Consider the following 88,339-nt stretch of genomic DNA (forward strand, 5'->3'; position numbering starts at 1 on the left):
ACAGATCCCCACCTGCATGCCGTACTGTTTCACATCAGGCTGCCGAGAATCATCGGAGCTGTAGCTGTCGGCGGAGCCCTTTCTCTTGCCGGTGCGGCCTATCAGGGCATGTTCCGCAACCCGATGGTCAGCCCGGATATTCTCGGTGTCAGTTCAGGAGCGGGATTCGGTGCCGCTCTGGCTATCCTGCTCTCACTGCCCGCGATAGCGGTTCAGGCATCGGCGTTTGCCGGAGGCGCTATCGCAGTTTTTCTGGCGGTCTGGGTCAGCAGAAGCATCGGCAAAAATCACAATGCAATTCTTGTGCTTGTTCTCTCCGGCATCGTCATTTCGGCACTGTTCACGGCGCTGATCTCGCTCGTCAAGTATTCAGCCGATCCCGAAAACAGGCTGCCGGCCATCACGTTCTGGCTGATGGGCAGTCTGGCTGATATCCGCATGCAGGAACTCCCCTATGTTCTTGCGCTCGTAACGGCCGGCAGCCTGCCGATACTTCTTTCGGGTTGGCGCCTGAACGTGCTCTCGTTCGGCGAAGACGAAGCCAGGGCACTGGGTATCCACACAGATCGTCTGCGTATGATCATCATCGGTTCCGCCACGCTCGTAACGGCAAGCGTCATAGCGCTCAGCGGACTCGTAGGCTGGATAGGCCTGGTCATCCCTCACGTTGCAAGAATGATTACAGGTCCCGATCACCGTATCCAGCTACCACTCTCCTTTCTTTCCGGAGGTATCGCACTGCTCTTTTTCGACAACCTCGCCCGGTCACTCCTCGCTGTTGAAATCCCTATCGGAATCATCACCGCCCTTGCAGGAGCGCCGTTCTTTATCATTTTACTGAAGATCATCTCCCGCGAAACATGGTAGATCAAAAGAAACTGCGGCTACATATACGGGATACCAGCCTCGGCTACCGGCTCCGGAAGCCTTTGCTAAAAAGCATCAACCTCTCCATTTCATCGGACGAAACATTCTGCATCCTGGGACAAAACGGTACGGGCAAAACCACGTTCTTCAAGTCACTCCTAGGCATACTCCCCCCCTTGTCGGGCTCCATCACACTGAATGGAAAACCTCTCGGCAGTTTCAGCAGAAAAGAGCTCGCCAAGCTCATCGCTTATGTTCCCCAGGCGCACCATACCCCTTTTCCTTACAAGGTCAACGATGTCATTCTTTTCGGCCGGACCGCACATATGAACTTTTTCGGAAGCCCCGGCAGAAAAGATCTCCTCGTTGTAGACAGCATCCTCGACATGCTCGAGATCAGCCACCTGGCCGATTGTATCTATACCGAACTGAGCGGAGGAGAACGCCAGATGGTGGTTATCGCTCGTGCACTTGCACAGGAAGCGGGCCTGCTTATTCTCGATGAACCGGCATCCAATCTTGATTACGGCAACCAGGCGCGTCTCTTGAAAAAAATACGTGCACTTGCAGAAGCGAAAACCGGAATTCTGATGACGACGCACCAGCCAGACCAGGCGTTTCTTCTCGATGCAAAAGTACTGATGCTCTCCAACGGTTCTGTTCTCCATTACGATGATGCTTCGGAAGCTTTGCAGCCGGACATTCTCAAAAAGATCTATGGTGTGAACGTAGAAGTGATCGAAGCCGGCACACCCGGCAAGAATCCGTTGAAGGTCTGCAGACCGCTTATCGACAGCTGAATAATAAAACAAGATGACCATGAAACGCATACCACACTTTCTCTTGTTGCTCTTTTTCATTTCGTGCAGCCTTCCACAACCTTCAGATCATGAGGGAACACAAACCGTCACCGATATGGGCGGCAGAACCATGGCCGTACCGGAAACAATGACAAGGGTATATGTCAATCGGCCAGGAAGTATTCTCATGTATGCGATCGATCCCGGGCTGATCGTGAACCGGTCGTTCAACTTTACACCGGAAGCCTCGCAATTTCTTTCCAAATCATACCTCGCGCTCCCTTACACCGAAGGTTCGGCTGAAGAGATCCTGAAACTTCAACCGGACATGATTCTCACGTTTTTCGATATCAATCCCGGTTCGGTTGACGAAGCGGATAAACTTGCAGCCAAAACCGGTATTCCGGTCTATCTGGCTTCACTCAACCTCGATGATTATCCCGAAGTCTTCGAGCGGCTCGGCAGGCTCTTCGACCGTACAACACAAACTTCCGCCATGAACCGCTTCATCGAACGTCATGTCAATCCGGTGAGAGAGAAAGCGTCTGAAATCGAAAGAAACGAAAAGCTTAGCGTTTATTATGCGGAAGGTGAATACGGACTACATACGGATCCGGCAGGCTCGATCCATAGCAGGCTTATCGAGATGGTCGGAGGGATCAACGCCGCCGATATCGACATTATCAGCCGCAAGGGCATGAGTGAAGTCTCGATGGAACAGCTACTGATGTGGGACCCCGACGTAGTAATCGTCTGGGCGGGCCTGGGAAAAATAACCCCAACCATGCAGCATATTCAAAAGGATCCGCTCTGGGCAAGGCTGAAGGCGGCAAAAAACAACCGTATCTACCAAACCCCCTATCTTCCCTACGGCTGGTTCGACCGCCCGGCAAGCATCAACCGGCTGCTCGGCATCCCCTGGCTTGCAAATCAGCTCTACCCTGAAGTGTACGGCATCGATATCGAGGAGATCGTGCGGGAGTACTTCAAGACATTTTATCACTATGATCTTTCAAGCACTCAAGCCAGCGACCTGCTGAAAATCACCGAAATCAACAGCAGGTGAACGGATTACTTTAGGAAACCTCTATTCGCTGTACTTCCGGATAAGCCTGGAACCGATGGAGAAAAAAACAACGGCATAACAGACGAGTACGGAGAGGGAAACGACGCCTTCGTTGTCCAAGGCAGTCTTGCGGATGAGGATATTGGTATGGGTAAGCGGCAGCATGGCCACTACGGTTCCGAGCATCGCGGGCAGACGGTCGACGGGAATGAACGTACCGCAGAAAAACGCCATCGGCAGAATGAAAAAATTGTTGTACGTCGAGGTATCCTCATGCGATTTGGCCAGCATCCCCGTAATCACGCCGAGAGAGGCAAAAAGAAAACAGTTTAAGAGAAGGGCCACAAGGAAAAAAAGCGTCGTCACAAACATACCGGTAAAAAGAAAGCCCGTGCAGATGATCAGGAGAGAGGCGAACAATCCCTTGACCATCCCGGCAAAGACCTCCCCAAGCATGATCGCCGAAGGAGAAACCGGCGCCAGAACGAAAACCTGAAAGGTCTTGAAATAATGCCTGTTGAGCGTCAGGGCACTCGAAACCCAGGAATAGGAGTTGTTCATGGAACTCATGGCTACAAGCCCGGGCAACAGGTATGCGACGTAACTCATACCCCCGACATCGATAGTTCTCCCCAGGCCAAGCCCGAACGTCACGAGATAGATCATAGGCACGACCATCGCGGAAAAAAGATAACCGACGCGAAACAGTTTTCTGCGGAACAACAGCATTTCACGAAGAAACACTGGGTACCAGCTCATGGTGTTCATTATATCCTCGCTCCCGTCAACTTGACAAAAACATCCTCGAGACTCGACCGGCGTATGGTCAAACGGCCCTGAAGGCCGGAAGCGACACTGTCAGCTTCCCGACGGTCGCAACACATAAACTGCTCAAGTCTCCCGTCTTCGGTTATGGTATCGACAACATATTCTCCGACAAGCTTTTTCAAGCCTTTAACCGTATCGAAAGCAACCATTTTCCCTTTCGACATGATACCGACCATGTCACACAGTGCTTCGGCTTCCTCGATGTAATGCGTCGTCATGACAACGGTGCGCCCGTCCATACCGATTTTTCGGATGACATTCCAGAAATGACGCCTTATCTGCGGATCGAGACCGATCGTGGGTTCATCGAGAAACAACACTTCCGGATCGGTCAGGAGTGCCCTTGCAAGAAGCAATCTGCGCTTCATGCCCCCGGAAAAATCCTGAACAACTCTCTCCCTGCTTTCATCGAGCTCAACAACCGAGAGCACTTCAGAAATTTTCTTCCGTAGTCCGGTCACACGATGCAGAAGCCCGTAAATCAACAGATTTTCATACGCACTGAGCTCCCTGTCAAGATTGTTTTCCTGAGGTACGACGCCGATTCGCTCCTTGATCGAAGCAGGATCGCGTGTCACGTCGAATCCCGCGACGGAGCAGGCTCCACCGGATGGATCGCTCAGCGTGGTCATCACCCGGATCGTCGTTGTTTTCCCAGCCCCGTTCGGTCCCAGGAGCCCGAAAACCGTACCCGGCCGAATCCGGAACGAGAGACCGTCGACGGCGATGATCGAGCGTCCTTTCTCTCCGTAAGATTTCCTGAGTTCCGAAACTTCTATCATGCTCTGTTTCTCCTGTGTTCAAGTGCAGAAAGTTCAGCGCAGAACATCCGACTCCGAACAGGAAAGGCGGGCACAGCCGGAATCGAACGCAACAACATCTGTCTATCATTGGATATCTGTAGTAACATCAAACATGAAACTTTCGAAACATTTTCAATCCCTGGCGTTTTCCGGTGACGATCCGGTAACATGCGCCTGATCGAGCAGAAACCCCGGGAAGTCGGGTGTTTCTCCCCAGTAGAGATGTACATAGGATGCAAAGGTGTTCCTTACTCTGAAAACAGCGGTATCGACAACCCTGCCACGTGCGGTCTTTATTTCAGCCACATTGTCGAGATGCCCGATTCCGCCAAGACTTGAATAGTGAAACTCATGCCCTTTGAGCTCCCTCGCATATCCTGCTGCGGAAAGATCGACTTTTCTGTACCCGAGATGTAAACGCGCATCCCGCATGGTGGTCTCGAGATCAAGAGCACCGCACATTTCATGGTTCACTCCGTCTCTCCCGGTTATCGAGTTCCCGAGATACATCATTCCACCGCATTCGGCATATGTCACGCCTCCCCGGAGAGCGAACGCTTTCACCAGCTTTCGCATCCCGGCGTTTTCAGCAAGCCTTTTCGCATAGAGCTCCGGATACCCCCCGGACAGATAGAGCATATCGGCATGGGGCAGTATCGCGTCATCGAGTGGGCTGAAAAACTCGAGTTTTCCATATTGACCGAGAATATCGAGATTTTCGGCATAGACAAAATTAAAAGCTGCATCACGTGCCACAGCGATGACGGCATTGCCACGACCGGTGCAGGAAAAGCGCGGAAAAGGTCGGGGAATTTCTACGCTGCAGAGTTGCACTATCTTTTCCACGTCAACTGTTTTACTCACATGATCAGCCATAGCGGCAATAGCCGATTCCTGATCCACGTCCGGCGCGATATTCAGGCCGAGATAGCGGTCTGAAACAGCCATCGTTTCATCCCTCGGGACATAACCGAGAGGCTCAACCCCGACATCATGGCAAGCCTCTTTCAAAAACTCATAGTGTGACAACCTGTTGACCCGGTTGAAAATCACTCCGGCAAGACGAAGCGAAGGATCGAAGTGTTTGAATCCGTAAAGAAGCGGAGCCACAGAATAGGCAACCCCTTTTGCATCGACAATGAGAACAACCGGGATACCGAGCATACCGGCAATCGCGGCACTGCTTCCTTCGGACTTGACCGAACCGTCAAACAACCCCATAACTCCTTCGACGACAGCGGCATCGGCTTCAGCACAGTGCTGAAGGAATACTCCCTTCACATGATCTTCGGAAGCCATGAAGATATCGAGATTTCTTCCCTGCCTGCCTCTCCCGTCAAACCTCGAGGCCAGTGTATGGAGATAGGTATCGAGATAATCGGGGCCGCACTTGAATGGCTGGACGTCCATCCCCTTCTGCGCAAGAATGCGCAACAGTGCAAGCGTCAGAGTAGTCTTGCCGGTATTGCTGGAAGGAGCCGCCAGCAGAAAAGCCGGTTTAATCATGAGTACGGCCCCTCACGCCGACACTGCATACCTTTCCAGTGATGCATCCAGTCCTGTTTTTTTTCACAATTCCTGCCGGGACATTTCTTCATTGTAATTCTTCCTTTTCGGATGTGTTCAGAAAACCTGTTGATGTTGAAAAAAGCTCTTTAACGGGAAGTGTATGCTCACCGATAAAAAAAACTACCGGCGTCTCGATATCCTGTTCCCTGATGACATCACCAATGGTCTCGAGCATTCCCGTAATCACTTTCTGATCACAAAGCGAAACTTTCGATACAATGCTCACCTGAAGAGACACGGGCAAATGAGCATCGAGCAAACGGTTGACAATTGTCTCAAAATTTTTCATTCCCATGTACATCACAACCGGACTGCCTTCCCTGAGCAGAGCGAGAACACCCTGGAACTGCTCGAAAGAATAGCTCGCCGTATGACCGGTACAGAACAACAGGGAGCTTGTTCTGTTTCGTTCGGTAACGGGAATCTGCAACATATTCGCAGCAGCAAGACCTGCGGTTATACCGGGAATAACCTCTGCCTCGATGCCTTTTTCCATGAGAGCCCGTACCTCTTCGACACCCCGGCCAAAAACAAAGGGATCACCCGCCTTGAGACGAACACAATACTTTCCTTCCAGAGCATAGCCGATCATCATTGCATTGATACGCTCCTGTCGTTTCTCCTGGTCCTGACCGTCACCACAGCGCTTACCGACATTGACGGTTTCTGCATCATCCGGGACAAGCTTCAGTATTTCCTTTGAAATCAACGAATCATGCAATACGACATTGGCATCCTGCAGCCGTTTTAAAACTTTTAGCGTAAGAAGTTCAGGATCTCCCGGACCCGCACCCGCGATAGTTACAATTCCTTTTTTATCGATCATAGAGCTGTGCTGTCTATTCGAACTGTCATAATAGCTCTGGAGATATAATGAATTTCACTGTTTTCTGAGCAGGAGACCATAATCGAGCCTGTCATAAAAAGTCTTCTGTCTCAATCTTTCGATGTCGAGCGTTACCGAGCACCCTTCACCGTTTTTTGCCGATACCTCTGCCCATCGGTAGTGCCCTTCAGGCGGCTGGCAGATAAATGCACGGTTATTGCCAGAGACGGCAAGTCCCGTCTGCTCGATCGAGCGGGCACCAAGTACCCGTTGATCATGATCATTCAGGCAAGAAGCCGAACAGACAATAAGATCACACCCTTGTTTTGCACAGGCGATCACCATCTCCGGATGGTACAGTTCATCCTTGAAAGCCAGAGCAATTCTGGCATTGTCGAGATCTATGAAACAATGCTGCCCATACTTTTTCGATCGGAGAGAGAGATTACCGTTTTTCTCGGCAAATGCAATTACCGTGCTTCCGTCTTTTTCAGAAACAACGCCCGTACATACGTTTACCTGACTTTTTCGGGCTGCAAGAGCCAGACGATTCAGTACGTCTTCATTATCTCCGGCAATACCGGCAGGTAGCACCAGCAACGCTGTTTTCTCTCCACTGTATGCATCTACCGTTTCTTCAAGTCTATCACCGGTGAAAAGTTCTTCTGCAGGAAAAGAGCGAGAGGCAACACTCATCTTCGCCGCTTCAGGAAGCTTGTAATAGCTTGTCAAATCAGCGGCATAACGCATATCGAGATACATCGGAGTATAGAGCGAGGGTTCCCTCGAACGCAGTTGCGTTTCACGAAAGGAGGGTAGTTTTCCACCTTCAAGGGGCAAATCTGCAAAAAAGATATCCGACGTACAACTGCATGACTCGAGGATTTTCGTACCGTCAGGCCCGTAAATACAGGAATAGGCATCCTCACACGACATGGTTTTATCCTTCCCCGACCGGTTGCAGGCAGCAAGGAAAAAGCCGTTTTCTTTCGCCCTGACCTGCCAGAGCTCTCTCGGATCAAGAGATCCGCCTGGCCAATTGGCCGGTACAAGCAAAAGATCAACTCCGTTCAGGGAAGACATCCTTGGAATGGCCCCGTAATAGGTATCGGAACAGATCAAAACGCCAACCCTCCCCCAAGGGGTTTCAAAAGAATTGCGCTGGAACGACGTTCCGGCACATGCCCAACGGACCTCAGCCGTGACTTTCCGGTAATTCAACAGCAGCGCTCCATCAGGACCGATAACGGCGGCAGCATTGTAATAGATATCGGTCCGCTCATCTTTTTCGGGATAACCAAGCACGATGAAACAGCCGTAGCGTGAAGCAACCTGTCGTAAAGCCGTCACCGTGGGCCCCTCTTGTGATTCAACCAGGCATGCTATTTCATCGCGTGAACCGAAGCTATAACCGGAAACAGCAAGTTCGGTATTGACAATAATCCTGGCACCGTTTTCTGCAGCCCTCTCGTTGAACAGGACCAACTCGTCACGGTTCCGCCCAGCTTCACCGTGCACGACGTCGAAATGGACAAGGGCGAGTTTCAGTCTTTCCATTTTTCACTATAGCCAAGCGCACACGAAGCGTACACGAATTCCAGAAAATCATGATTGTTCATACCGACGGGTTCCAATGACAGTATCCGGGAGAAATCGGCATAACGTTCAACACGATGAGAGATCCCGGTGGCAAGCTGCGCTCCGTGCATGACAAAAATCTCCTTCATGCATGATTGCGGAAGAATGCCCCAGGCCACCTTATCCCGGGCGTGCACCAGCGAACATGATGCCCCGACCGCTACGGGGTCACGATCGAGGCTGTTGAAATTACGCCTGAAAACCGCTGCCGTTTCTTCCTGTAGCCTGCGGGCGATGGACTCTGTCATATGCTCACGACCGGCGCCGAAACGCTTGATATGCTCCAGGATGGAACGCTGATTGCCGGGAGTCAATGAATTCTGCAATGCAAGCGTCTTCCTTATAGCTCCAGAAACAGCTGATCCTATAAGTTCCCCGAGTTTGGCATGCTTGCCTGCACTTGTCAGCGGCGTATCGCCGGTCAGCGCACAGGCCACAGCGATCTGATCCGTACCGGTTCCAGTCGCAAGACCATCGGAATACCTCGAGGACACCGCAAGTTCCTGCAAAACGGTGGTTTTGGCTTCAGTCGCGGTCATGATGGTCCGAACCATGGCTCCACGTGTCAGCTCCCGATTGATGAGCAGCATGGTGTTTATGGTCCCATGAAGCTCTTTTCCGCCTTTTTCAAGAGGTTCGAACACACCGTCCTGTTCCCAGACAGAGGCAGGATCCCCGACCCTTCCGGCGTTACCTTCAACCCCTCCGGTACAAATCGCGGTCACTTCCAGATTCTTGAACGACTTCGTTTCGATAGCGGCATAGTTCATGTTTGCCGCCGTACCGAGAGAAGCTGTTTTTTCAGGAAGCTCGAAACGCTCACACAATCCCTGCAAATAACGTTCAGGAGCCGACAGTACGGTTTTGAGTTCTTTTCTGCTGTGGCCCGCGGGCTCGCAAGACTGATGATTGAATAGACATTCGAGATCCTCATGAATCCCGCCGTTCACTCTGCAGGTTGAAATCACCCTGTGCGGCCTGTTGAATCGCACAATCAGCATTTTTCGCTCCCTGTGAACCTCTGCTGCACCGTACTCGCCCAACTTCATATGACAATACTCCTTTTGTTTCATCGTCCCCGGCTTTCATCGCTTTTCAAGGCGCCTGTAATATTTCAGGGTATGGTCCGGCAAGACTTCGGGATGAAAAATAGTGATAAGATCGGCAAGTAAAACATGCGGTTCAACCATACCGCTATCCCAGAAACGGTTCCGCCCGTTTTCAAACCGATAGTTATTGTTGTTATATACCATTCCTTTCTTGACGGAACTGAACAACCGGTACCGCTCGTCGATTTCCAGCAAACCGTCGAGATCGGTGACCCTGAAATGGGTGTTCACCCAAAAATCCGCTTTCATACCGGCATCCATGGCAACCTCATGGCTCAGAATATGCCCCCTATCGGTCTCCTGACCTCTGAAAAGATATTCACTCCCGGCATGTTCGAGCATGGTGACGAACCAGCGAGAAGACCCCATGATCGACCATGCGCCTTTCCTGCTGTACCCGGTTATTACCGAAGGCTTCCGGGTTAAATGTTCGGCTGTTTTCTGGACATCGAGGTACGCATGCTCCTGCTTTTCGAATATACTGGCGGCAAGCGAATCTTTTTCAAAAAAGGCCCCCATGAACTTGATCCATTCAAGTGCACCGAGAGGATGCTCCTCGAGTGATGCACAGAAAAAGCCCGGACGGAGTCCGTAGGCCATCATTTTTTCAAAGATGTCGGAGGATACGCTGGTCACATTGACAAAAGCGAGGTCAGGATCGATCTTGACCAGGGTTTCCATGTTCAACCCACGCATATAACCTGTCACCGGAAGCGCTCCGCTGTCTATCATTTTGTGCACCCGGTCCTGCCCGATTCTGCGCTTTCCGGAAACCCCGGCTATGGCATCGAAACAGTCGAGCATTTCTATCAGCGATACATGAAAACCGTTTTCACAGGTCACCCGCTTCAGGGGAATTCTGACCACTGCGGCCGTTCCACTGTCTTCAGGGACCGATCGGTCATGCGGCACAAGCAAATATGCATAATCGATACCGATATCCGTCCCTTCCGGAGAAAGTACCTTTACCAGAGTACAGCCGTCATCGCGCTTCATGATGGAAAATCGACTGGCATATTTGACCGTTTGCATCTTCGCTTTCCCGTCGGCCGTCACAGCCTGTTCATCCGATACTGAAGAACACGACGTTCCAAGCAATGTGGCCATCAGAGCCAGAAAAACGATCCAGCCCCCATATCCTTGCATCACGGCTCTCATGCTACAATCTCCGAGCCTGTCTTGTTCTTCTTGATACAGCTGATGACGCTGCCGATATCCTGAATCTCGAACGGTTCACCGCTTTTTCCATTATAATAGCGCCACCAACGGTTACCCCTGTCCTCCGAAACCTCTATCCTGCAGGGCAATGATGCATCGATGACAACTTTGTAACCGATCCTCTCGAGCGCTCTTTTCGTCCAATAAGCAAGGGTTCCTTCTCCGACAAGACCTATACAACCCTCGTGGTGCTGATTTATCCTGAACGAACCTGACTCCCGATCAAACTCGAATCCGTTACGCTTGAAGGCTTTTTCGAGTCTACCGTCAAGAATAAGCTCTTCAGGCATCCCCGAGATCATCTCGATGTTTTTTCCACTCTCTTCTGCCTGAACGGGACTCATCAACCAGATCCTGTCAGCTGCCTGAAGCGCAAGGTCGAGTTCATGCGTAGACATCACGATAGATTTCCCCCGCTCTCTCGCCAGTTGCTTCAAAAGACGAACGACCTCGATGCGATTGGGAAGATCAAGATGAGCGGTAGGCTCATCGAGCAGAATAACGGGTGTATCCTGGGCAAGTGCACGCGCAATCATGACCTTCTGGCGTTCACCGTCGCTCAGATCACTGATGTGACGACAAGCGAACCGTCGTGTACCGGTAATGGCTATAGCCTCCCTGACAACGGTTTCATCATCCTTTGAAAGCTTCCCCATCCAGCCGGTATAAGGATAACGGCCAAGAGCGACAAGGGCATACACCGAAAGATTACCGGTCATGACCCTGTCGGTAAGCACGAGGCTGAGAAGTCTTGCCGTTTCTTTGGTCGAAAGCCTTTCAAGAGATCTGCCATCAAGGGTCACATGTCCACCGAGAGGCTTCTGGACACCGGCAATGGTTCTCATCAATGTCGATTTTCCAGACCCGTTGGGCCCCAGCAGACAAACCAGCTCCCCTTTGGCGAGGTCGAGAGACAGATTGTCCGCAACAACTTTTCCGGGATACTTGCGACCATGCTTTTCCGCTTCTTTGGCAAGGCGACGGTTCTGATATCCGATCGCCAGATCGTGAGTCAGTAACACTTCGTTCTTCATGCAAACGACGACTTGAGGTTTCTGTTCTTCATGATAACCCAGATAACGACAGGAGAACCGATCAAAGCGGTAACGGCATTGATCGGAAGGGTGGTCTGGCTTCCCGGCATCTGGGCGATGATATCGCATACCAACATCAGAATCGCCCCGACAAGGCAGGAACTGGGCATAAGAAAACGATGATCGGAAGTATTGAGAATCGATCGTGTCAGGTGGGGAACGGCTATACCGATAAAGCCTATAGGGCCGCAGAAGCCGGTTACGCTTCCGGCAAGCAGACTTGTAGCGGCAATGACGGTAATCCGGACATAGAGCGTACTCATCCCGAGGCTGCGCGCGTAATTCTCCCCGAGAAGCATGACATTGAGAGACTTGGACGCAGCAAAGGAAATCATGAGCCCTATGCCGACTACGATCGCCAGAACATACAGTTGGCTCCCCAGCACACCGCCGAGACTGCCGAATGTCCAGATCAGGTAATCCTGTATCTGTTCAGGTTCACTGAAATACTGCCAGATACTGATGATCGATATCGTGATATTTCCAACCATGATACCGACAATGAGCAGTACGATATTATCCTTGATCCGCACCGCTATCCCCAGCACGATAAGAAGAACGAACGCAGCTCCAAGGGTTGAAGCGACAACGATGAGCCAGCTCCCGCCAAGCCCGAGCTGGCGGATGGCAAAGGCATTTGCTGCCGCGCCGGATGCCAGCATGACCATGGCCACTCCAAGGCTGGCACCTGCCGAAATACCCAGTACAGAAGGTCCTGCCAGAGGATTTCGGAACAACGTCTGCATCTGTAAACCACTTGCCGACAGTGCCGCTCCGGCGATGACGGCGGTAAGCGCTTTCGGAATACGGATATAGGTAACGATCTTTTCCCAGGCTTCGTTCTCTGAACCTTTCCCGAACACGATATCAATAACGTTTCCAAGAGGTATTTTTACCGACCCGAGTGCAAGGTCGAGCATAAAAAAAAAGGCCATTACCACAAAAAGCAGAGCGATCAGACTGTTTTTTGGAGAAAGAAGAGGCCAGGAATGTTCCGGGCTTGTTTGACTGTCCACCTTTATGCCCATCTACTGTATATGCCTGTAAAAAGTTAACGAATCATCTCCATTGCCCCTCTCCGGGAACAAGTCCGGATGCAGGATCCTGATCAAGTCTTCCAATACCCTGTCGGGCCGTACAGCCCCAAGCTCCCAGTATGCATTCCCTCCTGCCGGATTCAGTAACCGGTTATTGTTGTACACTTTGCCAGATCGCACCGCGAAAAAATCTCTGAACCGAATGTCTTTGGCAAGCAGTTCATCGAGGGACTGAACCGTTCCCGGATTAAGCCAGAACTCCGCTTCAAGGGCGACCGGGTAAACAGCCTCTATATCCATTTTGATGCTGCCGGTCTTTGCCCTGTTTTTCCAATGATAATCTGCCCCGGCGTCCCTGAGAAAACATGCCACATAGCTGTTTCCTCCAGGCACGAACCACGCGTCCTTGAAAGGCATCCCTGTAACAACCGACGGACGGTGGGAAAGAGTGTCGGTAAGTGCCTTGAGGGCATGATAAGAGTGCTCGATATCCGCAAATTTCTCGACGGCAACTTCCTCACGACCGAGCAGAGCCGCATACAGCTTCAGCCATTCCGCTCTTCCGAGGGGAGATTCCTCGAGCCATTCAGCAACGACGACAACAGGAATTCCAGCCATTACCAATGCCTTGTAATCGGTCTGCCTAGCAGCGGGAAACGCTGTCGTCACTATCATTTCAGGATTCAGTTCGAGAATTTCTTCCACGTTGGGACTGAACGGCATACCGATTTCCGATACGGCGCCTTTCTCGATCCGCTCACGTAAGGATGGAGTATTGACATAGTCGGGTCGGGCAATACCAATGATCCGATCGGCGCATCCAAGCAGATCGATATAACCAACCTGTGTTGTCGAAAACAAAGCCACACGCTCAACGGGAGTCCTGATCACCACATGCTCATCGAAACCGTCAGGTAAAGGAGACTTCTTGGGAATCAGCAGATAGCGCAACGTGTCTTGGCGGCCATCGAGATCGACGATGACTCGTAAAGTCTTGAACCCCTCATGATCGTAGAGGGAAAAACCTTTGGCGTAGGAAAGGGGAACGTCGACGGACACAGCTTCCTGTTTCGGGTGTACTTCCGTTTCATTGCTGCATCCACTCAACCCGGTGGTGAACACAACGGCGAAAAGAGAGATAACACATCGCAGAACACCGGAAAAACGATGATGCACCGAACCGGTAAAAGAAGAACGAAATATATTCATATGTATAGTCAAGTTGCTTTAACCCGAAGCGATAGCGTATTATGGCAGGTCTTCTGACTTTCCCGGTTCCGACAGCCTTCCCGTTCCAGTAGCCCGGAACAGTGACATAAGGGTGTCTCTATTTTTTGTCATGAGCGATTCAAGTGCAAGGCGAACGGAGCACAGAAACCGGAGTGTACACTGAATACATGAGGATTTCGAGCACCGTTCAACGAAGCAATTGAAACGCGGAATAAATAAATAGAGAGATCCATTGATTATCGAAACACATTCATCGGCATATGCCGACGCGGGATTACAGCAGCGGGTACTGTTCCGGACTTTCACCGGATTCCCTTTTAAACCCTGTCCAAACCGCCAGGGCACCATAACGTTGAACAAAGTATACAGAAAACAATCCATCGTTTCAAATGCTTTACGATAGTAAAGGCACTGTCGAGGAATCATGTTTTTTAATTGAACAAAAAAAGCATATCGCACTGATATATCAGTCATAATACTCCACATACTGCTCGAAATTGTCTCGATTCGGGAAGGAGATAGCCCCTGCCGCACACACTTTCTCACATGCGGTACAAAGAACGATACAGTTGTACGGCTGAGTCACCTCCATTTTCGGGCGACGGCGCAGCCCTTCCTCCACCTCACCGGATGCAAAGACCCCTTTGGGACAGAAATCATAACAGGAACAACAACTATTGCAAGCATCCGGGTCGATAGTCGGGTACCACGCGATCTCCTTGCGGGGAACAGTCAGGCGTCCACGCCTTCTTTTTTTCGCAGTATCACTCATCATTTCATTTTTTCATCTTATCTAATCAAGCAACTCTGTCAGCCCTCCCCCCTTTTCAGGGAGGAAGCACTGACGGAGAACAAACACAGAGCATCAGAACGATATTGAATATCCAAGTCTGGCAAGACGTCCGGGCTCGTAATAAACAAAACGGCTGCTTGCATCTTCGACGAGATTGCCCGTTGTCTGAATCTCGGTGTCGAAAATATTTTCTACCGCACAGGTAACATAGCCTTTGCCGGCCTTTACTTTTCCGGTCATATCGAAAGCGGCGTAATTTTCGAGATCATCTTCCCTGCCGGCAAGGATCCGGCATTGCAGATCGAGATTGAAAGGCAATGTCGCATAGGAAACCGCAAACGTGTTCTGGAACTTCGGTCCTGGCTGGTACTCATCTCCATCTGTGTTTTCAGCTACCGGGTATGCCCAGTAACCTGCAGAGGTAAACGAGATATCCGAAAGGAAATCGTGCCTGTCGGTGAAAGGATACAGCCCCAGCTTCCATTCAACTCCCTGGGAATTATAGGATCCGGCGTTGAAATAGTGATACGGTCTTCCTTGTGAACGATCGATCTCGATCTTGTCGTCATAGGTCATATAAAATCCGGCAATTCTGGCAGATACCGATTTGCAATCCCACTTGAAACCGGCTTCATAGGTCCAGCCTGATTCAGGCTGCAGATCAGGATTGCCAACGACCACACGACCTTCATAATAAAGCTGTGTGAATGTTGGAGCCTTGAAAGCCTTGCCTGTATTCGCGAAAAGATTCAGGTTTTCATTGACCTTCCAGGTAACCCCCGCGCTTGGAAGAAACGAGTCATAATCGGTAGAGCCCTCTTCATTGTCTATGAACTGCTGACGCACTCCGAGCGTCAGCAGAACATCCTCCTTGAAATCCTTTTTGAACTCGGCGAAAATTCCGTAATCGTCCCGTTTTTTTTCGCCGTAATTGTTTTTGTAATCGGCAAAACGATGAACATAATCCGCACCTGTTATCAGCTCAAAACCTTCCGCCACTGTAAATCGGTAATCACTTTCTGCTCCATAGTTATAGTTCAAACGTTCCTTTTCTTCATCGAATACTCCATTCACATAATCTTCTGTTATACGTTTGTCATGTACACCGAAGAGCTTTCCCCGAAACCGCTCACCCTCGTAACGAAGGTTGAGAAAGTGAAAGGAACTTTCCTGATCGGTTCGCTCGACCTTACCTGAATCGAACAGATCGATGAAAGCTGTTTCATACCAGGAGTATTGGTAATCGATATGGATGTTCTCGAAGGGTGATGCATTGACATTCACCATATACTTATCCGTTTCTCCGAGAGCGTTCGTATATTTTTTCGTGAACTGCCTGCCGACATCGTCCAATTCACCAAGGTGCTGATATCGAAAGCCTGCGGTAATTCCCGGAAGACTGAGACTTATGCCATGGTTCATCCAATCTTCGTTCCCGAATTCAACAGACGCTGTTCCTCTTTTTTCCGAAACCGGTTTCTTGGTGACGATATTGATCACACCGGCCATTGCATCGGCACCGTAAAGGGTTGAAGCAGCACCCTTGAGCACCTCAATACGCTCGATCTGCTCGACAGGTATGCAGCTTAAATCATATCCCTTGCCAGATGCCTGCTGAACCGGTGATCCGTTAATCAGAATGAGTTCACCGTCTTCTATGCCCCGAACATACACCGCGCTGTTCATCCCCTGTTTGTTGATCCCAATGGGCGCAAGGGATTTATAGCCCAATCCCCCTATTCGTCCGAGCGCTTCCATCACATTCGTCGCACCGGTTTCTTTCAGTTCTTCACTATCGACAACCGTAACGAAACGGGAGCTTTCCTTTTCCTTCACGGGAAATCGGGTAGCGGTAACAACCAGTTCATCACTCGTGTAGGATGGAGTGATACCGTTTTGCGAGAAATCTTCTGCCTGAAGTGTGTACTGAGAGAAAACACACGCCATCAGAAACACAACGATTTTTTTCTTCATCTGTCGACCTGTTATCAGTTTTAAAAAAACAACTGAACCACAGGGTTGTCCATCGGCAATAAGCAAACAGGATGAGGAACGTTACACTGCCAAAACCTGAATCAGCCCAAAAAGAGCACATCGAGATTCCGGGATTTCCCGGCGAAAAACAGAAATACCGGAAAAAAATATGAATTGACAGTTTGATACATCATGAACTTCAGTGCCTGAGACTATAAACCCGTAGTCTGATTTTTATGCAAAAACATAACTGGCAGGTCTCCTGACTTTTGCGGTAAACTACTGTTGGCAACCTTCCCACGCTTTCCGGGCGGAAACATCGCAGTGATTGACAACAACCGTTTTTTCAACACATGAAGCCATGCATTGTCAAAACAGTAAACCGCTTTACAGTTGCGGGTACAGTGTACGAATTTCACGTACTTCCCTATTCTCCGGCTTTCAAACCGGCACCAGTTACAATAAGAAAGAACAACATGGTTTGTAGTTACGAAAAAAAACATATTCTACAAACCCCCGACTTTCAAAGATTTTCGTGTAAGCGTCCTAATTGAAGCCTCTTAACGATCCGCTCATTTATCCAACGAGCGCAGTGATTCTCCGACATGATCAACCCAGATGGCGGCAAACTCATCGAATTCAGCGGTCCCCTTTAAAACAGGCACACACGCTATTCCGGCACGAGTCAATATCGATACCCATGAATCGTCCCCATCGCCGGCCATATCATTTTTCGCGTGATCACCGGCGACCGACATGAAGGGCATCAGATAGGCTTTTTTGATGTTCTTTTCAAACAGTAGTTCCTTGAGCAGATCCACTTCCGGGTACCCTTCAACCGTTCCCACGAAAATATTGGGATCGGCTCGTTGCAGTTGAAACATCAAAGCGGCATACAATGCATTGGATGGATGGTGAGTACCGTGCCCCATGAGCAGCACCGCATCTTCCTTCGAACGTTCTTCGGGAATCGAAGCCCTTACCGCCGCCACAACTTTTTTCATATCTTCTTGGGTACTCATAAGAGGATATCCCAGAATCAATTTACTGAATCCCCCCATTCTCTCGAATGCGTCCACCGTTCGGTGCAGGTCGTGAAATTCAGCCCCGCCGATGGTATGAAGAGACTGAACCGCTACGTGGGTAAATGCTTCATCCTGCATTTTGGCCAACGCCGTTTCAGGCGAATCGAGAAACGTACCTTGTTTTGCAAGTTTTTCACGAATCACGTGTGATGTGAAAGCCCAGCGAACCGGTATACCGTGATAGGTCCGCTTTACCATTTTTTCAATAGTATCGAACGATACCTGAGCAGTCTTTTCGCTCGACCCGAAAGCAACCAGCAAAATTCCTTCTTTTCTGGGCCGATCAGCTACACCTGTGGCAAAACATTCCAAAGAGATAAGGCTCAGCATGGCAAAAATCGTCAGGCAGCTTGTTTTTATACTTGTTTTCATTTCCATTCTCCGTTTTTTTCTTCCTGTTTCAGAACCGTCATCTTTTCTGCCGGATGCAGGTCGATACCATGATCTTCGGCTGTTTGCTGAATCCGTTTGGCAAAAATACCGACAAAAGCATCATTGACTCCCAACCCCTCCATAGCGACATCGACCTTAATTCCAAGAGATTCGATTCTGCTTTTCCAGGAATCCGGCTCCGGATTGTTCATGTCGTTGTGCGCATGATCACCGGCAGTGATCATAAACGGCTTGAGCAGCACATGTTTTATGGAATCTTTTTCCAGAGCCTGCAGGATCTCATCGATACCCGGGTACCCCTCGACCATACCGATATAAATGCTCGAATCCGGATAAAATGCACGCATCGCTTTTTGTGTCTCGAAAAAAGCGCCCGATGAGAAAAAATCATTCCCGTGACCCATGTAAACCAATGAAGCGCCTGACGCTTTTGCACGTATAACATCGGTTTCAAGGGCCTGTACAACCTCACCGATATCCTCGACGTAGTCGTGCTCTATACCATATGTCCCCAGCGTGGGCCGGGACAACACAATTTTATCAAAAGGCGCCCATGCTTTCTTTATCGTCCTGATCGACTGCAAAGCCCTGATACAGGACTGCAGATCTTCGTATTGCTCCCCATGATAGATGTGGGTCGGCTGGACGATGACGGTACGGTAGTTCTGATCCTGCAGGTTACCAATTGCCCCGAGCAGGCTTTGAGCGTACATGATTTCTTCTGGCACTCCCTTGGCAAGCCAGCTTTCAGGTTTTCTTCTTCTCGACGCCCAGATAGTTCTGATCCTGTTCGAGGTAAAACAAATCCTCGTCTCAATCCCCGGAAATTGCTCCTCTACCTCTTCTTTAATGTTACCGAGAGCCGAAAGAGCGACAGGATAGCTTGTTCCGAAATGTGCAAGCAAAATGGCCTTTTTGTTGATCTGTCTTCGTATCTTGTTTTTTCCACCCATGATAACAATGTGTTTTACGTTATTTCAATCATACAATTTCCTGACCGCGACACTGGCACGCTTGCCGTTAAAACGCTGTAACTACTTCTCATCCAATGCGTTGCGAACGATGCAGATGCCATCCGAATTCATGAGCACGAAAGCAAGCCGGATACCGGGTACAAGCCGGCCGCACACCCTGTAGCACTCCCTGGACAACTCACGGTAAAAAGGCTCACCTTTCCTGAAAGGAATACTCTTTACGATGTTTCTCACGAGGGAAATGTCGAGTAAGCTGTGACAGATATCGTTATCATATCCGGCACTGCGGGCTAAACCTGCAATAAAATCACGGTTTACCGCTACGTTCCTGCTCGACAAATCCAGTTCACCCTGAGCCAGTTTCGTGGCTTTGGCCAGCATGACACTTACCGTAACGCTCTCGAACCCCGCACATTCCCTGATTATTTCCAGTGTCACACCTATCCGGTTACCGTAGTGAACGAACGCTTGATCCGGGAAATCCGGTAAGAGCTTTTTCAGATGTTTTTCGCTTCTTGCTCCGGCAACGATTGCCACATCACGGCATCCGCTGTATAAAGCCACCCGCAGGGATCGTCTGATGCTTTCGATATAGGCCTCCTCGGAATACGGCACAACAATCCCGCTCGTTCCGATGATGGACAAGCCGTCTACAACACCGACTTTTTCGTTCATGGTTCTTTTCGCGACCTCTTTACCGCCAGGGATCGACAAAGTGACCGCAACTCCTCCGTCCACCCGATACTTTTTCAGGAGTGATCGCACGGCCCTCATGATCATATGCCTCGGCACAGGATTGACAGCCGGCTCACCAACCGGAATACCAAGCCCTGAAAGGGTGACTCGCCCTACCCCCTCTCCCTGCAGAAACAAAACCGTTCCCCGGGGAATGTCCTTTCTTATCGTCACTTCACTACGAATTATCAGCCCGTCGGTAACATCCGGATCGTCTCCGGCATCCTTCCTCACACCACACAGGGCACCTCGACTATCCACGAAACACTCCTCAACCGTAAACGTGGCCGAATCTTCCGAAGGCAGCACAATCGTCACGGTTTGTTGAGCCTCCTGATTCAATAATGCACTGAGAGCCGCAACTGTTGCCGCAGTTGCACAAGACCCGGTTGTATACCCATATCTCAATCGCTGAGCTTCATTCTCCTGCATGGTGCAACTTGCTGATTCTTTCAAGTTCACGGTTTAATTCCGACCTTTTCGTCACGGTAATGAAAGAGTCGGGAAGTTTGGGACGCTTCACAATAACCACCGGAATACCACAGAGCATGGCCGCCGTGATTTTAACCGGTAAAAACCCTGAATTGCCGGACTCTTTGACAAGCAAACAGTCGATACCGTATGCCCTTATGATTCGGGACTCCTCCTCAATAAGTCCGGACGGCTTCAAGAGGATAAGATTGCCCAGAGGAAATCCCTGCTTTTGTGCAAACATTACCGATTTGCCTGAAGGTAGAATTCTGACTCTCATCTCATGCTCCTTCCAGTAGGAACGCAAAGCATCTATGGTTTGCACGCCGGTCATGGCGAGCACTCTTTTCGGCTTGAGAAACCGCAAGAGATCGATAGTCTCGGGAAAACTGCTCGAGTAGTATATATTCTTGCTGTAAGCAGCTTCTCGGGGAAGATCGTAGATGCGCTCGAACCTGATGACCGGTATGGAGAACCGCAAACAAACATCTGAAACGGTTTCATGAAGAAGTGATGCAAAAGGATGCGCCGCATCGATAACGGCAGAGACGTTTCTTTGCCGGAAAAGGTGCTCCATCCCCCTCACGTCAAGAGCACCAAAGCGGTACTTGCCGTGAACCATTACAAACGGTTCGGCCTCTGTTTTCGTAGAATAGAGATATGCCAGCTCTTTTTCCTCCAGAAATCGGGCAACCTGTTTGCCTTCTGTCGTGCCACCGAAAACCACAATCATGATGTATCACCTTCGTTGGTTCCGGAAGCGTGTCTGAAACCATGTGAAAAGGCGGGATCGTACAGTTTCGATCTCTCTTCCCTGGCACCCACGGCTTCACCGACAACAAGAAGCATCGTGCGCGTTTTTCCACTTTTCGCAACCAGAGATGCAAGATCGACAAGCGATCCCCGCCATACCTGTTCATCATCCCAGGTCAAACGGTAGCAAACCGCTACCGGCGTGGATGGAGCATAATGAAGCAGGAGTTCTTGCTGGATCTCCCCCGCCCATTCTGCACTCAGGAACAAGCAGATTGTAGCCCGGGAACGTGCCAGTTCACCGAGCGCTTCCTTTTCCGGCACAGCCGTTCTCCCGTTAAAACGGGTCAGTATGATCGTCTGCACTTTTTCAGGAATGGTGAACTGGGATTTCAGCGTTGCCGCTGCAGCCTGAAAAGACGATACGCCGGGAACGATGCTGTACTCCATGCCGCTCGACTCGAACCAGGCCATCTGCTCCTGAATTGCGCCGTAGATCGAAGGGTCGCCGGTATGCAGCCTGACAATGCACTTCCCCTGCCGGTAAAACTCGCTGATAAGTAAAAACTGCTCTTCGAGGGTCATCGAAGCTGAACTCCTCACGACTGCTCCGGGTTTGGCGTAATGGGTCAGTTTTTCCGGCACAAGGCTTCCGGCATAAAGAATAAGATCCGCTGTTTCCAGCAAATGTTTCCCCCTGACCGTTACCAGTCCGGGATCACCCGGCCCTGCACCGACAATGAGGATACGGCCTTTACGAACCGCGGTTCTGTCGATACTGACGGCAAAAGTGTAGTGGCGCGGCTCATTTTCCCTGCAGCCCGGAAGAACGACTTTCTTTTTTTCAACCACCCACCTGTTTTCGCCTGCCAGCAAAGCTGCCGAAGCCTCAGCAACACTATGCACCCCAACCTTCCGATACACCACCTCTGATGGATTGGGTACCCCCTCGACACCTTCGAGAAGATCCGGTGCGAATCCATGCAAAGGAATGCCGAAATTTTCAGCAGCAAACCTGAAGGCTTTTTCCTGTATTTTGAAATCAACGGAACCGAAGGCCTTGAGTGAAGAAGGTGAAAGACCCTTTTGCTCCAACTCTCCGGCAAACGATACGGCAAACGTCTCAGGATCGATATCTTTTTCACAGCCGACTCCGGCACACAAAACCTTCGGACGATAGAAAAAAGAGGGCACCTGCACCGGAAGAACACGTGGTGTTACGGCCAGGAGCAGGCTGCATGCGCTAAAGTCAATATCTTCGTAGTTGTAAACGACCGAGACAAAAGGTGCTTTGCTTCGCTCGAGATAATCGGTCACCTCATCCCTCGTTTCAAGCAGCAGTACCGTCGGCTCGTGATTGACGAACAACGACATCGCAGCGGCAAACGATTTTCCTTTGTTTCCCGAATGAAATTCCACCGACCACCCCTGATCACGACCGAGAATATCGAGGCTCCACAATCCCTGTACATCACTCGATGTCGTAATGACCGGGCGTGCGCCGATCAAACGGGCGACAAGCCCTGCCAGCTCGTTTCCACCACCGACATGGCCCGACAGAACGGACTGCACAAAAACCCTGCGTTCATCACAATTGATGACTGCCGGGTCTGAATATTTGTCCTTGATGACAGGAGCAATCGCGCGCACGCATATACCAAGCGCACCGATGAAGATAAATGCATCGTAATAGCTAAAATTATCACGTGTGAACTCGACGACACCATTAACCGATGTCACTCCTTCAAATTGGCGTGAAGAGAAAATTTCAGCCCTGTAACCGGAAACTGCTTCAAGATGCTTTTTCAGACAGCGGGCAACCAATATCCCGTTGTCCGAAGAGGCCAGAATCGCAATGGTTTGCATACTCAAGTTTCTCTGGTTTTTTCCGCCGCCGCAACCGTAATCACGTTGAACTCATCGACAGCTATTTTCATATCTTCAAAAATCCTGTAGTTGTATCGTCCTGCCTGTTGATGAAATTGCTCAAGGCTTTCGGACTGCACTGCGTTGATCACAACTCGCCCACCAATGGAAAGCAACGGATCGATACAGGCGAACAGTTCTTCAAGACGCCCGCCATGCCCCCCGATAAACACGGCATCGACTGTTTCCTGATCGCCGGTATACGCGCTATGTTCCTGTAAAAAAAAATCTCCCATTACCTGCCGGATACCCGGAGCGCTGCATTTTTTACTGTTGCGCTCGAGAAGCACAGAGCACTCGCTGCGCTTTTCGAACGCCGTGATGTCGATCTCCGGAAAAAGAAGCCTCGCCTCGACCGAAACCGAACCCGTACAAAATCCGATATCCCAGAAATTACGTGCATTGACAAGACCGAGCCGGGAAAGTGTCGCCAGGCGAACAGGCATCTTGGTGATCATGTTGGGACGACCTTTCATCCCTTCGAACGTACTGTCCGGAATCCCGAAAAGCTTGTCATGAGGCTGGAAAGCGGAGAGGATGATGCAGTTAAGCCCATGAAACGAAAGCCGGACGGCATCTTCCAGACCATACTCACAGACCCGCTCTTCCGCTCCCCCGAGCGCCTCTCCAACGATCATGGTATATTCTGAAAAACCAAACTCGAGCATTCGCTTTGCAACAACAGCAGGAGTTTTCCTCCGGTCGGTCAGGACTCCGATCAGTTGTGCCCCCTCTATCAGGGCACAATCAAGCTCTTGCCAGCCTCTACCCGTAAGAGAAGCATAACGCATCGACTGATAGGGCATCCTGCAGCGATGAGCCAGAAGCTGCAAACTGTGAAACGACGGGTAGTACGTATAAACGGCATCCGGAAAAGCCTTCTGTAACGTAGCGCCGAACCCGTAAAACAGAGGATCTCCCGAAGTAAACGCCAGAATCGGTCCTGGCTCTTCCTTGAAAGCCACCAAAACCTTCCCGATAGGCGGTTTGATGGCTATCCAGTCACTATCGTGGGGCAAAATGGAAGCGACGATCCCTCTGTGGCGTTCACCACCTGCAAAAACCCTGTGTTGGCTTACCGCCAATCTTGCATCCTCGGTAAGCTCCGGCTCAGGGTTATCGGTCAATCCAACAACTGTAATACGATCAGACATCTCTTCCGGGCATCATGGTTTCGGCATCATCGAGGCTCAAGGCTGCATTTACGATAGTCGCCGCGACAGTACTTCCGCCTTTTCTTCCTTCGATAATGACCGCAGGGATTTTTCCTATTACGGCTTTCAACCTCAGTTTCGATTCAATGACATTGACAAAGCCTACCGGAGCTCCGATAATCCCCATAGGGCTATATCGTTTGCGACACAAAAGATCCGAAAGCTCGATCAGGGCTGTCGGTGCATTGCCGACAACATACAGCGCATCAGGGTGTTCCTCTACAGCAAGTCGCATACCTGCCTGTGTGCGGGTGATACCCTGATCGCTGGCAAGAGATTGAACTCTCGGATCGTCCAGATAACAGATCACTTCAATGCCATATCTCTCGATCGCTGCTTTTCTAAAACCCGACCGGACCATGGTCACATCGGTAATGATGGTTGCGCTTCCTGCAGTTAGTTTTTCATGCAGCCGCTCTACCGCCCGGGGAGTGGTATAAAGAATATCTTCGAAATCAAAATCAGCGGTCGTATGAATGGCGTGCATCATCGCCCACTTGGTATCGTAAGCATAGCCACTTCGTTTCAATCGCTTTTCAATCGCACTGAAACTGTCGCTCATGATCGACTGTCCAACGCTCATACTCCCGGTAGCTCCTGGAGAAAAGTAACCCCTTGGCGTGATCATTCTGCAGCCTTCGGCGAAAGTCTGTCGGTTACCGATTATCATAACACTGAACATGTCGAGTGTTTCCGGATCGAAATCGGAAAGAGTAGTGATAACGATACTCTCGTTGTCTCTTTCAGCATGACGCACGATACCGACAGGAGTGTCACCCGAACGCTCTACCAGAAAAAGCTCCTTGAGCCTGTAAATCTGCCAGTATCTCCCGTTGCTTTTCGGGTTGTATACGGCAGTCACAAAATCAGCGCTCGCTGCCGCTCTGATGCGCTGTTCGATAACGTTCCAGGGAGTGAGAAGATCGGAAAGAGAAATAACACAAAAATCATGCCCTGTCGGGGCTCCAAGCTTTGCTGCCGCTGCCTGAAAAGCACTTATTCCCGGCTGAATACTGACGGCGACATTGTCATAATCCTTTTTTTGCGACATTTCCATAACCAGAGGCGCCATCCCGTAAACCCCCGCATCCCCTGAACTGACAACAACAACATTCATGCCCTCGAGAGCGAGAGTGAATGCCCTCTTGGCACGGTCACGCTCTTTTTTCATCCCACTATCGATCAAAAGAACATGCTCAGGTATGAAATGCTCTATCAGTCGTATGTAATAGTTATAGCCGATAACGGCATCCGCCTCCCGTATAGCGGTCAGTACGCGCGGCGCAATCAGATCGAGGCTCCCTGGTCCCAATCCGACAACTGTTATTTTTCCGGACATAGGTTTCTAGAAGATCGATCCTTATTGAATAAAATTATCAGAGATAAATATGGTATGCGCCGTGATTCGAGATCATCGAGGCTACGACTCACAAACTCACGCGGTGTACCGAGATATTCGGCATACACGAAACCGATTCTTTTCTTCTCGAGGTATGAGTAAAGCTTTTCACCAAAAAGGGATAACTTCATCACAACCACCGTTTCATACCTGTCCAGGCACTTATCGAGCTCATCTGTACTTTCAAAATCGGGGAGAACAAGAACTTTATCCGATCCGAGAGCTAACGGTACATGCGCAGAAGCTCCCGCAGCGACAAAAGCCGGTACCCCGGCAACCATCTCCACAGTAACCGAGGCTTTTTTCAGTCTTTCGAGCAAGTGTCCAAACGTACTGTACAACCCTGCGTCCCCGATACATACAACCGCGATACATAAACTGTTTTCAAGGTCCTGCATGATAGAGGAAAAAGCCTTGTCATAAACCTTGTCAACCTCTTTTCTGGGCATTGTCATGGCAACAGGCATGCTTTTCAGCCTGGTCTCCGAGATACCGTGAACCTTCAGAATTTCAAGTGCAAAGCTGTTGACTTCGCCTGATCGGGTCAGGGTCGCCGGGTAATAGATCTTGTCAGCCCGAGCAAGAACCTTTATCGCTTTGATGGTCACAAGCTCCGGGTCTCCCGGTCCCAGTGAAACCCCGTAAACCTTACTTCTCAATGTTGAATCTTTTTTCGATTGAATTCCCTTTCCTTCAAAGCACTTTTTCCCCGGCCGTATGGCCGTATGGCCGTATGTTCATAAGAACTTGCCGAAAGAACCCTCAATCCATACAGGGAAAAAGAGCGGTTTGTTCAGCACGAGCAGAGCAAAAAAAGATGCATGAAACAGAAAGAGTTATTGCCATCTGCAGACTATATCCCGTAGTCCGATATGTATAAGCGACAATTGACTGGCAGGTCTCCTGACTATGGCGGAATTTCTACTGACAACCTTCCCGCTTTTTCCGGGCGGAAAAATGCAGTGATTATCAGTAACTGCTTTCTTCAATGCACGAGGCCATGCACTGAAAAAGACAGTAAAACCGCTGGACAGTTGCGGGTACAGTGTACGATTTTCACGTACTTCCCTATTCTCCGGCTTTTAAACCGGCACCAGCAAAAAAAAGAAAGAACGATGTTTATAGAACGTTATATACCAAAATAATTTTAAAGGGACAATGCACAAACATCAGGCAGCCTGAGTCTCTCCAAAGATTTCACCTATTTTTCTGCGACGGTAGGCGAAAACATACTCGAGTCTGCTCTGGATAAGAAGCATATCGAGCATTTTACCGAAAAAGCCAAAGGGAATTTTATACTCTATGATATCAGTCACTTCGACTCCTCCGTGAATTTCCCTGAAAAGATGCCTGTGATGCCAGTATTCATAAGGTCCTTCTTCCTGCTCATCCTCGAACCCGTGGGGCTGGTCAACATGCGTTATCCTTGTGGACCATTTGACCGGAAAATCGAAAAAAGGAAAAAGTTTGTAGCTGATAATCATTCCCTTCTGTAAACGACCGATAGTGTCCTCATTGGTTATCCTCATATGCATTTCCCGAGGCGTTATGAATACGAGATTCATGGGATCGGCAAAAAAATCCCACACCTCTTCTATTTCAGCAGATATTTTCTGTGTATATATCAACCTGTTGACGTTCATGATTACCTGAACTATTTGATACTTGTGTATCGAATCATTATGTAATGATTCACCATACCATATATAACTGCATAACCACATAAAACTATCCCTTTCGAAACGGGGCATCGATACTGTTTCGCCCTTTCAGGAAACATCTGTTCATCCCTATTTTTCACTGCCCGGAATGGATCAGAAGCAATGTGAAGCACTGGACTACTCGAAAATGGTAAAAGCCACAGTTACAGCAATCCTGTCACCCTCCGAAGCTGAAAGGTCGACGGTTCTTCTGACACGAAGAAACGTTGATCCATTTAAAAACTGCTGGTGTTTCCCTGGCGGGCATATCGACAACGGCGAAACAGCTTTAGCCGCTGTTATCCGTGAATCCGCGGAAGAAACCGGACTTTCAATGCAATCACCGTTTTTCCTCGGTTATTGTGATGAAGTGTTTCCCGAATACAGTTTCCATGCTGTTGTCCTCATGTTCTGCGGAACAGCAACGGGAACACTCAACCCTCAACCCGGTGAAGTGTCGAATATAGGTTGGTTTTCGATCGATCATGCCCGTAAGCTTACCCTTGCATTCAACCATCAGGAAGTCCTCTACCGCTATGAAAAGCATCTTGAAACCACGTAATTCTCCGATTCTTTTTTTGATCGTCTTTTCCGCAATCCTCATCGGATGTGGAAAAACGCAAAAAAAAGAAGCGACGAGAAGCTCTTCGGATAAACCGACGATTGTCAGTCTGGCTCCCAGTATCACGGAAATGATCTATGCTATCGGAGCGGAGCGACAGCTTATAGGCAGAACAAGCGCATGCGATTGGCCTGCAGATGTAAAGAAAGTTCAGGTTGTCGGAGCTTTCGGACAGCCATCTCTTGAAGTCATTACAAGTCTCGTGCCCGACCTTGTAATCGATATCGATCTTGCGGACGAAAACATGGGAGAGAAAATAACCGCACTCGGGATCAGACGGGAACGCCTGAACATTCGTTCCCCTGAAGACATCCCGGCCGCGCTTCGTAAGCTTGGCGAACTGACGGACAACCGTGAACAAGCCGACAGCCTTGCGTTTCTAATCGATGATGGTCTGGAAAATTTCAGGAACACAATCGACACAACTGCTATAACTCCGAAAGTGTATCTGGAAATATGGGATGATCCCCTCTGGACCGGAGGAAAAAGCAGCTACGTCTCAGCCCTCATCACCTATGCCGGTGGTGAGAATATAGGGGATGCCGCTGAAAAGGAATATTTTGAGGTTTCTCCCGAATGGGTTATCAGACAAAACCCGGATATCATAGCCTGCATGTACATGTCGAGAGAAAGTGATGTCGCAGCAGACATTGCCTCGAGACCAGGCTGGGATCATATCCAGGCTGTAAAAAGACAAAAAATTTATGACGATTTCGACAACAGCATATTTCTCCGTCCTGGTCCACGCGTTCTTGAAGGTATAGAACAACTCAGGCGTATTATCGTCGCTGCAAGTAAGGAATAACGCTTGTACACGGAGGCCGAACAAGACGAATAAGGTTTAAAGAGGAAAAAAGCAGCCAATTTTATATCTTTCCGGCTTTACTATTACTTATTACAAACAGCCTCCCTGCATGAAGAAGTCACCTTTGGCGATATTGTTTTTGACAGTGCTACTCGACCTGATAGGGTTCGGTATTGTGCTGCCTCTTCTTCCGACATACGCCAAAGATCTTGGGGCAAGTCCCTTTATGATCGGTATTATTGCCGCTACTTATGCAAGCATGCAATTTCTTTTTTCTCCTGTCTGGGGAAGGCTCAGTGATTTCATCGGGCGAAGACCGGTCATGCTTGGCAGTATTTTTGTCGCCTCTATTTCCTATCTGTTTTTTGCAAAAGCATCGACAATTCCCCTGCTTATCCTCGCCCGCTCTCTTTCGGGTATCGGGTCCGCAAACATCGCTGCTGCGCAGGCCTACATAACCGATGTCACTGACAGTAACAACAGATCCAAGGCAATGGGCATGCTTGGTGCGGCTTTTGGAATAGGGTTTATCATAGGACCGTTGATCGGCGGTGTAGTCAAGACCAATTTCGGAATAGAAATGGTTGGCTTCGTCGCATCGGCGCTTATCGGTTTCGACTTTATCCTCGCGCTTTTCTTTCTTCCCGAATCCAACAAGGAAGCCAAAAAGATTTCGAGTTACTTTGGTGGCACAAGAAAACATTCGGGCAAGCCAAGGCTTTCATCCTTGAAAGAAAAGTCAGCGCTCTATTTCAAAGGTGTTTTTCAAGCGGTGAGCTCGCCACCCATAGCCCTGCTTTTGAGTGCTAACTTCATATTCACCTTCGGCATCGTGAATATGCAGATCGCTTCGATTCTCCTCTGGAAGGAATATTTTTTGGCTTCTGACCAGCAGATAGGCTATTTGTTCGCTTACGTAGGGGTCATTTCAGTTATTGTCCAGGGAGGATTGATAAACCAGCTCAACAAACGTTTCGGAGAACACAAGCTTTTTCTCTGGGGCCACTTGACAACATTCATAGGGGTATTTTTTATACCGTTCATACCACAGACAACGCTGTTCACCCTTGGTTTGGGAATCCTTTTTTTCTTCGGTATCGGCACAAGTCTAGCCAGTCCTATCAATATTTCAATGCTCTCTCTCTACAGCTATACGCAAAAGCAGGGACAAATAATGGGCTACGGACAGTCCATCAATTCTCTTGCGAGAATTTTCGGTCCTGTCAGCGGCAGCATACTCTACGGCATGTACCCTTCGATGCCGTTTATTGTAGCAGGTGTCCTGATGGTAATTGGAACCGTCATATCCCTGAGTTTGTTCAGATACAAAATTGAAGCGTTTGACGCAGCGCCCGAATCATCGGTAAGTCCTCAGACGGTTGAATAGCTGAAAAAGGGAAGATTTTTTTTCGAGAATCCAGATAGTGTTATGTCCTGCAAGGAAAAACTGCCATACAACGCTCTTCCAGATATTCTTTACCGGATCGGAGATATTGCGGACCGGTCCGATACACCCTGCTATCTCGTCGGTGGCTACGTCAGAGATTTATTGATGCGTCAAGCAAGCCAGGATATCGATATCATGATTATCGGTGAGCCTGTATCATTTGCAAAACGAATCAAGCAAGAACTGGACGGCAAGAATTTTGTCGTTTTCGAGAGATTCAGGACAGCCCGATTTGAACTGGAAACCCATGATAGCGGTCCGATGCTGCTCGAAATAGTAGGAGCCCGGAAAGAAAGCTACAATGCCGATTCGCGCAAACCCATAACTGAAATCGGATCGCTCGAGGATGATCTTTCAAGACGTGACTTTTCCATCAATGCAATGGCTGTATCGCTGAATCATGACAATCGAAACTGTCTCATCGATCTTTTCAACGGTTACGATGATCTTCGGAAAAAGGTTTTGAAAACACCTCTTGAACCTGAAAAAACCTTTTCTGACGACCCTTTGCGTATGATGAGGGCGGCAAGGTTTTCAAGCCAGCTTGAATTTCAGCTTGACAGGAAGGCAATGACCGCAATGTCTTCCATGGCGAAACGAATCAGAATTGTCTCGAAGGAACGCATAAGTGTAGAGTTTCTAAAAATCATAGCGAGCCCTAAACCCTCTATAGGACTTATGATCCTCTACAAAACCGGTATTCTGCAGGAAATTTTCCCCGAGCTTACCGCCATGGCCGGGGTTGAACAGGTCGACGGCCTTGGACATAAGGATACTCTGTTCCATACCTTCCAGGTTGTCGACAAACTGTCCGAGAGCAGCGACAAACTGTGGCTCCGAATTGCAGCCCTGCTCCACGATATTGCAAAACCCCTTACCAAACGTTTCAGCAGATCATCCGGTTGGACCTTCCACGGACACGAGGCTGTAGGAACCAAGCTCGCCAGGAAAATATTCAACTCGATGCGCTGGCCGCTCGAACCGCTCCCCTATGTGCAGAAAATGATACGCCTGCATCATCGCCCAATCCCTCTTTCAAAAGGAGAAATCACCGATTCTGCCGTTAGAAGGCTCATGTACGAAGCCGGCGAAGATCTTGACGATCTGATGAAACTGTGCAGAGCTGACGTAACCAGTAAGAATCCTGGTAAAGTCAAGAGGATCATGAACAACTTCAACATCGTGGAAAGAAAAATAGCGGAAGTTGCCGAAAAAGATCTGCTCGCAAAATGGAGGCCCCCTATCGACGGGTGTGATATCATGGAGACCCTCGGCCTTTCCGAGGGAAGGCTTGTCGGCATGATAAAGAAAAAAATGGAAGCCGCTGTCATCGAGGGCGAGATACCTTACAACCGTGAGGCTGCTCTCGACTACATAAAAAAAGCATACCGGGAGATGCAGAATTCATAGCAGGCAGCCATAAGTAAAAAGTAAATGATATATTAAGGCTTTTCGAAAATCCGGATCCTGCAATTGGATCCTCAAAAATAGAGCGCAGTGATACCACGTTACTCACCGAAAGACATGCAAGCCATCTGGACGGACGAGGCAAAGTTCGAACGCTGGTTAAAACTGGAAATAGCAGCTGTAGAAGCTCGCGTTGAATCCGGAGTTGTTCCTCGGGAAGCCCTGGACGCCATCAAAGAAAATGCAAAATTCAACGTTGACGAAATACTTGAAATCGAAAAAGAGACGAAACACGATGTCATAGCGTTCCTCACCAATGTCAATCAGTACGTAGGACCTCAGTCACGCTACATCCATGAGGGGCTGACCTCTTCTGATGTTGGCGATACCTGCCTTGCCATGCAGATGCGCGATGCCGGAAGGATTCTTCTCAAAGATATCGAAAAACTCATCGAAGTACTGGGCAAAAGGGCGGTCGAATTCAAGTATACCCTGGAAATGGGTAGAACACATGGCATTCATGCCGAGCCGACAACCTTCGGTTTGAAACTGCTGCTCTGGCACCAGGAGATGCTTCGAAACCGGGAACGGCTCGAAAAGGCAGTTGAAAACATCTCCGTAGGCAAAATCTCAGGTGCGGTCGGCACCTACCAGCATCTATCACCGGCTATTGAAGCGGCCGTATGCAAAAAACTCGACCTGAAACCATCACCGATTTCAACCCAGATTCTGCAACGTGACCGGCATGCCGAGTTTCTTACGACACTTGCGATCACAGCATCGTCAATCGAAAAGTTTTCCGTTGAGTTCCGCCATCTGCAACGTACGGAAGTCAGAGAAACAGAAGAATTTTTCAGCAAAGGCCAGAAAGGCAGCTCAGCCATGCCGCATAAACGAAACCCGATCACCTTTGAACGCCTGACCGGTCTTGCAAGGGTAGTTCGTTCGAACTCCATCGCTGCTCTGGAAAATGTAGCACTCTGGCATGAAAGAGATATCTCACACTCATCGGTTGAAAGGGTCATCATGCCCGACTCGACGATAGCCCTGTGCTATATGCTTCGGACCTTTACCGATACCCTTGAAGATCTTCTTGTCTACCCGGACAGAATGAAAGAGAACTTCGATACATCCTACGGCCTCACTCTTTCGCAAACATTACTTCTCGCACTTACAGGAAAAGGAATGAGCAGAGAAGAAGCCTATAAGCTCGTGCAACGTAATGCCATGAAAAGTTGGGAACAGAAAATCCAGCTTAAAGAAAACGTTCTGCAGGATCAGGATATCCTCGAACATGTTTCTGCTGAAGAAATAGAAAAACTCTTCTCATCGGAAAGCATACTCAACAAGCTTAGAAAAAGCGTCGACATCATCTTTGCCCGAAGTGGGCTCTGAGAAAATTAACGCCGTTAAGCTTGGTAATATCCGCGAATATTATTAAATTTCGTGCCGTTTTGTCCCCGAACCGGAGGCAATAAAGAGGGTTCGGGGTAGCACAGTACATCTCACATTTCACTGTCACCAGCTATCGGACATATTCATGGAACGCAGGTTATTATTATGCCGATAATAACATAGGAGAGGATTATGCTCTATGTATGCTAAAGTGTTGAAAACATATAAAGGAAAAGCGGAAATCGAGATCTTCTGTACCGAAGCCTCTCAAGAAAATGTGCACTGTGGAGCATGCAGCATGGGCCAAAAGCCCTCGGCGAAACCCCAGACGGTTCTTGCCCAGAACAAGATAGAGGCAAAGCCTGGCGATATGGTCGAATGTGATCAGAAAGAACATGCGGAGGTCAAAGCAGCATTGCTGCTGCTCATCGGCCCGCTGGTACTCTTTATGATAGCGCTTGGAATAGCAAATGCCTTGAACCTCGAACTCTGGCAATCGTTTCTTACCGGCGCAGCGGTTCTTGGAGTGACATATATCGTTCTGAGATATTCGCTGAAGAATAAAACGTATTACTACATCACAGGAATTAAATAACAACGCATGATTAGTGAAGCATTCATACCGGCAGTTGCAAGCCTGGGCTCCGTAGCACTGACGCTCGGTCTTATAATCTTCTATGTTTCCAAAAAATTCCACGTCGAAGAAGATCCCATGGTCCTCATCGTCAATGACATTCTTCCCGGTGTCAACTGCGGAGCCTGCGGGTACCCCAGTTGCGGGCAGTTTGCCGAGGTTCTTGTCGAAACCAGGGATTCATCGATGTCCTGCCCTGTAGGCGGAGCAGACCTTGCCTCGAAGCTCGGCACGACACTTGGCATCACTATGGCTGAACCCAAACCGATAACAGCCGTCGTACTCTGTCAGGGCGACAACGATACAGCAAGACAAACCGCAGAATATTTGGGAATACAGGACTGCTGGGCAGCAACCCAGACCTATGTCGGACCGAAACAGTGTCGCTATTCCTGTATCGGCCTCGGCTCCTGTATCGCTTTCTGCGATTTCGATGCCATGCGTCTGGAAAACGGTCTTGTGGTCATCGATAAAGACCTTTGCACCGGCTGCGCCGCCTGTATATCAGCTTGCCCGACCGGCGTGCTTGTGATGCAGGAAAAGAAAGCGGAACGCTACTTTATAGCCTGTAATTCACATGACAAGGGTGCTGCCACAAAGAAAGCGTGCGACGCTGGTTGTATCGCCTGCCAGAAATGTGTCAAGGTTTGTGAAGACGACGCAATTGTCATCGAGAATTTCCTGGCCAGGATTATTCAGGAAAAATGCACTTCCTGTGGTAAATGTATCGAGGTCTGTCCGACCAAGGTCAACTGTATCGTCCTTGAACAGGACCTCAATGAAGTGAAACAAAAAAAAGCCTCGTAAATGAAGACATTTAAAACGGGAGGTATACACCCTCCTGAAAAAAAGTTCACTGAAAACAGTCCCATAGAAGAGATGTCGGTTCCAACAGAACTGGCCATATCTCTCAACCAGCATCTCGGAAAACCGGCGAAACCTCTGGTAAAAGTCGGGAGCGAAGTGAAAAAAGGACAACTGATCGGTGAAGCAGACGGTTTTATCTCCGCAAACGTTCATGCAAGCACAAGCGGCAAGGTCAAAGCCGTCAAGCCACATCCTCATCCCGGTGGCCAGTACGCTATGACCGTTTTCATCACAGCCGATGGAAAAGATGAATGGGCAGAAGGACTCGATACAGACCCGGTGGACTGGCGAAGTTTTTCGAAAGAAGAAATTATCAACAAGATAAAAGAGGGTGGAATCGTAGGCATGGGAGGAGCCGGGTTTCCGACAAATGTCAAACTCTCTCCTCCACCGGACAAACAAATCGATACCATCATTCTCAATGGTGCTGAATGCGAGCCGTTTCTGACTGCAGATCATCGCCTCATGCTCGAATCGCCCGAAGAAGTTATCGAGGGCTTGGAAATCATCGCTTCACTTTTCTCAGGACAGGCAAAAGCTTACATCGGCATCGAATCCAATAAAAAAGATGCAATCGCAGTCCTTTCGAAGCTTGCATCACCAAAAGGCATCGAGGTTGTTTCATTAAAAACCAAGTACCCCCAGGGTGCAGAGAAACAGCTTATCAATGCAATTACCGGTAGAACTATAGAACAAGGGGAACTCCCGTTCGATAAAGGATGCCTCGTGCAGAATATCGGGACGGCCGTAGCTATTTACGAAGCTGTATGCAAAAACAAGCCTTTGGTGGACAGGATTGTAACGGTTTCCGGCCTTGAAATAGGACACCCCAAAAACATCCGTGCGGTTATCGGTACAAGTTTCAGAGATATTGCCAATTTCTGTGGTGACCCGAAAGAAAAAACCAATCAGATCATTTCCGGCGGCCCAATGATGGGTAAAGCACTCTTCACGCTCGATGTACCGGTTGTAAAAACCACATCGGGCATTCTTTTTGTCAACAATGCCGGTATTGAAAAAGCACGCGAGCGCACCTGTATCAGATGCGGGAAATGCGTCGATGTCTGTCCTCAGGGTCTCGCGCCATGGCTGCTCGCCAATGTTGCTCAAATCCGTGAATTTGATGAAATACAGCTCCTGGGCCTTGCAAACTGCACGGAGTGCGGCAGTTGTACATACGTCTGCCCGTCGAAACGCGAACTTGTTCACTGGATCAAATACGCCAAGGCACTAGTCAATAACCGCCAAAAACGCAAATCAGCTTAAAGGCTCAGTATTACTATCTATGGAATCAGTAAACCTTAAAGTTTCAAATGCACCATTCGTTCGTTCGAAAGACTCGATCGAATCGGTCATGTACAATGTCGCCATCGCCCTTGCGCCAGCAACGGTCATGTCGGTATACCTTTTCGGCATGAAAGCCCTTGTCCTCACGACAGTCTCCATTCTCAGCTGTATAGCTTTCGAGTGGCTCATGGACAAGGCGAGAAACAAACCCAACTCCTGCCTCGACGGCAGCGCTCTTGTTACCGGTCTGCTTCTTGCATTGAACGTACCGGCGAATCTGCCGCTCTGGATGGTTATCGTCGGTTCATTTATCGCCATTGTGGCAACAAAACATGTGTTCGGAGGGTTGGGCTACAATGTTTTCAACCCGGCGCTTGTCGCCAGGGTGTTCCTGCTCATTTCGTTTCCTGCAGCGATGACAAGCTGGCCGATGCCTGTCCCCTTTTCTCTTGACATGATGGTGGATATGGAAACCGGAGCCTCACCTCTCGGCATCCTGAAAACAGACGGTGTTCAAGCCGCGCTCGCCTCACTTTCACTCATGGATGGCTTTTATGGAACGATGACCGGCAGCCTTGGTGAAACGTCAGCCCTCGCCCTGCTTGCAGGTGCGGCATGGTTATGGTACAAGAAGTACATCACGATGTACATCCCTCTTACCATTATCGGTTCCGTCTTCTTGTTTACCGGTCTGTTTTATCTGATCGATCCGACAACCTATGCATCTCCGGTTTTCCATATGGTTACGGGTGGATTGATTCTGGGAGCATTTTTCATGGCAACCGACATGGTTACTTCTCCGCTTTCCATTCGAGGCCAACTGCTTTTCGGACTGGGTTGTGGACTCCTGACGGCCGTAATCCGCCTCTGGGGAGGGTACCCTGAAGGAATTTCATTCGCCATACTTATCATGAACTCTTTCGTCCCGCTTATCGACCGCTGGGATCTTAACGACAGAAAAGCACAACAAAACAAGAAGCCGGAAACAAAATGAGACCAATAATTATCCTTACTATTGTCGGTATCCTGAGCGCCACCCTGCTTGCTGTCGTGGAAGACCTCACACGTGAACCTATAGCGGTTGCCAAAGAGCAGATGAAACGAAAAGCAATCGAACAGATTTTTCCGTTTACCTTTGACAGCCTGAACACGGTTACAACCGAGCAAACGACCTTTTACGAAGCATATAACCAGGACAACACGCTCGAAGGTATTGCTGTCGAGACATCTACAGAGGAAGGCTACAGCGGACTTATTGAAATCCTCCTCGGAGTCTCTCCCGAGCAGAAAATCCTTGGCTACAAAGTTCTTTATCACCGCGAAACTCCCGGTCTCGGTGATAAGATCGACAAACCTAAATTCAAAGAGCAGTTCAAGGGGCGCACACTTGAAAACACCAACTGGACGGTCAAAAAGGACGGTGGAGACATCGACGAACTCACTGCCGCAACGATCTCCTCGAAAGCCGTTGCCAATGCTGTCGTCAAAGGCCTTGAATACATTAACGAGCAATACCCTAAATCTTCAGTAGAATGAACGAAGCGTTAAATATTTTCACCAGAGGGTTTGTCAGAGAAAACCCTGTTACAAAGATGCTCCTCGGGCTCTGTCCCGTGCTTGCCGTCACAACTTCGGCAGTCAACGGTCTGGGCATGGGACTGGCAACAACATTTGTCCTTCTCGGCTCGAATGTTGTCATAGCCCTGGCATCCAAAGCAATACCCAACACTGTCAGAATACCGTCGTTTATTCTGGTTATCGCAACCTTTGTGACCATTGTCGATCTACTGATTCAGGCGTTTTCTCCCGAGCTGAACCAGTCGCTCGGCATCTTTATTCCGCTGATCGTGGTAAACTGCATGATTCTCGGCAGAGCTGAAGCGTTTGCCAGCCGAAACGGTCTCTGGTACTCGATCATCGATGCTATCGGGATGGGGCTCGGCTTTACCTTTGCCCTGCTTCTGCTCTCGATATTCCGTGAAGTCCTCGGTTCCGGAACGATATTCAATATCCCGCTTGTCGGTGAAGATGCCAGTACGATACTTGTCTTCGCACTGCCTCCCGGCGCATTTGCCGGTCTGGGGCTGATCATTGCCGGGCTCAATTCACTTGAAAAGAAAATGGGAGATAAGAAATGAATGAAATATCAGGACTTCTACTTGTCATAGTCAGCGCGATATTTGTCAATAATGTCGTTTTTGCCCGTTTTCTCGGCATCTGTCCTTACCTCGGAGTTTCGAGAAAGTTGGATACCGCCCTCGGCATGGGCTTTGCCGTAACCTTCGTAATGACTATCGCCACTGCCATCGGGTACGTACTGCATTACGGGATACTGGTGCCTTTCAAAATAGAGTTCATGCAGACGATCATGTTTATCCTCGTGATCGCTTCTCTTGTTCAGCTTGTTGAAATCGTTCTGAAGAAAGTGAGCAAGTCACTCTACAACTCGCTTGGGATTTTCCTGCCGCTGATTACCACAAACTGTGCTATCCTCGGTGTTGCCTTGATTGCCATACAGGAAGATTACTCGTTCGTAACCTCCGTGGTATTCGCTTTTTTTTCGGCAATGGGCTTTATCCTCGCCATTCTCCTGTTTGCAGGTATCAGGGAAAAACTCGAAGAAGCCGACGTACCGAAACCCTTCAAAAACGTCCCGATAGGATTCATTTCAGCAGCGATCCTTTCCCTCGCCTTCATGGGTTTCTCGGGCTTGGTGAAATAAAGTTTACTGGAACGCAGAACAATAATGAATAAAAGGACCTCTTTCAGAAATCAGGAAGCGGTCCTTTTGTTTTGGGTTTGAACATTCAGTTCCATTGTCGTAGAGCCACCAAACCCCAAAAGCCATCGTAAATAAGGAAACCGTTGAGTCCCGACAGCTCCGAAGCCGACACGTTCATATAATTTCTTGGCTTTTGGATTGGTATCGATAACATCGAGACGAACCTTTTCGTACTTGTTTTTTTCTGCATAAACGACCAATTCATCCAGCAGCTTTCCGCCGATCCCCACGCCCCGAAAATCACGATGAACGGCGATACCATCCATCAGCAGCACTCCCTTTTCGGATGTTCTCTCATAGAAACTGAATATCACAGCAGCCCAACTACCCGCGACAAATCCCAGCAAAGAAATCAGCTCCTCATACGTCATTCCCCCGGTAAACGAACCTTTTACGGTGTGAAAGCCTGCAATTCCCACAAGTTTGTCGCCAGCAATGGCAACGAAAGCATGGTCACGCTGAAAACAACGCTTCAGGAGAGACCGTCGTATTTTTTTGGAGCGAACAGCGACCTTGAACTTTTGACCAAAAGCTTCGTCATAAAGAGTAGCTGCGCATTCACGATGTACCTCGGGCAATCCCTGCTGAAATATCAATCCGTCAAGATGCATTACAGAAGTCATAAAGTTCCAATCCTAAAGATGCCGCCTCTCTGATCTCGTACCGAAAATTTTGTACGTTCTTTTCCATCAGAAGACATTCTTGATCAGCGCTTTTTAACGCTCATGCAGATTTCAATAATGTGATGCTTTTCAGGATGCTCTTCAGGGTTGTTCAGATAGATCTCATAACTCGGTCTCGACATATCCACCATCTCCTGACCGTCTTCCTGTATCCACTCTGCCAGCATCTCCCATGCCATACCATATTCCTCGGGACCTTCCAGTTCAGCATCCATGACAACATAACGTCCTCCGGGAAGAACGTTTCTTTGAATATCACCGTCAACCTCGGCGCCAGCGGGGATGCTCATGCAGCATTGGAGCGTCAGTTCGTCAGGAGGAGTTGTTTCAGGATCATCCTGGTATGCCGATAAAAAAACCGTTTCAGGCCCCATAAATCCTTTCGGAGCTGCCCATTCCCCAAGCTTGTCGAACAGGTTCGCAAAAACCTGTGCATTGCCAACATAGTTACCTGTAAAGGATACACATGCCACATCCCTTTCGGCCAATTCCTTGATTTGCGGCTTTTCGTTTTTCATGATACCTCCTTGTCTTGAATTAATCCGATGTGAGCTTCAATGGTACAGATCATTTTTCAGCCGATACCTCCTGTTCCGAATAAGCTTCAATTGCCTTCTCCAATACCTTTCTCGCCTCTTCTTCGTCAGCGATACCGCCTGATTCCATAACTCCGGTTCCCTTGTAATTTGAAAACCAGAGATCAAGAATATGAAGAACCCCCCTATAGCGGTCCTCCATTTCCTCAAGCGACCCGATGTCTGCAAAATGAGAATTTTGCATCACTGCAATCAGTTTATCATCCTGTTCACCTCCATCGAGCATTTTCAATATACCGATGAGTCTTGCTTGTACAACCGTACCTCTTGACACTGCAGGCCCGAGAACGATAACGTCCAACGGATCACCATCCCCGCCATGTTCTTCAGAGAGCAGTGTTCGCGGTACCATTCCATAATTACCCGGATAGCCGAGGTAGTTCACAATACGCGGTTTTTCTTCTCTGAATTCCCACTCGAGATTTCCACTTTCCTTGTCAACCTCCCATTTCTCAGAGGTACCCGCAGGGATTTCAACAACAACCTGTATATCGCCATGTTCTGTTTCGGGTTTGTAATCAGAATAAAAATTTTTATCCCCAACCAGCATGTATTGACCATTCCGGCTCAAACCTGGGGCATGATCCTGAACACGGCCCTGCCGTTGAGGATTTCCACAACTTACAAGATAAATCAACAAAAAAGCTGGCCAACCCTGTGAAAAGAAAAAACGGCACAATCTCACAGCACTTTTTGGTTATAGCGTTTAAAACAGGCACATCATCTCAATGGAACGTCTATTTATCACCATGAGAGATTCAAGAGCATGGCGATAAAAACCGGAACGTAGACAGAGTATATGAGTATTTTGACCACCGCTCAACGAAGCGATTGAAACGCTGAATGAATAATAAAAAATGCCAAAAAAAGAAAACGATTCCTCTCTGAAACCAAAGGTTTTGTAACGAAAATTTTTCATCATTTGCCGCTGGCAATCACATGGCCCCATATGAAGAGTTAATCTCATTTTACGATTTCACAATCCCTTAACGCTTCCTTTGCATAATTGTTACAAGGGAATATTTGCTGGAATATCCAAAAGAGATATTCTATTTGCGTCAAGAAATCCTCTCCTCTCTTCAGGGTTCTCCAATTCAAAAAAGCAGCATAATGAAAGATTTATTGACATTTTTTTTCTCCTGCGTGATTGCAGTAACATGCTATGGATTCATAGGCCCCGACATTACACATGCTAAAACGCCAGGATCGGCTTCCGGCACGACAGTAACCGGCCTTGTCGTTGACGACGTTGACGGTCTCCCTCTTCCTGGAGTGAACATCTCCATCAGGGGAACATCAAAAGGAGCTGTCACCGGTCAGGACGGCCGTTACCGAGTGGACAATGTTTCAGGCACTACTGCAATTGTTGAAGCCTCATATATAGGTTACGTAAAAGGAGAATATCCGATAACCCTCGCTCCCGGCAAAGCCGTAACAAAGAATCTACGACTGAACCCCGGCGTAGTGATGAGTGAGGAGATAACCGTTGTTGGTGAAATTCTTAAGGGCCAGGCAAAGGCGTTGAACCAGCAGAAAAACGACATCAACGTCACCAATGTCGTTGCTTCCGATCAGATCGGTAAATTTCCGGACTCTAATGTGGGTGATGCCCTGAAAAGAATTCCGGGTATAAGCGTTTTCAACGACCAGGGTGAAGCACGTTTCGGCCATATTCGCGGAACTGAACCCCGCTTCAACTCCGTAACGGTCAACGGCGAACGGATTCCTTCGGCAGAAGCTGAGAACAGAACGATTCAGCTCGATCTCATCCCGGCCGACATGATCCAGACCATCGAGGTCACCAAAGTATTGACACCTGATATGGATGCCGATGCAATCGGCGGTTCGATCAATCTTGTCACCAAGGTCCCTACTGAAGAAAGAATCTCTCTTTCAGCAGGAGGAGGTTCGAACTTCCTCGATGAAACCGGCGGTGGACGCTACCAGTTCGGAGGCACATATGGTAACCGCTTTGCCAACGACAAACTCGGAGTGCTCTTCAGCCTCTCTTACGATAATAACGACTTCGGTTCCGACAACATCGAAGCGGAATGGGATGCCGGAGACGACGGAATGGAAGGCATCAAGGAGTTCCAGGAAAGGAAATATGACGTCCAACGTATCCGCAAAAGTTTTTCAGGAGCACTCGACTATCGCTTCAACGAAAACCATGTCCTTACATTCAATGGTATTTATAACTGGAGAGAAGACTACGAAAACCGCTTCCGAACCAAGTACAAAGATCTCGATGAAGATCTCGCCACGATAGAACGAGAGACGAAAGGCGGTACGGAAAAAGATGCCCGCCTCGAGGACCAGAGAACGATGTCGTTCACACTAGGCGGCGAACATGATTTCGGCAAGCTCGATCTGGACTGGCAGGCAGCATATTCAAAAGCTTCGGAAGATCGCCCGAATGAACGATATATCAACTTCAGAGCCAAGAACCAACCGTTTACCACCGACATCAGCGACCCTGAAAATCCATTTGTAACGATCCCGAATCCCGATGTATCGGACGGCATGACCGACAGCGAAGACTGGCAGCTCAAAGAACTTACCGAAGAACATCAGTATACCGAGGATATCGATAAGAATTTCGCACTGAATTTCCATTATGACGCCACCGACGCGCTCGAGTTAAAATTCGGAGGCAAAATCCGGGACAAGAAAAAAAAGCGCGATAACGATTTCTACGAATACGAGCCGGTTGACGAGGAAGCTTTCCGCGATGACGTTTTTGCCAACCTGGAAGATGAAACCAAGGATCATTTCCTGCCGGGTGACAAATACAAGTCTGGCGTCTTTGTTTCAAATGAGTTTCTCGGTGATCTTGACCTGGAAAACGGTGATTTCAACAAGAAACTCGTAAAAGAAGAGCTTGCCGGAAACTTCGACGCAAAGGAACAGATCAAAGCCGTCTATGCGATGGCGACCTGGGACATCAGCGATAAAACAACGCTGCTTGGAGGCGCAAGGCTCGAGCACACCCATAATGAATACAACGCCTTCAAATACTTTGCCGAGGAAGACTCGCTTGCCACTGTAGAAGGCAACCCGTCTGATTACACCAACGTTTTGCCTTATATCCACCTGCGTCACAAAATCGATGACCTAACCAATATCAAGCTCGCCTATACGCACAGCCTTGCAAGGCCAAACTATTTTGACCTTGCGCCGTACCAGGAAATCGTTGCGGAAGATGAGGAAATTAAAATAGGTAATCCGGCGCTTGAACCGACCCTCTCGAAAAACATCGACCTGATGATAGAGCACTATCTGAGCGATGTCGGTATTCTATCCGCCGGTGTTTTCTACAAGTCGATCAGCGACTTTATCATAACCAAAAAAGAAAATGTCGACTATTCGGGAGACACGTTCGAGCAGTTCCAGCCCGTCAATGCAGGAGACGGATCACTCATGGGCATAGAAACCGCTGCACAATTCCAGCTACCTTTCATCCCCGGTCTCGGACTGTATCTGAACTATACCTACACCTACTCCGAAATCGACAACTTCGACATCGAGAGACGTGAAAACGATGACCTGCCCTTGCCGGGCAGCCCTGAGCACACGGCAAACGCATCGATCGCTTATGAGAACGGTCCGTTCAATATCCGCCTCTCGGGAAATTATCATAGCGACTTCATTGACGCGGAAGAAGGATCGATCGGTGAAAACAAGTGGGAGGATCGTTACTACGACAGTTCCTTCACCCTCGACCTCAATGGCGGCTATCGAGTGAGCGACATCGTACAGCTCTACTTCGAGGTCAGTAACCTGACAAATCAGCCACTGCGCTTCTACCAGGGGGAAAAACAGTATGTCGCACAGGAAGAGTGGTATGACAGAAGATTCCTGGTTGGCCTCAAGGCTGATTTCTAAGCAAAAGTGTTTTTTCCCGAAAAGGGCTGAACGTTCTGACAAGGTTCAGCCCTTTTCTTTCATCAACCGACAAGAGAGGAAACAGCGATGATGAAGAGGGTGGCACTTGCCCTTACACCACTGACGGTATTTGGCAGCATGCTCGTCTCCTGCCACAGCAACTCAGAACAAATGATCGAACCTTTGGCCGTTACCGATCCTGTTCGCCATGACAGTGAAGACCCCGCCATATGGGTCAACAGGAAAAACCCCGCAGAAAGCCTTGTGCTCGCGACGGACAAGGACAAAGACGGTGCCTTGTGTGTATTTGATCTTACAGGCAAGATGATTCAAGAAAAAAACATCACAGGGCTTGCAAGACCGAACAATGTCGATGTCGGCTACGGCTTCTCTCTGAACGGAAACAGTATCGATATCGCTGTTGTCACTGAACGTCTCGAGAACCGGATACGGATATTCCTTTTACCCGACATGACCCCAATAGATAACGGAGGCCTCCCTGTTTTCGAAGGGGAAGAACAAAACGCTCCGATGGGCATCGCACTCTACAAAAGACCTTCGGACGGAAAAATGTATGCCGTAGTCAGCCGCAAAGAAGGACCGACCGACGGAACATATCTCTGGCAGTACCTTCTCGAAGAGAGTACCGGCGGATGTATTACCGGTCGAAAAGTAAGGGAATTCGGAAAATGGAGCGGCCATCAGGAAATCGAAGCGGTTGCCGTCGATCATGAACTGGGTTACCTTTATTATTCCGATGAAGGCGTCGGGGTGAGAAAATATCATGCCGACCCGGAAGCCCGTGATGCAAACAACGAACTTGCCTTGTTTGCGACAAGTGGTTTCAAGGAAGATCACGAAGGGATAACTATCTGGAATATCGCTGAGACCGAAGGCTTTATCATCGTCTCGGATCAGGCTGCCGGAAAACTGAGGTTTTACCCGAGAAACGGCAAGAGCATGAACAAACCGCATGAGCACGAACTCCTCGCTGTTGTCAGAACACAGGCAAAGGAAACCGATGGGATAGCCGCTGCCGCCGATCTCGTAACAGCCGACTACCCTTGCGGTATCATTGTTGTTATGTCAGACGATAAAACCTATCACTACTACTCCTTGAAAGATATCCTCAGTCACTAAACCATTGTGACGACGATAGGGCTTGCCCATACTTCATCACACCATATTTTTGGCCGTCAAGCGCATGCTTGTGATCCGCTGCCTGTCCGTGACCTGAAACCGATTCAGAAACTGATGTTTTTTCATGATTTTCATGACGACACCCAACCATACACCAGCCGTAAATCATGATTCTCAACATCTAATGACAGTAATTACAAGTGCTTGCATTTCGAAAAGCTGTTACCTATATTTAACGATCGTTACATTCTTTCCCCAAAAGATCATCACTCATCTTCCTCAAAAATGATCAAGAAAAGGAGTCAGTAGACCATGTCAAAAAAGATAGTTGTCCTTGGCGCCGGAACCGGTGGAACGATTATCTCCAACAACCTTAGAAGGCACTTGCCCGAAGAATGGGAAATAACGGTGATAGACCGTGACGACAAGCATGTCTATCAGCCGGGAATGCTTTTTGTTCCTTTCGACCTTCAAAAATCCAGTACATTGACACGGTCGCGAAAAAGGTACATTCTGCCCGGCATCGATTTCGTCATCGACGACATCACCAATATCGACACCGATAAGAGAACGGTAAAAACCAAGAATCATAGTTTTTCCTATGACTTTCTGGTAATCAGTACCGGCTGCAAAATTGCACCGGAAGAAAACGATGGCCTGATGGAGGCATGGGGTATAAATGCATTCACCTTTTACTCGATCGAAGGAGCCGATCTTCTTCGTCAGAAACTCAAGGAATTTGATGGTGGAAAACTGGTGCTCAATATAGCGGAAGTTCCGTTCAAATGCCCCGTGGCCCCGATCGAATTCGTCTTCATGGCAGACTGGTACTTCAGAAAAAAAGGTATAAGAAATAAAGTAGAGATCGAACTTGTCACCCCGTTGACCGGTGCTTTTACCAAACCCAAAGCTTCAGCTGTTTTTGGAGAATCCGCTAAAGAGAAGAACATCAAAATAACTTCAATGTTCGAGCTGAACGAGGTCAATGGAAAAGAAAAATACATTGAATCCATACAGGGTAACCGGATCCCCTATGACATGCTTGTCATCATTCCAACCACCATCGGCGACGAAGTCATAAGCAATTCAGGACTGGATGATGGAATAGGATTCGTCCCGACTCACCTCAACACCCTACAGGCGCTCAAACACGAAAGAGTGTATGTGATCGGTGATGCAACGAACGTCCCAACATCGAAAGCAGGGTCGGTGGCGCATTATGAGGCCGATGTCGTTGTTTTCAATATCATGGCTGAAATTCACGGGATAAAACCGGAAGAAATCTACGATGGCCATTCAACCTGTTTCATTGTCTACGAAAAAGGAACGTCTTCCCTCATCGACTTCAACTACAAGATCGAACCCTTGCCAGGTAAGTTCCCGCTCCCCCATATGGGCCCATTTTCACTCCTCACTGAAACCAGGGCGAACTGGTATGGGAAACTCGGCTTTGAATGGCTGTACTGGAACGTCCTGCTCGCAGGACGCCACCTCGGCATGCCCCCAACCCTGGTTATGGCAGGTAAGGAAATCGGCTGACCATCAAAAAAAACAGAAACATACAACCTTTCGGAACTGAAAAGATCGGCAACATGTTGTATTTTGTTTGCCGTACTGTATTCTTCATCCCTTAGCGCCCACCTCGGGTCCCGCTTTACAGGCATAAAGCCAAACTACCGGTTCAGGCGTCTGGAAATAACTTCAAGAGGCGCTCGAGACTGTTCACACTGTGGTGTAAAAAGAGAATTTGCAAGCCGGAAAGAAATCCGTAAACTTATTGTTCTCTCAGTGAAGAGCATGAAAATGAATTGTAGTTTTTTGAGATGATAACAATTACCTTGAACGGCGAAGAACGAAACGTCCAGGATGGCACGAGTATCGACGACCTACTCGGCATCATCGGTGCCGAAAAGCAGCGCGTTGCTGTTGTTGTCAATGAAAACATCGTATATCCAGAAAAACGCAGTGGTCTGATGCTGCAAGAAAATGATCAGGTTGAAGTACTTGCTTTCGTAGAAGGAGGTTGATCAGCCGGTTTGTTGAACAAATACGTTATGAATGAATTACAGATAGGAACCCATACTTTTTCTTCCCGCCTTATTCTTGGCACAGGAAAATTCGGCAACGTAGAGTCAATGCTCGATGCGGTTCGGGCTTCAGAAGCGGAACTGGTCACTGTAGCCCTTCGCAGGTTCAACCGCGAGCAGGTCGAACATGATCTATTTGCCGCACTCTCGACCATTGAAGGCCTGACGCTCATGCCGAACACATCAGGTGCATCGAATGCACAGGAAGCAGTTAGAGCAGCACATATTTCCCGTGAACTTTCCGGCAGTCCGTTCATCAAGGTAGAGATCCATCCCAATCCGCAACACCTGATGCCCGATCCTATAGAAACTTTTGAAGCCTCCCGTATTCTGGCCTCGGAAGGGTTCACAGTTATGCCTTACATTCCTGCGGATCCTGTACTGGCAAAAAGGCTCGAAGATGCCGGATGCGCATCGGTTATGCCGCTTGGCTCGGCAATTGGCAGCGGACAGGGTCTTGCAACAGCTGAAATGATAAAGCTTATCATTCGTGAAAGCAGCATACCGGTCATTGTCGATGCCGGGCTGCGCTCCCCTTCAGAAGCCTGTGCTGCAATGGAAATGGGATGTGAAGCCGTATTGGTCAACAGTGCAATAGCTGTAGCGGAAAATCCTGCTGGAATGGCAACCGCTTTCAAAGAAGCTGTGGAAGCCGGTCGAAAAGCAAGGCATGCCGGGATCATGCCAAAATCAGGATCCGCAGTTGCATCAAGTCCGTTAACCTCTTTTCTTGGAAAAACATCATGAATGGACTTCCACAATGGTTAACAGATGAAAAAGGATCTGCTGACATAGCCCCCCTGCTCGCCCCGGATTCCTCTTTTTCACTCGAATCCCTCGCTGCAGAGGCAAAAGCGATAACCCTTCGTCGTTTCGGGCGTACCATGTCACTCTACGCACCACTTTACCTTTCGAACTATTGTTCAAGCGGCTGTGTGTACTGCGGCTATGCTTCAGACCGAAAAACACTCCGCCGACGTCTTGATTTCGAAGAAGTTGAACGTGAACTGGCGTGCATGAAAACCATGGGCATCAACGATGTACTGCTTCTTACCGGCGAACGAACCAGTGATGCAAGTTTCGATTACCTGAGACGCTGTGTCGATATCGCAGCCGCCTTGATGCCGAAAGTATCGGTAGAGGCGTTTCCAATGGATATCAATGAATACCGTTCACTGGCAGACAGCGGCTGTACCGGTATCACTATCTACCAGGAAACCTATGACCCCGATCAATACAATATGCTTCACCGCTGGGGTCCGAAGAAAAACTTTCTCGACCGCCTTGAAACACCTGAACGCGCACTTCAGGCAGGGATAAAATCTGTGGGAGTCGGAGCACTGCTCGGCCTTTACCAACCTGAAGAAGAGGCATTGAAGCTGTTACGCCATGTCCGCCATCTTTGCAAAACCTACTGGAAAGCCGGCGTCTCGGTTTCATTTCCACGAATGCGTCCGCAAACCGGAGGCTATCAGCCACCATTTCAGGTAACCGACCACTTTCTTGCAAGAATGATATTCGCTTTCCGGATTGGCCTTCCCGATGTCGAGCTGGCTCTTTCAACACGCGAGAGTCCCAGGTTTCGTGACGGTATGTCGGCACTTGCCATCACCCGCATGAGTATTGCAAGCAGGACGACAGTTGGCGGATACGTCGAACCGAACAAAGACGAAAAAGGTCAGTTCGAGGTACATGACGACCGCAATGTGGAGGAGTTTTGTGCAGCTCTCCAGAAAAAAAACATCGAGCCGGTCTTCAAAAACTGGGAACCTGTTTACAATGGCCCCTGTTTGGAATAGAAGCGTTCCAAAGCCTACACGTTTTCCGTTTCGCTTTCCACCGGCAAAAGCATCTCGTCAGGAGGTTCGGAAACCGGTAAGCGCCGTGTTACCAAAAGAATCAGAATCCATAGAATCGGCAGTATCCAACCGGACCAGCCCGTTATGCCAGCATGAGCAGTATCGAACGTTGTCCCTGCTTTTGAAAAAAGATACATGACTCCGGCAGAGCCATTCAAGGCACCATGAGCGATAACCGCTGGCCAGATACTCCCTGTTGCAAGCCGGGTCCACCCGAAAAGAACGCCGAAAATAACGCATAATATCGTCATAAAGAAGATCCCGTAAACCGGATGCTGAGGGTAGTTGTACCCCAGTAACACAATGGGGGCATGCCAAAGCCCCCATAGAGTTCCGCTGATCAATAAAGCCGGCCATTGCCCCAGCGGCAAAAGCCTCGGCAAAAGATAGCCCCTCCACCCTATCTCCTCCCCAAAAACAAAAACAGCATTGAGTGCAGGAGCGAGAAAAATGCTGAAGATTTGCCCGAAAACCAGAAGCTTGACAGGAACCGCATCGGGATCAGACCCTCCCTTTCCAGAAGCCAAAAGCACCTTAAAGCCAGAAAAATCATGAACATCCAACGTATACAATCCGAAAGCGGCACTCATAAACGGGGCGAATATTGCAAACAATGGCACAATGAACCAGCCGAAAATCCAGTACCTCCACCAGCCTTTCGAACCGAGCCCCAGGCCAAGAAGCCTTGTTTTTTCTTTTCCGCCATTCATCATTGAAACGACAAACACAGCAAGAGCGGGAACGACCATCATGACGAGCAAAACAAGGCCGGTAAAGGGATGCTGGAGTCCTTTCTGACTGATCCACAACGGCAAGCTTACCAGCCAGGCTCCTGAAAAAGAAAGAAGCAGAAACAACAGCACACCACGATAACCAACAGTCTTTTTCATAGGATGTAACTATGAAGCATTGACAAAAAACAAACAAACGTTAATCAACAGTAAGCACTCACTTGCGACCGCATAAACAAGAGCATCTTGCAGTAAAGAGAGAGCAAATGGGTTGAATTCGATACGATTGAAGAGAGCTCATCTCATATAGGAAACAGCGCAATCATCAAACAGAAAACTGTTCAAGGGGTTTTTGTAACTTTTTGACCTTTGATTACGACAAACGCACCTGAGCCAAATCCATCCTGAATTACTTCCGGTAATTCTCCCGGAATAAGAACTTGTTTGATTTTCAAGTTTCTAAAACCTGCCGTTTCGAGATATTTCACCACCTCTTCAGCCGAGAAAAAATCGGCGTTGCCATAAAATTTGCTCTGATTTTTTTTTCGGACATACTCTTTGCCAAGCGTACTCTGTTTATCCACAAAACCAACGATAAGGAAACCTGATGGCTTCAAAACCCTGAATGCCTCCATGAAAGATTTGAGAATATCATCGACAAAACAGATCGTCGTTACCATCAGTACAAAATCAAATCTGTTATCGGCAAAAGGCAACACTTCAGCCACACCCCGATAGACATCGATGCCTCGACTTATGGCTTTTGCAGCCATCGTATCCGACGGCTCGACACCTACGGTTATTCCAAGAGGCTCTGCAAACATTCCGGAACCCACTCCAACCTCAGTTCCCTCTGCAAAATTTTCAGGGAGCATCTGGCGGATGGTTTCAAGTTCTGCTTCATAGAAATCAGGGTTTTCTTCAAACCACCTGTCATAAGCATCGCTGTATTTTTCAAACTGCTCGATCTTTGGAGACATGGCAAGAAATAGGAACCGTTAGTCATTCAACAACAAAATGAATATCACTCCATCATCGATACCTGACGCAAAATGGCCATTTTCTCATCGCATTCGGTATCCGTACAAGATTACAATTACTAACCGTTTCAATCAAAAACATTCACCACCGAAAACCCTTGTTTTGCAAAAGCAGAATTACCAATCCGGTTACAACGCGCTTCTCAGATGGCAAAGGAAGAAGAAGGCAATAGAGAGATTCCATGTCTGTAATCCAGTGTAATGTCGAAAGAGGTGAAAAAGAAATCGATCTTGTTGCCCCTATTCAAAAAAAACCTCTATATTCCGGTCGTTTTTCAATCACCCTTGCCGATAGGCGAAATCTTCCGAATCAAATGACATGAGCGGCATGCGCATCTGAACATGCCTGGATTTTTTTTGTCTCACGACTACATATCAGAGAGAGTTTTCAATGCTGCAAACATGGAAAAAAGAATGGTTTTCAAATATTCGAGGCGACCTTCTCGCAGGTCTTGTTGTCGCCCTTGCACTTATACCCGAAGCGATCGCCTTCTCGATCATTGCAGGTGTAGATCCTAAAGTAGGGCTCTATGCATCGTTCTGTATTTCCGTAGTAGTAGCATTCACCGGGGGAAGACCGGCAATGATATCCGCTGCAACCGGTGCCATGGCCCTTTTGATGATAACACTGGTCAAAGAACATGGCCTTCAGTATCTTTTTGCCGCGACAATACTGACCGGGGCTCTGCAAGTCATCGCGGGTTATCTCAGACTCGGCAGCCTTATGCGATTTGTCTCGCGCTCCGTTGTAACCGGTTTCGTCAATGCTCTTGCAATTTTGATTTTCATGGCACAATTGCCAGAACTGACCAATGTCGGCTGGCAAGTCTATGCACTAACCGTTGCAGGCCTCGGCATTATTTATCTTTTCCCGCTCATTCCGTCAATCGGGAAATCAGTTCCATCACCATTGGTTTGCATTGTCGTGCTTACCGGAATGTCGATACTTCTGAACCTCGATATTCGTACCGTAGGAGATATGGGAGCATTGCCCGACACCCTGCCCGTTTTTCTTCTTCCTCAAATTCCGTTGAATATCGATACCCTTTCGATAATATTCCCTTACTCAGCGGCACTTGCTGTTGTCGGCCTCCTGGAATCCATGATGACTGCAACCATAGTCGATGACCTGACCGATACCTCCAGCGACAAGAATCGTGAATGCAAAGGTCAGGGAATAGCCAACATCACAGCAGGATTACTTGGGGGCATGGCAGGATGCGGAATGATCGGCCAATCGGTTATCAATGTCAAATCAGGAGGTAGAGGACGCCTGTCATCGTTCATTGCGGGATTTTTCCTGCTCATCATGGTAGTCTTTCTCAGTGATTGGATAAAACAAATACCGATGGCTGCCCTCGTTGCCGTCATGATCATGGTATCCGTAGGCACGTTTTCCTGGGACTCACTCGTAAAGCTGAAAAAACATCCGCTTTCCACCAATATCGTAATGGCGGCAACCGTCATCGTCGTCGTCACAACCCACAATCTGGCTATCGGAGTCTTTGTCGGAGTATTACTCGCTTCCCTGTTTTTTGCCAACAAGGTAGGGCATTTCATGGTCGTTAAAAGCCTTGTAAACGAAGCGACCGCATCGAGAACATACAAGGTAACCGGTCAGGTCTTTTTCGCCTCAGCCGATAAATTTGCGGAAGCTTTCGACTTTAAAGAAGCTCTGGAGAAAGTTATTATTGATCTATCACATGCACATTTCTGGGATATCAGCGCGGTTTCGGCCTTCGACAAGGTTGTCATTAAATTCCGGCGTGAAGGAACCCATGTAGAAATTATCGGGATGAACGAAGCCAGTGCCACCATCGTCGACCGTTTTGGAGTACACGACAAACCTGAAGAGGTCGAAAAAATTCTTGCAAGCCATTAAATAGCAACGCTCCATGACAAAAATATTAGCCTGTATCGATGGTTCAGCGGCGGCACCCGCAGTATGTGACGCTGCAACTTGGGCCAGCTTGCGTCTCGATGCCCCCTTGACATTCCTTCATGTGCTCGACCGTTCGGAATATCCGGTAAAAGGTGACTTGTCAGGAAATATAGGACTCGGTAGCCGTGAGCACCTTCTCGATGAACTTGTCTCCCTGGACGAAAAAAGAGGACGGCTCGCCCTCGAGCATGGAAAACACCAGCTCGAGTCAGCAAAAATCCGCGCAGAAGAAAACGGTGCAGAAAGAATCAACAGACTTCAACGTCATGGCAATCTGATCGAAACCTTGCAGGAGATGGAGCCTGACTCACGCTTACTGGTCATGGGCAGACGAGGGGAAGCTCATGAAAACAGTGCGCATTCAATCGGAAGCCATCTTGAGAGTGTGGTACGAACACTCCACCGCCCTATTCTTGTGGTACTGCCGGGTTTCACCGAACCCAGAAGATTCATGATTGCTTTTGACGGCAGTTCTACCGCAAAAAAAGCCTTGGAAATGGTCGGAAGCAGCCCTTTGCTGCAAGGACTGGATTGCCATATAGTCATGGTATGTAACTCCACCGCGGACACTGAATCGGAACTTGATGCAGCTTGCAACTATCTTGCCGAAAAAGACTTCAATGTTATAAGCACAATGCTTTCAGGAGAAATAGTGCAGACCTTGCGCGACTACCAGAAAGAACACGGAGTCGATCTGATGGTAATGGGAGCTTACGGTCATTCCCGAATCCGTCAATTTCTTGTCGGCAGTAACACAACAAAAATGGTGAGCTCCAGCGATATACCGCTCCTGCTGCTCCGATAGATCCCCGCAGCCTCGTCGAATCAAGCATAAACCTGTGAAGATAACCTTTGTAAAACACAGGGATAATACTAACGTTTGCCAAGGCATCACACATGAATACCATCGGGAGATGTTATTCGAATCAAAAAAAACACCTTACATGAAATATTTCGGATGAACGGTTGATTCAGGAGGTGATGTCCCCTATTGCATATTCAACGGCTTTTTCTGCATGAATGGCAGTTGTATCAAATAGCTTTACATCGGTGTCAACCTGATTGACCAACATTCCAATTTCCTTACAGCCGAGAATGACGGCCTCAGCCACTTCTGCGACTAAAGCATCGAAATATGCTGATATTCTTTCTTCGAACCTGATTCGGTCTTTCCCAGACAAAGTTCTTGATAAATCACCTTGTGGACAATATCTCTGTCCTTTTCATCCGGCACTCGTACCCGAAGACCTTGATTATCTCCCAACTCATTCAGCCAAGCAAACCAATTGCTTTCATTAGTGAGAGTTATACTTTTTCACTCCATTCAGTGAGCACGAGAATCAGCAATGTCATGCTTTTCATTTGCAGCACAAAGTGATGAATTCATCATTGCAATGGTATCTGCACATGTACATGGAGTAAATATACACGGCTCACACATTCCTGATTTATAATGTGGACAACGGGTATTAATTTTCTTTGGGTTTATTTCAGGTTCCTGTAAAGCTCGATATTCTTCAAAAATTTCAGTATTCCATATTTCTTTTAATGAGTTATCGAGTAAGCTAATCTTTTCTTTCACCTCCAACGACGATCTGTAGCTATCCGGCATGAATTCAGCAAAAGGACAGGGGCTCGCATTTCCCTTGCAATCCACATACACCATGGTAGAAGCAGCCTTACATGTTATGTAAAAATACTGCATCCCTGTTTTTTGAAATAAATACTCTCCGAGCAAAGGTCTTGCATGAAGCTGAATACTTGTTTTCTTGTCTTTTTCAGCCAAGGCACGTATCTCTTGGAGCTTATGTATTACATCACGCCAATAAAAAATATCACTCTCAATATGTTCATCAGTATCTTTTGATGCCCTGCCTAAGCTCAATTCGGGAGAAATCCTTAAAGCAGGCAGCTCCCAATTTTTAACCAATTGATATGCTTTTTCTACATGTTTGAGGTTATCTTGATTTAAAACCCAAAAAACATACGGCTTCAAACCTGCTTTTCTCAAATTCTCCACCCCCTGTTTTACAAGATCAAATCCATTTCGGCTCTTTGTGCTCTTCTCATAACTCTCGCTATCGATTCCATATAAGCTTATTTGGAAATAATTCAGGCTTTCCTCTATTTTCTTGAGACTCCGTGCTGTCTCATAACTAATTAACGATGCATTGGTACTAAAAGAAATGAGCATACCTTTTTGGGCGGCATAGTGCAAAACATTGACAATGTCATCTCGAAAAAATGGCTCCCCACCAAGAACACGAAGAAATAGAACGCCATCTGAGTAAAGCTTATCAACAATAATCTTAGCTTCCTCAAAACGCAACTCGTTTTTCGCTCTTTTCCCACTATTGGTGAGGCAAAATGAACAAGAGAAATTACAGCCTTCGGTTATATCCCACTGGGCAAGTATCGGCGTTATTTCCTGATGCATAATCGTGGATATTTTTCAGGCAAGATGAATACCGAAGCAGCAGTCTTCATCTTGCCATATTAATAAAACAGCCTTCATTTCAACAGTCACATTATATTCGAACTGCACCCTTGACACCCCTGACAGCCTTGACAACCCTGACAACCCTGTGTTCCATCACGAACAAGTCCCAATTCGATAAAAGCGGCTCTAGCTCTTTTTAGAACATCTTCTCGTACTTTTTCAAAGTTGTTAATCATTGTCTGATCACAGATTATGTCTCTTTCTCTTAATGTTTTGATCGGACTTTGAAGCAGTTCCAGTACAAGAAAATCATCTTTTCGAATTGATTCCTTGAAATTAAATTTTGATTTAGCTCCACCATTTTTCTTTGCTGTAGCCATTTTACTCTCCTTATTTTTTATTGACTCCAAAAATCATCAATACATCATACTGTGCATGTAATAATCACCTCCTTTGATTTCTCGATCATTTGAAAGACTTATTGGAAAAGCAGATACAACACCCGAAAAACTATCGAGTGTCCAGGGAACTCACCCCGGTATGCGGCAACCTGTGACTGCCAAGCCCATGTTTGTGAAAAGGAGTTGTGCCATATTATCAATGTTTACCCGAGACCATCAACAAAGTCTGCCATCAGGAGCACGAAAAATATGAAGGTTCCTCAGTGAGCCAGCTTCGACACATAGCTGGAACTTGAGCTGAAAACCTGCACTGCTTGGCTATTAAAAGAACATGTTATGTTCACAGCATTCCGGCAATTGGCCTTGAGAGAGATCGCGAGCAGTTTTTTCAAATACAGGTGAAAGTTGTTGACTATTTGAAACTGCAGCCACTAATCAAGGTCAAAGGCCTGATGGTGCGAGATAGAAAGAACAGCTTGAACTACTCCAGCATCATGTCATAAATGCTGTATATCAAGGACTGAATAGGGAAACCCTGTTAATCAAGGCATCAATTCGCTTGATTCTCTTGCATCGAAAACTACCGAGCCAGACTCCCGCTTCATTACGGAAAACTCAACACAGCAATCTGTCGATGCCGTGGTTTTCTGTCGAGCTCACCCATCAAATTCTGAAAAGCACCAAATCGATATTTCAATAAAGCAGTGCATAAAGCTTAGATAGTTCTTACCGAAACATCTGTCCCTTGAAATCCGGGTACCGATAAAAAATTTTCGCATATTTTACATATAAAATCTATACATTTCCCACACCAAAAGCAAAAAATGCGTAATTACAGGCATTTTCTCATACACACTTTATTTACCCCAACCAGATAGCACAGTAGAAACGTGAGCTTATAGACCATGTTAAAGAAGTGTTTGAACGTTCTGGTCAGCCGAAACAGCAGCAAAACGAAGAGGATACAACGCTGCTCTATCAAAAAAATCGGTCAGTTACAGATTGAAAACGATTTTGTCACATCCTATCAATCCATCGGTGAGGACTGACAATAAAGCTGAACAGAGTATTGATGCGCATGATTGATGAACGGTAATGAACAAACCCTATTAAGGAGTCTCCTGTAGGTGGGAATAGCTGATGAAGGACAAAGGCTGTAAAGTCACTATTTAAAGTAACAGATGCCTTTACTGGGATGGGATTTGAAGCAATCGGACCAAAGCCGAGAACCTCAAAATCAACGCAAAGTTATAGAATGTATCGTTTTCTGCTCGAGAACTTGCCGGCAACAAACAGAAACTATGTATGTCCTCAACTGGTTGGATTGAAACACAATAGATGCTCGATCGGTGCGCTAATGCCTTCTGTGAAGCTGTCCGAATGTACAGAAAACCGTGAAACAGCTTACAGTCTTGCTAAAAAGTACTTTTGGCCCTTCACAAGCTGTTAACCCTGCATCCCGCATCTGCCTTATTGTTTTGTCAGCTTCCGAACGATCGCCACATCGCGAACAATAACGGGACACTTGCAGCCATGGTTAACACAACAATAGGTCCGATGACATAGAACTTTCTTCTGTCAACAAACCCACCCTGAATCGATTTATATAACACCAGCGATGCGGTCGGTAGCACCATCAAAACAGCGGTTCCTGTACCCGGAGCGTATTCTTGTACCAGGATAGAAGTCAATATATGGGGAAAGAATACATTAAGGAACATTGCAAGAGCGTATCCCGTGAAGAAATATGTCCAAAGCCCTTTTTTTCCACTCCGAATTGAAAGGTAAAAAGATAGGTAAGCAAGTACGGTAAGGAACACAACAGCAAAGGTGAACTCCGACGATGAAACTTCTATACCTACTGGATTAGACCATGAAGGAAGGAAAAGAGCTTCTTCGATATTATGCATCGTTACTGCAACTATAAATAACAATGCGCAAGTTTTGAAATTAAACCTTGACATGACTACTGCTCATTGGAAGCTACTATTATACAAAGGGTCCGGATGGATAAAATACGGATGTCTTGTTATGTATTTTCTGCCTTTCGATAGGATAATATTGGACAATGAAAAATCTATCACGAACGGATTACACCGTGAAGGAAAAGAGCCCCCTCGATATTATGCATTGATATCTCTATTACTTGGCCTTGATTTTGAATTGCATTACAATGTCCATATCCTTGAGAATATGATGATCTCGTATCTCAAAGATACATGGCTTTGATTTACCTACATTCCTGGTTTTCTTTATCCGTTCTTTCATCTCTTTATCGATGGGAAGCGTATATATCTGTTCTATAAGTCTTTCCGGGAAGTAGACCGTCGCCTGCATGTAACCTTTCCAGGCAGACATCCATACATTTGTTTTTTTCTTTTTCTGAACTTTACATAGCCAAGCCCTGGCATCGTTATAGTATCTCCATTCATACTGCATCTGGTGCCGGTCATAGAGGCCCAGCAACGCACAATAGGCGGCATAAGACTTCCCCAGTACGGTTCTCAATAGTCGTTCATCCGGGTAAAGAGATTTGTCGGTAAGCTCAATGTTGTTTATTGTTTCCATTTATGGCACCCATGTGATAATACCCTCATTTTGGTTTTGCTTCTCCCATCGCCAAAATCCCTCTAAACTGCGAACACCATCCTCGATTACAGCTTTGTATATTTGAATAGACATAACCTTTTTATCGGTTGGAATTGCTTTTTTTATTCGAAGAATTGCCTCACGAGTCTCTTTTGTTAAAACTTTAGAAATACGTTCAGCCACTCTCTCAAAATAACCGGTATAGGGTGACTCGTTTAATAGATGAATCATGTCTATCTGCCATGAATTTCCGTTTTGATCATCATAAAAAGCATGCCACTCGATGCACTTATCTTCGGCATCCAGTAAGTTTGAATAACTAACGGTTTTAATACGCTTGTTTTCTGCAAGTCCGGATATCGCTAAAAAGCTATCGGAAAGATTGAATGGGTTTGTATAAATATGAAAATCGATGTCTCGATTATTTATCAGTAAGCCTGTTTTAAGTGAGCCCACAAGATTAATGGTTGCTCCGATAGAAGACCAATGATTGATTACACCGGTCTCATCAATGACAGACCAAGCATCTTCTTCTATTTGTTTTGCCGTCTCCAAAATATCTTCCATGAATTTTAACTCCTTCAGTTCGAAGTCGAACGCTCAACCCAGGGTTTTCGAAGTGCGAAGCAAGGAACGAACTCAGCTTTTTGCAAACCCCGTAGCGTGATGTCATCTATTACTTATTTCCAATAACAGTTATTAAACCATTTTCAACCGTTGAATCTATTTTTTCAAAGCCGCATTGCGAAAATTGAGCGTTTACCCAATCTTCCGACAAACGTAATTTTCGGTAGAAACTCTTAAAAAGCTCCCATACTCCGGATGATTTTTTATATACGAGATCATGAACCTTCACTTTTTCAAGCTCATACTCAAGAAAGCATGTGAAAATAATAGTATCATCACTTTTGACTGGCAGAAATCTATCTAAATCTTTCAATTCATGAGTTAAGTCTCGAAAAGTTATAATAAATTTTCCACCAGGCTCTAAAACTTTAAAAACTTTAGCAAAAAGAGACGTCACTTTTTCTTTTGATTCCAAGTGAACAATTGTATCTGTCATGCAAACGATTAGTTCGGCGTTTGATTTTACAACGTTATCGAAATCAATTAAATCCCCTTCTATCGTTCTTATATCAAGCTTTTCCGAATTATCCCTTAGCTCTTGTAAAAGTTTGGCATCTATATCGAATGATGTAACAGAATATCCCGCTTCAGCCAAAGGGATCGATTGAAAGCCACAGCCTGCACCTAAATCAACAGCAATCCCAGAACCTCTGGGAGCAAGCTTGTGTTTATTGATAAATTCAATATTACGCTGGATTCCGGCCTCGAACCCACCAAACATCCATGAATAGACATCAGAAAGCACTTCATCATAATGTTCTTTAACACTTGCCATTTTTTAATCCTTTATACTTTGTCATTAAGCAAGTCAACAATTTCAGACTTCACAAAAAGAATAAACTTTGCTGTCTGGTCCGCACGTGAGGCAAGATGGTCTTCACCGTAACCAAGATAGGCTTGCCAAGCCTCAAATAATATGGATTGATGTTCGACGGGCAAACGCGCTATCAACCACCCGGCAGCGATGTCCTTAGATGCAATCTTTCCAGTTACAGCGCTGTACCATATGCGGGCCAATGTGAGCACCACATTCCGCTCATCACCTGCCCGGTCCGGGGGTGACACATACTGATCCAGGGTATCGACGAGCACACTAAAAAAATCACCTTTAGGCACCGGATCGAAAAAATCTTCGGCCGCCGGACCCGTCAAGGGAAGACTGTGCTGCCTTGCTTTCATCAAGAGGAGCGCCAGATCAGAATCAATGACAGCTGGCTCGAAGATACCTGAAAGAATATCTTTCCGCAGCCATTCTCCAAACTGCAGTTCTCGTCTGGCCGGATAACGCCAAGGGACTACCTCAGTCTTTACAACAACGGTGACCTCCAGAGCTCGAAGTATCTCGCTTTTGCCGGGTGGCGCTGAGATCTTCAGCAAATCAAGCAAAAGAGCCTGTCGGGAAGTTTCTTCAGGCTTTGCCTCTATAGTAACCAGCAAGTCAATATCGCTATACGGTCCCAAACGACCATCAAGCGCCGAACCGTACAAATGTATTGCCTGTAGTGTCGATCCCAGATGGCATTCTATGACATTACAAGCCAGTGATACCTGCTTCGAGATTTCAATGGGCACTGAGCTGTTCATACAGCATAAAATCTAACATTACTTGTTATCTGCACTATAAATTTTTCATGGGCTCACATTATAATCACTATTTTTTCCCCTCTGATCCTCTCAGGAAACTTAGTGAACTTAGGGGACGTTGTTTATTAGCTATAAAAGTTCACCTATCTACCGAACCATATGACTGACTGCTGCGGTTGTAACCCATAACTGCCGCGCTGTCTCTGCCAATGATAAACCACACTCTTTGACAAACTTCTCCACCAATACTCTTCGTATTGCAGGTAATTCTCCTTTTCTGCTGCCTGAACGTAACAAAACAACTTTGATCACCCCTTTGCTGCATGTTTCCTCATTGATATCAGAGTGAAAGCATAAATACTCGTGCCTATCCCCTGAGCCTGTTCACCCATTCGACGGTGATACTCTTTTCTGTCTTGCTCGTCCCGAACGATATTCCATTTCTCAATTCCCCGGAATAATGACATGACGTAATGTCCCTGGCGTACCCAGCCTTGCTCCTTTGTAATAACTTTCTTTTTATATATCCAAGTTTTTGTTATGGCTTTTATATATTAACCAACAACCTGCTTTTAAAGCCAATAAATTACGTCCCCTTTTACTTTTATGAGAATAGCCTCAGTGCTTATCCTTTGTATTTCTTGCTTACTGATTCCAGCAAACAAGAGAGCGGATGCATCGAAAAAACAGCTTTCTTTGCAGTTCACATCGTTACAGGAGAATGAAAAGGCAAGTTATCTCAATGCATTGGAAAAAGAGGTCATCCTTCACTTGAACATGGCACGCACCGATCCGGAAAAATACGCACGGCAATATATTTTGCCGAGGACACGCTATTTCACAGGAAACATCTATCATGATCCCCGAAATCCGCAATTCGAAAACGGGTACCGGACCCGCGAAGGTTTAACAGCAGTTCGGGAATGCGTCAATGCCATGAAGAGAGTAAGTCCGGCGGGAGTCCTTTTTCCATCTGAAAGAATATCAATTGTTGCTCAATCACATGCCAGCTACATGTCCCGCACTGGCAAAACCGGGCACAGAGGACCGGACGGATCAAAACCCGGAACCCGTCTCAGGCAATTCGGCAATTGGAGGATTACCGGAGAAAACATCTCCTACGGCTTTAACACAGCCATTGAAATCGTCGCATCCCTTCTCGTCGATGACGGAGTACCCAACAGAAAACACCGAAGCATCATCCTGGACCCGGAGTTCAGCATCGTCGGCGTCGCCATCGAATCCCACCCCGTCTACGACTATGTCTGTGTGATCAATTTTGCTGGCGTATAAGAAGGATAAACGGCAGTACCTGCATTATTTCGGCGGGAATAATCCGTGTAACGACTTTGAGACTACAATCTTTTTTAGGACAATTTGGACCTCTCAACCGTATCCAGGCATCCGGATAAAGGATGCTTGACAACCGTTTATCAGCACGCTGCATACCAGAGGAAAAAGTAAGAGATTCTGCAACAGCTCGCAATCCACCGCTATAGACCATTTTTTTAATAGCACTTAACAGGATTACTTTTAACACGCTAGAAGTTTGTATCTGATGGCTCCACTACAGGATACTTCCTATTTCACCAGATACCGGGAAATACTCGATACTTCGTTCGTTCTGCGTAAGCTTCGTAACCAATGAGTTCCTGCCGTAACATCTTGTCTTCCATTTTCGTCCTTACAATCATCAGGAGGGCGGACAGAAATCCGGGTATGAGCGCCCAGAACGAGCCTAAAAGCATTGGAGCAGCGAAACTCTGGATGATAGCACCAAGATAGCCGGGATGACGAATGTACTGATAAGGACCGGACATGCACACCGTTTGCCCCCGCTCTTTCTGAATACGAGACGCTGTTGTAAAGAAAGCATTTTCGAGAAGGGCCCAACTGAATAATCCAGTGCCGGTAAAAAAGCAGATTACCCCGACAATATGAACGTTTAAGGGTATATCAGCACTCCACCCATAACGCATATCAAGACCTGCTATCAATTGAACAGCAAGAAAATACAATAGCGCCCAAAGTCCACCGATCAATTTCTCCCAGCCATGCTCTATTTGGGTCATACTGCGTTCAGCAATGATCTCCGGTCTCCGCTTGAGAAGAGCTATCGAGTTAAAAACCGTGCTACCAATGTATATACCGATGAAAACCCAGGCCCATAGCCAATCAGTGTGTCCGGACGAGAAAAGGAGAACTGCTGAAAGGATACCGAACAAAACCAGAATTTGGATGAAACGCCTGACGATACCAATCCTGACTGCAGGAGTAATGGAGTTATTGTTGACAAACATGAAAATCAGCTGACATTTTCAAAAAAACACGACATTTTATCGATCTGAAATCAAGTGTTGTGCAGAACGGATGATTAGTATACCTCCGGAACTCAACGCTTTGTACTACACCGAGGACTCGTTCGCTCTGATGGCATCAAAAAACTCCTGCCAGCTTGCATGGCCCTTACCGGCAGCTTCTGCATATTGACTTGGATTCTCGAAAGCTCCCTCTCGAATACCTTGGTATATGCCGGCGATGATCGAACCTAAAAACTCACCTAGTTCATCTATTCGGTCCTGCCGGAACTCTTCCACCGAAGTTGATGTGTAGGTCAACGTAGTACCAAAGGCATAGTTGAGGTACTCGGCAAGCTGCCGCTGAGTGATAGCTTCGCCATGCAAATTGTAGGTTCTACCGTTATGCTCGTCATCGGTTATCATTCGCGCATAGGCATACGCGAGTTCTGGTCGTGTCGTGTAGCCGCACTTACCGGAACCGGCGCAGTTTACGATTCTTCCCTTTTCTTCGTAGACGTCGACATATTCAATATCAGGCTCGATATAGATCCCGTTGCGTCCGATAACCCAATCCATTCCGCTGTTTCGAATATCTTGTTCGGTTTGTCGATTGGATTGAACAATGGGCGAGAAAGCTGTGTTTTCCTCAGCTCCTTGAATGCTGGTGTAGACTATTTTTCTGACTCCGTTTTCTTTTGCAGCTTGAATCACATTTCTGTGTTGTTCGATGCGCTTATCAGGAGCATCAATGCCGGAAACCAACAAAACCACATCAACAGATTGCAATGACCTAACCAAGACTTCTTTGTCATTGTAGTTTCCGGGACGGATTTCGATGTTCAGGTGCTTGGCTTTCTCCGGACTCCGCGCTAATCCAATAACGTTTTCATTCGACAGCAAAGCTGCAGTAGCTTCAACGATTTCCGTTCCAAGTTTTCCGCTCGCAGCGGTTATTGCTACTTTCAATTCGCCCTCCCCAAAAAGAATTGTCGTTTAATCAATTCATGCCCATCGTCATCCATACCCATAAAGCAAACCAAACTCATCAACGAATTTCTCAGCCAATGCTCTTCGTATTGCAGGTAATTCTCCTTTCTTGTCAGACCCTGAACGTAACAAAGCCACTGTGATTCCCGCTTTGCTGTTTTACCACTGATCAACAGTGTTAACAAATAGCTGATACAAATCCGAAGCACTATTCGGACATCCACCGTAATTATGTATACCAACTGCTACGCTTCGGTCTTTAAGAAGCGGAGAGCCACTCTGCCCACCGTAAGTATCGAGCATGTACTTGAACTGCCCCCCGGCTTTCCTTAGTGAGTCCTCCATGCGATATTGAAATGTTCCGGTATCCCTATCAGCGGGATAACCACATATTTCACCACGAACAGGATCTTCAAGCATTGGGGTTAAGACATCAGAATGACTCACATCAGAACTGATCTTTATCGCCCCCATATCGTAACGCGGAATACCTTTTTCTTTCCAACCACGTGTTGTTGTAAAAGCACTTGCATAGTAACGCCCGTAAGGTTCGGCCTTTCCGGATTTACCAGTGACTACGATGATCGATTTCATCCATCCCTTTTCTTTTCGGTCATATACACAGTGGCCTGCTGTATACAGTTTGTTGGTATGAGTTAACCAACCTGTGCCTATGTAATTCTTCTTCCCGGATGGAGATTTCATATAAAGCTTACATATGGCCTTATAAGGCATCGTGGTGGTGGTTATCACCTTGATTCGTTCATCACCTCCGCAAACAGCCTTAGCAGTAAGATCTTCTTCAGTCCGATAATACCGTGGAGTAATCTCTTCTTCATCAAAATCAGTTGTAGATTCTATCCAATTCGAGAAAACCATCTCTTCTGCCTCTTGCTGCGTTAACTCCAACATCAACGACACTCCTTCTATTGCATTGTGAACTTTAAGTACATCTTAGGGGACGTTGTTTATTAGCGATAAAAGATTATTTCATCAGCGAACCATATGGCTGACCGCCGCAGTTGTCACCCATAACTGCCTTGCCGTCTCAGCCAAAGATAAACCATACTCTTTGACAAACTTCTCAGCAAGCTGTTTTCTTACTGTTGGCAACTTTCCTCTTCTACTTCCTGAGCGTAGTACTGCCACAGTTATCCCCGCTTTGCTGCATGCATCTTCTATATCGTTGTTTATCTGGTTTGACCGGTCTTTTGCTGATAACAACTCTTTTTCCTGATCTTCCGCTTCCCGAAGAACTTCCCTGACAAACGCGTCTCCTCCGAGTATCCGATCATCGCTGAGCGCTTTCATCCCCTGCTTCCTCATCGACTGAACCTTTGACCAGCCACCATGAGAGCGAAGGAGCCCACCACCTGATAGCTCTTTCTCCCGATTTATCACTTTTTCATCTTCCAGATATTCCAGATATGCTTTTCTGGCCTTTCCCCCTGTATCATCGAAAAAACTTAACACATAATCACGATCCAGCCACGGGTATAACACTTTTTGCATCATGACCGCATGGCCGCCCCATGGATACAGAGCCAGTTCTTCAAATGTAGTGACAAGTCCTGCTCGAAGCGGATTGAGATGGATGTAAGCAACCAGCTTGTCAAAGTATGCATCTTCTTCACAGATGATCGATTTGTATCTGTTTTGAAAGAGATGACCGACTCGATGATGGCGACGATTGTAGTATTGCGCGTAACCTGATAAGAACCGGCGCATGAACGTCGACAGTCCCTGTTCTCCGCTTTTGAGTAGGATATGAGCATGGTTTGTCATCACTGCAAAAGCATAAATACTTGTACCGGTCCCTTTAGCCAATTCACCCATTCGACGGAGAAACTCTTTTCTGTCTTCATCGTCTTTTACTATATCCCCTTTCTCAATACCCCGGATAATCACATGATGCAATGTCCCCGGTGCATCCAGCCTTGCTCCTCTCGGCATATTTTTCTTCTTGTTAATGAAAATTCTTTTATGCCCGAAATATATAAATTAATCACTCACTTTTAAAGCTAATAAACAACGTCCCTTATTCCCCTTTTTATTCCAATTCGAAGAACAGCATTCCCAAAAATGGAGAACAACTTTAGCTCTAATAAGTCACTACATCCATTTCAGCGCATCTTCCTTCTTAGTATATTTAGCATCAACAGTCCTCTCAATAAGCAAGCGCCAAGCACAAAGAATGCAACCACACCAAATACGACACCTGAATGTTCTAATTCTCCTCTTCACGCTCTTTTCCTGCGCACAACCAGCGGACACCCTCCGCATCTACGAGCAGGAAAAAGTAATGATGGGAACGGTGATGAAGATCAAGGCGGTTGCGGAAGGTGATGCGGAGGAGAAAGCACAGGAAGCGTTTGACACCGCATTCCGTGAAATTGCGGAGCTGGAGTCGGAGCTGAGCGAGTGGCAGCCGGCAAGTCCGGTTTCCGAAGTCAACCGGCAAGCCGGGATTGGATCCGTTGGGGTTCCTCAGTCCGTTATAACGGTAACGAAGAAAGCACTGGAAATAGCCCGCATAACGGATGGAGCATTCGATGTGACATTCAAACCGATCGGCAGGCTCTGGAATGTCAAGGAAAAAACCTCTCCGCCTCCTCTTGACAGCATTCGAAAAGTGCTGACCCTGATCGATTACAAGCAGATCGATCTCGATACTCTGCAAAAAACCCTTCTCCTGAAAAAGATGGGCATGGAAATAGGTTTCGGGGGAATCGCAAAAGGGTATGCCGCTTTGCGTGCCGGCGAAGTACTGGAAAGGTACGGTATCGATAACTATATCATCAATGCTGGAGGTGATCTCTATGTCAAGGGAAAAAAGGGTGAGCGGCAATGGATGTCAGGCATCAAAAATCCCGATACGAAACAAAAGACGCCACTGATTGCATTCGGTGTCGTCAAAGCCTGCGGCATCGCGACAAGCGGTGATTATGAAAGCTATTTTGTGCACGAAGGCATCCGTTACCACCACATCATCGACCTGAAAACAGGCTACCCTGCCCGAGGAGTCAAAAGCGTTACGGTGTTTTCGGAGGATCCGGCAAAAGCCGATGCTTACGCCACGGCGTTCTTCATTCTCGGACAGAAAAAGGCCTTGCGTATTGTGGAGCAGGACCCTTCACTTGCCTTCATTTTGATCGACGCCAAAGACGGGATTTTCAAAAGCCCGAATATCGGTGAGTTTATCGAGGAAATAAGAAAAAAGTAAACGATGGATTCCCGTGTCAAGCACGGGAATGACTGAAAAGGAAAAGCCAAATGCCTTACAGGCAGTCTTGCCGGACTCGATCCGGCATCCATATTGCGGTTGGGAAAAAGATCGATCACCGGGTAAGACCTGTGAAATAGTGGTTTTGAATTTCACAGGTCAGGTCCGGGGATGACTGAAAAAGAGAGATCACTGCTTTTGAGAGACATACTCTCCCGAATCCCGATCCCGACAGAAAAATCGGGATCAACGAAGCTCCTGAATAGCGAAGCAGGTTTATGAACCTCTGGACTTACGGTAGAGGTTGATCAACCCGTTGGTCGATGAGTCATGCGTTTTGGCATCTTGCTCTCCCTGAATTTCAGGCAAGATAGCTTTAGCAAGCTGCTTGCCGAGTTCAACACCCCATTGGTCGAACGAGTTGATCCTCCATAGCACGCCCTGCACGAATACCTTATGCTCATACATCGCGATCAGGCTGCCGAGGTTGTATGGGTTGATTTCCGAAAAAACGAGGGTATTGGTCGGGCGATTGCCGGGAAACAGTTTATGAGGCAATAGCAATTCGATTCGCTCTTCCGGCATACCAGCATCACGCATCTCCTTTTCCGCCTCTTCTGCTGTCTTGCCACGCATTAGCGCTTCAGTCTGGGCAAAGCAGTTGGCAAGCAGAATATCATGATGTTTCCCTGCCTGGTTCTGGCTTTTAAGGGGAACGATAAAATCTACTGGTATGAAATTCGACCCCTGATGCAGCAGTTGGAAAAAGGCATGCTGAGAGTTGGTTCCTGGCTCGCCCCAGATAACCGGACCCGTAGCATATCCGACTTCATTACCATCCCGATCGATTCTTTTGCCGTTACTTTCCATATCGAGCTGCTGAAGATATGCAGGGAGACGGTGCAGATACTGATCGTATGGAATCACTGCATGGGAGTGAACATCGAAAAAGTTATTGTACCAGATCCCAAGAAGGGCCAAAAGAACGGGGACATTCTTTTCATACGGAGCTGAAAGAAAATGCTCGTCCATCGCATGCGCACCTGCAAGCAGTTCAATGAATCTTTCGAACCCGATATAGAGCGCAATGGAAAGGCCTATGGATGACCAGAGGGAATAACGTCCACCAACCCAATCCCAGAAACGGAACATATTATGGGCATCGATGCCGAACTCCTCTACTTTTTCCCGATTGGTTGAAACTGCAACGAAATGCCGGGCGATGAATGATTCATCGACAGCTTCACCGAGAAACCATTGTCTTGCTGTATGCGCGTTGGTGAGGGTTTCCTGTGTGGTAAATGTTTTTGAAGCAATGATGAACAGTGTTGTATCAGCATCGAGCTCCCGCAATGTTTCAATAATATGTGTCCCGTCGATATTGGAAACGAAATGAACTTTGACCGCTCCATTGGCGAAAGGTTTAAGAGCTTCTGTCACCATGTAAGGCCCGAGATCTGATCCACCGATTCCGATGTTGACTACATCGGTGATTGCCTTCCCACTGTATCCTTTCCATTCACCCGAAAGGATAAGCCCACAGAAACTCCTTATCTGGGCGAGCACCTCCCTCACATCACAACCAATGGTCTGCCCATCGAGCTGCATCCGAAAACTTTCCGGCTGTCGTAGCGCGGTATGTAAAACAGCCCTCTGTTCGGTAAAATTTATTTTACTACCCTCAAACATTTTTTCACGGTAACCCTCGACATCGGCTTCTTCTGCCAGAGAAATCAAAAGCTCTACGGTTTTTTCGTTGATTCTGTTTTTCGAGTAATCGAGAAGCAGATCACCGGTACGAATCGAGAAACGCTCGAACCGCTCTGCATCCTCTGCAAAGAGATCTTTCATATGCAGCTCTTCTGTTTCCCTATTATGAAGCTCCAATGCTTTCCAGGCCCGACTGTTTTGTAACGTCATAGAATAATAATCTGTTGAGTTGTTGAAATGCTGATTTGAACAGCTTTCTGGCCTGAAGCATCCTTCCTGTGCGATAACCATCTCGATCGCATAGGGATGATCGGCCTTTATCATGTAAAAGGATGTTCCAAGAAAAAAAACGCTCTCTTTTTCTCCCCCGGTTTGTTTCTTCTTTTTTTAATATGGCCTCATCCTCAGGTGCAACTTCCAACCGTTTTCGAATTTCTCCTGTCCAATTATTTCGGCAAACGCACGCATGAGAAAAATCCCTCTCCCCGATGGCTCCATAAGTAAGCCAGGGCTTGTCGGGTCATGAATTTCGTGCACCGCAAATCCATTTCCGGCATCTGCAACTTCAATTAAAAGGGTTCTGGTATTTCCATCACGAAGAGACTCGAATCCCAAACCCACGACTGAAGCCTCATTCCCGGTGTTGCCATGCTTTACAGCATTCACAAACGCTTCCTTGACAACAAACGTAAGTTCCTGAAGAAACGCCTCACTGAAACCTTCACGTTCTGACATCGCCTCAAGAAAATCATGAAGCTTTCGAAATTCATCATAACTGCTTGAAAGCAATAGCTTGTATGCCTTGGATACCTCCATAACAGCAGCACGTAACCTTCTTTCTCTTCGGGATTCTTACCGCAGAAAAGTTACGACGAAAGAGGCTTGAACACAACCGCCAATTTGTACACGTACAACAAAGGCCTTATTTATTAAACTCAAAACTCACTTTATCATAAAAAAATATTACACATTTGTATTTTTTTATTAAAAAATTATATTGATGACAGGATTTCTTCTAAGAAATTTATAGAAAGAGGACAAAAAACCTGAATCATTTAAACAACTCAAAAAAAACACGCATGAAATCATCAGTAACATCACTCGGCCTGATCTCATGCGGCCTTCTGGTGGCTGGAATCATTCCCGGACCACCGTTGCTTGCCGCCGAGAACGTTGATGCAGGAAGCATCAATGCCTACGCCATTGACAATATGTTCCTTTTCATCGCAGCGGTTCTCGTCCTGTTTATGCAGGCAGGATTCGCCATGGTCGAGGCCGGATTGAACTCGGCGAAAAACACGGTCAACATCCTGTTCAAAAACATGATGGACCTATCGGTCGGAGCATTGTTGTTCTTTATCATCGGCTACGGACTCATGTATCCAGGCGACGCTTTCACAGGAGGCTGGTTTGGATTCGGCGGTTTCGGCGTCAGTATGGAAGCACCTGAAGCAGTAGGAGGAAACCTACATCCTGCTGTAGACTTTCTCTTTCAGGTAGCTTTTGCAGCAACTGCAGCTACAATTGTGTCAGGTGCGGTTGCAGGGAGAATGAAGTTTGAAGCATACCTGATCTATTCCGCCGTCATCACCGCTATCATCTATCCGATAAGCGGTTTCTGGAAATGGGGAGGCGGATGGTTGAACGAACTCGGGTTCTATGATTTTGCAGGCTCACTGGTGGTTCACGCCCTGGGTGGTTTTGCGGGTCTTGCCGCTGCAATCGTTCTCGGACCGCGTATTGGACGTTTCAACCCAGACGGCTCGCCGAATGCTCTTCCGGGCCATAACCTTGCCATGAGCACATTAGGAGTCTTCATACTGCTTATCGGGTGGTTTGGATTCAACCCGGGAAGCCAGCTTGCGATTGCAGGTGCGGATAACACGAATATCGTGATGATTATTGCAACAAACACACTCCTTGCAGCGGCGGCCGGTGCTGTGTTTGCGATGCTTGCCGCATGGACCGTGTTTAAAAAACCCGACCTCACCATGGCAATGAACGGGGTACTCGGGGGACTTGTCGGTATCACTGCGAACTGTGACTCGGTCACCTACAATGAGGCGATCATTATAGGTGCAGTTGCCGGTATCCTGATAGTTGCAGGTGTCAAGCTGCTCGACATGCTGAAAATCGATGATCCTGTCGGTGCATGGCCGGTACACGGCCTCAATGGAATCTGGGGCGGAATTGCCACCGGCATTTTCGGCGGACACCCGATTGTAGCCCAGATTATCGGTTCAATCGCCATTCCGCTTTGGGGATTTGCAACCATGTTCGTGCTCTTCCTGATTCTCAAGGCTGCCGGCATTTTGAGAGTATCCAGAGACGAAGAAATGAAAGGCCTCGATATTTCCGAACATGAGGAAGAAGCCTACCACGGTTTCCAAATATTTTCAAACCAGTAACGCCTAAACAGGAGCCAATAGCATGAAATACATTGTAGCAATGATCCAGCCTCACAAGCTGCCGGACGTCAAAGCCGCTCTTGCTGAAGCAGGAATCTATAAAATGACCGTAACAAATGTTCTGGGTTGCGGAGCTCAGGGCGGATATACAGAGGTTTACCGCGGAGTTCCCAGCGAGATCAATCTCCTGAAAAAAATAAAACTCGAAATCGGCGTCAATGAAGAGTTCGAGCAGAAAACAATAAACGCCATTATCAAGGGAGCCAAAACAGGAGAAATCGGAGATGGAAAGATCTTCGTCTTCGATCTGCCGAAATGCATCAGGATACGCACAGAAGAGACAGGCAACGATGCTATCGGTTAATCACAAAAACCCGGAAAACCTTTTGGAAAAGTGTTTTCCGGGGAATCAACAACAGCAACACACAATCAATACTCGAAAAGGAAGTTCAATCATGAAAAAAACATCCAAATTCTTTACCCTCGTTGTCGGTCTTGTACTTTTGTTTACCGGAACCGTTAAAGCCGAAGGCTTTGACATTGGTGCCGATGTCGTGAGCAGATATGTGTGGAGGGGCACCCAGTTCGGGGATGGCATCGCTGCGCAGCCATGGCTAAGCTATACGTTTCCCGGTATCGGAATCGAGGTCGGTGCATGGGGTTCATATGATATCAGTGATGACGATGCGAGTGAAGCGGACCTTTATGTCACCGTTCCGATTGGCGATTCTTTCAGCTTCACCATAACCGACTACTTTTTTCCGACCGGAGGCTTTGACGACTATTTCAACTGGGGTGACGACGGAAGTCACACAGTCGAACTCGCAGCCGGATTCGATGCCGATAAATTCAACCTGTTCGGCGCTGTCAACGTAAGCGGCGACGATGACAATTCGATGTACTTCGAAGCAGGCTACAATTTTTATGACAAAGATGACTACAGTGCCTCCCTCTTTGTAGGGGGTGGTGACGGCATGTACACAAACGACAGCGATGCCTCTGGGGATTTCGATATTGTCAATGTAGGACTGAGTGTGTCGAAAGATATCTTTTCGGCATCCTATATCGTCAACCCGGATCTGGAAACATCCTGGCTTGTTGTCGGCGTAACCTTACAGCCATGACAATCGGAAACATCTGCCTGTCGTGAGCAAAATTTCTCCGTTAGTGCTGCACCAGTAACAGTACCCGCTCCCGGCAGGCATAGTTTCCCCCACAAGAGAAGACGGGCAGAAGTCCGTTTTCTCTTTTTCTGCACATAACAACACCGCCCTACAGGGTAGCACCTTTTTCAAAAATGTGTTACCTTATCTTGTAACCGAAAAGCAAGTGACATTTTGCTACACGATGCAAAGAAACTGTTATCCGGATTAAGAATTCAAGAAACATTCAAGGTTTGAAAAGTGATGCAGGACTCTGAGTTTTTTCTTTGGTCATTTTCGGACCCACCTGCCGAATCAACAGTGCCTCCTCAACAACGCTATAGTCATGTTGACCGATGAAACGATTTGGCGTCTCACTCGAAGATGAGCTTCTGGACGAGCTGGATAAGCTGGTTGAAACGCATGCTTTTCCCAACCGGTCTCGGGCAATACGTTTTCTTATCCACAAGCATCTTACAGAGGAACAATGGAAAAGTAACCAGGAGGTAAGTGGCTGCCTTGTCGTTGTCTACGACCATCACAAACCCAATCTGCAAAACAACCTGACAACGATACAACACGATTATCATCATCTTGTGCTCTGCTGCCAACACGTTCATCTCGATCACAGCCACTGCATGGAAACCATAACGCTTAAAGGTAAAGCGAGAGAATTGCAGGAAATTGCCGACAAGCTGATTGCCGTCAAGGGTATAATTCATGGAGAACTCGTGATGAGCGTTATCGGAGAAAGAAACTCACGTATAAGTCAAAAATCAAGATTAAAAAGCCATGAAGCTACAACAGAAGCAACATGATTTTTTGACTTGGAAACGGCAGGCTCAGGCTTTTTTAAACTGTAGAAATAAACAAGGTATGAAAAGTACAACCTCATTTTGGAAATCACTGGCGGCAATAACCCTTTTTACGATAGCATTCGTTCCGATAAACGCTTACGCGCATTTCGGCATGGTTATTCCATCCGAAGACATTGTTGAAAAACAGAGTCAATCATCGCTGACGGTCAACATCATGTTCGCTCATCCTTTTGAAGGGCAATCGATGAACATGGAAAAACCGGAACTGTTCGGGGTCTTCAGTGAAGGCAGAAAACAACAGCTCAGCCCTCTGCTCAAGACTCATAACCTGACTATGTATGCCGATTCCTCTCCCAATCGTGCATGGCGGGCTTATTATACGGTGAAACACCCCGGAGATCACATATTTTTTATGGAACCCAAACCCTACTGGGAACCGGCTGAAGACAGCTATATCGTTCATTACACGAAAGTTATCGTAAACGCTTTCGGCAAAGAGGATGGCTGGGATTCGGAGCTTGGCCTGAAGACCGAAATAATTCCCCTTACACGGCCCTACGGGCTTTATACCGGCAATGTCTTCCAGGGCATTGTCAAGGTCGATGGAAAACCTTCTCCTTTCAGCGAAGTTGAAGTGGAATATTTCAATCGGAGCGGTGAAAACTCCGCACCGAAACCTCCCTTTATAACACAGGTAGTCAAAACCGATAAAAACGGGGTCTTTACCTACGCCATCCCGAAATCGGGCTGGTGGGGATTTGCCGCCCTCTCTACAGACAGCAGAACCATCATGCATGATGGCGAACCCAAACCTGTTGAGATCGGTGCGGTATTGTGGGTCAAAGCAGATGATTTCAAATAAAATTCCTCACTAAGCGCCTACTGGGCTTTCAAGCCATCAAGCAAAAGCAGCATGCACATTTCAGAAGGAATTTTACCATGGACGACTCTCGCCGGAGGCTATGCTGCAAGCGCATTGGGAGTTGCGATTGGCTTGAAAAAAATAGAAGATCGGCAGATGGTTAAAACCGCCATGCTCTCATCAACCTTCTTCATCGTCTCATTCATCCACATACCGTTGGGACCGACAAACATCCATCTGGTCATGAATGGATTTATCGGACTTCTTACCGGATGGTCATGCTTCATCGCAGTCGGGATAGCACTGCTGTTGCAGGCGCTGCTGTTTCAGTTCGGCGGCATTACAACTCTCGGCATCAATACGTTCAATATGGCACTACCAGCCCTTGCCTGTTTTCTTATTTTTTCCCCTTTTCTGTCGGGCAAAAAAATCTCTGTGCTTCTAACCGGCTTTTTCAGCGGATTTATTTCTGTTTTTTTGAGCACGCTGCTTTTAAGTTTTTCTCTCGTGACTGCCGGGGAACCGTTCATACCTGCAGCAAAGCTTGTTTTTGCAGCAAACCTCCCCCTCATGATCGTTGACGGCATGATCACAGCCCTTGCTCTTCGGTTCATTGAAAGGGTCAAACCGGAAATACTTACTTCATGAAAAATATACTGCAACCCTCTGTGCAAATTTTGCCGGGAAGCGCTCTATTTTTTTTCTTTCTGGCAATATTTTTGCTTACCTCACCCAATGCTCTTGCCCATAAAGTCAATCTTTTCTGCTGGTATGAAGGTACTGAACTTCATGGCGAAGGGTATTTTTCAGGAGGCAATCCTGCACAAAACAGCTCGATAAGGGTTTATGACCTTGAAAACGGCAACCTTCTCGCTTCAGGTATCACATCCCGCAAAGGAACATTTACGGTTTCTCTCGAAAAAAACGTACCGATAAAGGTTGTTCTCGATGCCGGACAGGGACACCGGGCAAGCTGGACCATGAACGAAAACAATGAACAGACTACCTCGATGGAAAAACTCCAAACTCCCGGTGTATTAAACAAGACGATGACCATGGCAGCAGGGCTCGTAGCCATAGTGGCTTTTTTCAGCTTTTTGTATCTCTGGAAACAGCAACATGCAGATTGAATCATTTTCAAAAGGCAGGAGCCCGCTTCACAGTACCGACCCAAGGATGAAGCTTCTTGCTTGTCTACCGCTGATTATGCTGACTGCATTGAGTCAAGACATCCTCCAGGTTACAGCATCTCTTGCCGGCGGCATCATTCTCGCAGCCGTTGCAGGAATTTACAGCCGTCTGCTGTTCCAAAGACTTGCCACCGTGAACGTGTTCATGATTTTTCTTTGGGCCACCATGCCTTTTACCATTTCCGGCGAACATTTCTGGAATAGTGGGCCCTTGAGCATATCACGGGAAGGCATAACACTACCGTTACTGGTAACCCTCAAAACCAATGCGATAGCCCTCTATACCATAGCACTTCCCGGCACCAGTACTATCATCGCTCTCTCCCACGCCATGCTTCATCTTCGGGTTCCGGGCAAACTTGTTACGATGTTTTACTTTTTTTACCGTTACATTGGTGTCTTTGCCGATGAATTTTCAAAAATGCTTCGTATGCTCGAGGCTCGAGGATTCCGCGCATCGACGAATATCCATACCATTAAAGTTTACGCTTTCTTTACCGGCATGCTTTTCATTAAAAGCCATGAGCGTTCCGAAAGGGTATATAACGCTCTTGTGATGAGAAACTTTCGCGGAGAGTTTCCACTTCTCACCCACTTTACGCTGAAACGGCGTGAACTGATTTTCATGGCTGCCATGAGCTGTCTGTTCATGCTCATTGTGTTGCTATGAATTGCATCACCGTCGAAAACCTGAGTTTCTCCTACCCTGGTCATGTAGAAGTCTTCAACGACCTGAACCTTTCCATTGTCAAAGGTGAAAAAGCGGGAATACGCGCTCCGAACGGCTCAGGAAAAAGTACCTTGTTCCTTCTGTTAGCAGGCTTGCTAAAGCCGGCATCCGGCAGTATTTCGCTCTGGGGAAAAGTAATGAAAACACCCGATGAGTTCAGAAAAACACGGTTGAAAATCGGGCTTCTTTTTCAAGATCCTGATGATCAGCTTTTCCTCCCTACCGTCGAAGAAGACATAGCCTTTGCACTTCTGAACCGGGGAACATCACGAGAAAATGCCCGCCAAAAAGTCGACGCACTTTGTGATACATTTCAGATAGCACATCTAAAAAAAAGAGTCCCCTTTCACCTTTCCTGGGGGCAGAAACGGCTTGTCTCACTTGCCGGCACACTGGTAACTGAACCGGACCTTTTGATGCTCGATGAGCCAACCGCCGGCATAGATGATACGGTAATCGAAACAATACTCGACTATCTCGACAGTTTCAGGGGCACCTTGCTCATCTCATCTCACGATAGAAATATTCTCGACCGAGTATGCTCAAGCCAATACCTCCTGACAAACAATCAGCTTGAAAAATGCTGAGACAGAAAATCGGCTTCTGCTTTATTTGACCTTTGACTTTCTTTACAATTCCTTCTCGTAAATAACATACTCTTTGTACGGAATTCCGCCGATAACCTTCGCAAGCTTGCTCATCGCTTCATTGGATTTAAGCACCCAGCTCATTTCACTCGAATAAAGCCCATGTTTTCCTCCATATTCGGAGATCTGGGCATTGAGGATACTATCTATCCCTTTGTTCCTGTACTCAGGCAAAACCCCCATAACAATTGTCCTGAACGCAGCAATGTTCCTCCCATACCACCAAAATTTCAGAAGCCCCCACGGTGTAAAAGGATTACCGTTTACATGTTTGAGAGGTATGTTCATATCGGGTAACGTCAATGAAAAACCGATGGGCCTACCTTCTTTATCTTCTACAAAGTAAATGAAGTGCTCCTTTGCAACTTGTTTCATGCTTTTAGCCATGAAATCGAACTCCTTATCGGTCATGGGGACAAAACCCCAGTTTTTTTCCCATGACCTGTTGTATATATCCCTTATCTTTGCAGCCTCGTTGTCAAAATCCTTCATGTTTATGGTTCTGATCGAAAGCTGTTCCCGCTTCATGACATGCTTGGCTATCCTGCTGAGACGTTTGATGTCGATAAGATCCTGATCGATATACCACGCGAGCAGTTCCTGGCCGATCTTATGGCCGGCATTGGTGACAAGGTTGTTGTAGTAGGGTGGATTGTATAACATTAAAAACACCGGTGAACTGTCGAAACCCTTTACCAGCATACCGCACTGATCGTTCATTGAAGGACTGACCGGCCCCCTCATTGAATCGAGACCTTTTGCTCTCAGCCACTGTGAAGCCGAGTCAAAGAGCGCGTTGGCAACGTCCTGATCATTGATGCATTCAAAAAAACCCCAGAATCCCGTCTTGTCCTTATGAATCTCGTTATGCCTTCTGTTTTCAACTGCAGCGATCGTTCCTGCCATACGTCCGTTCTTCCAGGCGGTGAACAAAGCGATGTCGGCATGATCATAGAGGGGGTAATTCTCTTTGTCAAGAGTTTTCATATAATCTGCAACAACAGGAGGAACCCAGTATTTTTTGAGCTCCGGGTCTTTCCTGTAGACTTTCCAGGCAAATTTTATGAAACTCTTCGTTTCTTTTTTACTTTGAACACGCCTTATCTCAACCGACATAATACTGTTAAATTGGATTTGACAGAGAGAGTAACGAAATAAAAACCCCCTGTAAAGAGGGGGCTTTCGAACTTGCTATTCGACTATACTTATTTAAAAGCGTTACCGGGTTCAACACCGGCAGCCTTGAGTATTTTAGCCAAGGGACAAAAGCCGGTAAAAGAAGCTTGAAACAGGTTCAACCCTACGAACCCTGTAAACCATAACCAGTACTGGCTGTGATAAACCGACAAAAGCACACTTGCCACGATAAGAAAACCCGCTACGGCAAAAACAAGGCGATCTATATTCATAATGGTAGCTGTCTTGAAGTTATATGTTATGCAATTGTACAAAATGAAATCAGGCTTCTGCTTTTGAAGAAACCGCATGAAGCTTCATTGCGCCTTCCCGCAAAAGCTTCACCGTCTCTTCCCAGGAAATACAGGCATCGGTGATTGAAACTCCGTACTGTAAGTCGGCCGGATTGTCAGGGAACGGCTGGTTACCACAGAAGAGGTTGCTTTCCATCATTACCCCCAGAATGCTCAAGGTCCCGCTCACTCGCTGCTCGACTATACTGTTCCACACTATTGACTGCTGCTCGTGCCGTTTACCTGAATTTGCATGACTGCAATCAACCAAAAGATTTTTTGACAGTCCGGCCTTTTCGAGACGCCTTTCGGCGTCCGCTATATTGTCGGCATCGTAATTCGGGCGCCCTGAACCACCTCGCAGAACCATGTGACCAAACGGGTTACCGGTTGTCGTGATAACGCTGCTGTATCCGTCAGGATCAATTCCCAGAAAACTGTGTGAGTGCATTGCCGAGCGTATGGCATCTATTGCAACCTGAACCCGTCCGTCGGTTGAGTTTTTGAAGCCGACGGGCATAGAAAGCCCGCTCGCCATCTGACGATGCGTCTGGGACTCGATTGTCCTTGCACCGATCGCCGCCCAACTCACGAGATCGGCAACATACTGGGGTGTAAAAGGATCGAGAAATTCTGTTGCAGCCGGTAAACCGAGCGCATTGATATCGAGCAAAAGTTTGCGGGCATAATACAACCCATGCTCTATGTCGAAAGACCCGTCAAGGTGTGGATCGTTGATGAAACCTTTCCAACCGATTGTTGTTCTCGGTTTTTCAAAATATACACGCATGATAATGCAGAGATCATCCTTCAGCTCTTCACGTAATCCCTTCAATCTGCGGGCATATTCCATAGCCGCATTGATGTCATGAATAGAACAAGGCCCTACGATCACCAGAAGCCTTGAATCTTCACCGGACAAAATGCGCTCCACCTCTTGGCGCCCCTGAACAACCGTATCGGCAACCTCTCCTGTCACCAAGAGCTTATCCTTGAGGTTACGTGGAGTCGTTAACCGCGTAATATTGGAAACTCGTATATCTTGTAACCTGTGCATTGGCTATACAAAAAAATCTAGCGTGTGTCATGAAAGCAACCTGCCATCTCGAAGCAGGGCTCGCAACAACAATGTTATGAAACTGCCTGTAATAGCAAGGAAGATAAAAAAACTCAGTAATAAATAATCATCTGCAAGAATAATAAATTCCAGGCCTTCCGCTCTTTGGACTGTCGTTAACATAGGGGATGACAAATCCTTTTCAACAGTACTCTATGTCAATAAGAACTCGAAAAAACCTTTTATCCATTGTATGTCACAGAAATGCTTACAGAGATGGAAAAAACGCTCCATACAGGGTATGTTCATTGCTTTTTACGAGAGAAAGTCAAGCCACAATCTAGTCCCAGGTCTTTTGCTGTCTCCCCCCATAAATATCAAAACCTGCCTTGGAAGGCAGGTTTTGATAATAAACCATATGGTGTATGGAAAAACTATACTTCTGCCTGTTCTTCTTCTTTGGCAAAATCGACAGTAAGCCATCCATCTTCGAAACTTGCTCCGGTTGACTCCAGGCCGGCAATGAAAATCGGCAGCGCAACGATCTTTTGATAATCCCCGATCCTGATAGTGAGATCGTCACCCATTTTAAGAATCTTCGGCTCAAAGCCCATATCCTCCATAAACGGAAGTTTCACCCTGACCTTGTAGTGGCCATCATGCACTTTCTGAATGTCGATCGGGTCTTCCTTGAAGAAAATTTCAGTCGGATTCTTATCACCGTAAACTTTTTCACCAACCTGCCGCAGCATATCGAGACCTACGACTTCCTGATCAAACAACGGAACCTGACCGATCGGAATCGGAGAAAATGCGTTTTTAATCTGCTGAATGTAATTCTGCTGAATATTTCTCCATTTCTTGAAATAAGGATCTTGAGTATGGTCTGGCATCACCCTGTTGATGGTGATGCTGTCAACAGTAATTCCATACAGGTTGAGATAGGTAAGAGCTCTCATGGACTCCTTGATAACCATCTTTTCAGGGTTCATCACAAGACGAACCGTCGATTTCGTGCCATCTGCAAGAAGATCGATAATCCCCTCTGTAGAAGAAAACAGGTTATCCACCTTCTCGTACACTTCTTTAGGGGCAACCATGCTGTCTATTTTCTTCACTTTTTTAGACAACGGTCTGATTACCGGGCTCACCATGTATTTTTCAACATTGCGGATAAACTTTATAAACCAGCCGAATGTTTCAGGCAAGGATAAAAGGCGAAGTGTTTCGCCCGTCGGTGCACAGTCGACGACGAGCAGATCGAAATCTAATTGCTCTTCGTTATACCGCTTGATGTACGACAGAGAAAAAAGCTCCTCCATGCCAGGCAACACACCCATTTCTTCAGCATATATACCTTCAACTCCCCTTGACTCCATAAGCTGTGCGAAGTGCTCACGGACAACATCCCAGTTAAGATTGAGATCGCCGAAAACACTGACTTCCTGTCCCCAAAGATTTTCAGCCACCTTGACCGGTGAAGGCCCAAGTTTCACATCGAGCGAATCACCGAGGCTGTGTGCCGGGTCCGTTGACATAATCAACGTTTTGAAACCCAAATCAGCAGCTTTTAATGCCGTTGCAGCGGCAACAGAAGTTTTACCTACTCCTCCCTTACCCGTAAAAATAATATTTCGCATACGTTATTATTCTCTTTTAATGGAAATTAAAAAGCAGTTTCCCTTACACCAAAAGCCACCTGTCCCATCATATTCCGAGCAAACTGTTTCAAAAAGGCTAAAGATAACAAAATTATCCTTTTTACATACAAACTGAAGTACTCGAACGACGATTCTGCGAAAAACAGGATCATTCACGAAATCACAGGCCAGGCGTAGCCCCGACAGTCATTATTTTGCTTTGATCGTAAGCCGTTGTCCAGGATATATCGTACGTTTCCTGCCCAACTTGTTCCACGACACGAGCTGACTGACACTTACCCCATATTTTCTTGCTATGAGGCCGAGGCTCTCTCCCCTTCTGACTTTGTGGATTTTGATCGGTGCAGAAAGCTTCAGTTTCTGACCGGGATATATCGTGCGTTTCCGTCCAAGATTGTTCCAGGAAGCGAGCTTACTCACGCTGAACCCATACTTTCCGGCAATCAGACCAAGACTCTCACCTCGTTTCACCTTGTGGTAACTTGGTTTTTTCGATGATGTACGGGCGGACGCACCATAAATCTTGAGCTTCTGACCGGGGTATATCGTGCGTTTCCGTCCAAGATTGTTCCAGGAAGCGAGCTTGCTCACACTGACCCCATACTTTCCGGCAATCAGACCAAGACTCTCACCTCGTTTCACCTTGTGATACACGAGTGAAGGTTTTCCTGAACTCCCGGTTGCTGGTGTTCCGAATACCTTGAGTTTCTGACCGGGATATATCTTCGAACTTTTCAGGTTGTTCCATCGTATAAGCTCACTGACATAGCAGCGGTATGTTCTGGCTATCGAGGCCAGCGTCTGACCGCGCCTTACGACATGTATGTTTTTTTTCTGCTTTTTGGGAGAAACAGCTTTGGGAGAAACTGCCTTCACTTCTCGAGCTTTTGCCAGCAAAGCCGCTCCGTCAAGTCCATGCCGTGTCTTGTGAGCATATATTTTCTTTTCCTTTCGGTTGAACTTGCCGAGATACTCCTTAGGGAGTTTCAAATAGTAAGGATTACCGGCACCTGCAGGCACAAGGTTCAGCTTGAATTGAGGATTGAGAAGCTGTAGATCCTCGACAGAAACACCGATAACCTCGCTAACCTGATCGAAAGCGACAACATCCGAAACACGAACCGTACCGATATCGTCATACGAATACACCGGTTCAATAGAACTGATGTTGTGTTCACGGTAATAGTTCATGATATAGGTAACAGCAATAAAAGCAGGCACATATCCCCTGGTTTCCGAAGGAAGATGCGGCCAGATAGACCAGTAATCCCTGGCCCCGCCCGATCGTCGAATAGCCTTGTTAACATTTCCGGCTCCAGAGTTATAAGCGGCAAGCACCAGAAACCAGTCCCCATATATATTATAGAGATCTCGCATGTGCCTGCAGGCGGCAATGGTTGCTTTCTCGGGATCGAAACGGTCTTCGACAAATGCCGACGATTCGAGACCGTAAATCTTTCCGGTCCCATATATAAATTGCCAGAGTCCTTTCGCATTCGCCCATGAAACTGCAGTCGGGTTGAGTGCCGACTCTACAATTGCCAGATACTTCAGCTCGAGAGGAATTTTGTACTGCTGAAGCTTCTTTTCGAAAAGAGGAAAATACATCTCGGTCAGACCGAGAATCTTTGCGGTCAGCTTGCGTTTATCAACTGAATACAGCTTGATAAAGCTTTTAACATGGCTATTATAGGTGAGCTTGAGCGGTGTTTGACTGTTTAACCGGGCAATTCTTTCCGAATAGGTTTCATCGTCAAACTGCGGAATAAACGTAAGTGGGTACCCCTCACTGTCACCGTCTTTCCACTTTTTGAAGTTCCTGTCGCTGAAATATGTTGCCGTCACATAGCTGTCCAGTATTTCAGCCACCGCCGAGTCATCAGCTCCAACTTTTTTCTTGCCTGCGTAACTGTCGGAAAAAACAGCAGTCTGCAGAAACAGGAGGATAGCTGAAATAATATAGCAATGAGCGACTCTCACAAACACCGTCTCGTTAAGTAGGTTTGCAACAATTCCTGACACAGCACAACGGAAACATACGTTTTAAACATAAACACCCCTCTTCATTATTACAACCGGCTTGTTCGAAGCATTGCGATCTGTAGCCGGAACGTTGATCGTTCTTCAATATCATGCAGGCGCTCTCCATCGTAAAATTTTTTCCGACTAATACACCACACGCCAGAGAAAAAGACCGGCCGGGTCAGCCGGCGCCAGTTTTTTTACACGCTTACCTGTTCGAAGCACATCTTCAAGTTCACCGGTAGAGGCTTCGAGTTGCGCTGAAACCAGATAACGAACCATTGTTCTGAGAAACCTGCTTGCCGAAATCCTGAATACCACCATATCACCATGGCGTTGCCACTCTGCACTGTAGACCGTACAGAAAGTATTGTCTGCTGCACCGTTATTTCTGGAATAGACCGAAAAATCGTGTTTACCGACAAGTTCTCCTGCACAGAGGTTCAATTGATCGAGATTCAGCGGTTTTGAAATGTAACCGGCGTATCTTCGATTGATTGCCGAAGGTTTTTCAAGCAGAAAATACCGGTATTCCCTTACTAGCGCACTGTAGCGAGCATGAAAATCATCGGGAACCGCCTCCATGTCCATTACACGGACCGCAGGAGGTAAAAGAGAATTCATGGCATAAGATAAACGATAGAGGCTCAAGTTTGACGAAGTCCTGAAATTCGCCACCTGTCCTTTCGCGTGAACGCCCTTGTCCGTTCTTCCGGACGCTGTCATCGAAACGCGCTCCTGAACAATGCGTCCCAAAGTTTCTTCAAGCACTCCCTGAACAGTACTCACTCTTCCAGGCTGCTTCTGCCAGCCGGCATAATCCGTACCGTCGTACTCTATGGTCATACGAATATTCCTCATTGGGGAGTAAAATAGCTTTATGTACATTAGTTACCTAAGTGTACCTGACTAGATCGCTTCAGAGTTCCGCTCCGCAGCCATTTTTCGGTTGTAACCAGCACCTGTTCTCTTGTCAGGCGAAGCAATATTGCAGATCCAATTCAACATCGGTAATACGGAAAATTTGAGCTTACATCACCTCGAAACAGTCGTCAACGCACTTGACCGTGTAAGGAAAAACGGTGTTTCTTCATCGTATTGTGTTCCTACTATTTGGGAGAACAACCGTAAAGGGAAACAGCAGGTCAATCCTGCAGATCATTACGGAAAAATCCTTGAAAATCTTTTATCGCACAAACCCACTGCGTTTACGAATCCTGGCTCAACTGCGAGCGAATGGACATGCAACAGCTTTGTTTACAACCTGTTCGTACGTCTCACCACAGCATTCGATCACGACAGTAACGGAGCTATAGCAGCCGATCCACTTCCTTGCGGTTTTCGTGAAACCGGTACGTTCCTCAAATCGATAGCCTTATTACCTTACCTTGAACGCCTCGGGATCAATACGATTTACCTCCTTCCGGTAACAATACCGGGCAATGCATATAAAAAAGGCAACCTTGGATCCCCGTATGCCGTAAAAAACCCGTACCGAATAGACCCCCTGCTTGCTGAACCTGCACTCGACCTTTCTGCCGACACAGAGTTCGCCGCCTTCACACAAGCAGCACACCACATGGGAATGCGGGTCGTACTCGAATTCGTATTCAGAACATCTTCCGTTGACAGTGACTGGGTAAGGGAACATCCCGATTGGTATTACTGGCTCGAAGTGAATCCGGAAAACGGTTTTGCCCCGGAATCATATGCCCCTCCTGTTTTTGATCCTGAAACACTCAATACCATCTATGAAAAAGTCGATAAAAACGACCTTTCCAAACTACCGGAACCCTCTGAATCGTTCAAGCGACAATTCACCCAAACGCCCGAAACCGTAACACTCTCTGAAAAAGGAGCTCAAGGCCGGACTGCCGACGGAACTTCCTGTGTCGTGGCAAGCGGGTTCTGTGACTGGCCCCCTGATGACAAACAGCCCCCCTGGACAGATGTCGCCTACCTGAAATTGCATCGGCACGAGTCATTCAACTATATCGCGTACAATACGATACGAATGTACGATACTGCGCTCGACCGTCAGGAATATCTCAATGAAGAACTCTGGAATACCATTGCGGATATCATTCCCTATTTTCAGAAGCACTTTTTGATCAACGGTGCAATGATCGATATGGGACACGCTCTTCCCTCCGCACTGAAAACCACCGTCGTTGAAAAAGCACGAAAGAACGATCCTGATTTCGCCTTCTGGGACGAAAACTTCGACCCGTCCCCATCTATCAAGGATCAGGGGTTCAATGCCGTCTTCGGCTCCTTACCGTTTGTGATTCAGGATCCGATTTACATCAGAGGGCTACTCAACTACCTGAACAAAATAGGTGTTGTCGTTCCATTTTTTGGAACCGGTGAAAATCACAACACACCGAGGGTTTGCCATAATCTTGCTGAAAAAGAAACCTGCAGGAACCGATCCAGATTCATATTCGGCCTCGCTGCGGTTCTCCCTGCCGTACCGTTCATTCATTCCGGGATGGAAATCTGTGAGTCGAAACCGGTAAACCTCGGGCTGAATTTTACCGATGCAGACAGAAAACAGTGGCCCGCTGAAAAACTCCCTCTTTTCAGCACAGGCTGCTACGACTGGTCAGACTGCAACGGGCAGGAACCTCTCACGGATTTTATCTCAACCATGTTATCTTTACACAAAAGATATGCCGACATTATTCAAAACGGTAAACCGGGGTTCCTTTCGCTGCCATTCATCTCTTCCCCGGACCTCTTTGCGCTCATGCGTAAAGGTACCGATATTAATCTTCTTTTCATCGGAAACAGCAATGCGGAAAATAAAGCCGCAGGCTATATGGAATTTCACCGAAAGAGTTTTACGATAACCGATATGGTTTCAGGAACTGTTTACCAGGTAACCAATCACAGGCTGGAGCTCGAAACCGAGCCAGGGCAGTGTTTGGTTTTCGAAATTCCCGTTTAATTTTAGACACAGAATTGTTTCGTTACTCGTAAATCTTTAATCACTACACATTATGTCTATACTTGTCGTTGGTTCCCTCGCTTTTGATGATATCGAAACTCCTTTCGGCCGATCGGACAACACCCTTGGAGGCTCTTCAACCTATATCGCCCTTTCGAGCAGCTACTTCTCTGACGAAATCAAACTCGTCGGTGTCGTTGGCAATGATTTTGAAGATGATCATTTCCGCCTTCTACACAACAACGGTATCGACACCAAAGGAATTCAGGTCATTGACAACGGCAAAACTTTCCGCTGGAGCGGCCGGTACCATTATGACATGAACACGCGGGACACCCTCGATACACAACTCAACGTATTCGCAGATTTCAACCCGCATATCCCTTCGCAGTACCGCGAAGCGAAATACGTCTGCCTCGGCAACATCGATCCGGAACTGCAAATGAAGGTACTCGACCAGGTTTCGAACCCCGACCTCGTGATCCTCGATACCATGAATTTCTGGATAGAAGGAAAACCCGAAGAATTGAAAAAAACGCTCGAAAGGGTTGATATTTTCATTCTCAACGACAGTGAAGCCCGACTCCTCAGCGGCAATCCGAACCTTGTCAAATCGGCAAGAATCATCAGAAATATGGGACCGAAAACATTGATCATAAAAAAAGGAGAGCATGGTGCACTTCTCTTTACCGACAACGGCATCTTCGCAGCACCTGCATATCCTCTGGAATCAATCTACGATCCAACCGGTGCAGGAGACACATTCGCCGGAGGGTTCCTCGGACACCTGGCAAGAGCAGGAGAAATCAACGATACGGAACTCCGTAAAGCAGTCCTTTACGGAAGCGCCATGGCAAGCTTCTGTGTTGAAAAGTTCGGAACAGAGAAATTAGCCAACCTCGAACTGCTCGAAATAGAAGACCGTTACCAGAGCTTCCTCGACCTCTCTAAAATCGAGGAATAAGAAAATCTGCAGCAGGATAACCGGCTCATAAACACGGTTATCCTGCCTAACTGCAACCCAGCCCTGAAAAGACATGGAGCAGCTCACCAACCTCGACTTCAGCATCATTGCCGGATATTTGGCACTCACTTTGCTTATAGGCCTTTATTTCTCGAAAAGGGCGTCTCAAAATGTCAACGAGTTTTTTCTCTCCGGTCGACGGCTTCCCTGGTGGATAGCCGGAACCGGAATGGTTGCAACCACCTTCGCTGCCGATACGCCGCTTGCCGTAACAGGACTGGTAGCCAAGCACGGCATTGCCGGTAATTGGCTTTGGTGGACATTCGTATCCGGAGGTATGCTCACCGTTTTTTTCTTCGCAAGGCTATGGAGACGAGCAAACATCCTCACCGACCTCGAATTCATCGAACTTCGCTACAGCGGTAAACCCGCACAATTTCTCCGCGGTTTCAAGGCTGTTTATTTCGGCTTGTTCATCAATGCAGTGATTATCGGCTGGGTTAATCTCGCGATGTACAAAATCATCAAGATAATGCTGCCGGAACTCAATCCCGAAATGGTGATCGTAGCCTGTGTCCTGTTGACCACACTGTATTCCGGCCTTTCGGGTCTCTGGGGGGTCACCATTACCGACACGTTACAGTTCGTCATTTCGATGGCTGGATGCATTGTCCTTGCGGTATTGGTCCTCGATGCGCCGGAAATCACGCAAGCCGGAGGCCTGACAAAAGCACTTCCGGAATGGATGTTCGACTTTTTCCCTGTGATAACCGACAAAACCTCATCCGGCAGTTTCGGCTCCGCATATGAACTCACTTTCGCGTCATTTGCAGCCATGGCATTTGTCCAATGGTGGGCCTCGTGGTATCCCGGTGCCGAACCGGGAGGCGGCGGTTACATCGCCCAGAGAATGATGAGCGCCAAGGATGAAAAACATTCACTTCTCGCCACCCTGTGGTTCATCATCGCACACTACTGCCTCAGGCCCTGGCCCTGGATTATTGTCGGACTTGCAAGTCTTGTGCTGTTCCCCGACCTGCCTCTTGAGCAAAAAGAAGATGGTTTTGTCTATGTCATGCAGTCCATTCTTCCTCCAGGGCTGAAGGGATTGCTGATAGCCACTTTTCTTGCTGCTTACATGTCTACCCTTTCAACGCATCTCAACTGGGGAACAAGCTACTTGGTCAACGATTTCTATAAACGTTTCATCAACACCAGCGCATCGTCGAAGCATTATGTCTTCATTGCGAGAATTTTTACCGCAGGTGTCGCTATTTTCGCGCTATTCATAACGTTTTTCGTACTGAAAACCATAACCGGAGCCTGGGAATTCATCATCCAGTGTGGGGCCGGAACCGGATTCGTGCTGATTCTTCGGTGGTACTGGTGGAGACTGAATGCCTGGTCGGAGATAGTTTCCATGATCGCTCCGTTTGTGGTGTATACCTGGATCCTGCTGTTTACCGACATCGAGTTTCCGAGCTCTATTTACATTATCGTGATGTTCACGATTGCCGCAACCCTCATCGCCACCTATGCGACTCAAGCTACCGAAGAAAAGCAACTTCTGGCGTTCTATTCGAAAACAAGAGTCGGAGGAGTGCTCTGGAAAAAAGTATCCGAAAAACTGCCGCATATAGAATCGGATAAAGGTTTTTTCAGGCTGTTTGCAGACTGGGCAGGAGGAGTGGTACTGGTTTATTCCACCCTGTTCGCAACAGGAAAATTTATTTTCGGCGAACATCAGCAAGCCATCGTTTATTATGCAATCGCCTTGCTTGCCGGAACATTCATCTATATCGATCTAAGCCGTAAAGGATGGAACAATCTCAATTAACACAATCAAC

The 88,339-nt window shown here is 47.4% G+C and carries 83 protein-coding genes and 3 riboswitches (1 of these 86 running past the window's edge); of the genes, 37 read left to right on the forward strand and 46 right to left on the reverse strand.

What is annotated here, in order from left to right:
* The 3 genes in view from QZ209_RS01485 to QZ209_RS01495 are tightly spaced (at most 19 nt apart) and all read left to right on the forward strand, a layout consistent with a single transcriptional unit that may run on beyond the window.
* Positions 1-867, forward strand: partial view of an iron ABC transporter permease gene (locus QZ209_RS01485; RefSeq protein ID WP_294343863.1) — the 3' portion only. 132 nt of this gene lie to the left of the window's left edge; the window shows 867 of its 999 coding nt (coding positions 133-999); its start codon lies off the left edge, out of view; its stop codon occupies positions 865-867.
* Positions 861-1,667 carry an ABC transporter ATP-binding protein gene (locus tag QZ209_RS01490; protein WP_265370501.1) on the forward strand — a complete coding sequence of 269 codons (807 nt, stop codon included), beginning with the start codon at positions 861-863 and terminating at the stop codon, positions 1,665-1,667. Before QZ209_RS01485 ends, QZ209_RS01490 begins: the two co-directional genes overlap by 7 nt.
* 19 nt (positions 1,668-1,686) lie before the next feature.
* Positions 1,687-2,733: an ABC transporter substrate-binding protein gene (locus QZ209_RS01495; protein ID WP_294343880.1), complete on the forward strand. Its 1,047-nt coding sequence runs from the start codon at positions 1,687-1,689 to the stop codon at positions 2,731-2,733.
* 21 nt (positions 2,734-2,754) lie between these two features.
* Here QZ209_RS01495 and QZ209_RS01500 read toward each other — a convergent pair whose 3' ends face one another.
* The 21 genes from QZ209_RS01500 to QZ209_RS01600 form a co-directional block, all read right to left on the reverse strand.
* Entirely contained in the window at positions 2,755-3,492 is a 738-nt protein-coding gene (locus QZ209_RS01500; RefSeq protein WP_294343883.1) for an ABC transporter permease, read from the reverse strand.
* Positions 3,493-3,500: 8 nt separating this feature from the next.
* Entirely contained in the window at positions 3,501-4,343 is an 843-nt protein-coding gene (locus QZ209_RS01505) for an ATP-binding cassette domain-containing protein (RefSeq protein ID WP_294343885.1), read from the reverse strand.
* A 153-nt stretch (positions 4,344-4,496) separates the two neighbouring features.
* On the reverse strand, positions 4,497-5,870 hold the full coding sequence (locus QZ209_RS01510) for a cobyrinate a,c-diamide synthase (protein WP_294343886.1): 1,374 nt from the start codon (positions 5,868-5,870) through the stop codon (positions 4,497-4,499).
* 88 nt (positions 5,871-5,958) lie between these two features.
* On the reverse strand, positions 5,959-6,759 hold the full coding sequence (gene cobA / locus QZ209_RS01515) for a uroporphyrinogen-III C-methyltransferase (RefSeq protein ID WP_294343887.1): 801 nt from the start codon (positions 6,757-6,759) through the stop codon (positions 5,959-5,961).
* 54 nt (positions 6,760-6,813) lie between these two features.
* Positions 6,814-8,316 carry a nitrilase-related carbon-nitrogen hydrolase gene (locus QZ209_RS01520; protein WP_294343890.1) on the reverse strand — a complete coding sequence of 501 codons (1,503 nt, stop codon included), beginning with the start codon at positions 8,314-8,316 and terminating at the stop codon, positions 6,814-6,816.
* On the reverse strand, positions 8,304-9,446 hold the full coding sequence (locus QZ209_RS01525) for an adenosylcobinamide amidohydrolase (RefSeq protein ID WP_294343892.1): 1,143 nt from the start codon (positions 9,444-9,446) through the stop codon (positions 8,304-8,306). The genes QZ209_RS01520 and QZ209_RS01525 overlap by 13 nt, the downstream gene beginning before the upstream one ends.
* Positions 9,447-9,482: 36 nt before the next feature.
* On the reverse strand, positions 9,483-10,652 hold the full coding sequence (locus tag QZ209_RS01530) for an ABC transporter substrate-binding protein (RefSeq protein WP_265353724.1): 1,170 nt from the start codon (positions 10,650-10,652) through the stop codon (positions 9,483-9,485).
* Between the two features lie 8 nt (positions 10,653-10,660).
* Positions 10,661-11,758, reverse strand: coding sequence for an ABC transporter ATP-binding protein (locus tag QZ209_RS01535; protein WP_265353725.1), 1,098 nt, complete (start codon positions 11,756-11,758; stop codon positions 10,661-10,663).
* A complete protein-coding gene (locus tag QZ209_RS01540; RefSeq protein WP_265353726.1) occupies positions 11,755-12,846 on the reverse strand; it encodes an iron ABC transporter permease in 1,092 nt (363 codons plus the stop codon). The genes QZ209_RS01535 and QZ209_RS01540 overlap by 4 nt, the downstream gene beginning before the upstream one ends.
* Positions 12,847-14,064 carry an ABC transporter substrate-binding protein gene (locus QZ209_RS01545; protein WP_294343907.1) on the reverse strand — a complete coding sequence of 406 codons (1,218 nt, stop codon included), beginning with the start codon at positions 14,062-14,064 and terminating at the stop codon, positions 12,847-12,849.
* Positions 14,065-14,089: 25 nt separating this feature from the next.
* Positions 14,090-14,449, reverse strand: a riboswitch (cobalamin riboswitch).
* Between the two features lie 102 nt (positions 14,450-14,551).
* Entirely contained in the window at positions 14,552-14,860 is a 309-nt protein-coding gene (locus QZ209_RS01550) for a ferredoxin family protein (protein WP_366515731.1), read from the reverse strand.
* Positions 14,861-14,950: 90 nt separating this feature from the next.
* Positions 14,951-16,852 (reverse strand): TonB-dependent receptor, encoded by a 1,902-nt coding sequence (locus tag QZ209_RS01555; protein WP_294343909.1) that lies wholly within the window; start codon positions 16,850-16,852, stop codon positions 14,951-14,953.
* A gap of 234 nt (positions 16,853-17,086) precedes the next feature.
* Positions 17,087-17,324: riboswitch (cobalamin riboswitch) on the reverse strand.
* Between the two features lie 100 nt (positions 17,325-17,424).
* Complete coding sequence (locus QZ209_RS01560; RefSeq protein WP_294343912.1) at positions 17,425-18,309, reverse strand: sirohydrochlorin cobaltochelatase; 885 nt, start codon at positions 18,307-18,309, stop codon at positions 17,425-17,427.
* On the reverse strand, positions 18,306-19,283 hold the full coding sequence (locus QZ209_RS01565) for a sirohydrochlorin cobaltochelatase (protein ID WP_294343917.1): 978 nt from the start codon (positions 19,281-19,283) through the stop codon (positions 18,306-18,308). Before QZ209_RS01565 ends, QZ209_RS01560 begins: the two co-directional genes overlap by 4 nt.
* An 81-nt stretch (positions 19,284-19,364) precedes the next feature.
* Positions 19,365-20,471 carry a cobalt-precorrin-5B (C(1))-methyltransferase CbiD gene (gene cbiD, locus QZ209_RS01570; RefSeq protein ID WP_294343921.1) on the reverse strand — a complete coding sequence of 369 codons (1,107 nt, stop codon included), beginning with the start codon at positions 20,469-20,471 and terminating at the stop codon, positions 19,365-19,367.
* The gene (gene cobK, locus QZ209_RS01575; protein WP_294343924.1) at positions 20,458-21,243 is read right to left on the reverse strand and encodes a precorrin-6A reductase; all 786 of its coding nucleotides are present in this window, start codon (positions 21,241-21,243) and stop codon (positions 20,458-20,460) included. The genes cbiD and cobK overlap by 14 nt, the downstream gene beginning before the upstream one ends.
* Positions 21,240-23,129: a precorrin-4 C(11)-methyltransferase gene (gene cobM, locus QZ209_RS01580; protein WP_294343928.1), complete on the reverse strand. Its 1,890-nt coding sequence runs from the start codon at positions 23,127-23,129 to the stop codon at positions 21,240-21,242. Before cobM ends, cobK begins: the two co-directional genes overlap by 4 nt.
* A gap of 2 nt (positions 23,130-23,131) precedes the next feature.
* Positions 23,132-24,343, reverse strand: a complete 1,212-nt coding sequence (gene cbiE / locus QZ209_RS01585) for a precorrin-6y C5,15-methyltransferase (decarboxylating) subunit CbiE (protein WP_294343933.1) — start codon at positions 24,341-24,343, stop codon at positions 23,132-23,134.
* A complete protein-coding gene (gene cobJ / locus QZ209_RS01590; RefSeq protein ID WP_294343935.1) occupies positions 24,336-25,742 on the reverse strand; it encodes a precorrin-3B C(17)-methyltransferase in 1,407 nt (468 codons plus the stop codon). The genes cbiE and cobJ overlap by 8 nt, the downstream gene beginning before the upstream one ends.
* A complete protein-coding gene (gene cobI / locus QZ209_RS01595) occupies positions 25,727-26,461 on the reverse strand; it encodes a precorrin-2 C(20)-methyltransferase (RefSeq protein ID WP_294343938.1) in 735 nt (244 codons plus the stop codon). The genes cobJ and cobI overlap by 16 nt, the downstream gene beginning before the upstream one ends.
* Positions 26,462-26,677: 216 nt before the next feature.
* Positions 26,678-26,915: riboswitch (cobalamin riboswitch) on the reverse strand.
* A gap of 56 nt (positions 26,916-26,971) precedes the next feature.
* The gene (locus QZ209_RS01600; RefSeq protein WP_294343941.1) at positions 26,972-27,445 is read right to left on the reverse strand and encodes an SRPBCC family protein; all 474 of its coding nucleotides are present in this window, start codon (positions 27,443-27,445) and stop codon (positions 26,972-26,974) included.
* A gap of 166 nt (positions 27,446-27,611) precedes the next feature.
* Here QZ209_RS01600 and QZ209_RS01605 point away from each other — a divergent pair, with 166 nt between their 5' ends.
* From QZ209_RS01605 to rsxA, 12 genes are all read left to right on the forward strand, one after another.
* A complete protein-coding gene (locus QZ209_RS01605; RefSeq protein ID WP_294343944.1) occupies positions 27,612-28,064 on the forward strand; it encodes an NUDIX hydrolase in 453 nt (150 codons plus the stop codon).
* Complete coding sequence (locus QZ209_RS01610) at positions 28,051-28,929, forward strand: cobalamin-binding protein (protein WP_294343947.1); 879 nt, start codon at positions 28,051-28,053, stop codon at positions 28,927-28,929. The genes QZ209_RS01605 and QZ209_RS01610 overlap by 14 nt, the downstream gene beginning before the upstream one ends.
* 109 nt (positions 28,930-29,038) lie before the next feature.
* Complete coding sequence (locus QZ209_RS01615; RefSeq protein WP_294343950.1) at positions 29,039-30,316, forward strand: MFS transporter; 1,278 nt, start codon at positions 29,039-29,041, stop codon at positions 30,314-30,316.
* 42 nt (positions 30,317-30,358) lie between these two features.
* The gene (locus QZ209_RS01620) at positions 30,359-31,786 is read left to right on the forward strand and encodes an HD domain-containing protein (RefSeq protein ID WP_294343953.1); all 1,428 of its coding nucleotides are present in this window, start codon (positions 30,359-30,361) and stop codon (positions 31,784-31,786) included.
* 87 nt (positions 31,787-31,873) lie between these two features.
* Positions 31,874-33,178 carry an adenylosuccinate lyase gene (gene purB, locus QZ209_RS01625; protein WP_294343956.1) on the forward strand — a complete coding sequence of 435 codons (1,305 nt, stop codon included), beginning with the start codon at positions 31,874-31,876 and terminating at the stop codon, positions 33,176-33,178.
* A 199-nt stretch (positions 33,179-33,377) separates the two neighbouring features.
* Complete coding sequence (locus tag QZ209_RS01630; protein ID WP_294343958.1) at positions 33,378-33,773, forward strand: SoxR reducing system RseC family protein; 396 nt, start codon at positions 33,378-33,380, stop codon at positions 33,771-33,773.
* A gap of 6 nt (positions 33,774-33,779) precedes the next feature.
* Complete coding sequence (locus QZ209_RS01635; protein ID WP_294343961.1) at positions 33,780-34,619, forward strand: Fe-S cluster domain-containing protein; 840 nt, start codon at positions 33,780-33,782, stop codon at positions 34,617-34,619.
* Entirely contained in the window at positions 34,620-35,945 is a 1,326-nt protein-coding gene (gene rsxC / locus QZ209_RS01640) for an electron transport complex subunit RsxC (RefSeq protein ID WP_294343964.1), read from the forward strand.
* A 19-nt stretch (positions 35,946-35,964) separates the two neighbouring features.
* Complete coding sequence (locus tag QZ209_RS01645) at positions 35,965-36,960, forward strand: RnfABCDGE type electron transport complex subunit D (protein ID WP_294343966.1); 996 nt, start codon at positions 35,965-35,967, stop codon at positions 36,958-36,960.
* Positions 36,957-37,502, forward strand: a complete 546-nt coding sequence (locus tag QZ209_RS01650) for an RnfABCDGE type electron transport complex subunit G (RefSeq protein ID WP_294343969.1) — start codon at positions 36,957-36,959, stop codon at positions 37,500-37,502. Before QZ209_RS01645 ends, QZ209_RS01650 begins: the two co-directional genes overlap by 4 nt.
* On the forward strand, positions 37,499-38,104 hold the full coding sequence (locus tag QZ209_RS01655) for an electron transport complex subunit E (protein ID WP_294343972.1): 606 nt from the start codon (positions 37,499-37,501) through the stop codon (positions 38,102-38,104). The genes QZ209_RS01650 and QZ209_RS01655 overlap by 4 nt, the downstream gene beginning before the upstream one ends.
* A gap of 5 nt (positions 38,105-38,109) precedes the next feature.
* A complete protein-coding gene (gene rsxA, locus QZ209_RS01660; RefSeq protein ID WP_110022297.1) occupies positions 38,110-38,688 on the forward strand; it encodes an electron transport complex subunit RsxA in 579 nt (192 codons plus the stop codon).
* 50 nt (positions 38,689-38,738) lie between these two features.
* Here rsxA and QZ209_RS01665 read toward each other — a convergent pair whose 3' ends face one another.
* The 3 genes from QZ209_RS01665 to QZ209_RS01675 all read right to left on the reverse strand — a co-directional run bounded on the left by QZ209_RS01665 (position 38,739) and on the right by QZ209_RS01675 (position 40,577).
* Positions 38,739-39,371 (reverse strand): GNAT family N-acetyltransferase, encoded by a 633-nt coding sequence (locus QZ209_RS01665; RefSeq protein ID WP_294343977.1) that lies wholly within the window; start codon positions 39,369-39,371, stop codon positions 38,739-38,741.
* 83 nt (positions 39,372-39,454) lie between these two features.
* Positions 39,455-39,949: a GyrI-like domain-containing protein gene (locus QZ209_RS01670; RefSeq protein WP_294344014.1), complete on the reverse strand. Its 495-nt coding sequence runs from the start codon at positions 39,947-39,949 to the stop codon at positions 39,455-39,457.
* Positions 39,950-39,998: 49 nt separating this feature from the next.
* Positions 39,999-40,577 (reverse strand): inorganic diphosphatase, encoded by a 579-nt coding sequence (locus QZ209_RS01675; protein ID WP_294344017.1) that lies wholly within the window; start codon positions 40,575-40,577, stop codon positions 39,999-40,001.
* A gap of 560 nt (positions 40,578-41,137) precedes the next feature.
* Here QZ209_RS01675 and QZ209_RS01680 point away from each other — a divergent pair.
* From QZ209_RS01680 to thiH, 6 genes are all read left to right on the forward strand, one after another.
* Positions 41,138-43,912 (forward strand): TonB-dependent receptor, encoded by a 2,775-nt coding sequence (locus QZ209_RS01680; RefSeq protein ID WP_294344020.1) that lies wholly within the window; start codon positions 41,138-41,140, stop codon positions 43,910-43,912.
* Between the two features lie 87 nt (positions 43,913-43,999).
* Positions 44,000-45,052 (forward strand): phytase, encoded by a 1,053-nt coding sequence (locus QZ209_RS01685; RefSeq protein ID WP_294344021.1) that lies wholly within the window; start codon positions 44,000-44,002, stop codon positions 45,050-45,052.
* Positions 45,053-45,364: 312 nt separating this feature from the next.
* The gene (locus QZ209_RS01690) at positions 45,365-46,591 is read left to right on the forward strand and encodes an FAD/NAD(P)-binding oxidoreductase (RefSeq protein ID WP_294344025.1); all 1,227 of its coding nucleotides are present in this window, start codon (positions 45,365-45,367) and stop codon (positions 46,589-46,591) included.
* A gap of 284 nt (positions 46,592-46,875) precedes the next feature.
* Positions 46,876-47,079, forward strand: a complete 204-nt coding sequence (thiS, locus tag QZ209_RS01695) for a sulfur carrier protein ThiS (protein ID WP_294344028.1) — start codon at positions 46,876-46,878, stop codon at positions 47,077-47,079.
* A 27-nt stretch (positions 47,080-47,106) separates the two neighbouring features.
* Positions 47,107-47,886 carry a thiazole synthase gene (locus QZ209_RS01700; RefSeq protein WP_294344031.1) on the forward strand — a complete coding sequence of 260 codons (780 nt, stop codon included), beginning with the start codon at positions 47,107-47,109 and terminating at the stop codon, positions 47,884-47,886.
* Entirely contained in the window at positions 47,883-48,938 is a 1,056-nt protein-coding gene (thiH, locus tag QZ209_RS01705) for a 2-iminoacetate synthase ThiH (RefSeq protein ID WP_294344034.1), read from the forward strand. Before QZ209_RS01700 ends, thiH begins: the two co-directional genes overlap by 4 nt.
* Before the next feature lie 14 nt (positions 48,939-48,952).
* Here the strand turns inward: thiH and QZ209_RS01710 are convergent, their stop codons facing one another.
* Together QZ209_RS01710 and QZ209_RS01715 are read right to left on the reverse strand one after the other, a co-directional pair.
* Positions 48,953-49,888: a type II CAAX endopeptidase family protein gene (locus QZ209_RS01710; RefSeq protein ID WP_294344038.1), complete on the reverse strand. Its 936-nt coding sequence runs from the start codon at positions 49,886-49,888 to the stop codon at positions 48,953-48,955.
* A 182-nt stretch (positions 49,889-50,070) separates the two neighbouring features.
* Positions 50,071-50,709 carry a class I SAM-dependent methyltransferase gene (locus tag QZ209_RS01715; protein WP_294344040.1) on the reverse strand — a complete coding sequence of 213 codons (639 nt, stop codon included), beginning with the start codon at positions 50,707-50,709 and terminating at the stop codon, positions 50,071-50,073.
* 451 nt (positions 50,710-51,160) lie between these two features.
* On the opposite strand from QZ209_RS01715, the gene QZ209_RS01720 reads away from it, so the two are divergent.
* Positions 51,161-52,651, forward strand: coding sequence for a SulP family inorganic anion transporter (locus QZ209_RS01720; RefSeq protein ID WP_294344044.1), 1,491 nt, complete (start codon positions 51,161-51,163; stop codon positions 52,649-52,651).
* Positions 52,652-52,664: 13 nt separating this feature from the next.
* Complete coding sequence (locus QZ209_RS01725; RefSeq protein ID WP_294344047.1) at positions 52,665-53,516, forward strand: universal stress protein; 852 nt, start codon at positions 52,665-52,667, stop codon at positions 53,514-53,516.
* 166 nt (positions 53,517-53,682) lie between these two features.
* On the opposite strand, the gene QZ209_RS01730 is transcribed toward QZ209_RS01725, so the two are convergent.
* From QZ209_RS01730 to QZ209_RS01765, 8 genes are all read right to left on the reverse strand, one after another.
* Entirely contained in the window at positions 53,683-53,892 is a 210-nt protein-coding gene (locus tag QZ209_RS01730; protein WP_294344050.1) for a hypothetical protein, read from the reverse strand.
* Between the two features lie 143 nt (positions 53,893-54,035).
* Positions 54,036-55,148: a radical SAM protein gene (locus QZ209_RS01735; RefSeq protein ID WP_294344053.1), complete on the reverse strand. Its 1,113-nt coding sequence runs from the start codon at positions 55,146-55,148 to the stop codon at positions 54,036-54,038.
* A gap of 86 nt (positions 55,149-55,234) precedes the next feature.
* On the reverse strand, positions 55,235-55,531 hold the full coding sequence (locus QZ209_RS01740; RefSeq protein ID WP_265370551.1) for a hypothetical protein: 297 nt from the start codon (positions 55,529-55,531) through the stop codon (positions 55,235-55,237).
* Between the two features lie 1,502 nt (positions 55,532-57,033).
* Positions 57,034-57,516 carry an HXXEE domain-containing protein gene (locus QZ209_RS01745; RefSeq protein WP_294344059.1) on the reverse strand — a complete coding sequence of 161 codons (483 nt, stop codon included), beginning with the start codon at positions 57,514-57,516 and terminating at the stop codon, positions 57,034-57,036.
* A gap of 178 nt (positions 57,517-57,694) precedes the next feature.
* Positions 57,695-58,120: a DUF3788 family protein gene (locus QZ209_RS01750; protein WP_294344062.1), complete on the reverse strand. Its 426-nt coding sequence runs from the start codon at positions 58,118-58,120 to the stop codon at positions 57,695-57,697.
* Entirely contained in the window at positions 58,121-58,708 is a 588-nt protein-coding gene (locus QZ209_RS01755; RefSeq protein WP_294344065.1) for a phosphoglycerate mutase family protein, read from the reverse strand. It abuts the gene before it with no gap.
* A 109-nt stretch (positions 58,709-58,817) separates the two neighbouring features.
* Positions 58,818-59,543, reverse strand: a complete 726-nt coding sequence (locus tag QZ209_RS01760; RefSeq protein ID WP_294344068.1) for a class I SAM-dependent methyltransferase — start codon at positions 59,541-59,543, stop codon at positions 58,818-58,820.
* 11 nt (positions 59,544-59,554) lie between these two features.
* Positions 59,555-60,352 carry an AadA family aminoglycoside 3''-O-nucleotidyltransferase gene (locus QZ209_RS01765; RefSeq protein ID WP_294344070.1) on the reverse strand — a complete coding sequence of 266 codons (798 nt, stop codon included), beginning with the start codon at positions 60,350-60,352 and terminating at the stop codon, positions 59,555-59,557.
* Positions 60,353-61,048: 696 nt separating this feature from the next.
* On the opposite strand from QZ209_RS01765, the gene QZ209_RS01770 reads away from it, so the two are divergent.
* The gene (locus QZ209_RS01770) at positions 61,049-61,645 is read left to right on the forward strand and encodes a CAP domain-containing protein (protein WP_294344073.1); all 597 of its coding nucleotides are present in this window, start codon (positions 61,049-61,051) and stop codon (positions 61,643-61,645) included.
* Positions 61,646-61,938: 293 nt separating this feature from the next.
* Here QZ209_RS01770 and QZ209_RS01775 read toward each other — a convergent pair whose 3' ends face one another.
* From QZ209_RS01775 to QZ209_RS01790, 4 genes are all read right to left on the reverse strand, one after another.
* Entirely contained in the window at positions 61,939-62,652 is a 714-nt protein-coding gene (locus QZ209_RS01775; RefSeq protein WP_294344076.1) for an isoprenylcysteine carboxylmethyltransferase family protein, read from the reverse strand.
* Between the two features lie 105 nt (positions 62,653-62,757).
* Positions 62,758-63,618 (reverse strand): SDR family oxidoreductase, encoded by an 861-nt coding sequence (locus QZ209_RS01780; RefSeq protein ID WP_294344078.1) that lies wholly within the window; start codon positions 63,616-63,618, stop codon positions 62,758-62,760.
* A gap of 180 nt (positions 63,619-63,798) precedes the next feature.
* Positions 63,799-64,551 (reverse strand): trypsin-like serine protease, encoded by a 753-nt coding sequence (locus QZ209_RS01785; RefSeq protein WP_294344081.1) that lies wholly within the window; start codon positions 64,549-64,551, stop codon positions 63,799-63,801.
* Between the two features lie 81 nt (positions 64,552-64,632).
* Positions 64,633-65,592: a transposase gene (locus QZ209_RS01790; protein WP_294344082.1), complete on the reverse strand. Its 960-nt coding sequence runs from the start codon at positions 65,590-65,592 to the stop codon at positions 64,633-64,635.
* 241 nt (positions 65,593-65,833) lie between these two features.
* Between QZ209_RS01790 and QZ209_RS01795 the strand changes: the two genes are divergently transcribed.
* Complete coding sequence (locus QZ209_RS01795) at positions 65,834-66,862, forward strand: FAD:protein FMN transferase (RefSeq protein WP_294344084.1); 1,029 nt, start codon at positions 65,834-65,836, stop codon at positions 66,860-66,862.
* 276 nt (positions 66,863-67,138) lie between these two features.
* On the opposite strand, the gene pgi is transcribed toward QZ209_RS01795, so the two are convergent.
* Both pgi and QZ209_RS01805 read right to left on the reverse strand, forming a co-directional pair.
* Positions 67,139-68,782: a glucose-6-phosphate isomerase gene (pgi, locus tag QZ209_RS01800; RefSeq protein WP_294344152.1), complete on the reverse strand. Its 1,644-nt coding sequence runs from the start codon at positions 68,780-68,782 to the stop codon at positions 67,139-67,141.
* Positions 68,783-68,959: 177 nt separating this feature from the next.
* On the reverse strand, positions 68,960-69,388 hold the full coding sequence (locus QZ209_RS01805) for an ATP-binding protein (protein ID WP_294344085.1): 429 nt from the start codon (positions 69,386-69,388) through the stop codon (positions 68,960-68,962).
* 263 nt (positions 69,389-69,651) lie between these two features.
* On the opposite strand from QZ209_RS01805, the gene amt reads away from it, so the two are divergent.
* The 9 genes from amt to QZ209_RS01850 all read left to right on the forward strand — a co-directional run bounded on the left by amt (position 69,652) and on the right by QZ209_RS01850 (position 76,309).
* Entirely contained in the window at positions 69,652-70,980 is a 1,329-nt protein-coding gene (amt, locus tag QZ209_RS01810; RefSeq protein ID WP_294344088.1) for an ammonium transporter, read from the forward strand.
* Positions 70,981-71,002: 22 nt separating this feature from the next.
* Complete coding sequence (locus tag QZ209_RS01815) at positions 71,003-71,344, forward strand: P-II family nitrogen regulator (protein ID WP_294344090.1); 342 nt, start codon at positions 71,003-71,005, stop codon at positions 71,342-71,344.
* A gap of 91 nt (positions 71,345-71,435) precedes the next feature.
* Positions 71,436-72,104 (forward strand): hypothetical protein, encoded by a 669-nt coding sequence (locus tag QZ209_RS01820; protein ID WP_294344092.1) that lies wholly within the window; start codon positions 71,436-71,438, stop codon positions 72,102-72,104.
* Positions 72,105-72,478: 374 nt separating this feature from the next.
* Positions 72,479-72,940: a nickel-responsive transcriptional regulator NikR gene (gene nikR / locus QZ209_RS01825; protein ID WP_294344097.1), complete on the forward strand. Its 462-nt coding sequence runs from the start codon at positions 72,479-72,481 to the stop codon at positions 72,938-72,940.
* A gap of 58 nt (positions 72,941-72,998) precedes the next feature.
* The gene (locus QZ209_RS01830; protein WP_294344100.1) at positions 72,999-73,802 is read left to right on the forward strand and encodes a DUF4198 domain-containing protein; all 804 of its coding nucleotides are present in this window, start codon (positions 72,999-73,001) and stop codon (positions 73,800-73,802) included.
* A 51-nt stretch (positions 73,803-73,853) separates the two neighbouring features.
* Complete coding sequence (gene cbiM, locus QZ209_RS01835; RefSeq protein ID WP_294344102.1) at positions 73,854-74,450, forward strand: cobalt transporter CbiM; 597 nt, start codon at positions 73,854-73,856, stop codon at positions 74,448-74,450.
* On the forward strand, positions 74,447-74,932 hold the full coding sequence (locus QZ209_RS01840) for a hypothetical protein (protein ID WP_294344104.1): 486 nt from the start codon (positions 74,447-74,449) through the stop codon (positions 74,930-74,932). Before cbiM ends, QZ209_RS01840 begins: the two co-directional genes overlap by 4 nt.
* The gene (gene cbiQ / locus QZ209_RS01845; protein ID WP_294344108.1) at positions 74,922-75,662 is read left to right on the forward strand and encodes a cobalt ECF transporter T component CbiQ; all 741 of its coding nucleotides are present in this window, start codon (positions 74,922-74,924) and stop codon (positions 75,660-75,662) included. Before QZ209_RS01840 ends, cbiQ begins: the two co-directional genes overlap by 11 nt.
* The gene (locus QZ209_RS01850; protein ID WP_294344109.1) at positions 75,659-76,309 is read left to right on the forward strand and encodes an ABC transporter ATP-binding protein; all 651 of its coding nucleotides are present in this window, start codon (positions 75,659-75,661) and stop codon (positions 76,307-76,309) included. The genes cbiQ and QZ209_RS01850 overlap by 4 nt, the downstream gene beginning before the upstream one ends.
* A gap of 42 nt (positions 76,310-76,351) precedes the next feature.
* On the opposite strand, the gene QZ209_RS01855 is transcribed toward QZ209_RS01850, so the two are convergent.
* From QZ209_RS01855 to truA, 6 genes are all read right to left on the reverse strand, one after another.
* Positions 76,352-77,485, reverse strand: a complete 1,134-nt coding sequence (locus tag QZ209_RS01855) for a GNAT family N-acetyltransferase (protein WP_294344111.1) — start codon at positions 77,483-77,485, stop codon at positions 76,352-76,354.
* An 89-nt stretch (positions 77,486-77,574) separates the two neighbouring features.
* The gene (locus QZ209_RS01860; RefSeq protein ID WP_294344113.1) at positions 77,575-77,778 is read right to left on the reverse strand and encodes a DUF2892 domain-containing protein; all 204 of its coding nucleotides are present in this window, start codon (positions 77,776-77,778) and stop codon (positions 77,575-77,577) included.
* Positions 77,779-77,827: 49 nt separating this feature from the next.
* Positions 77,828-78,895 carry a 3-deoxy-7-phosphoheptulonate synthase gene (locus tag QZ209_RS01865; protein WP_294344115.1) on the reverse strand — a complete coding sequence of 356 codons (1,068 nt, stop codon included), beginning with the start codon at positions 78,893-78,895 and terminating at the stop codon, positions 77,828-77,830.
* Between the two features lie 434 nt (positions 78,896-79,329).
* Positions 79,330-80,535 (reverse strand): TRC40/GET3/ArsA family transport-energizing ATPase, encoded by a 1,206-nt coding sequence (locus QZ209_RS01870; RefSeq protein WP_294344117.1) that lies wholly within the window; start codon positions 80,533-80,535, stop codon positions 79,330-79,332.
* A gap of 210 nt (positions 80,536-80,745) precedes the next feature.
* On the reverse strand, positions 80,746-82,536 hold the full coding sequence (locus tag QZ209_RS01875; protein WP_294344118.1) for a LysM peptidoglycan-binding domain-containing protein: 1,791 nt from the start codon (positions 82,534-82,536) through the stop codon (positions 80,746-80,748).
* 186 nt (positions 82,537-82,722) lie between these two features.
* Entirely contained in the window at positions 82,723-83,424 is a 702-nt protein-coding gene (gene truA, locus QZ209_RS01880) for a tRNA pseudouridine(38-40) synthase TruA (protein ID WP_294344119.1), read from the reverse strand.
* A 178-nt stretch (positions 83,425-83,602) separates the two neighbouring features.
* Here truA and QZ209_RS01885 point away from each other — a divergent pair, with 178 nt between their 5' ends.
* The 3 genes from QZ209_RS01885 (at position 83,603) to QZ209_RS01895 (ending at position 88,329) form a co-directional block, all read left to right on the forward strand.
* Positions 83,603-85,528: an alpha-amylase family glycosyl hydrolase gene (locus QZ209_RS01885; protein WP_294344121.1), complete on the forward strand. Its 1,926-nt coding sequence runs from the start codon at positions 83,603-83,605 to the stop codon at positions 85,526-85,528.
* Between the two features lie 52 nt (positions 85,529-85,580).
* Complete coding sequence (locus QZ209_RS01890) at positions 85,581-86,492, forward strand: PfkB family carbohydrate kinase (RefSeq protein ID WP_294344123.1); 912 nt, start codon at positions 85,581-85,583, stop codon at positions 86,490-86,492.
* Positions 86,493-86,565: 73 nt separating this feature from the next.
* Positions 86,566-88,329, forward strand: coding sequence for a sodium:solute symporter family protein (locus tag QZ209_RS01895; RefSeq protein WP_294344124.1), 1,764 nt, complete (start codon positions 86,566-86,568; stop codon positions 88,327-88,329).
* The last annotated feature ends 10 nt before the right edge of the window (positions 88,330-88,339 follow it).

The sequence above is a fragment of the Prosthecochloris sp. genome, assembly GCA_015482705.2.
In the GTDB taxonomy this organism is placed as follows: Bacteria; Bacteroidota; Chlorobiia; order Chlorobiales; family Chlorobiaceae; genus Prosthecochloris.

Excerpts from the sequence above, each read along its gene's own strand:
- QZ209_RS01490 (WP_265370501.1), top strand. The coding sequence starts at position 861 with ATGGTAGATCAAAAGAAACTGCGGCTACATATACGGGATACCAGCCTC.
- QZ209_RS01495 (WP_294343880.1), top strand. The coding sequence starts at position 1,687 with ATGAAACGCATACCACACTTTCTCTTGTTGCTCTTTTTCATTTCGTGC.
- QZ209_RS01500 (WP_294343883.1), bottom strand. The coding sequence starts at position 3,492 with ATGAGCTGGTACCCAGTGTTTCTTCGTGAAATGCTGTTGTTCCGCAGA.
- QZ209_RS01505 (WP_294343885.1), bottom strand. The coding sequence starts at position 4,343 with ATGATAGAAGTTTCGGAACTCAGGAAATCTTACGGAGAGAAAGGACGC.
- QZ209_RS01510 (WP_294343886.1), bottom strand. The coding sequence starts at position 5,870 with ATGATTAAACCGGCTTTTCTGCTGGCGGCTCCTTCCAGCAATACCGGC.
- cobA (WP_294343887.1), bottom strand. The coding sequence starts at position 6,759 with ATGATCGATAAAAAAGGAATTGTAACTATCGCGGGTGCGGGTCCGGGA.
- QZ209_RS01520 (WP_294343890.1), bottom strand. The coding sequence starts at position 8,316 with ATGGAAAGACTGAAACTCGCCCTTGTCCATTTCGACGTCGTGCACGGT.
- QZ209_RS01525 (WP_294343892.1), bottom strand. The coding sequence starts at position 9,446 with ATGAAGTTGGGCGAGTACGGTGCAGCAGAGGTTCACAGGGAGCGAAAA.
- QZ209_RS01530 (WP_265353724.1), bottom strand. The coding sequence starts at position 10,652 with ATGCAAGGATATGGGGGCTGGATCGTTTTTCTGGCTCTGATGGCCACA.
- QZ209_RS01535 (WP_265353725.1), bottom strand. The coding sequence starts at position 11,758 with ATGAAGAACGAAGTGTTACTGACTCACGATCTGGCGATCGGATATCAG.
- QZ209_RS01540 (WP_265353726.1), bottom strand. The coding sequence starts at position 12,846 with ATGGGCATAAAGGTGGACAGTCAAACAAGCCCGGAACATTCCTGGCCT.
- QZ209_RS01545 (WP_294343907.1), bottom strand. The coding sequence starts at position 14,064 with ATGAATATATTTCGTTCTTCTTTTACCGGTTCGGTGCATCATCGTTTT.
- QZ209_RS01550 (WP_366515731.1), bottom strand. The coding sequence starts at position 14,860 with ATGATGAGTGATACTGCGAAAAAAAGAAGGCGTGGACGCCTGACTGTT.
- QZ209_RS01555 (WP_294343909.1), bottom strand. The coding sequence starts at position 16,852 with ATGAAGAAAAAAATCGTTGTGTTTCTGATGGCGTGTGTTTTCTCTCAG.
- QZ209_RS01560 (WP_294343912.1), bottom strand. The coding sequence starts at position 18,309 with ATGAAAACAAGTATAAAAACAAGCTGCCTGACGATTTTTGCCATGCTG.
- QZ209_RS01565 (WP_294343917.1), bottom strand. The coding sequence starts at position 19,283 with ATGGGTGGAAAAAACAAGATACGAAGACAGATCAACAAAAAGGCCATT.
- cbiD (WP_294343921.1), bottom strand. The coding sequence starts at position 20,471 with ATGCAGGAGAATGAAGCTCAGCGATTGAGATATGGGTATACAACCGGG.
- cobK (WP_294343924.1), bottom strand. The coding sequence starts at position 21,243 with ATGATTGTGGTTTTCGGTGGCACGACAGAAGGCAAACAGGTTGCCCGA.
- cobM (WP_294343928.1), bottom strand. The coding sequence starts at position 23,129 with ATGCAAACCATTGCGATTCTGGCCTCTTCGGACAACGGGATATTGGTT.
- cbiE (WP_294343933.1), bottom strand. The coding sequence starts at position 24,343 with ATGTCTGATCGTATTACAGTTGTTGGATTGACCGATAACCCTGAGCCG.
- cobJ (WP_294343935.1), bottom strand. The coding sequence starts at position 25,742 with ATGTCCGGAAAAATAACAGTTGTCGGATTGGGACCAGGGAGCCTCGAT.
- QZ209_RS01600 (WP_294343941.1), bottom strand. The coding sequence starts at position 27,445 with ATGAACGTCAACAGGTTGATATATACACAGAAAATATCTGCTGAAATA.
- QZ209_RS01605 (WP_294343944.1), top strand. The coding sequence starts at position 27,612 with ATGGATCAGAAGCAATGTGAAGCACTGGACTACTCGAAAATGGTAAAA.
- QZ209_RS01615 (WP_294343950.1), top strand. The coding sequence starts at position 29,039 with ATGAAGAAGTCACCTTTGGCGATATTGTTTTTGACAGTGCTACTCGAC.
- QZ209_RS01620 (WP_294343953.1), top strand. The coding sequence starts at position 30,359 with ATGTCCTGCAAGGAAAAACTGCCATACAACGCTCTTCCAGATATTCTT.
- QZ209_RS01630 (WP_294343958.1), top strand. The coding sequence starts at position 33,378 with ATGTATGCTAAAGTGTTGAAAACATATAAAGGAAAAGCGGAAATCGAG.
- QZ209_RS01635 (WP_294343961.1), top strand. The coding sequence starts at position 33,780 with ATGATTAGTGAAGCATTCATACCGGCAGTTGCAAGCCTGGGCTCCGTA.
- rsxC (WP_294343964.1), top strand. The coding sequence starts at position 34,620 with ATGAAGACATTTAAAACGGGAGGTATACACCCTCCTGAAAAAAAGTTC.
- QZ209_RS01645 (WP_294343966.1), top strand. The coding sequence starts at position 35,965 with ATGGAATCAGTAAACCTTAAAGTTTCAAATGCACCATTCGTTCGTTCG.
- QZ209_RS01650 (WP_294343969.1), top strand. The coding sequence starts at position 36,957 with ATGAGACCAATAATTATCCTTACTATTGTCGGTATCCTGAGCGCCACC.
- QZ209_RS01655 (WP_294343972.1), top strand. The coding sequence starts at position 37,499 with ATGAACGAAGCGTTAAATATTTTCACCAGAGGGTTTGTCAGAGAAAAC.
- QZ209_RS01665 (WP_294343977.1), bottom strand. The coding sequence starts at position 39,371 with ATGACTTCTGTAATGCATCTTGACGGATTGATATTTCAGCAGGGATTG.
- QZ209_RS01670 (WP_294344014.1), bottom strand. The coding sequence starts at position 39,949 with ATGAAAAACGAAAAGCCGCAAATCAAGGAATTGGCCGAAAGGGATGTG.
- QZ209_RS01675 (WP_294344017.1), bottom strand. The coding sequence starts at position 40,577 with ATGCTGGTTGGGGATAAAAATTTTTATTCTGATTACAAACCCGAAACA.
- QZ209_RS01680 (WP_294344020.1), top strand. The coding sequence starts at position 41,138 with ATGAAAGATTTATTGACATTTTTTTTCTCCTGCGTGATTGCAGTAACA.
- QZ209_RS01685 (WP_294344021.1), top strand. The coding sequence starts at position 44,000 with ATGATGAAGAGGGTGGCACTTGCCCTTACACCACTGACGGTATTTGGC.
- QZ209_RS01690 (WP_294344025.1), top strand. The coding sequence starts at position 45,365 with ATGTCAAAAAAGATAGTTGTCCTTGGCGCCGGAACCGGTGGAACGATT.
- thiS (WP_294344028.1), top strand. The coding sequence starts at position 46,876 with ATGATAACAATTACCTTGAACGGCGAAGAACGAAACGTCCAGGATGGC.
- QZ209_RS01700 (WP_294344031.1), top strand. The coding sequence starts at position 47,107 with ATGAATGAATTACAGATAGGAACCCATACTTTTTCTTCCCGCCTTATT.
- thiH (WP_294344034.1), top strand. The coding sequence starts at position 47,883 with ATGAATGGACTTCCACAATGGTTAACAGATGAAAAAGGATCTGCTGAC.
- QZ209_RS01710 (WP_294344038.1), bottom strand. The coding sequence starts at position 49,888 with ATGAAAAAGACTGTTGGTTATCGTGGTGTGCTGTTGTTTCTGCTTCTT.
- QZ209_RS01715 (WP_294344040.1), bottom strand. The coding sequence starts at position 50,709 with ATGTCTCCAAAGATCGAGCAGTTTGAAAAATACAGCGATGCTTATGAC.
- QZ209_RS01720 (WP_294344044.1), top strand. The coding sequence starts at position 51,161 with ATGCTGCAAACATGGAAAAAAGAATGGTTTTCAAATATTCGAGGCGAC.
- QZ209_RS01725 (WP_294344047.1), top strand. The coding sequence starts at position 52,665 with ATGACAAAAATATTAGCCTGTATCGATGGTTCAGCGGCGGCACCCGCA.
- QZ209_RS01735 (WP_294344053.1), bottom strand. The coding sequence starts at position 55,148 with ATGCATCAGGAAATAACGCCGATACTTGCCCAGTGGGATATAACCGAA.
- QZ209_RS01740 (WP_265370551.1), bottom strand. The coding sequence starts at position 55,531 with ATGGCTACAGCAAAGAAAAATGGTGGAGCTAAATCAAAATTTAATTTC.
- QZ209_RS01745 (WP_294344059.1), bottom strand. The coding sequence starts at position 57,516 with ATGTCAAGGTTTAATTTCAAAACTTGCGCATTGTTATTTATAGTTGCA.
- QZ209_RS01750 (WP_294344062.1), bottom strand. The coding sequence starts at position 58,120 with ATGGAAACAATAAACAACATTGAGCTTACCGACAAATCTCTTTACCCG.
- QZ209_RS01755 (WP_294344065.1), bottom strand. The coding sequence starts at position 58,708 with ATGGAAGATATTTTGGAGACGGCAAAACAAATAGAAGAAGATGCTTGG.
- QZ209_RS01760 (WP_294344068.1), bottom strand. The coding sequence starts at position 59,543 with ATGGCAAGTGTTAAAGAACATTATGATGAAGTGCTTTCTGATGTCTAT.
- QZ209_RS01765 (WP_294344070.1), bottom strand. The coding sequence starts at position 60,352 with ATGAACAGCTCAGTGCCCATTGAAATCTCGAAGCAGGTATCACTGGCT.
- QZ209_RS01775 (WP_294344076.1), bottom strand. The coding sequence starts at position 62,652 with ATGTTTGTCAACAATAACTCCATTACTCCTGCAGTCAGGATTGGTATC.
- QZ209_RS01785 (WP_294344081.1), bottom strand. The coding sequence starts at position 64,551 with ATGTTGGAGTTAACGCAGCAAGAGGCAGAAGAGATGGTTTTCTCGAAT.
- QZ209_RS01790 (WP_294344082.1), bottom strand. The coding sequence starts at position 65,592 with ATGCCGAGAGGAGCAAGGCTGGATGCACCGGGGACATTGCATCATGTG.
- QZ209_RS01795 (WP_294344084.1), top strand. The coding sequence starts at position 65,834 with ATGCAACCACACCAAATACGACACCTGAATGTTCTAATTCTCCTCTTC.
- pgi (WP_294344152.1), bottom strand. The coding sequence starts at position 68,782 with ATGACGTTACAAAACAGTCGGGCCTGGAAAGCATTGGAGCTTCATAAT.
- QZ209_RS01805 (WP_294344085.1), bottom strand. The coding sequence starts at position 69,388 with ATGGAGGTATCCAAGGCATACAAGCTATTGCTTTCAAGCAGTTATGAT.
- amt (WP_294344088.1), top strand. The coding sequence starts at position 69,652 with ATGAAATCATCAGTAACATCACTCGGCCTGATCTCATGCGGCCTTCTG.
- QZ209_RS01815 (WP_294344090.1), top strand. The coding sequence starts at position 71,003 with ATGAAATACATTGTAGCAATGATCCAGCCTCACAAGCTGCCGGACGTC.
- QZ209_RS01820 (WP_294344092.1), top strand. The coding sequence starts at position 71,436 with ATGAAAAAAACATCCAAATTCTTTACCCTCGTTGTCGGTCTTGTACTT.
- nikR (WP_294344097.1), top strand. The coding sequence starts at position 72,479 with ATGAAACGATTTGGCGTCTCACTCGAAGATGAGCTTCTGGACGAGCTG.
- QZ209_RS01830 (WP_294344100.1), top strand. The coding sequence starts at position 72,999 with ATGAAAAGTACAACCTCATTTTGGAAATCACTGGCGGCAATAACCCTT.
- cbiM (WP_294344102.1), top strand. The coding sequence starts at position 73,854 with ATGCACATTTCAGAAGGAATTTTACCATGGACGACTCTCGCCGGAGGC.
- QZ209_RS01840 (WP_294344104.1), top strand. The coding sequence starts at position 74,447 with ATGAAAAATATACTGCAACCCTCTGTGCAAATTTTGCCGGGAAGCGCT.
- cbiQ (WP_294344108.1), top strand. The coding sequence starts at position 74,922 with ATGCAGATTGAATCATTTTCAAAAGGCAGGAGCCCGCTTCACAGTACC.
- QZ209_RS01850 (WP_294344109.1), top strand. The coding sequence starts at position 75,659 with ATGAATTGCATCACCGTCGAAAACCTGAGTTTCTCCTACCCTGGTCAT.
- QZ209_RS01855 (WP_294344111.1), bottom strand. The coding sequence starts at position 77,485 with ATGTCGGTTGAGATAAGGCGTGTTCAAAGTAAAAAAGAAACGAAGAGT.
- QZ209_RS01860 (WP_294344113.1), bottom strand. The coding sequence starts at position 77,778 with ATGAATATAGATCGCCTTGTTTTTGCCGTAGCGGGTTTTCTTATCGTG.
- QZ209_RS01865 (WP_294344115.1), bottom strand. The coding sequence starts at position 78,895 with ATGCACAGGTTACAAGATATACGAGTTTCCAATATTACGCGGTTAACG.
- QZ209_RS01870 (WP_294344117.1), bottom strand. The coding sequence starts at position 80,535 with ATGCGAAATATTATTTTTACGGGTAAGGGAGGAGTAGGTAAAACTTCT.
- truA (WP_294344119.1), bottom strand. The coding sequence starts at position 83,424 with ATGACCATAGAGTACGACGGTACGGATTATGCCGGCTGGCAGAAGCAG.
- QZ209_RS01890 (WP_294344123.1), top strand. The coding sequence starts at position 85,581 with ATGTCTATACTTGTCGTTGGTTCCCTCGCTTTTGATGATATCGAAACT.
- QZ209_RS01895 (WP_294344124.1), top strand. The coding sequence starts at position 86,566 with ATGGAGCAGCTCACCAACCTCGACTTCAGCATCATTGCCGGATATTTG.